Source organism: Micromonospora sp. GCM10011542 (assembly GCF_042650685.1).
Taxonomy (GTDB): domain Bacteria; phylum Actinomycetota; class Actinomycetes; order Mycobacteriales; family Micromonosporaceae; genus Micromonospora.
On record NZ_JBHSBO010000058.1, the window covers coordinates 1 to 115,343 of the forward strand.

Sequence of the window (115,343 nt, forward strand, 5' to 3'; positions counted from 1 at the left end):
AACTCACGCGCCCGCCCCAACGGATACGCCCCTGGCAACGGAAACTCCTGCAACTTAGTACCGGTAAATTCGTAACGAGGCTCCCACCCCTCATCACCGATTCCACCGCCAATTCCACCGTTGCCCTTGTTCTGACTGACCTGCTTGAGCCAGAAGCATGCGGTCGAACTGTTCAGGACTCCGAGCAGCCGCAGATGATCGTCTTCCATCGCCCCCTCCGGCAACTTAATCACCGGTGCCGACTGCTTAAAGACCTTCCCACCCCGATCCAACACGAAGTGGTTATGCGTCGCCACGAACGCAAACGTAATTGACGCAGAGATCCGGTAGCGCGACGGGACCCAGCGGTACCAGGTCCACCATGGGCCTCCTGCAGCTGCTCGGGTCTCCCCACCAAATCCCATGGTGGCACCGAGCGTCGAGCGATACCTCCAGAGGTGCCTCCCCCACGCCGAACCGGCTACGTAATCGACAGGTTTGTGATACTCGTTATAGGGAGCCAGCGCATCAACCTGACAGTGCTCGCCCCAGTCACGGACGACCTCGCCGATTACAAGACTCCGATGCATTGGCCTTTCAATTCCGTGCCTGTAGAACCACCTTGCCGGGGCAAAGAAAACATCGTCTTGCCCAGGGAAGCTAGCAAATCCGATCTGCCCATCTATCTGTTGGGCGAGTCGGCTAGGCGAATCTGCTAGGAGAGTCGTCAAGGCGCCGGCACCGCCACCGCTGAGGCTCCAGGGGTGAGAGGCGAGCTGGGTGCGTGCGAAGTCCGCTACGCTGATCCACTCGGACTCCGAGCCCGGTTGATCGATTTGATTGACGATCGCTCGCCACACGAGGCCGTTACCGGAATTTTGCGGGACAGACGGTTCGCCCCGAACGCCGAGGACGGTACGCAGAACAGGCGAGCGGCGGCGTTTGTTGGCGCGACCAACCAGGATCACGGTCGGCGTGCCGTGCCCGGGAATATGGGCGCCAGAGCTGTCGATGACCTCAGTTAGCTCGACCTCGTGGGCGAAGTATTCGTTGATCAGCTTCTTGCCGAATTCACGCTTCATAAAGGCGTTGCCGGTAATTTGGCCCACGTGACCCGCGCCGTCTCCGTGCCCGTCAGACCACTTGGCCAAGTCGAAGAATCGCTTGGCGAATGGCACGGTTAACGCGTACTGGCGATGGCAGACCGTCTTGTAGATTTCGCGATATAGACCGTTGCGAGCGCTGTCGGCGACGGTGATGTAGGGCGGGTTGCCCACCACCACCGTGTACTGGTTCTCGGCCAGGTAGTCCTTGAGCAGGTCGGCATCCTCGCTATCGTACGCGAAGACCTCTTTGCCCTCCATCTCAGCAAGCAGGTCGCCCTGTGCACGGGAGTTGAACGCCCCCCAAGGCAGCAGCGAATCGCCGGTCGCCACCCGGACAGGGAAGGCCGGCGTGCGTTCCAGCTTGGTTAGCCCGCACACCTTCATCGCAGCGATCAGCAGCCGGAAGCGGGCGATCGCCACGGCGAACGGATTGATGTCGACGCCGGTCACCTGGCCGAGCGCCCGCTCGGCGAGAATCTTGATATCGATGGCTGGCTCCCGGTCTCGCCACTTACCCACCAGCCGATGGAACGCGCCGAGCAGGAAGTGGCCCGATCCGCACGTCGGGTCGATGATGTTGGTCGCGGCGAGGCCGAACTCCTTGACCGCGGGCTCGAACGTCCGGTCGAGGATGAACTCCTCCACAAACTCCGGCGTCTGCAACAGCGCGTACGTCTTCTTCGCGTGCGCCGACAGATCCTGGTAGAGATCACCCAGAAAGCGGGTGTCCAGGTCCTCGCGGCGCAGCGACTCCTGACCGGCGCCCCGCCGGAAGAAGTCGCTCAGTTCCTCGGCGGCCGGGCCGGAGATGTCGAATCGCCAGAGCGGATTGTGCCGGTCAAAGATCTTGCCGGTGGCGCGCAACTCCGCCAGGTAGCCGAACGCCTCCCGCAGCCAGTGCCGGTCGTTGTGCCGCGGGTTGGCGATGAGGTACGCCTGCCGATGCTGGATGGCGCGCCCAGCTGGCGCGGCCGAATCGGCGCTGCCGATCCAGAGCCCGTCGACGAGCTCGTTGTCCTCGCAGAAGCGGACGAACACGCAGCCGAGCACCCAGGCCACCGCCGCCTGGTCGAGCACGTCGTCGAGCCAGATCTCGAAGCTCCCGCCGACCCGCTCGGCTGCCTGCGCCTGGGCGTACTCCTGACGCAACTCCGCCCGCAGAACCGGCGCCTCCGCCACCTGCCCGCGCAGATCCTCGACCAGGTTCTTAACCTGCGCTTGCAGCGCCTTCAGCTCGATCACCGCTAGATCCTACGACCCCCTGTGCCATACCTACTCCTCCGACGAGTCATCGTCGGCCACGCCTTCCAGCCGCTCTCCGAGCGGTACGCCGATGAAGATGCCGAACAGCCGCAGCCGTTCCTCCAAGAGCCTCGTCCGGTCCTCAACAAACAGGTCGTCCCGCTCCTCCTTCAGCCGGTACCAGGCGGACACCGGAATGCCGTGGCTCTCCAAGATCCTTCGCGCGCCGGACGGCGTGTAGGGGTTGAGCGAACCGTCGTCGGGGAGTCCGCCGACGACCGCGAGATCTGACAGCGCCTTCCACAGGCCAACTCCCGGCACCGTCGGGAACACGAGCCGGTTCGCCGGTTCGGAGTGCCCTGCAAAGACGGGGCGGTACGCCTGGGTCGCCCCCGAAGCGATCCGTTGCACCACGTCAAACTCCTGCCCAAGCGCATCCCGTCGCTTCGGGAACGCGCCAATCTCCCACGCCACGTAGGCCAGCGTGCGGGCACTGTTGAGGTTGAAAGTGTCCGGCATCGGCTGCACGTCGGCGAGATCGAGCGAAAGGCTGCGACGCCGTTCCGCGAACTCCCGCATCTCGTTTAGCTTCGTCCGTAGAGTGGTGGAGTTTGCTCCGGCGAACGACCCGGCCCATGAGGTCACCCAGAACCAGCGCCTCAGTTCGTACCGCTGGTCGTCGTCCGGCTTCGGACAGTGGTGAAAGAACTTGGTCAGCACCACCAGTTGGTGCGCATAGGGCAGGAGCTGGGCGAGCGGGAGACCGGCCCATCTAAGAAACTCAACGGCCGCGTGTACCGCTCGTTCCGCGTCGGGGATGGCGTCGAAGAGCCTGTTCTGCAGCCGTCGGGCGACCGCCTCCCAACGCGGCGTCATCACGTCCGGCTCGTCAGCAAGCGCGAGTACGACCCGGAAAACCGCCAACCGCGGCAATTCCCCGAAGCCAGTCGTCGCCACCGACTCCACGATCGCGTCGATCCGGCTCGCCAATGTTGGTTGGTCGACGCGGTGAGTCAGCGCCGACACCATCTGGTCGGCGTCCATCCGCATGCCCTTGCGGTTGAGTCGGGTGTAGACGTCGACGGCCTGGTCGAGAGTGCCGCCCTGCAGCCGGATCAGGCTAAGCTTGTAGTTCTTGATCCGCTGGGCGACCCGCTCCGCTTCCCGGACCAGCCGCTCCGCACGCTCGGGTCCTACCCGCAGCTCAAGGTTCCGGCTGAAGCCGAGGAAATCAAGCGTGCTGGCCACTGCGCGCACCGGCAAGAAATGGTCTGGTGGAGGCGCAGGCGGGCTGCCCGCAGCGCGGTGGTGGCGGTAGCGCTCGGCGTCGTTCTTCGGCGTTAGGTCCCGATAGACCCGCCACTTCCACTCCCGCTGGTCGTCCGCACGCGGTGGGCGGCCCAGGCGTCGCAGCACCCCGAAAAGTGTGGAAAGCCGCTGATGCCCGTCGAGCACGTAGGACACCGGCCGTCCGGCCGGTGCTTCCGGTACGGCTACCTCACCGATCTGGTCGAGTGACGGGATCGGCTCGGTGGTCTCCCAGAGCAGCACACTACCGATGGGATAGCCACGCTCGATGCTGTCGAACAGTTCCAGCATCTGCTCGGGACGCCAGACATACGGCCGCTGGAACTTGGGGACGCGCACCAGGCCGTCCGCAATGTCCTCCAAGACGTGGTCCAAGTGCAGGACGGCGGGCTCCAGCCGGCTCTCACCGCGGTCGCTGAGCATGATGCCAGTGTCCTACAAGATCCGGTGGATCATCGCGAGCACCTGGCGCAGCTCGGTCACCACTGCCGGTCCCAACTCGTGGAAGTCCGCCTCGGTCAGCCGCATGTCCGTCGGCATCAGCGGTGACGGCATAGATTTGTTCTTCCCGACGAAGTGCGTTTTGAGGTGCTCGTAGCCCCTCCTCTGCGGGGGCCACCCGCGCAACTCCTTGCGCTTCGCGGTCTTATACGGGAAGTGGCGGTCCCATACCCGGAAGGGCACGTAGTTCTCCACCATCCGCCAGGCAAACATGTGGATGTGCGGGACCCCACCCTCCCGTGCCTCTTTGACCTTGCCGTGGTTGCCGAGTTCGGCTGACCCGCTCCGGTCACTGTCGATCAGCATCGCCACCCGCACGATGATCGAAAAGTCGTCGCACTCGTCGACCGCGATGGCGGCCATCTGCCCAGTGCCACCGCTGTGGCAGAACTTGAGCCAGCGTTTCCTGAGGGCGTGCACCACCCGATTGTCGCCGAGCGCCTCGGCCACCGCCTGCACGAACCCGCCGTCGCCGATTCGGTTCTCTACTACCAGGACCGCCGGCCGGCCTAGATCCTCGGCGGCCGGCGAAACGTTGGCCACGGTGATTCGAACCGGCTTCGGCCTATTCGGGAATAGCTCGGTCGAGCCACCACGGTCGACAGACCCGGTGGCCATCTTTTCTGCCATGAGCTTCAGGACAGGTGCCCGGACTTTCGCCGTGTCAATGTCTTCAAGGAAGGACATGGCTGCCAACGCGCTCGGCGTGCTTGGCTGCCAGTCGTGCCGCCCTCGTGCGACCAACTTGAGCACCTCGATCACCGGGAGGTGGTCGGGTCCGTCGAAAACTTCGGCGTCGATGTCAAGAAGCATCGTCAAGCCGCTCCATCTGGGCCTCCGCCAATGCCTTCACCTCGCGGTAGTCCTGGGAGAAGTAGCCGTCCGGCCAGGTGTCGTCAAGGTTGCCCAGCTCGTCGACATCGACCCGGCGCACCACCGAGGCTCCGTCGCGCTGTTCGACGACATAGACCCGGACCATGTCCTTGCCGAAATCGTTGTCCAACTCCGCAATACGCCGGCGCAACCGCAGCAGCAGCGTTTCGCTGTGCGTCTCGATGAGGAACTGCGTTCCAGTCGACTTCGCGGTGCGCAAGTAGAGATCAGCCAGCTCGGCGTGGGCGGCCGGGTGCAAGTGCATCTCCGGTTCCTCGACGATTTGTAACGGCGCGTGGTCCGGCTCGCCGCGCAGCTCGTCTAGAGCGCACTGCACGAGGATCGGCAGCACCTGGGCCAGGCCTGTGCCCGCGTCTGCCAGGTTCACCCGCACGTCGCTGCCCCGACGGGTCAGCACCGTCGACCAGAGCGGCCCGGCCGGCACCTCCGTGACCCGCCAGTCCGGCACAATGGCAGCAAGCAGCTCATTCACCCGGTCGACTACCTCGCCCCTATGCCACCTCGAGTCGTCGGCGAGGATGCCCGCCATCCCCTCGCCCTGCACCCCGAGCGAGGACGGCGTATCCAGTGGCAGCCGATGGTGCCGGGCCACCCGCTCCCGGTGGGGGCTGAGGTAGCGAATCGGTCCGAGGCTGAGGTTGAGCTCCCCGACGTCCACCAGTCCGGGCATCCCGCTCAGATCCGGCACCAGTCCCCGGAAGCCGATCCGGCGGCTGATTCCCTTCTCCCACGGCACCCGGATCTCGTACTCCAAGTGCTCACCGCGCCGGATCTGCGGTGGGGGTGTCACGGCGATGCCGTCGATATCTGGCGTCTCCCGCCGCTCCGCTCCGAGCAGCCGGGACGACACGAACAGGGCTTCGAGCTGAGGAGACATCAGCTCCAGGCGCGACACCACCGCGCTGCCGATGCTGTCCACGTACTGGATGTTCGCTTCCAGCGCGAACCGCGTGCCGCCCTCGACCGCAACGCCCAGCTTGATCGGCCGGCCCGTCAGGTGGTCGTGGAAGAGCTCCCGGAAATCGTCCACCGTGTCTGGGCCGAGCCGGTCGAGGTCGAGCGGTGCGGCGCTCGTGGTGCCGAAGCCGGTGGCGATGACCAGCGGGGCCCGGGTCAACACGCTCTTGCCGGAGTTGTTCTTGCCGAGCACCACCGTCACCGGGGCCATCTCGATCTCCTGGCGGTCCCGGAAGCACCGGTAGTTTTCAAGCGTGATCTTTCGGAGGGGCATTCACATGTTTCTAGCAGGATGGCCGGCCACAATTCGCCCCGACTGGTGTCAGCAATGCGACAAACCAAGAACGGTGGACTACCGGACCTCGTCGAGGCCTGCAAACCGTGGCAACGCTGACCACCTGACGGGCTTCGTCAGCCGCTCGCCTCGCCCGCACCGAGCGCGCTCACCTGGTCGAACTGGCGCAGCCACTTCATGTTGCGCGCGTGCTGCTCGTCGGTGATCGGCGGTAGCACGCCAAGGCGGGCCGCACCTGTTCCACGGCCTCGTCCGTGACGACTTAGCCGAGCTGCGCCCACCTAGAACGCAGGCTGTCCGCCATCACGCGGCCCTCCCGAGCACCACGCCGGCCGCCTCGACCCAGTCGTCGGCGAGCCACAGCGACTGGCTGGCCGGGGAGGTCAGCGGCAACTGCGCCCCGTCCAACACGGCCGGCTCGGGTCGCCGCGCCGGCACCAGCAGCAGCCGGGCCGCCGGCCGGGGCCGGGTGGGATCGGCCAGCTCTTGGAGCAGCCCGAGCTGCCCGTACCGGGCCAGCGGCGCTGCCTCGGTGAGCAGCACCGGCCCGTTGGCGGCGGCGATCGCCGCGCTGACCGCCGGCACCACCTGGTGCCGGAACAGGTCCACCAGGCTGCGGAAGTCCGCATCCAGCGCCGAGCCGTTGTCGGCCGCCACGATCGCCTCCCACGGGAAGCCCAACGAGCGCAGCCGGTCCAGCATGACCGCCGTGACGTCCACTTCGGTCAGCGGCAGCCGGGCCAGCAGCGCCCGCCGGGCCGGGCCGAGCCGGCGCAGCGGCGCCAGCACCGCAAGGAAGGCCCGCCGGTCGATGGCCGAGGCGAGCTTGTCCCCCACCTCGTCGGCGGCGGTGAGCCCGAGCAGCGGTGCGTGGGTGGTGGCCATCCGGGTACCGGTCACCGACGCCGTCGCGGTCACCGGCCCGTACACCCGGTCGTGCGGGTGCCAGGTCAGCGGTACCTCGGCCGCGGCGAGCAGGTCATTCAGCGCGGGCCGCTTCGGCAGCCGCTCCGCGCGGGGGAAGCGGCTCTGCACCCGGTCGCGGATCTGGTCCTCGCTGAGCCGCTGCCCAATCAAACTGCCGACCGACAATCGCAGCGCCCGCTCCGCCGGCATCCCCACCGGGTAGAGCTGCCCCTGCGCGTTGACGTCGACCCGATCGTTGCGGGCGGCCGCCGCGAGCTGCAACAGCCGCAGGTCGGCCACGGCCGGCATCCTGGCCGGCACGGGCAGCCGGCGCAGCTCCTCGACGGCACGTTGCCGGGTCGGCAACGGATCGGCGCCGGCCAGCTCGGCGGCCCGGCCGCCCAGCTCCACCACGTACCCCAGGAAGTCGGCGGCGGTGACGTCGGACGCCGGATCGTCCGGTTCCCGGCCGACCAGGACCGTGCCGGACGTGCGGAACCGGTGGATGGCCACCCGGGCATCCCCGCCGGTGCTCAGCTCGGCCTCGACGGCGGCGCGCACCAGCCCGATCGCCTGTGGCAGCCGCTTCGGCGCGGGGGTGTAGGAGCCGCGGGCGGCGATCAACGCCTGGGCCAACTCCTCGGCGGACATCACCGCGCCGCGGGCCTCGAGCAGCGCGACGATCTCGTTGCGCACCGCCTCCAGTGCTGGCTCCCCCAACCAATTCTTGGCCTGGGCGGCGAGCAGCTTGGAAATCTGTGGCTGGCTCCGGCCGGTGGCCCGGGCCGCCTCACTCTGCGCCGGCCAGCACAGAAACTCACCGTCGTCGGTGGGCGCCTGCCCGAGCAGCACGGCCAGCGTCCGGTGGTTGCGGGATGTCGGGGCGGGAAGCAGGGTCGCGCAGAGCGCCTCCACGCCCTGCGCCAGCGGCTGCTCCTCGACGGCGGCCGACTCGCTGCCGCCAGGCAACACGGCGCGCAGCGCCCGCGCCTGGGCGATGATCTCCTTGCGGGTGGCGTCCGGCACCCCCTTGGCGCGGGTGAGCGCCGACAGTTCCGCGTCCAGCAGCTCGCCGACGGTGTGCAGGCCGAGCCGTTGCAGCGCGGAGCGGGCCCGGGCGGTCAGCTCGGTGACCTCCAGCGGCGACTCGCGGGTCAGCCCCACCACCGCCGGCACCGGGCCGACCGGAGTCACCGCCGGCTGCGGGACCTGCTGGAAGATGGCCCGCCAGGCGTCGGTCATCTCGTCGACCGTGTCGAACCGCGCCGCCGCGTCCCTCGCCAGCGCCCGGCCGAAGAACTCCACCAGCCGGTCGGCGACCGCCGGGTCGAACACCGCCGGGTCGAGGGCCACCTCGTCGCTGACCACGGCCGGGTTGGCGTTGTCACCCCACCGGGGCAGCACGCCGGTCGCCATCTCGTAGAGCACGACGGCCGCCGCGAACCGCTCGGCCGCCGCGTCGTAGCGCAGCCGGCGCGGCGGACCGAGGAACGGGTCGAGGTAGCCGACGGTGCCCGCGCCGAGCTGGTCGGCAGGGGCGGACGAGAGCGAGAAGTCGAAGACGCACAGGTGCGGCTGCTTGTCCTTCGGCCGGGGCCGGGCCGCCAGGTTGGCCGGCTTCAGGTCCCGGTGCCAGACGCCCTGACCGTCCAGGTAGTTGACGATGTCGAGCAGGTCCCGGCCGTACCGCTCCAGCAGGTCCAGCGCCAGCCGGCCGCCGCGCAGCTCCTCGGCGAGGGTCCGCGATCCGGCACTCTCCATCAACAGCGCGGTCCGGCCGCCGACCCGGACCGGACCCTCGACCAGCGCGGCCACCTGGGGGTGCTTCAACCCCGCGAGGGTACGCGCCTCCGCGGTCAGCCGTTCCTCGTGCTGCTCGTCGCGGGCGACCTTCAGCACCAGGTCGCGCGACTCCCCGTCGCGAGTGACCAGGAAGGCGACGGCGGTGGCACCCGAGCCGAGCCGGTCCTTCACCTCCAGGCCGCCGTCGAGCACGTCGCCCCGGTGGGCGGAGAGCGGGTCGGCGACCGGCTCCGGCTCCGGCGCGGTCAGCTGATCCCAGACCTTCTCCAGATCCTTGTGGAACCGGGAGACGCTGGGCAGCCGTTGCGCCGGATCGCCCCGGGTCGCGTCGTAGACCAGGGTCACCAACGTGTGCGGCATGCCATCGACCGCGACATCGAGGTGCAGGCCACTGTCGCGCACCGCGTTGACGAGTTCCTCCGGCGTGGCGGCCGGCACCGCCCCGGCGAAGATCCGGTACGCCAGCGCGCCGAGAGAGAACACGTCGAGCTGGTGGCCCGGCAACCAGGTGGCGTTCTCAGCCTCCGGCGCCTGGTAGCGGCGAACCTCGTCGTCGAAGAACAGCTCAAGGCTGGCTGGGTCGCTCGACGGGCCGAGCCGGGTGAGCTGGGTCGTGCCGGCCAACCGGCCGCCGGTCTGCCAGTCGGTGACCACCAACGTCGGGCGGGGCCCGTCCGAGTTACCGACATAGATCGCCCGGGGCGAGAGCGCCCGGTGGGCCAGCCGACGGGAGTGCGCGTAGTCGATGATCTCGGCGAGATCCTGCACCAGCTGCAGTCGCTGGGCCAGGGTCAACGCCTCGCCGCGGCGCAGCAGCCACTGGTCGAGGCGTACCCAGTCCGGCTGGTGGTCGAAGACGACCGCCGGGCCCCAGGAATGCTCGACCAGATCGTGCGCCCGGGCCACCCCCGGGTGATGGATGCCCTGCAGCAGGCGGAACTCCCGCTCCGCCGCCTTGCGGATCGCCGGAACCTCATGCTCGGCTGCCCGGCTGGTCAGGTAGAACCGCACTCGACGCACCAGCGAGGTGTCCAGCGCGTGCCCGGCGAGGAAGTCCTGCCAGCCGAGACCCTCGGCGAACGGCTTCGGGTGCAGCAGCAGTTGACCGACCTTGCGGTCCGCCACCGACGGCCGGATCTTCGCGCCGCGCACCAGCTCGACGATCTCCCGGCCGCGGGCCTCGTCCACCAGATGGTCTGGGTTCCGCGGCAGGGCGAGCAGCAGCTTCTTCAGGCCGGGCAGGCCGGAGTTGTGTCCCTCCAGCCCGTAGATGTGCTGGCTGCCGATCGCGTCGAGGTCGGCCCGCATCGCCTTCGCATGCAGGAAAATCGCCGCGCCGACATAGGGTGTCTCCCGCTGCCTTCCGTGTTGCTTGGCGTAGTAGCGGATCAGGCTGGCCAGCCGCTTCGCCTTCCGGTTGGCAAGGATGTACGGGTTGTCCTCGGGGATCAGTCGCGAATTCGGCGCTCGGCGCAGCCACTGGGTGCCATCACCGCGGATCTCCCCCTGCCAGTGCTTCAGCTCCAGCACGTACAGCCCGCTCGGGGTCAGCACCAGGGCGTCGACCTCGTTGATCGAACCGTCGGCGCCGACGAACTCGACGTTCGTCCAGACGTGGTACGGGTCGGTGTCGGGCAGGTAGCCGGCCAACTCGCGCAGCCCGTCCTGCTCCCAGACGTACGAGCTGGAGTTGATCTGCTCCCAGCGCGGTGAATCCTCACGCATGCACTGGCTCCCTCACCCCTTGGACGAACCTTGGCACCTTACCTTGTGACTGAACAGCAGGTCAGGTCACGAAGCAAGCTCAACATCTCGCGCCTCCGGAGACGCGGTGGCAGCTGCATTCTCCGGGCAACTACCGACCCGGTGGCGGTGCATTCGGGCTGGCCGAAGGCTTTCAAGGCGTCCTCATTTCGTAGCCAGCACGGCTCGCATCGGGGCAGCGCGTTGAGCAGTGGGCTGGCTAGCCTTCGCGGGTGACCGATCTTGACCGGGGCATCTATGAGCACCTCATCACGCAGCAGCTCGCCGAGCGACTCCAGTACGTCGACGCCGCCCTAGTCCAGCAGGCCAAGCTCGACCCGGCCGACGCACACGACGTACTCGCTCGGCACATCGCGGTGCTGGCCCGTCGGGCGCTGCTCGTCGTGGGCGGTGGCGACGAAAAGCTCGCCCGCCAGGTCGCCCTAGCCAACCGGATCGCTGGGAGCATCGCCCAGGCGGAGCCGCGCGCGGTCGGCCCCGGTGATCAGGTCGCCGACGCGCAGCGCCTGCTCCACGCCATTGCGGCTCCGCCGACGTCGCGCGCCGCACCCATCTTCCCGGTACGCCCCACCACCCCGCTCTACACCGGCGCGCTGCTCGTCAACGGTCGTCACCAGCCGCGGATCGGCCACGAGGTCACCCACGAGATGGCGTCGGCCAACTCCGTCGACCTGCTCTGCGCGTTCATCAAGTGGCACGGCCTGCGCCTCATCGAGCCGGCCATCCGCGAGCTGATCGACCGCGGTGGCCACCTCCGCGTCATCACCACCACCTACATGGGCGCCACCGACCAGCGCGCCCTCGACCGACTCACCGAGTTGGGCGCCGAGGTCAAGGTCTCGTACGAGACCAGGACCACCCGGCTGCACGCCAAGGCATGGCTATTCCGCCGCAACAACGGCACCACCACCGCCTACGTCGGCTCGTCGAACCTGTCGAAGTCAGCCCTCGTCGACGGCGTGGAGTGGAACGTCCGGGTTTCGAACCTGGAGCAGCCGCACGTCATCGACACCTTCACCGCCACATTCGAGGACTACTGGAACGACCCGGCGTTCGAGGCGTACGACCCGGCGAAGGATGGCGAGCGGCTGCGGCACGCACTGCGGGGCGAGCGTGCCGACGAGGCACCAACGGAGATCGCGAACCTGGAGGTTCGACCGTACGGGTATCAGCGGGAGATCCTGGACGACCTCACCGCCGAACGCGAGGTACACGGGCGGTGGCGGAACCTGGTGGTGATGGCGACCGGCACCGGCAAGACGGTGGTCGCCGCCCTCGACTACCGGCGGCTGCACCGCGACAAAACCGTGGACTCGCTGCTCTTCGTCGCGCATCAGGAACAGATCCTGCGGCAGAGCCGGTCGACGTTCCGCCAGGTAATGGGGGACGGCAGCTTCGGCGAGACGCTGGTCGGCGGAGCGAAGCCGACGCAGTGGCGGCACGTCTTCGCCTCCATCCAGTCGCTGCACCGTCAGGAGATCGACCCGGAGCGGTTCGACATGGTGATCGTCGACGAGTTCCACCACGCCGAGGCGCCGACCTACGCCCGGCTGTTGGAGCGGCTGCGGCCCCGCGTACTCCTGGGGCTAACCGCGACCCCCGACCGGGCCGACGGCGGCGACGTGCGCCGGTGGTTCGACGGGCATGCGGCCGTTGAGCTGCACCTGCGGGAGGCACTGGAGCGGCAGTTGTTGGCGCCGTTCCACTACTTCGGCCTGCACGACGACGTGGACCTGTCGCAGCTGCAGTGGAAGCGCGGGCAGGGTTACGACCCGGCCGAACTGGACGGCCTCTACACCGGCAACCACGCCCGGGCGCGGATGGTGCTGCGGGCCGCCCGAGACCTCGTCGACCTGGCGCGGATGCGGGCGCTCGGGTTCTGCGTGAGCATCGGGCACGCCGAGTTCATGGCAGACTGGTTCACCCAGCAGGGCGTACCGTCCGCGGCGGTGACCTCGAAGGTCGATCCCGCGGTCCGTCAGGCGCTGATCCACGACTTCAAGGCCGGCAAGCTGCGGGTGCTCTTCACCGTGGACCTCTTCAACGAGGGCGTCGACCTGCCGATGGTCGACACGATCCTGATGCTGCGGCCCACCGAGAGCGCCACGATCTTCCTTCAGCAGCTCGGCCGGGGTCTGCGCCTGGACGACCACAAGCCCTGCCTGACGGTGCTCGACTTCATCGGCGGGCAGCACGCCAACTTCCGGTTCGACCTGCGCTGGCGGGCGCTGACCGGGGCCAGCCGCCGAGAGGTGTACGACACGGTCGCGCAGGACTTTCCGTCGTTGCCGAGCGGGTGCCACGTCGAGCTGGACCGGGTGGCGAAGGAGGTCGTGCTCCGCAACCTGGAGAAGGCGGTGCCGTCGTCGAAGAACAGCATGGTGGCCGAGCTGCGACAGCTCGGTGACGTGACCCTCGCGGAGTTCCTGCGGGACACCGGCCTGGAGATTGAGGACGTGTACCGGTCGGCGACGCTCGGCGGGTGGACGGGGCTGCGGCGGCTGGCCCGGGTGGAGACGTCGGTGCCGGGGCCGGACGACCGGGAGTTGGGGCGGGCGATTGGCCGGATGCTGCACACCGATGACCCGGAGCGGCTGGCGTTGTGGGAGCAGGTGGCGTCGGGCGGACCGGTGACCGGCGGGCGGATGCTGGACATGCTGCACTTCAGCCTGTGGGGGCCGAACGTGCCGCTGTCGGAGCGGGACGAACGGCTGGCCCGGTTCTGGGATGAGCCGGCCCGTTGCGCCGAGCTGGGGCAGGTCGCCGAGGTGCTGCGGGAGCGGATTCACCGAGTCACCGAGCCGGTCGGGTTGGGCGGGGTGCCGCTGCGGGTGCACGCGCGGTACAGCCGCAACGAGGCGTGCGCGGCGTTTGGCATGCCGAACCCGGGCTCGCTGCGCGAGGGCGTGAAGTGGCTACCGGAGGAGCAGGCGGACCTGTTCTTCGTCACCCTGGTCAAGTCGGAGCAGCATTACTCCCCCACGACGATGTACGCCGACCGGGCCATCACCGAGACGCTGTTCCAGTGGGAGTCGCAGAGCACGACGGCGGCGGCATCGGTGACCGGGCAGCGGTACATCAACCACGCTTCGCAGGGGTCGACCGTGCACTTGTTCGTGCGGGAGACCAAGGTCGCGGAGGGTGCGTTGGGGGTGCCGGCGTACCTGTACGCGGGACCGATGACGTACCGGCGGCACAGCGGGGACCGACCCATGCGCATCGAATGGCAGTTGGCGCACCCGCTCCCCGCCGACCTCTATGCCGCTGCCCGAGCCATCGCCGCCTGATCAGCAGGACAGCAGGGGAGCAGTTGCTCCCCTGCTGCTGCGGTCAATGGCACACGCTAGGAGGCCATGCGGTGCCTTAGGTACTGCTGTGCGATGAGGCGTCCACCACTCGGCTGCTGGCGATCGCCAACTCCTCCTCGGTGAACAGCGTCCGGAACCGCGGCCGGATCACCAACGCCTCCGCTGTCAGGTCCACCCGCCCCCGCTCCCACAGCGCCGTAAACCCGTCCGACACCACCGGGTGGTGCAGCAACTGCCGGGCAGTCGCCAGTCCGCCTTTCTCGGTCACCATCCGCAGCAGCAGCGCCGCGTGGTAGTGCGCCTCGTCGCGGGCCCGCTCGTAGGTGCGCACCATTGCCTCGTGGAAGGCCGCTTCCAACGCCCGCCGGTCCGCCGTCTCGGTCTCCGCCTCGTCCGGCAACTCCTCCCGGTCGTAGGCGCGCGTCATCGCCCGTCGCAGCGACTTCTCCAGCGCGGGTCCGCCCGCCGCCTTCCACGCCGGCACCGGGGTGGCCGGCACGGCAGCGGAGATCGGAGCCGCCGGCACAGCGGGCACAGCGGCGGCGGACCCGGGAGTGGCCGGGGCATCGCCGGTGAGCCGTAGCAGCCGGGTGACACTCCGGTATCGGGTCGCCGCGGCACTGTCCGGGGCGAAGTACTGGACCATTCCCTCAGGTGAGCCGTCGCGATCCTCGACCGGGCTGTCCTGTCGGTTTCTCGCCGCCTCCACGACGGCCTTGGCCTCGTTCTGGCGTACCCAGCAGACCACTCGGGGACCGCCGGACTCCGCTCGGTCGATCCGGACGTTGGCCCGGTGTTTCCGCGCCTCAGCCGACGTGATGGGGTGGAATCTGGCCCAGCCGAGCATCTTGCCGTCGTGCCGGACCGGCACGTCCTGGCGATGCCGGTAGCTGCTGATCACCGCTCCTGCCTCATAAGGGCGCAGCCAGGCGACACTGCGATAGCCGGCCGGCACCGGCGCGTCCGGATCATCCTCCGTCTCCTGCTCTCTGCTCCCTACAGGGCGTGAGTCGGATACGGCGTTGACGGGTCCGGCACCCGTCGGCAACGAAGTCGCCGCCAGCCCCTCGCTGTCCTGGTCGCCTGTCGGCGATCCGGGCGCAGGCGCTTCCGCCTGCTTGGGCACAGCAGGCGTCTCTGCCGCCCCGGCCCATGGCGGGTCGTCTTGGACGGGAGCTTCAAGAACCGGCGAAATGGCAGCTGGTGCGGACCAACGCCCTGTCGGCTCCTCGACCGACGCCCCCTGCGCAACGTCTTCCACCAGCTCGGCGTCAACGACCGATCCGACCTCGTGCCGGTCCGCGACAGCCACCCGCCGACCCTGGTGAGGCAGGGGCTGCACGCCGATGACCGGCGTGGCGTCGTTGATCATCGCCACTTCCACGGCGGGCGAGGGGGTAGCGACCGGTGGGGGTACGCCAATGCCCAGTTCCTCGATGCGCTGCCACAGCGGCTCCATCGCCGCCTCTGGATCCCGGCTGAACACACTCCCCCGGATCCGGACGAAGACGCAGTTGCCGACCCGCTCCAGCACCGCCTGGCGGCGCATGTCGCTCTCCCACTCCTCCGGCCCGTGGTACGCGTCCCCGTCGCACTCAATCGCCAGCCGCCGGCCGTCCGGTGCCGGCAGTACGAAGTCGATCCGGTAGCTGCCGATGCGGAACTGCGGCAGCGGCCGGTAGCCGCGCTGCAGGATTCGGCGCAGCACCGCGCGTTCGAAGTCGCTGTCGCAGCGCTTCTCCAGGTCGTCGTACGCCTCCTCCGCGGCGTTGACGTTCTGGCAGTAGGTGAGCAGCAGCCCGCGGGCGTCGTCCTCGCGCATGTCGGCGGGCTGTACGGAGTGGAAGACCCAGAGCTGGTCGCGGGCGCGGGAGGCGGCGACGTTGACCCGGCGGTGGTGGTCGCGCTTGGTGAACGCCGACACCGGACCCTGGTGCGGGGAGACGACCAGGGAGACCAGCACGATGTCGCGTTCGTCGCCCTGGAAGGTGTACGAGTCACCGACGCGCAGCCGGCGGCGTTCCATCTCCTCCTCGCCGACGGTCTCGCGGATCCGGGTGAGCAGGTAGAGGGCTTGGCCGCTGGTGCTGAGCAGGCTGACCACGCCAATGGTCCGGCCGGCGTACGCGGGGTCGGCGACGATCGCGGCGACCCGTGCGACCAGGGCCTCGGCTTCGGCGACGTTGACGTTGCCGTAGGTGGTGAGGTCCTGCCGGATGCCCTCGGGCACGTGCACCGCAATCACCGGGTCGCCGATGCCGGCGGGGCGGTCGGTGCGCAGCGGCTCGATCTCCCCGCCGTAGTAGGTCTGGCTGGAGAAGCCGATGATGGCCGGCACGGACCGGAAGTGCTCGGTGAGCAGGATGCGTTCCGGCGAGCGGCGGACCGCGTGGTCGTAGAGGCTGCTCTCCGGGTCGAAGTGCTCGGCCGACGGCACGTCGACCAGGTGCGAGTTGATCAGGCCGGTAACCGTGCCGACGAACGACAACTGCGGACCGATCTGCTGGTCGTCGCCGACGACCACGGCCCGCTCGGCGAGGCTGAGGATGGGCAGCGAGAACATGTCCGCCTGGGACGCCTCGTCGACGATGACCACGTCGAAGTGGGCGCCACCGGCGAACTGTTCGATGGCCCGGTCCACGGACATGACCCAGACCGGCACGGCGTCCACCGCCGCGCTCATCGCCCGCTGGGCGTGGGCCTGCCACTGGGCGGCGTTCTTGCCCGTACCCTTGCCGATCTTGCGCAGTGCGGTGGTCCAGTCGGCGAGCGCCGCCCGGCGACGGTCGTCGAGGGCCTTGGAGACCTCCAGCCAGGAAGACGCGACGACGAGTTCCTGGGTGAGGCGGCGGATCCGCTCCCGGATCTGCTCGACGCGCCGGCCGAGGGCGACCGGGTCGACGCTGCCGACCACGGTGTCGAACCAGGTCTGCGCCTGCCGCCACTGCCAGCGGTGCAAGCAGTCCATGCCGTTGTCGGCGAGCGTGGACGCGCCGTCGTCGATGCTGGCCGTCCACGCGGGTGCGGCCTCCCGCAGCCGGGCCGACAACTCACGGAAGCGCTGCGCGTCGGGGCGCAGCGCGGCGAGCCGGCGCACCTCGTCGAGGCACGAGTCCCAGCGGTCGAGGTCGGCGCTCTGCCGGCTGAGGTCGAGCAGCCGCCACAGCTCGCTGGCGTCCGTACCCGACATGCCGGCCTGGAGCGCGGCGGCGAGATCGCGTTCGGCGGCGACCAGGCGGTCGTGGGTGAAAACGGCCGCGCAGCGGGTGACCAGGTCGGTGATGGCGGTCAACCGCTGGGTGTCCACGGTGGCCGCGACGGTCGGGATCAGCCCGCGCAGGGTGGCGTGCAGCGCCGGCCAGCGCCGGCGGTCCCAGTCGAGGGCGGCTTCGGCCTCGGCGAGCAGCCGCCCGGCCCACGTCTCCGGGTTGCCGGCGGGGACGGTGAGCTCCAGCGGAGCTGTCCACTCCTGCCAGCGGGTGGTCAACTCCTGGCGCAGCCGCTGCCGTCCGACGAAGGCGACGACGATGTCCACGTCGTCGGTGCTGCGCAGGATCTCCCCGTCGATGTGGCACTCGGCGGCGAGCTTGGCCAGGGCGCCCTGGAAGAGTCGGCTGACGCCCTTGCCGGCGGCGAAGCGTTGGCGCAGCTCACCGAGCTGCGCGAGCAGGCGGCGGGGCTCGGCCAGGTGCACGTCGGCCACGGTGACCTGGTGGCCGGCGATGACCCGGGTGGCGGCGGTGAGGTCGCCGAGGGCCCGCTGGCAGGCCTCGACGTGGTCGTGCCACATCTGCTGCCAGTTGGGGTCGGTCTGCAGCAGGGTGCCGAGCCGGTCGGTCCAGGAGCCCTCGCGGGCGGCGAGCATGGTCAGCGCCTCGCGCAGCTGCGCGGCGAGGTCGTCGAGGGGCTGCGGACCGAAGGCGCGGACCTGCGGCAGGGCCACGCCGGCGGCGGCGAGCTGGTTCAGCTCGCGGGCCGCCTCGTCGAGCCGCCGCCGGTCGGCCAGGACCGCCGCCGCCGGTGGCAGGTCCGCGGCGGTCGGAAGGTCGCGCAGCGCCTGCAGCCGATCCTGCTTCCCGGTACGCCGGGCGATGTCGAGCAGTTCGGTGAACTCCTCGGCGCTCAGCGGCGCGTCGACGTGCGGTGGCAGGTCGTCGGGGATGCCGCCGTAGCGGTCGGCTCGTTCCCGCAGCCAGACCCCGACGTCGCTCGGGGAGAGCCGGATGCCGTCGATCTCGTGGTGGGCGGCCTCGTTCTCGGCCATGGTGCGCAGGCCGCCGAGGGCCTGACCCAGGTCGCGTTCGGCCTCCTCGAGCTGGCGGCGCAGCCGGTCCACCCGCTGCTGTTCGCTGCGCTTGTCGAGGGTCGCCCCGCGGTCGGAGAGTTCGCGGGCGGCGAGCTGGAGCTGCACGAGCTGGTCGGTGGAGCGGCCCAGCACGGCCAGGCACAGCGACTGGATCTCCTGCGGCAGCCCGTCGCGCAGGACCCGCAGCGGGTCCTCCTTCTGCGCGACCACCAGCACCCGCTTGCCGTGGGCCATCAGGTGGCAGATGAGGTTGCGGATGGTGTGGGTCTTGCCGGTGCCGGGCGGGCCCTGCACGGCGACGTTGCGGTGCTGGGCGAGCCGGCGGGCGATCGACTCCTGCGCCTCGTTGGTGGGCAGCGGCATCAGCAGGCGCTCACCCAGCGGCGTCCAGCGTTCCGGCTGGTCCTGCGGCATCAGCAGCTTGCTGGGTTCGTGCGCGAGGATCGCCGCCAGCGCGCCGATGCTGGCGTCGTCGCCAGCGAGCAGGCGGGCGCGCAGCTGCTCCAGGAAGCGGCGCAGCATCCGCTGCCGGGGCCGGGTGAACAGCACACCGGTGTCGTGCACGTGCGGCCCGACGGGAGCGCTCTGGCCGGCGTCCCGGATGATCGGGTCCTGGCCGAGGCGGCGCAGCGCGCGTTCGAGGAATTCCCGGCGCGTGAACTCGTCCCACACGTCGAGGTCGAGCTGGCCACCGGGGCCGGCCAGGGCGAGCAGTTGGGCGAGGTAGCGCTCGTCGAGCCCGCTGAGCGGGTCGGTCTGCAACCGGGCGGCACCCTGCGGCACCACCGTGACCACCGACCGGTCGGCGTCGAACTCGATCGCCACCGGGGTGACGATGAGCGGGTACTGCACCCGGTGACCGACGACCTCGGTCCGGATGACGCCGTGGCCCCACACCAGCTCGTCCGTCGCCGCGTTCATGTCGACCCGGTGCTTCAGGTCGAACAAACTGCGGTGCAGCTGGCGTACCTCCTCAATGCGCCGGGCCTGCTCGGCCCAGGGCCGCCACTCCTGCTCCCGCCACGCCTCGAAGCGCGCGCGCAGCGGCTCGATCTCCTCCTCCGCGCCAATCAGGCGAGGTTCGGCGTCGTACGAGAGTGGACCGTCCAGGTACGGCGTCAGGTGCCCGGGCGCCCGCAACGAACGGGCCGGCGCGGGCAGTCCCACCCGGAGCCAGCTGGCGCCATCGGCGGAGACGCCGACCTCGCAGGCTGGATGAGCGGGGAACGCGTGCTGCCAGAAGGCGCCCCCGGCGGGCACCGTACGGGCCGGCTTCTCCATCTGTGCCCGAACGGCCATCAGGTAGTCGACCAGCGAGGCAGCCCGGTCGAGGATCAGCTCAGGCGACTCGATCGAGGACGCGGAGGGGGAGAGCATGGATCACCTTCGGTGGTTGAAGCATGTGGAACCTGACAACCGACAGCTCTCAGCTGTCAGCTATCCAGTCGTCCCGGGGAGAAAATCGGAATCGACGCCACGGCTGGTAGCCAGTCCGGCGCCTGATCGGAGCACCGCGTGCGAGGCTTGCCTCGATCGCGGCGCCGCTACGTGAAATCGCCGGCCTTCACCCACACCCACACCCAAGCCCGACGCACATCGCTCCCGACCTCCCCCGTGGCGGTCCTCGCACCCTACCTGCCCCAGTCCTGCCCACGGGATCCCCCAACCGTCAGAACCTTCAAGCGGGACGACGGCTTGAGCAGGAACGTTCGACCGCCCGAAGCGCCCCGGCCGGACCGACCGCCAACTGCTCCGCCCTCCGCCACGGGAGGCGGCCGGGTGCAGGACTAGCCGGCCGGCGAGCGGGTAGGCGCGGCTGAGGTGACGACCGGGCGGGTGCCGACACGTCTGAGAGGAGACATCCGCATGGCGAAGTTCCTGTTGAGGTCGACCTACACCATCGACGGGGTCAGAGGGCTGGTCAACGACGGTGGCACCAAACGCGCCGACGTCGTCCGCAAGACGATCGAGGCCGCCGGCGGGCAGATGGAATCGCTGTACTTCGGCTTCGGTGATCACGACACCTACGTGTTGTGCGACCTGCCGGACAACAGCGCGGCGGCCGGACTGGCGATCTCCATCCGGGCGGCGGGCGGTGTGGACACGAAGATCACGCCCCTACTGACCGCGCAGGAGGTCGACGGGGCGACCCACCAGCGAGCCGAGTACGCGCCTCCAGGCAGGTAATCACGGATGCCCTCCGCACGTCACACCCGGCCGCTAGCGTGACGTCAGCCCGAGGGCCCGGTGACGCTTGGAGGAGCCCGCGATGATCGACCATCTCTCGGTCCAGGTCCGCGACCTGGCGGCCAGTTCCGCCTTCTACGACGCCGTGCTCGCCCCGCTCGGCGGCCGCCGGATGCTGGAGTTCCCGAACGTCGTCGGCTACGGCCGGGAGCGCCCCGATTTCTGGCTGGGCCCCGCCACGACCGAGGGCGCACCCCGCGAACTGCACCTGGCGTTCACCGCCGACGACCGGGCCGCCGTCGAGGCGTTCCACCAGGCCGCCCTGAAATTCGGCGCGGAGGTGCTGCACGCGCCCCGTGTCTGGCCGGAGTACCACCCGGCCTACTTCGGCGCGTTCGTCCGCGACCCCGACGGCAACAACGTCGAGGCCGTCTGCCACAACCCCGAGTGACCGCGATGGAACAGCGGATCAGCCTCGTCACCCTCGGGGTCACGGACGTGGCGCGGTCCCGGGCGTTCTACGAGCGGCTGGGCTGGCGTGGCCAGGAGGTCGAGGAGACGGTCTTCTTCCAGGCCGGTGGGCTGGCGCTGGTGCTGTGGGGGCGGGACAAGTTGGCCGCCGACGTGGGGGTGGACGATTCAGGCGCCGGCGGCTTCGGCGGGATGACGCTGGCGCAGAACGTCCAGTCTCGGGTCGAGGTCGATGAACTGCTCGCGGCGGCGGAGGCTGCCGGGGCCGAGGTGACCCGCCCGGCTCGGGAGACGTTCTACGGCGGCTACGCCGGCTGCTTCGCCGACCCCGACGGTCACGTCTGGGAGATCGCCTGGAATCCCGGCTTCCCGCTCGCCCCGGACGGCACCCTCACCGTCCCCGACTTCGGCACCGCCTGAGCAGACAAGCGGTCAGGAATCGGTCGGCGGGCAGAGCAGTCCGTCCAGCAGTGGTAGCTGGAGCGGGCCCAGACAGACGGTGAGCAGGGTGGCCTTCGGCGAGGGCGACGCCGTGGTCGGGGCGGGTGCGGCGGGCCGGGTGGGGCTGGTCGTCGGGGGCGGGCTGCTGGTCGGCGCCGGGCCGGGGGTCGAGGCCGCACCGGCGGGCGGGGCCGGAGCGGTGGATTGCGCCGCAGCGGCGGGCGGGGCCGGGCGGGACGACGGAACCGCTGCGGGACCCACCGGCCGGACCGTGGTTCCTGGTTTCGCCGTACTCGATGGCCCGTACGGGACGCGACCCGCACTTCGGACCGGCGCCGCACCGCGTTTCGTCGCGGCCGCGTCCCGCTCCGGTGCCACCGGCTCGGCGGGGGTGGTCGGGACCATGGCGGGGATGACCTGCACCGCCTCGCTGCCGTTGGTGCGCGCCTCCGCCCGGTACCCGGATCCGATCTCGTCCGGCCCGATGCCGCCGGTGGTCAGCGTCGCGAACACCACCGTCGCGACGGCGGTGACGGCGACGGCCCGGCGATCGGGACGTAGCGCGGTCATCGGTGCGTGGTCCGGCTCGGCCAGTGGCGGCGGCGTCGGCCGCGCGCCCTGGTGCGCCTCCAGCAGGGCGTCGAGCCGCGCGACGACGGCGGGGCGTTTCCCGGCCGCGACGGCGATGGCGAGGGTGAGGTAGAAGCGGGCGTTCACCGCGACCTCAGCCGGCACCAGCAGCCCGGCGAGCCGGGCTCGGTCGGTGGTGTGCAGCAGGGTGAGTGGGACGTCGGGGTGGTGCGCGGGGCCCAGCAGGTCGGCGTATCTCCACTCCCGCCGGCGGTCGCGTCCGGCGAAGGCCACCCGGTGGCTGGTCACGATGGCCATGCCGGTGTCGACGCTCCGCAGGCCCGGCGGCAGGGCGCTGCCGGGCGTGTCGGCGCAGGTGAGAGGGCCTGGCGGGGGTAGTCCGGGCAGGTGCCGGGCTTCGGCCTCGACCAGCTCGGCGGCCGGCAGGACGCGGAAGACGAGTTCGCCGTCGTCGAGGTCCACGGGCAGGCCGGTACGCGGCTCCGTGCACCCGAGGAACCCGGCGGCCTCGATCCGCAGCCGGGTCAGGTGGTCCTGGCGGCGCAGCCAGGCCTCGGTCTCGGTGCGGTGTGCGCGCCGCCGACGTTCGTTCTCGCGCTCGGCCCAGGTGATCCGCCAGTGCGAGGAGGTCGAGGTGGAGCGTGAGGTCACGGTCACACGCGGTACAACCGCTCATATGCGAGACAGGCAACGCGGACGGGATCGATGCTTCCCTTTGTTCCTGAAAGGAGAAAATTGCAGGACAGCGGCGGGGCCGAGCCGGAGACCGGCCCGGCTCCGCCACCTGTCAGTACGAACGCAGGGAGGTGAAGAACCGCCTCAGCTCACCGGCGAGCAGGTCCGGCTCCTCCAGCGGCATAAAGTGCCCACCCCGACCCGGCTCGCTCCAGTGCCGAATGTCGGTGCAGGCGCGTTCGGCGATCTCCCGGGGGAAGTTCGCCTGCGAGGGCTCGGTGCTCACCGTGAACGCGGCGGGCACGGTGATGGCGGGTCGCGGAGTGTTGTGGGCGAAGTCGTAGTACTGCCGGAACGACGAGCCGATCGAGCCGCTGACCCAGTAGAGCGTGATGATGGTGAGCAGCGTGTCCCGGTCGAAGCTGTTCGCGAGATCCCCGTGGTTGTCGCTCCAGTCCCGGTACTTGTCGACGAGCCACGCGGCGAGACCGGCCGGGGAGTCGGCCAGTGCCGCGGCGATGGTGTCCGGCCGGGTGCCCATGATCGCGCTGTAGCCGCCGTCGGTCTCGTCGTACGCCCCCTCGGCGTCCAGGTACGCCTGCTCGGCCGGGGACAGTGGACGGTCGTCGAAGCTGGCCGGGAACGGCGGGTGGATCATGTGGATGCCGGCCACCCGCCCCGGATAGAGCGCGCCTAGCCAGCCGGTGACCACCCCGCCGACGTCGCCGCCGAAGGCGCCGTAGCGCTCATAGCCGAGCACGTCGGTCATCAGTTCGTGCAGCGTGCGGGCCAGCACCGCCCGGGTCAGCGGCTCCTTCGGCAGCTCGGACCAGCCGAAGCCGGGCAGCGAGGGCACCACCACGTCGAACGCGTCGGCGGGGTCACCCCCGTACCGGGCGGGGTCGGTCAGCCGGTCGACCAGCGGCAGCATCTCAACGAAGCTGCTGGGCCAGCCGTGGCTGAGGATCAGCGGCAGCGGCGCGGGTGCGCCGGCCGGACGGACCGCGTGGACGTGCAGGAAGTGCAGCCGCCGGCCGTTGACCTGGGCCTGGAGTGCGGCACGGCGTTGAGTTCCGCCTCCCGTGCCCGCCAGTCGAAGCCGTCGCGCCAGTAGGCGATCAGGTCGCGCAGGTAATCGGGGTCGGTGCCGGCCTGCCACGGCTGGTCGCCGCTGCGGTCGGTGAATCGGGTACGGGCCGTCGGGCCCACAGGTCGTCGAGGACCGCATCGGACACGTCGATGCGGAAGGGGGAAAAAGACATCGGTCCTCCGGTAAAGGAGGGCGCTCCCCGACGCGTGGGTCAGCTGAAGGGGAAGGCCGAGTGGAGCGCCCAGACGTGACAGTAGTTGTTCACCGGGCTCACCTCCCCTCGTGGCTGACGAAGATCACCCTACCCGTCCACCGGCTCGGTGAGAAAATCGATGATGAGGCGGTTGCACAGGTCGGGCTTGTCAGCGAGCAGGCCGTGACCGGTGCCCGGCACCACGGCGAGCTGCGCGTGCGGCAGCCCTCCGCGCAGCGCCAGGGTGTGCTCGACGCGTACCTCGTCGTCGTCGGCGACCATCACCAGCGCGGGGCCGGGGTAGCCGGCCAGGTCGGCGACGGTCAGCGTGGGCTCCTCGCGGTGCATGCGGTCCAGCTTGTCCTTGACGATCGGGAACCGCTGCGGCCCGTCGGGTGACACCTCGCCGTGGTACTGCGTGAAGAACTCGACGGTCTCCTCGTCCAGGTCGATGGCACCGTCGATCCAGCCGTCGTGGTGGAACACGCCGGCGGCGAGCACCAGGCGGCGGACCAGGTCGGGGCGGCGCAGCGCCACCAGCAGCGCGACCGGGGTGCCGTCGCTGTGCCCGACCAGGTACGCCGGCCCGCCGACCACCTGCTCGAGGAAGGCGATGGTGTCCCGGGCCATCACCTCGTAGCTGATCGGCCCGTCCACGTCGGGGGTGCGGCCGTGCCCGCGTCGGTCCGGCCGGTAGACGGTGAAGTGTGCCGCCAGCCCCGGCACGTTCTGCCCGAAGGCACGGGAGTCGGCGAGACCCGGGTGCAGCAGCACGAGCGGATCACCCGCGCCGTCGCGCTCGTAGTACGTGTCGACCCCGCCGAGCTGGACGTAGCCGGACATCGCGGCTCCCTTCCGAGCGTAGGTGCCGCCGAGCGTGATGACTCTGAGGCATCGATACACCCTAGAGGTACCAGGCCCGTCCGACACCGAGCCGCACCACGGGCCCGACAGACCTACGCAGCGCGAAATCCGACGTCAGCTAGGGACGCCACTCCTTGCGATAGTCGGGGTGCTCGTAATACGACTGCGCGAGCGCTCGGAGCGCGTACGCGAGGCCGGCCAGGCGCTCGTCGGCAGGGTCCATCGCCTCGTATTCCCGCGCCAGCATGTCCATGAGGTCGAGCATCGGCAGATGGCTGTCGAGGAGGGCTTCGCCCCCGAAGCGGTGGGACACCTCGGCATAGGCGTGGCAGTCCGCCTCGTAACGAGCATGAAGGAATCTCAGGAGATCGTCCATCCGGCGATTCTCGCCCACCGCGGCCGGAAAGCCGCTCGCTCGCTGCCTCCCCTGTCCGCACGCATCTCGATGAACCTGGCGTAGAGGCGGTGTACGGCTCGCACGAAGGCGCGGTGCCGCAGCTCGCGGAGCGCTCTCGCACCTTGCGTCGGCCCCCGCTTGGCCTCATGATCCGCTCACCGGAAAAGTGGAGGAGGAGCACATGGGCACCTGGGACGACGGCCCGTTCGACAACGACAGCGCCGCCGACTGGTGCGGTGACCTCCACGATGCCGATCCGTCTGCGCGGGCGGCAATGGTTCGTGCTGCCCTGACAACGGCGGCACTCAACACCGGCTACCTGGACCTTGACGATGCCGCCCCGGCCATTGCCGCGGCAGCGATCGTGGCGTCCCAGATGCCGGGCGGCGACCCGATAACCTCGCCCTACGCGCCGGACTTCCTGCTTGCTGGTGAATCCGTTGACCTCGCCGACCTGCCACAGTTGGCAGTCGAGGCACTTGACCGGGTCCTCGGCGACGACTCGGAGTGGCGGAGCCTATGGGGCGAGGCGGGAGTGAGCGAGTTCCCGCAGATCGACAAGCTCCGCGCAGTGCTGTCCGGTCCGCCCGAACTGCCCGGTCAGACTCTCTACGGAACCGCCTGACGGAGTCGAACCGTCGACCCACACATTACGAGATGCCGTTCCCACCGACCTGGGCACATGGCGATCTAGCAGCGGAAACACCTCTCGACATCTCACACCACCCCCCCCGCTGTCGGTCGGCCTCGTGCGGACTAGATGCGGACTGCGGGGTCAGGCGGCCCGGAGCGTCAGTTTGGAAGGGCGAAGATCATCGCTTGGGAAGGCCTGCAACGCCTGCTCGTTGCATCGGAGTGAGTTACAGCTCGTGCCTGCTCGGGGTACTGGCTACTGGCACGTAGTTGGCACGCCACCATCCGACATTTCTGCGGGGAGTTGGCAGATGCGTCCCGCCGGCCGTTCGGCCTACTCCTGCGGTAGATAGCCAGCGCCTCTGGCGTGGTGGGCATCGACCGTTGTAGGTTGCGCGCCGTGGGATACCTGGTAATGCCTTCAGGCCGTCTGAACCTACCGAAGTCGGACGAGGTCGCTGCGGTCGTCGCTGCCCAAGCCGCCATGGCTGGGCGAGATGGTTGGTACAAGCCGGATGCGTTTCCGTCGAATGACACGCTGGCCGACGTGGCGGGGGAGGCCGGGGCCTCGGTCATCCGCGACGGGGACTGGATCGAATTCGGCTACGACGACGAGGGTGATCCCAAGTGGTCGGGACAGGCGACAGCCTTCTACGTCGCGATCGCGCCGTTCGTTCGCTCGGGAACCGTCCAGATCGAGGGCGAGGACGGTGCCCGCTGGTCATACACCTACGCCGACGGGCAGATCACCCAACAGGGTTGGAACGGTTGGGACGGATCCATCGAGCCGTTCGGCGAGTACGTAAGCTCTCCTCCCCTGGACCACCCATAAGCGCGGCTCCCTCACCGGCTGCCAGGGCTTCGGAGAGCGGATCTCCTCGTCGGGCAGTCGCCAGACCGTCCAGGCTCCCCGAACGGGGACAAGGTGGAGCGCCTCACCGGCCGAACGACCTTGTCCCCGTCTGGGGAGCCTGGTAGCCCTTGTGGTGCGCGGCGATGGGATCCGCGGCGGTCGCGGCGCGGGGTGCGGACTATTTGCGGACTGGCACGGCTGGCGGCGCTCTTGTCGACCTTCGGAAACGGCGAAGCCCAGGCTGTTGACCTGGGCTTCTGTCCCGAGCCGCCTGACGGGATCGAACCGTCAACCCACGCATCACGAGTGCGTCGGTCAGCCGGCGCGACGCGGGTGCGTCACCGGTCCGGGCAGCGGGCCCCGCGCCGGAAACCTGGATGGGGTACGCGGCGGGTACGCCTCGACGTGCCCGGCCCACTGCTCGGCCGCGAGCGCCAGCGCGTCGGCGGAAACGGTGAGGGTCAGCGGGTAGACGGCGGTGGCGGGGCGGCGCATCCACGGCGGCAGGGACTCGGCGGAGAACTCCACGGTCAGTTCCAGCCGGCGGCGGCGGATCATGCGGGTACGCAGCGCCAGGTTGGGTTCGGTGAAGCGGACCACCGCCGGCGGCGCTGCCGGGCCGAGCGCGGCTTCCGCCTGCCCGCGCAGCCACCCGCCCAGGGCGCGGGCCTCCTCGACCAGCAGGCTCGGGTAGTGGTGCGACCACATCTGGCCGTCGGCGGTGCGGGCGTCCACCTCGATGAGCAGCCAGTCGCGCCAGCCGGGCACGGCCCGCTCCGGATCGTCGGGCGGCTCGATGCCGGGCTGGTAGCCCACCGGGCGGATCCTCACCCGGGCACCGTCGTCGGAGCGGATCTCCACCCGGCAAGTTTGGCCGACAGAAGTCGACGGGCGGGTCGAAATGGGCATTAACCGGTCAGCGCCAGACGGTGCGGCGTACCCCCTGGTGCCCGTTACAGGCGTTCGACCGGCCGCCGGTGAGGCTGACCGCGCCGTCGCGGCACTGCACCAGGTAGCCCCGGCCGGCCCAGAACTGCGGTGCGCAGTCGAACCAGTCGCACACCTCGGCGGCCGGCCGGCGGATCCGGGTGCCGCCGCAGTAGTCGTACCCGAGCGGGTTGGCCGGCGCACCGCAGAGCCGGTCGCGGCTCGGGGTGGGCGACGGGGTGCGGCGCGGCGATCTGGTCGGTGCGGACGAGACACGGGGAGCGACGGCGGGCGCCTTCGGGTGCAGCAGCGCGGGCACGATGCTGGGGGTGGGCGCTGGCGTGGCCGCGATGGCCACTTCCGCGCCGGGGTCGGACGGGTTCGACTCGATCAACGCCGCCGGCACCAGCAGCGCGACGGCGGCGGCCACCGCGACGGTCCGCCGGCCGCCGGGCACCCGGGCGGAGAACCGGGCCTGTGCCGGGGTCGCCACCGCCGGCCGGAACGGCTTGAGCTGCGCGTGCTCGGCGATCAGCTCGTCGAGTTGGGCGAGCACCGCGGCGCGCTGCTCGATCGCGTCGGCGAAGGCCAGGGTGAGCTTGAACCGGAAGTCCGCCGCGGCGTCGGTGGGCAGCATCAGCCCGGAGGTACGCCGCCGGTCCAGCACCTGGATCAGGGTGACCGGCGCCGCCGGGTCGTGGGCCAGGCCGGTCATCCGGCCGTACGCCCAGTCGCGCCGGCCCCGCCCGCCGAGCAGCACCAGTCGTCGGCTGGTGATCACCGCCATTCCGGCGTCGGTGACCCGTACGCCATCGGGGCGGCGCGGGCGCAGCGGCCCGGCCTGCGGATTGACGCTGAGGTCCGGTGCCGGCAGCACCGTGGTGTGCCGGACCTCGACCAGTTGCGCGGCCGGCAGTGCCCAGAGCACCACCTCGCCGGCGGCCAGTTCCAGGGGCAGGCCGACGCCGGCCGCCGTGGAGCCTTCGAAGTCGGCGGCCAGGGCGTGCAGCCGCCGCAGTTCGTCGTCGCGCCGCCGCCAGGCGGCCTCGGCGCCGCGGAACGTACGGACGCGTCGCTCGTTCTGCCGGTGCGCCCACCGGTACCGCCATGTGGAACCCGTCGAATCAGTCATTGCCACGCCGACTCCTTGCCGCGCAGGCCACCAACCGGGGTGTCACCCGGCTTAACAGCGGTGGCGCGCAGCCGGGACACGCCGGAACGGACGAACTATCCGATCGGCGGAGCAACTTGCACGATAGGTCGATACTGGTGAGTCGATTCACCTTTCTGCGTGCCGTGCGGGGCGGTCGATGTCTCGGTAACGTCAGCCGCAGCCGGGGTGGCGGCGCCCGCCACACCGCCGGAGGGGGTGAGGGTCGTGCCGCAGGACGCCCGACCCGAGGTGGTGATCGGGGTCGACATCGGCACCACCAGCACCAAGGCCGTCGCGTACGACACGCAGGGGCGCCACCTCGCCGCGCACTCCGTCGGCTACCCGCTCGACGAACCGGAGCCCGGGTACGCCGAACAGGACCCCCAGCTGATCCTCGACGCGGTGCTGGAGTCGGTCCGCACCGTGGTGGCCGAGCTGGCCGAGCCGGTGGCCGGGCTGTCGTTCAGCACGGCGATGCACAGCCTGATCGGGCTCGACGCCGACGGCAACCCGCTCACCCCGTCGGTGACCTGGGCCGACTCGCGGTCGGCGCGGCAGGCCGAGCGGCTGCGGTCGGTCCCGTCCGGGCTGGCCCTGCACCGGCGTACCGGCACGCCGGTGCACCCGATGGCGCCGCTGCCCAAGCTGCTCTGGTTCGCCGAGCAGGAGCCGAAGCTCTTCGAGAGCGTCGCGCACTGGGTGGGCATCAAGGACTGGGTGCTGCTGCGGCTCTGCGAGGCGCTGGTCACCGACCACTCGGTCGCCTCGGCCACCGGCCTGATGGACATCTTCAAACTGGAGTGGGACACCGAGGCGCTGGCCATCGCCGGCATCACCGAGGAACAGCTCCCCCAACTGGTCGGCACCACCGCCGTGCTGCCCGGCCTCACCCCGCAGGCCGCGGCGGCGACCGGCCTGCCGCCGCGTACGCCGGTGGTGGTCGGCGCCGGCGACGGGCCGCTGGCCAACCTCGGCCTCGGCGCGGTGCACCCCGGCATGGTGGCCTGCTCGATCGGCACCAGCGGCGCCATGCGGGTGATGGTGGAGCGGCCCAGCGTGGACCCGCTGGGCGGGGTGTTCTGCTACGCGCTGACCGAGGACCGCTGGGTGGTCGGTGGCGCGATCAACAACGGCGGCATCGTCTTGCAGTGGGCCGGCGACGCGCTCGCCCCGGATCTGGGCGAGCACTCCGAGGCGGAGCTGGTCAGGTTGGCGGCCCGGGCGCCGGTCGGCTCCGGCGGGCTGATCATGCTGCCGTACCTGCTGAGCGAGCGGGCGCCGCACTGGAGCGCACTGCCCCGGGGCGCGTACGTGGGGTTGACCAGCGGGCACCGCCGCGAGCACCTGGTGCGGGCCGCGCTGGAGGGGGTCTGCCAGCAGCTCGCGCTGGTGCTCAGCTCGGTGCGCTCGGCCGGCAACGAGGTCCGCGAGATCCGGGCCAGTGGCGGGTTCGCCCGCAGCGGCCTGTGGCGGCAGATGCTCGCCGACGTGCTGGGGGTGCCGGTGAGTTTCCCAGCCGGGCACGAGGGGTCCAGTTTCGGCGCGGCGCTGCTCGGCATGCAGGCGCTGGGGCTGATCGGCTCCATCGACCTGGCCGCCGACCTGGTGCACATCGAGGAGACCGTCCGCCCCGATCCGGCCGCCGCCGCCACGTACGCGACCCTGCTGCCGCTCTTCGCCGAACTGTACGACGCGCTGGTGCCCACCTTCACCTCGTTGCGCCGGCTGGCGCCGGGCCTCCCGCCGGAGCCGATCCCCACACCACCACCGATGTGATCCCTTCGGCCGGCCCGGCCAGGGCCGACCCCCACCCCCGAAGGTCGTGACGCCGTGAACCTCTCCCCCGAACCGCTGGCCTCACTCGCCGCACCGGCCGAACCGGTCACCAACGCCGGCGACGCGCAGCTCATCATCGCCGCCCTGCTCGGCATCGCCGCCGTGGTGCTGCTGATCGCCTGGGCCAAGGTGCACCCGTTCCTGTCGCTGATCCTCGGCGCGGCGGTGCTCGGCGTGGCCGCCAGCGTCGCACCGGACAAGATGATCACCTCGTTCACCGGCGGGGTCGGCTCGACGGTCGGCGGCGTCGGGCTGCTGATCGCGCTCGGCGCGATGATCGGCGGCCTGCTCGCCGAATCCGGCGGCGCGGACGGCATCGTCAACCGGATCGTCGGCCGGGTCTCCGGCGGCGCACTGCCCTGGGCGATGGCCGGGGTGGCGGCGCTGATCGGGCTGCCGCTCTTCTTCGAGGTCGGCGTGGTGCTGCTGGTACCGATCGTGCTGCTCGTCTCGATGCGTACCAACGTGCCGCTGATGAAGCTCGGCATTCCGGCGCTGGCCGGCCTGTCGGTGCTGCACGGGCTGGTCCCGCCGCACCCCGGCCCGCTGGTGGCGATCTCCTCGCTCGGCGCCGACCTGGGCCTGACGCTCGGGCTGGGCCTGCTGGTGGCGATCCCGACCGTGATCGTCGCCGGGCCGGTCTTCGGCACCATCATCGCCCGGTACGTGCCGGCCACCGCCCCGGCGTCGCTGCTGCCCACCCGCCGCGGCGACCGCCCATCAGTTCCCGCGCAGCGGGTGACCCGCGGCGACGAGGACACTGCGGCGGGCACGACGCGGGGGACCGGCGGCGCGACGCCCCGCCGGGACGTCGACGGTGACCTGCTCACCGAGGACGACCTGGTCAACCCAGGCGCGGGGCGACCCGGCGCGCCGGTGGACGACAGCGGCACCGAGACCGCCCGGCGGGCCCCGGCGTTCTGGCCGGCGGTGATCACGGTGCTGCTGCCGGTGGTGCTGATGCTGCTGCGGGCGATCGGCGAGCTGACCCTGGACGAGGGCACGGCCGGGCGCAGGACCCTGGACATCGTGGGTACGCCGATCGTGGCACTGCTCGCCGGCGTGATCCTGGCCATGTTCACCCTCGGCTACCAGGCCGGGTTCAGCCGATCCCAGGTCTCCTCGGTGCTCGGGGGGTCACTGCCGCCGATCGCCGGCATCCTGCTGATCGTGGCCGCCGGCGGCGGGTTCAAGCAGGTGCTCGTCGACGCCGGGGTGGGCAACCTGGTCGCCGACGCGGCCAAGGACGCCAGCCTCTCGCCGCTGCTGCTGGGCTGGCTGGTCGCGGTCGGCATCCGGGTGGCCACCGGCTCGGCGACGGTCGCCACCATCACCGCCGCCGGCATCGTCGCGCCGCTGGCGGCGACCCTGGACCGGCCCGGAGTGGCCCTGCTGGCGCTGGCCATCGGCTGCGGGTCGCTGTTCTTCTCGCACGTCAACGACGCCGGTTTCTGGCTGGTGAAGGAGTACTTCGGGCTGACCGTCGGGCAGACCATCAAGAGCTGGTCGGTGATGGAGACGATCATCTCGGTGGTCGGCTTCCTCGGCGTACTCCTGCTCAGCCTGCTGCTGTAGGCGGCGTCGTCGAGATCTTGGACGGAAACGGCCCCGCTGGGGGCGGAAATCCTCCAAGATCTCGACGCACCGCCCGGACGGGTGACGGCCGGCCTGAACGCCGCGGTCGTCCCACCCGCTTCTTATGGTGCGAAGGTGAGGAAGAGGGGCAAATGGGGCTCGCCTTCGTGGACGACGCAGCTGGCCTTGAAGCGCGTGGCGGTGGCCGTGGCACTGGCGGTGGTCGCGACCACCGGGCCGAGCACGGTGCACAGCGGGCGGGCGGACTCGACCGACGGGCCGGAACTCGCCGGTCCCGACTCGACCGGCGGGCCCGGGGTCGACCCGCGGCCCGAGCGGGCGCCGACCAGTGCGGTGTCCTGGCTGGCGTTTCCCGGCGGGGTGTTCGCGGTGGACCCGCTGGGGCGCACCGTGCGCTACCGGGCCTGCGACGGCGACACCGGCCGGGTCGCGGACCCGGCCATGCGGGTCGCCGCCGGGGTGGCCCGTGGTGAGGTGAGCACCGGCGGTGTCGGGTACCGCTACGAGATCCCGCTCATCGGCCGGAGCCGGGGCGTGGTGGAGGTGGTCCGGCGGCACCGGCCGCCCGCGGAACTGACCGGCGTGGTGGTCACCGACCCGCAGCCCCCGACCGACCCGGTCGCCGGGCGGCGGCTGTTCCCGCTCAGCGGGGAGCTGGCCCGGGTGGTCGCCGACTCCACCGCCAACCCGGCCGGGGTCACCGTCCGCGACCTGTCCGGGCGGTACGGCCACCAGCAGATCGCGGTCAACGGCGCGTTCCGCCCGAAGGCGGCCAGCGTCATCAAACTGTGGATCCTGGTGGAACTGCTGCGTCGGGTCGACTGCGGGCAGGTCGCCCTCGACGACGGCGTACTGGTCACCCCCGCCGACGTGGTCGACGGGACCGGCGAGCTGCAACACGAGACGTTTCCGCAGGTGGTGAGTATCCACCGGCTGGCCCGATACATGATCAAGTACAGCGACAACACCGCCGCGAACGTCCTCATCGACCACCTCGGCGGGTTCGCGCCGGTCAACGCGCTCATCGACTCGATGAACCAGCGGCAGACAATCCTGGCCCGCAAGATGCTCGACGCCGAGGCCGCCCTGCGCGGCGAGGAGAACCACACCAGCCCGGACGACGTGGTCTCACTGCTCGGCGCGGTCTGGGACGCCCAGATCCTCGCCCCCGCCTCCCGGGACCTGATGATCGGCTTCCTGCGGGAGCAGACGCTGAACACCAAGATCCCGGCCGCGCTGCCGCCGGGCGTGCCGGTGGCGCACAAGACCGGCGACCTGCCCGACGCCTCACACGACGTCGGCTACTACCTGATCCCCGGCTCGGAGACGGCGGTCGCGTTCCTCACCGCCGGCCCGATCGCCACCGGCGACGAGACGGTCCGCCGGATGGCCCGCACCGTCTACGACTACCTCATCACCCCGCCCGACGGCGCGTACGAGGAGTGACGCGGGTCAGGCGCCGGGAATGTTCGCCGGCGGGTCCTCCCCCACCAGGTCCGCCGCCGGCGGTTCCGCGGGCACCGGCAACCCGAAGTCCGAGTACGTCAGGTCCAGCCGCGCCGTCTGCGACTGCTCACTGGCCAACTCGATCCGGTAGCGGACCAGCCGCCCCTGCTCGTCGACGGCGGCGGTGAACGGCACCGCAGCGGCCCGGTCGCCGAGCACCCGGCCGACCCCGCTGCCCAGCACCGCACCGCTGCCCCGAAGGTCCAGCGTGCCGGCGTACTCCCGGGTGCCCGTCTGCCGTACCCCCTTCGGCGCGGCCAGCGTGCTGGCCAGCCGGGTGTTGTCCAGGCCCTGCTGGCCGGCCGGGTCGCCCGGGGCGCCGACGTGCCACCAGGTCCGCCCGTCCCAGACCGGCACCCGGCGGTCCGGGGCGCTGACCCGCACGTAGACGTCCGGCCCGGTGGTCAGCCGCTCGATCTTCACCGCACCGGTGGGCACCTTGAGTGAGGTGGTCTCCAGGCCACGGCGCGCCTTCGGGTCCCAGACCACCACGGTGCTGTCACCGCCGGCCGCCCCGCCCGTGCCCAACGTCAGCCGGTACGTCTGCTGGTCGACCTTCGCGGCGGCGGCGGTCAGCACGCCGACCGGGTCGGTGGCGGCCGGGGCGGGGGTGGCCGACCCGGCGGCCGTCGGGGCGCCCGCACGCGGCGCGTCGTCGGCGGCGACCAGGGCCCACGCCCCGGCGGCGACCGCCACGGCGAGGACGGCACCGGCGACGGCCAGCTTCGGCTTCTTCACGTCAACTCCCCGTGCGGCGCGTCGGAGAGGGTCGGTGACCCATCGACGCCTGCCGCGGTGCGGTCCGGCCACAATAGCCGGACCGCACCAGCTACCGCTCCCAGCCGATCACGCGCGGGTGATCGCGTTGGCGTGGATCGCCTCGTGCAGGTACGCCGCCAGGCCCGGAGCGATGTTCTCGTAGTGCGCGGTGAACCGCTCGTCGGCGATGTACATGTCGGCCAACCCGGTGTGCACCTCGTACGGGCACTCGTAGAACCAGCGGCTGATGATCTGCCGGTGCTCCTCGGCCAGGTCCATCGCCTCCGGGCTGTCCGCTGGCGCGCCCGAGGCCAGCAGCGCGACGATCCGCCGACCCCAGTCCTCGTTCTCCGCCTTGATCCGCAGCCAGTCGTCCTTGCCGTAACGGGAGGCCCGCCGGTTCGACTCCCGGTACGCCTCGCTGTCGCCCCAGCGCTGCTCGGCCTCCGCCTCGTACTCCTCCGGGTTGAAGTCGCCGAAGACCTCGAACCGCTCCTCCGGGGTGAGTTTGATGTTCAACTTGCTCGCCTCCATCGCGAACTCGATCGCCGTGACCATCTCCTGCAACCGCTTGATCCGTACCGTCAGCAGTTCGTGCTGCCGGCGCAGGTGCGCGGCCGGATCGGCCGCCGGGTCGCCGATGATGGCGGCGATCTCCTCCAACGGGAAACCCAGCTCCCGGTAGTACAGGACGAGCTGCAACCGCTCCAGGTCCGCGTCGTCGTAGCGGCGGTACCCGGCCGGGGTGCGCCCGCTCGGCGAGAGCAGCCCGATCTCGTCGTAGTGGTGCAGCGTCCGTACCGTCACGCCGGCGACCTTCGCCACCTGACCCACCGTGTACGCCATGGTTCCCCTCCTTCCGGAAACCAGGCTCCCGCCTGCCGCTACGTGAGGGTCAAGGCCAATTCTGCGGCCCGCATCACGGTCCTGCCGGGCGATCGGTCGCGTCAGCGGGACTTCCGGGCGAAGCACCCGCCGCGTCGCTGGAACTCCTCCATCGACACGGTGAGCAGGGCTGTGGAGTAGCGGACCCGGGCACCGTCGCGGGTCTCGACCGTCTCGGCGACGAGCACCGCTCCGGGAGCCAACCCAGCAAGATCAGTCAGCTGGAAATCCACGGCGCGCAGAACAAACTCTCCCCTGTCCGCCCCACTCGTCAGGGTGAAAATGAGGTCGGGGTCGACGGCTGCCCGGGAGGAAATTCCTCCAGGAGTACGGTCGCCGGCGAGGCCGCGTCCCGCGGCACCGGGTACTCGATGCCGGGCCAGGGCGACAACGTTCCCACCTGAGCCCCCGGTGCCGGCCCGGCGGAAGTCCGCTCGTCCGAGGCGAAGAGCCGCACACCGGTCGGAGGGCGTTTCGCGCACCACGCCAACGCCGCCAGCGGCCGACCGGCCGCGTCCACCGTCAGCCCGGTGGCGCCCTTGACCTCCGGCTGGCAGGACGTCAAACCAACCAGGACGAGCAGGCCGACGGCCGCTGCGGCGACCGCTCGCCGGAGCCGGAATCCCGCCTGCGTCATGCGTCGAGGGTTGCACCGCCGGGTCGCCCCGCAACCTCGAACCGGTCACGGACCGGCGACGATCCGTTCCGCCTGCCGATCGGCGTCACCCTCGTCAGCAGCTGGGTGAGGCCGACGGGACGGCCGTACCGCCAGCCCTGACCATGGACGCAGCCGATCGCGGCCACGGCCTCGTGCTGCGCGTCGGTCTCCACCCCCTCGGCGACCACCGCCAGGTCGAACGCGCCGGCCAGCCGGGTGACCATCTCCACCGTGGCGTACGCCCGGTCGTCGACGCCCAGACGGGAGACGAACGAGCGGTCGATCTTCAACTCCGTGGCCGGGATGCGGTGCAGGTAGCTCAGCGACGAGTAGCCGGTGCCGAAGTCGTCGATGGCGATCCCGATGCCCAGCTCGCGGAGCTGGCGCAGCCGTTCCAGCACCGTCTCGGTCCCCTCGATCAGCGCCGACTCGGTCAACTCCAGGGTCAACGTCCGTGGCGCCAGCCCGGCGCCGGCGGTGGCCGCGGTGACCGTGGCAATCAGATCCGGCCGGCGCAGGTGGGCGGCGGCGATGTTCACCGCCACCGTCGACTCCGGCGCCCGGTCCTGCCAGGTCGCCGCCGCCCGGCACGCCTCGTGGATCACCCAGCGGTCGATCGGCAGGATCAGCCCGGTCTCCTCGGCCAGCGGCAGGAACCGGGCCGGGGGCAGCACCCCGAGCCGCGGGTGCCGCCAGCGCACCAGCGCCTCGGCGCTGCGCACCTCGCCGCTGGCCAGGTCGACGATGGGCTGGAACTCCAGGTGCAACTGCTCCTCGTCGACCGCCCGGCGCAGGTCGGCGATCAACTCCGCCCGGGAGACGGCCGACTCGCGCAGCGCCGGCGTGCACGTCCGGTACGCGGACTTGCCGGCCGCCTTGGCCGCGTACATCGCGATGTCGGCGTCGCGCAGCAGGTCGGTGTGGGAGGCGTGCTGCGGGCCGTACTCGGCGATGCCGATGCTCGCCGACGGGTGCACGCCCACGTCCTCCTCGCCGTCGGACGGCTGCAGCGCGTCGAGCAGCCGCTCGGCCAGCCGCTCCGGCGGCACCGGCCGGTCGCCGTCGACCAGCACCGCGAACTCGTCCCCGCCGAGGCGGGCAATGATGCCGTCGCCGTCAACCGCCGCCCGCATCCGGGCCGCCAGCCCGGTCAGCAGCCTGTCACCGGTGGCGTGCCCGAACCGGTCGTTGACCTGCTTGAACCCGTCCAGGTCGAGCAGCAGCACGGCCACCGGGCCACCGTCGCGCAGGGCCAGGCGCAGCCGCCGGGTGAACAGCAGGCGGTTGGGCAGACCGGTGAGCTGGTCGGCGTACGCCAGCCGACGCAGCCGGGCCACCAGCCACAGGTTCTCGTTCGCGGCCAGCCCCTGCCGCACGGCGAGGGCGGCCAACAGCGCCAGCATCGTCAGGAAGAGCAGCTGCGGGGTCTGCCCGGTGGGCCGGCGGGCCAGGACCACCGCGATGATCGCCCCGCCCACCGGCAGGTACGGCAGCGCCACCCGCCACCACGGTGGCAGCGGGGACTCGGCCGTGTCGTCGGTGCCGTCGCAGTCCGGCGGCGGCGGGTACCGGGTGGCCAGGCCAATCAGCAGGTAGCTTAGCGGCCAGCAGACATCGATGAGGTGGCCGGCGGCGTAGTCGCCGTTCGCGGCCAGCGAGACGTAGCTGGCGTCGGCGACCACCCGGATGACGAGGCTCGCCGCGAGCAGGCCCATCGGCCGCCACAGTGGCCGGGCCGGCCCGGCGACCGCGACCAAGACGGTGAGCTGCATCAGGTCGAACATCGGGTAGAGCAGCCCCAGCGTGCGTACCGGGTCGCTCAGCTCGGCGGCGGCCACCCCACGGAACACCACCAGCCACCCGATCGGCACCAGCGCCAGGCCCACGATCACGCCGTCCAGCAGGGCCCGGGCCCGCCCGACCACGGTGCGCGGGGCGGAGAGCGAGCTGAGCAGCGCGGCGGTGCCGGTGAGGATGCCGGCGGTGAAGAGCGCCCCGATCAGCGGGGTGTGCGGCAGGTCGCCGCCGGTGAGCCGCTGCACCGTCCAGACGGCCCGACCGAGCCCGGCCAGCGCCATCGTCACTGCCAGCAGTGTCCAGAACCGACGCAGCGGGGCCGGGTGGCGGCGGGCCGTCCCCACGCAGGCGACGGTGGCCCACCCCGCCACCAGCAGCGCGCCCAGGTCACTGACGAGGGCGGCGCCGGGCAGCGCGGCGAGCAGCCAGCCCGCCTCCACGACGAGGACGGCGGCGGCGGCGAGCAGCCCGGCGCGCGCCGCCCGGGAGGCGGTGAACGGCAGCGGGGCATTGGGATCGGGGTGCGCGGACGGCGCCAGTGCGGTTGGCACCACAACGGCCTGGTTCACGTCCTGCGGCGACACGGCGATCGCTCCGGCTCTCTCTCGTGGTGCACCCTCGACCCTGAGGACCGGACCCGGCAAACCTCGAAAGCCTAGTCAGCGCCCGGGTGACCCGCCAGAGCCCGAACCCGCCAGAGCCGAATGCCGCAGGTCCGCGCGGTCGCGGCGGACCAGCAGTAGGACGAGGAGCGCGGCGAGCGCCGCGAGCCCGGCCATCGTCCAGAGCACGGTACGCAGCCCGCCGGTGAAGCCCGGGTCGGCCAGCCGGCCCGCGGTGCTGCTGGCCAGCACCGCACCGACCACCGCGATGGCCACCGTCTCGCTGGCCAACCGGGCGGTGTTGATCATTCCGGCGCCGGTGGCCGCCCGCTGCGGCGTGACACTGCCGATCGCCAGCGCGTCGAGCAGGCCGATGGACAGGCCCACCCCGACGCCGATGGTGAGCAGCGGCCCGGCGAGCACGCCGGCGCCGCTGTCCGGGGCGAGCACGGTGGCCCAGGCCGCGCCGACCGCGACCACGGCCACCGAGGTGACGATCACCGCCGGAGCCGGCACCAGTCGGGTGAGCACGCCGGTGGCCAGCGGCAGCACCAGCGTGGGCGCGGTCAGCAGGATCAGCGTGGCGCCGGCCGCGCCGGGGCTCAGCCCGACCACGGTGGTCAGGTACGCGGGCAGGTAGACCAGCAGCGGCACCAGCACCGCCACGATGCTGGCCGCCGCCAGGCAGATGCCGAGGAAACGGGGGCTGGCCAGCAGCGCCAGGTCGAACATCGGGTCGGCCCGCCGCCGTTCCACCCGGACGAAGACCGCCAGCAGCACCGGCGCGGCGACGAACGCGGCCACGATCGCCGGGTGCGACCAGCCGAACTCGGGTCCCTGGACGAAGCCGAAGATGAGCAGCAGCAGCGCGGCGGTGAACGTGACCGTGCCCGGCCAGTCGATGCGCCCGGCGTGCTCGGCCCGCGACTCGGGCAGCAACGGCACCAGCGCGAGGACCAGCAGACCGACCAGCGCCGGCGCGGCGAAGACCGCCCGCCAGCCGAACGCGTCGATCAGCAGCCCGGCGATCGACGGGCCGAAGGCCAGTCCGACGCCGAGGGTCGTACCGAAGAGGCTGAACGCGCGGGCCCGGGCGGGCCCGTGGAACGCGCCGGCCAGCAGCGCGGACGCGCTGGTGGCGGCGGCCGCCGCACCCACGCCGGCCAGTACGCGCGCGGCGTCGAGCAGCACGATGTCGTCCGCGAGGGCGGCCAGCAGCCCGGAGCCGGCGAAGACCGCCACCCCGGTGGCGAAGACCCGGCGGCGGCCGAGGAGGTCGGCGAGCGCGCCGGTGGCGAGCATGAAGCTGGCGAAGGTGGCGTTGTAGCCGTTCACCACCCACTGCACCCCGGCCAGCCCGCTGTGCAGGTCCCGACCGATGTCCGGCAACGCGACCGACGCACCGGTCAGTGAGACCGGCAGCGACAGCGTGGACAGCAGGACGGCGACCAGCACGACGGCCGGGTGGTTGCGCACGGTTCTCCCCGTTCGGACGGCGGCCCCAGCCTAGGTCGCGATGGTGGGGGCGGAGGTCCGTCGGGGTGGAAGATCACAGGGCCGGGTCAGCGGCCGGCGGAGCGGTTCCAGGGCGAGCGGGGCAGCGTCGTGCCGGCCAGCGGGCGACGCGTCGGGCGGCGGCGCCGGTGGCCGGGGGTGCACGGCGGCCGGGAGACGGTGTGCACCGGCGCGGCGGCGGCCGGCGGTTGCCGGCCGATCAGCCAGCAAAGGAAGCGGGCCATCGGCGGTTCAGCCGACCGGAAGGCGCTGGGCGTCGGCCTTGGCGACCTCGTACTGCGCCCCGCAGAACGTGCACTGCTGCGCGTACCGAGTGCGGACCGGGATGAGCGGGATGAAGAACAGGGTGAACTTCGTCGATCGGCGGGTGATCACCTGCGCGGCGTGGTTGCCGCAGTTGCGACAGACCTGCTGCACGACACCGGACCGGTCGACCTTGGTACGCAGACCGAAGATGAAGAACATCGCCCGGAAGTACCCACCAGAGCACGGCTTATCACCACCGACCTGGTCGTGTCGTCGGGCCGCGTCAGAGGCCGAAACGGCCGAACGCCCGGCCCCGTGATGCCGGGCCGGGCGTTCAGCCGATCGCGCGTCGGCAGGTCACTCCTCGTCGCTCTTCCACCCGTCCCGGTGGTCGTCGCCTCGGTCCCCGCCGCGGTCCTCGTGACGCTTGTCGCCGCGGTCCTCGTCACGCTCGTCGCCGCGGTTCTCGTCGCAGTCGTCCCGGTTCCGGTCGTCGTGGCCCTTGTCCCGGTCGTCGCCCTTGTCACGGTCGTCGCCCTTGTCCCAGCTCCAGCCGGGGTCCTTGTCCCGGTCGTCGCCCTTGTCACGGTCGTCGCCGTTGTCCCAGCTCCAGCCGGGGTCCTTGTCCCGGTCGTCGCCCTTGTCACGGTCGTCGCCGTTGTCCCAGCTCCAGCCGGGGTCCTTGTCCCGGTCGTCGCGCTCGTCCCGGTCCGAGTCCTCGTCGCACTTCTTCCGGTCGTCGCTCTTGATCTGGCCCCGGATCTCGCCGTTCGGGTACTTCTTGGTGTGCACGTTGACGTACGTGACGCCGGCCTCGATCGCGTCGACGAGTTCGTCGAACTCTCCCGGCTCGATGCCCTGGTCGGCGGGACCGACAACGTCATCCGGCCTGATGGTCCCCTCGATGGTGGCGGGGGATTCGGGGCACTCCTGGACGTCCTTCGACGGGCCGCCCTTGGTGTCCTTGAGGTTCGAGCACAGGAAAGCGGCGATGCCGCCGCTCTGGTGCCGTCCGCCGAAGTGGATGTGCGCCTGCTGGACGTCCTTCAGGTCCTCGTAGCTCAGACGGAACCTGATTTCCTTCTCCCGCTCATCGATCTTTGCCACGAACCGGCCGGAGCCGGGCGTGGAGATCGGCTTGGGGTCCTCCTCGTAGCCGCTCAGCCTGGCGCGGATCGTCTCCTTCTTCCTGTCCCGCGAGTCGTCCCATGAGCCGTGCGAGTCTCGCGAGTCGTACGACTCGCGCTTGTCGCGCGAGTCGTCACCTCCGTCGCCCATTGCCGCGGATCCCGCGGCGGTGGCCGCGACCGCCGCGCCGGCCGCCACGGCCACTGCCCACAGTCGAGTACGTCCCATCATCACTGCTGCTCCCTCTCCTAGACGGGGCCTGAACCCGCAACCGACGGCCGGAGATGCCATCCGTCCCGGGCGCAGACACGCGAAGGCGCCCGCTCGCCGGAGAACGTGGTCGTTGGGGCCTCCGGCCCTCGGGATTCGATTAGCGCCTTATGGTGAAATTGTCCCATGTTCGGGGGAAACATGAGCGGTCTTCCCTGATCCGACCGTCAGGGATCTTCGAGCGGCCGTGGATCAGCCTGGGCGCTCTACGGCCGCTCGGGTGGTTCGACCAGGGGGCGCTGAATCGGGATCGGGAGTCGCACCGCGCAGCGAAGGGCCCCTGCCCGGCGACGTGCCGTGACAGGGGCCCTTCCACACCTCAGTCGGTCGCCTACGCGGGCTGCGGGTCCAGGCCCGGCACCTCGACGTCGAGCCAGATCGGCTGCCACTCCGGCATCTCGTGGTAGCGGCGCAGCTCGGACAGCCCGGCCACCGACCCGCTCCACGCCCCGTACGGCGGGTTGCCCTCGTCGAAGCCGCTCTGTACGAAGGTCAGCGTGGTCCGGCCGCCGGATTCGGCCAGCTCCCAGGTGCTGACGCCGGTCGGGCCCCAGTCGACCGACATCTTGCGGCCCGGCTCCAGGTCGACCACCTTGGCCGCGTACCCGCTCTCGAAGCCGCCCATGGCGTACCGGCCACCGACCCAGGGCTCGATGCCGATCGGGTAGCCGAACCAGGCGCTGGCCTGCGCCGAGTCGGTCAGCGACTCCCACACCTTGTCGGCGGGCGCGGCGATGACCAGCTCGCCGCGCAGGTCGGCGGAGGTGAAGTCGGTCCTCGGCAGCAGCGGCCGGCCCTCCAGGTGGGAGGCCAGGTTGGCGATGGACAGCGCCCAGTAGGTCTGCAGCACGCCGCGGATGCTGGAGCCGCTCATCGCCTCGGCGAAGTCGAAGTGGCTCTGCGTCAGCGTCAGCACGGTGCTGTCCGGGCTCTCGGCGGTCAGTTGGAACTCGGTGGTGGTCTCCACCCCGTCGAGCAGCCAGCCGAAGCGCAGCGTGTCGTCGTCGGCGTGCAGCAGTCGCTGGTGCGGGGTGTCGCCCTCGGGCGTGTACCGGCCCCAGAACTCGTACCGCTGCGGCAGCTCGACCTCGGCGTGCTCGGCCAGCCAGGCGCGCAGTTCGGCGGGGTCGGTCAGGGCGCGGCGGACCCGCCCCACCGGGGCGGACAGGCGGGCGCGCACCTTCAACGGTTCACTCATGGTCGTTCCCCTTTGGATAGCAGGCCACGGCGAGCTTGAAGGCATCCCCTTCGCTGCCGCCGTAGCGGGTGAACAGGTCCTGCAGAGCGGTCTGCAGGTCGTGCAGGAACTCCTGGCGTCGCTCGGCCGGCACCCGGATCTCGCCGGAGACCCCGATCGAGGGCAGCTCGGGTGCGGCCCGGTCGAGGGCCGCGATGTCGGCCTGGACCTCCTCCATCAGGTCGAGCAGGTAGCCCAGGCTCAGCTCGTCGCGGGCCCGGCGCAGCCCGATCCGGCCGACCAGTCGGGGGGAGAGCCAGTAGGAGCGGGCGGCGGCCTGGTAGATGCCCTCGGTGATGCCGCGGACCTTGCGCTCGTTGACCAGCTCGACGAGGCCGGCCGCGACGAGCTGCTTGACGTGGTAGTAGACGCGCTGCGGCGTCTGGTCGAGTCGGGCCGCGACCTCGGTGCAGGTGCGCGGCTCGGCCAGTTGCCGCAGCACCTCGACGCGCTGCGGCTTGAGCAGGACCTCGGCCTGCTCGATCTGCTCCAGGTACAGGACGTCTCTCATGGCAAAATCAGTTTGTACGTACAAAACTTGTTTGTCAATCGCTTCGAGGAAAGCCGCGCCGACCTCGGCGCGGCTTCCCAGCGGAGCGACGGTCAGGGCAGCCAGTCGGGGCGCAGCGGATAGCTGCTCGCACCCTCCGGGCCGTTGCGGGTCGCCAGCACCTGGTGCAACTGGATGCCGTTGCGCTCGAACGCCATCCGCGACCCGGCCATGTACAGCCCCCACACCCGCGCGGTGCCCGCGCCCACCTCCGAGACGCAGAAATCCCAGTGCTCGACCAGGTTGCGGCACCACGCGGCCAGCGTCAGCGCGTAGTGCTGGCGCAGGTTCTCCTCGTGGTGCACCTCCAGCCCGACGTCGTGCACCTCGCTGATCAACCGCCCCGGGCCGGCCAGCTCGCCGTCCGGAAAGACGTACCGGTCGATGAACGCGCCGGAGCGGTGCGGCGCCCGGTTGTCCGCCCGGGTGATGCAGTGGTTGAGCAGCCGGCCGTCGGGGCGCAGCCGATCGCGCAACGCCCTGAAGTAGGCCGGGTAGTTGCGCACCCCGATGTGCTCGGTCAGCCCGATCGAGGAGATGGCGTCGAACTGCTCCCCCGGCGCGTCCCGGTAGTCCAGGTGCCGCACCTCGGCCAGCTCGGTCAACCCCTCCCGCTCGATCGCCGCCTGCGCCCACTGCGCCTGCGCCCTGGACAGGGTCACCCCGAGCGCCTTGACGCCGTACTCGCGGGCGGCGTGGCGGACCATGCCACCCCAGCCGCAGCCCACGTCGAGCAGCCGCATCCCCGGCTTGAGCGCCAGCTTGCCGGCGACCAGGTCGTACTTCGCGGCCTGGGCCTGCTCCAGGGTGTCCTCCCGGGACCGGAAGACCGCGCAGGTGTACGTCATCGACGGGCCGAGCACCCGCTCGTAGAAGGCGTTGGAGACGTCGTAGTGGTGCGAGATCGCCGTGCTGTCCCGGGTACGCGAGTGCCGCAGCCCGTTCATCACCCGCTTCCAGCGCGGCAGCGCCTCCTGCGGCGGCGCCGGCGGCGGCAGCAACCGTTCCCAGCCCAGCCCGCGGACCAGCGCCAGCCCCTCGGCCAGCGACGGCGTACGCAGCCGCAACTCGTCCTTGAGCACCTGCAACGCCTCGTACGGGTCGCCCTCGTGCACCCCCTGCAACGCCAGGTCGCCGCTCACGTACGCCCGGGCCATGCCCAGGTCGCCGGGGGCGGTGAGCAGGTAGGACAGTCCCCGCTGGGAGCGGATCGCCAGGGTGATCCCGGAGTCGGCCGGGCCGACGGCGCTGCCGTCGTACCCGGTGATCCGCACCGGAAGCGGCCCGGTGGTGACCGCGCGGATCACGTCCGCCACGGTCGGCCCCGTCTGCCGGCCCCCCGCCGGCGGGGTGGCGGGGACGCTCGCCGCCCCCTGGTCTCGGTCCGTCAGGCTCATGCTCGTGCTACCGCCTTCTCGTACAGTCCCGTCAGCCGGTGGTCCGGGTCGTAGCGGTCCTTCACCGCACGCCACGTTTCGCCGCCGTAGAGCCGGTCGAAGGCGTCCCGGTCGTAGTACGCGTCGGAGTAGAGCGACTTGTGCCCGCCCGACTCCGACACCCTGCGTTCGATCATGCGGTTGACGTCGCCGTCGGCGGCGCCCTGCGCGATCGGCACGCTCCCCCAGAAACCGATGTTGACGTAGTCCTGCCCCGCGTGCAGCGGATACAGCGGCCAGGACCGCGCGGAACCGGCACCCACCGGCTCGCGCAGTCGCAGCGGACAGAGCCACACCGGGGTCATCCCCACCGCACCGGCGAACCAGCGCAGGAAGTCGGCCGTGCGTTCCAACGGGATCTCGACGTCCTGCACCACCCGCTCGCGGGCCGGCTGGCCGCGCAGCCGGTCGATCCGGGCGGCCACCTGGTGCCGGTGCTCCAGGCGGACCAGTCGGTGGTAGACGTCGCTGCGCCGGAAGCGCGCCGGCCAGAGCCGGCGCACCACCGGGTGCTGCACACCGAACGCCGCCGAGCACCAGAACCAGTCGGTGTCCCAGCGCCAGAGATAGTCGTACGCGGTGAGCACGTCACGGGTACGCCGGCGCAGCGACCGGTAGTAGATCGCCTGGCCGGTGTAGTCGCTGGGCGGCGCCGCCTCGTCGGTGAACCGGCCCAGCACCAGGTACGCCTCACCGGGGCTGAACATCACCCCGTCCATCGCGTCCACCGCCTCGCCGGCCCAGGACCGGGTCGCGGTCACCTCGGCGATGGCGTCGGTCAGCTCCTCCAGCCGGGTGAAGCGGACGTTGCGCAGCGCCACGTACCGACCCACCGGCTGCAGCTCGATGCGCAGCCGGGTGGCGTAGCCGAGGCTGCCCAGCGAGTTGGGGAACGCGGCGAACAGGTCGGCGTGCTCGCCGTCGGGCCGGGCGGTGACGATCTCGCCGGCACCGGTGAGCACGTCCAACTCGCGCACCGACTCGTGGGGCAGGCCGTTGCGGAAGGAGGTCGACTCGATGCCCAGGCCGGTCACCGCGCCGCCCAGGGTGATGGTGCGCAGTTGCGGCACCACCAGCGGCATCAGCCCGTGCGGCAGGGTCGCGTCGACCAGGTCCTCGTACGTGCACATGCCCTGCACGTCGGCGGTGCGCCCGGCCGGGTCGACCGCGAGCACGCCGGTGAGGCCGCTGACATCAAGCCCCGGGGTCCGGACCGCGGACCGGGGGCGGAACAGGTTGGACGTGCGTTTGGCGAGCCGCACAGGCTCGCCCGTGGGCACCGCGGCGTACGAACGCCGCAGCGCATCCACCGCCTGATCATGGACAATCGGATGATCCACACGCTCCGCGCGCATGTGATCACCTTACGCCCGCATCCGGCCGTCCGGTGGGATGTCGACGGTGGTCATTTCGCGTCCGGTGGGAGGCCCGCGGGTTACCGTGGCGGTCATGTCCACCGCCGCGACCGACGCCCTCGACGCCGCCGGGCTCGACTACCGGCTGATCCGGCACGGCGAGGTCAGCAGCCTCACCGAGGCGGCCGCCGCGCTGGGTGTCGCCGTCCCCGACGTGGTCAAGACGATCGTGGTCCGCCGGGGCGCCGACGACCACCTCTTCGTGCTCACCCCCGGCGACCGGGTCGTCTCCTGGCCCAAGCTGCGCGCCCTGCTCGGGGTGAGTCGACTGTCCATGCCGGAGGCGCAGGCCGCCCGGGAAGCGACCGGCTACGAACGCGGCACCATCACCCCGTTCGGCTCGACCACGGCCTGGCCGGTGATCGCCGACCAGCGGCTGCGCGGCCGGGAGATCACCCTCGGCGCCGGCGAGCGCGGCGTCGCCGTCGCCGTGGACGCCGACGCGGCGATCGCGGCCCTCGGTGCCACGGTGGCCGACGTCACCGACCCGGAGCCGAAGCGCTGAGAAATCGCCGCCGGACGTCGGGCGACGGTGGTCGCGGCCAGCCGATCGGCATAGCGTGGGAGCCATGCCGAAAGCCATGTGGAACGACCAGATCATCGCCGAGAGCGACGACACCGTGCTGGTGGAGGGCAACCACTACTTCCCCCGCTCCGCGCTGCGCGACGACCTGATCCGCGAGTCCGCCACGCACACCGTCTGCCCGTGGAAGGGCACCGCCTCCTACTACAGCCTCGAGCACGCGGGGAAGACCAGCGCGGACGCGGTCTGGTACTACCCGGAGCCGAAGCCGGACGCCGAGATGGTCCGCGACCGGGTGGCCTTCTGGAAGGACGTCAAGGTCATCGACTGACCTGCGCCGATGCGCCGGGCCGGCGGCCGACTGGCCCCGACCCGGCATCGTGGGCCAGGATGACCCCTGTGTCCGCGCCCGAGCAGAGCCGCGATCCGGTCGGCACCGTCTACGGCGGTCGCCCCGCGATCCGCCGTGCCGGCCTGCTGCCCGGCGACCCCCTGCTGCGGGTGGCGCTGGCGGTCGGGCTGGTCGGCGTACTGCTCGGGGTGCTCTTCGCCACCGGCCTGTTCGGCGCCGGCGGCGAGCCGGTGGTGCCGGCGGCGGTCGGCGAGCCCTCGGCGCCGGTGGCACCCAGCACCCCGGCCGAGCAACCGGCGTCCAGCACACCGGCCGAGCCGACGCCGACCCCGGCGGCCACCACCCCCGCCGCCCCGACCACCGGCCCCCGGGTGCTGCGCTCGACCTCCGGGCTCTGCCTCGGCCTCGACGGTGACGACGAGAAGGCCGAGGCGGTGCTGGCCGCCTGCACCGGCGGCCCGGAGCAGCAGTGGGTGGTCAACCCGGCCGGCCCGGACGTGGCGACGCTGACCAGCGCGGCCTACGGGCAGTGCCTCGACGTCGAGGGCGGCAGCGCGGACGACGGCGCGAAGGTCCAGCAGTTCCCCTGCCACGGCCAGGCCAACCAGCAGTGGCGGCTCACCCCCACCGGCGCCGGCCCGGTCCTGCTGGTCGCCGTGCACAGCGGCAAGTGCGCGCAGGCCGACGACGACGGCGCCGAGGCCGGGGCCGAGATCAAGCAGCGGCCCTGCGACGGCCGACCGGCCCAGCAGTGGACGCTCGGCTGACCGCCCGACGCACGCCTGCGGCCTCAGCCCCGGAAGCTCCAGGCCCGAGGCGCCGCCGCGGCCGCCAGGACGGGCTCCGGCACCGGCGTGCCCGGCCGCCGGCGCAGCAGCAGCGACAGCCCGGCCCCGCCGATCGACAGTGCCCCGGCCACGTACCAGGCCAGCGCGTAGTCGCCGAGGGAGTCGCGGACCAGGCCCGCGGCGGTCGCCGCGAACGCCGCGCCGAACTGGTGGGCGGCGAAGACCCAGCCGAACACCACCGCCCCGGCGCTGCCGAAGTACTCCCGGCACAGCGCCACCGTCGGCGGCACGGTCGCCACCCAGTCCAGGCCGTAGAAGACGATGAAGACCAGCATGCTCGGCCGGGCGCTGCCGGCGAAGAGCCCGGGCAGCACCAGCAGCGACGCCCCGCGCAGCGCGTAGTAGGCCCCGAGCAGCAGCCGGCTGTCCACCCGGTCGGTCAGCCAGCCGGAGGCGATGGTGCCCACGATGTCGAAGAGCCCGACCAGGGCGAGCAGCCCGGCGGCGGTGGTCTCCGCCATGCCGTGGTCGTGCGCCGCCGGCACGAAGTGCGTACCGACCAGGCCGTTGGTGGTCGCGCCGCAGATCGCGAACCCGCCAGCGAGCAGCCAGAACGGCCGGGTGCGGGCAGCGGCGCTCAGCGCGCCCACCGCGCGGGCCGCCGCGCCGCCGGCCGGCGGCACCGCCGCGACCACCTCGGTCGCGCCGTAGGCGGGCAGGTCCAGATCCGCCGGGTGCTCGCGCAGCAGCCACACCACCAGAGGTACGACCGCCAGCGCGGCCCCCGCCACGACGAGCGCCGCCGTCCGCCAGCCGTGATCGCGAACCAGCAGTGCGACCAGCGGCAGGAAGACCAGTTGACCGGCCGCCCCGCCGGCGGTGAGCACCCCGGTGACCAGCCCTCGGCGGCGGACGAACCAGCGCCCGGTGACGGTGGCCACGAAGGCCAGCGCCATCGAGCCGGTGCCCAGCCCGACCAGCACGCCCCAGCAGAGGATCAGCTGCCAACTGGCGGTCATGAAGACGGTCAACCCGCTGCCCGCGGCGACCAGCAGCAGCGCGACGGCGACCACCCGGCGGATGCCGAACCGGTCCATCAGGGCGGCGGCGAACGGCGCGGTGAGCCCGTAGAGCAGCAGGTTGACCGACACGGCCGCCGAGATGGTGGCCAGCGGCCAGCCGAACTCGGCGTGCAGCGGGTGCAGGAGCACCGACGGGGTGGCGCGGAAGCCGGCCGCGCCGACCAGCGCCACGAAGGCGACGGCGGCGACGAGCCAGGCAGGATGCAGGCGGCGTTCTCTGGTCACGCTGGTCAGTCTGGGCGGCGCCGTCGCCCGCGACGAGTGGCCGGAAAGCCATCATGCGCAATAATCGGGCCATGGCCCTACGCCCGCACCGGATCGCCGTACTCGCCCTCGACGAGGTGGTCGGCCTCGATCTGGGCACCCCGTCCCAGGTCTTCGGCACCGCCCGCGACGGCGACGGAGCGTCGTACTACGACGTACGGGTGTGCACCCCCGGGCGCCGGCCGGTCCGCAGCACCGCCGGCTACCAGGTGGTCCCCGAGCACGGGCTGGAGCTGCTCGACACCGCCGACACGGTGATCGTCCCCGGCATCCACGGCGGCGACGCGCTGACCACCGGCCGCCTCGAGCCGGAGGTGGCCGAGGCGCTGCGGGCGGCGTACCAGCGGGGAGCCCGGGTCATGTCGATCTGCACCGGGGCGTTCGTGCTGGCCGCCGCCGGGCTGCTCGACGGGCGGCGGGCCACCACCCACTGGGCGCACGCCGAGGACTTCCGTCGGCTGCACGGGCGCGTGGACCTCGACCCGGACGTGCTCTTCATCACCGACGACCGGGTGCTCACCTCCGCCGGGGTTGCCGCCGGCATCGACCTCTGCCTGCACGTCATCCGCCTCGACCACGGCAGCGAGGTGGCCAACCGGGCGGCCCGCCGGTGCGTGGTGCCGCCCTGGCGCGACGGCGGCCAGGCGCAGTACATCGAACGGCCGGTGCCGAAGGCGACCGACACCAGCACCGCCGGCGCCCGCGAGTGGGCCCGACAGCGGCTGCACGAGCCGGTCGCCCTGCGCGACCTGGCCGAGCAGGCCCGGATGAGCGTGCGTACCTTCACCCGGCGGTTCCGCTCCGAGACGGGGCTGAGCCCGGCGCAGTGGCTGCTGCAACAGCGCACCGACCACGCCCGGCTGCTGCTCGAGACGACCGACCTCACGGTCGACCAGGTCGCCCACCGCAGCGGCTTCGGCACCACGGCCGCGCTGCGCCAGCAACTGCACCAGCGCATCGGCGTGTCCCCCTCCACCTACCGCCGCGCCTTCCACCCGCGCGCCGACCTGATCGACACCTGACCAGCGGGCTCGCCGACGACCGGCGCGGCTCAGGCGCGCAGCATCCGCAGCTGGGCGAGGTGTTTGGGCAGGTGCACCCGCACGTGCAGGTCGAGGGTGCGGGACCAGGGCAGGGACTCGTCGACCCGCAGGTCGAAGCCCTCGCGCAGATGCGTCTCGACCGGCGTCAGGGCAGCGGGGCCGAGCCGGTCGACCAGCGCACAGAGCCGCTCGCTGGTGCCGCGCAGCAGCCCGGCCAGGCCGGACAGCCCACCCTGCTCGGCGACCAGCGCGTCGAGCTGCGGGCGGTGCACGTCCTCCTCCAGCTCGTAGTAGGCGAACGGCGCACCGGCCAGCAGCGCCTCGGTGGCCTGGATCATCAACTCGTCGTTGGCGGCCAGGTGGGCGACGATCTGCTCGGCGCTGAGCTGACCCTGCGGCGGCGGGGCGAACCCGCCGGCCGTCACCTCCGCGAGCAACTCCCCGTACGCCTCCCGCAACCGCCCGCTCTCCACGCCCCCAGTCAACCGGAGCCGGCCGCGCCGCCCCCGGCCCTACCGCCCCCCGTTCACCCGGACGGGGGTCAGCGGCGGCCGTGGCGGGCGCGCAGGTAGTCGCTGACGACGTACTCGCCGAGGTCGTCGGTGTCCGGGGTGAACATCCGGCCCCGGCTGCGCCGGGCCACCGCGTCGACGAAGCGGCGCAGGCCCGGATCGTCGCCGAGCATGAACAGGTTGATCGTGGCGCCGTAGCGGCTGAGCCGGTCCACCTCGCGGACCGTCGCCTCGATCGTCTCCGGCAGCGGCGGCCAGTGGAACAGCGCCTCGCCGGCCTCCGGGTCCAGGTGTGCGGTCGGCTCGCCGTCGGTGACCACCAGCACCACCGGCTCGGCGTCCGGGTGCCGGCGCAAATGCCGGCCGGCCAACCGCAGCGCGTGCTGGAGGTTGGTGCCCTGTTGCAGGTCCGGCTCGACCGCGGCCAGCTCCTGCTGGCTGAGCGTCATCGCCTCCCGGCCGAAGCCGACGATCTGCAACGCGTCCTGCGGGAAGCGGGTCTCCATCAGGTGCGACAGGGCCAGCGCCGTCTGCTTCATCGGACCCCAGCGCCCCTGGGAGATCATCGAGTAGGAGAGGTCGACGCAGAGCGCCACCGCCGCGGAGGCCCGACGCTCGGTCTCCACCACCTCGAAGTCGTCCACCGCGAGCTGCACCGGCACGGTGGGGCCGGCGCGGCGCACCGCCCGCGTCAACGTGCGGACCACGTCCAACGGCTGCTCGTCGCCGTACTGCCAGGGCCGTGACGCGCCGCTGACCTCGCCGGCGGCACCCGCCGAGCGCAGGTCGTGCTGGCCGCGCGGCCCGGCGGTCAGCTCGGCGAAGACCCGCCGCAGTGCGGTGCCCCCGAGCCGGCGCAACGCCTTCGGGCTCAGCGTGAGCCCGTCCGCGTCCCGGCTCACCCAGCCCTGCCGGCGCAGCTCCCGCTCCAGCTCCTGGAGTCGACGTACGTCGTCGGCGGCGTCCCGGCCCAAGGTGCGGGCCACCGCGTCGACGTCAACGTCGTCCAGGGTGGCGCCGGCATGCTCCTGGTCGAGCTGGTCCAGCAGATCGTCCAGCTCGCCAATCTCGCCCAGCGCCCCGGCCGCGTCGGCGTAGTCCAGCGGCTGTTCGCCCCGGACCCGCTCGCCGCGCCCCCACCGCAGGTCCGGCCGCAACGCCCGCAGGTTGGCGTCGAGCGCGGACAACTCCCCGGCCAGCCGGTCGCCCAGCGACTGCTGCATCAGCCCGGCCAGCTCGGCCCGCTGCCGCTCGGAGAGCGAGTTCATGAGCCGCTCGCCGGCCGCCGCGCGGCGGGCCAGCACGTCGATCAGCTCGTCGACGGTCTCCGGCTGCTCCGGGAAGAAGTCGCCGTGGCGGCGCATGAACTCGGCGAACGCATCGGTGGTGTCCTCGGCCCGGCCGTGCCGGGACAGCAGGTCGTTCAGGTCGTGCATCATCTCGGCCAGCCGCTGCTGGGCGGCCGGGTCGGCGGAGGCGCGGACCGCGTCGCGCAGCCCGGCGAAGCGCTGGCCCAGCACGTCGTCGCGCAGCCCGTCGAGGATCTGCTGGTACGACCGGCGGGCGTCCTCGCTGGCCCACTGGTAGCCGCTCAACTCCTCGACGGCCCGGGCGGTCGAGCGGGGCAGGTTGTCCAGCACCGCCTCGGCGAACCGGGAAGCGTCGTCGTCCCGCCCGCGCAGCTCGTCCCGCTCGGCGGCGACGGCCTGGTCGAGCAGCGCCCGGGCCCGGGTCACCGCGCCGTCCAGGTCACCTCGGCGCAGCGCCTCCCGGCGCAGCCGGCGGGCCCGGGCGGCCAGGTCGTCGAGCCCGCCGCGCCCCTGCGGGCCCCGGCGCAGCAGATCGCGCAGCGCCTCGCGCAGGCTGCCGCCGGCCAGTACCTCGGCGCCGACCGCGTCGACCGCCTCGCGCACGTCGTACGGGGGTGCGAGCGGGTCGGGGCCGCCGCGCCACTGCCCGTACCGGAACCGGTTGCCGGCCACGGTCAGCCCCGGCCGCCGTAGACGGTGCGCCCGGAGTCGGTGACGTCCTTGCCGAGTCGCCGGGTCAGGTGCAGCCCCTCCAGCACGAACTCGATGCCGGCGGCGGCCTCCTCCGGGGTGGGCGCGTCGCCCATGCCGAGGCGCTCCAGCACCTTGGCCAGGCCCGGCACGGTGCCCACCTGGCGCAGCAGCTCACCGGCGCCGACCAGCTCGCCGGTCTCGATGGCGGTGCCGTCCTCGACCAGGGCGGTGAAGCCGGACAGGTCCAACCCGGCCAGCCGGGCGCGGAACGTCTCGGCGGTCGCGGTACGCAGCAGGTGGGCCAGGATCTCGATCTCCCGCCCCTCCTCGCCGCTCTCGAACTCCACCTTGCCGCGCAGCGTGGAGGTCACCGACACCGCGTCCCCAACCCGCGCCACCGCCGCCTCGGATGAAAGGAAGGGCCCCTTGTTATCGCTTTGCGTTGTATAGGGGGCCCCTGCTAACGCCTGGCCGGCGGCGGCGAGCAGGCCGGCGCGGCGCAGCGCGGCGCCGGCGACCGTCTCGGCGGCGGCGATGGCGAACCGCGCGGAGACGCCGGAGCGCGGGTCCACCGACGGCGACTCGCGCACCGCGCGGGCGAACCGGGCCAGGACCTCCAGCACGTGCTCGGGCACCTCGGCGACCAGGGCGGCCTCCTGGCGGATCAGCGCCAGCTCCAGCTCCAGGTCAACGGGGTAGTGGGTACGGATCTCCGCACCGAACCGGTCCTTGAGCGGGGTGATGATCCGGCCCCGGTTGGTGTAGTCCTCCGGGTTGGCGCTGGCCACCAGGAGCAGGTCCAGCGGCAGCCGCAGCTGGTAGCCGCGGACCTGGATGTCGCGCTCCTCCAGCACGTTGAGCAGCGCCACCTGGATCCGCTCGGCCAGGTCGGGCAGCTCGTTGACGGCGAAGATGCCCCGGTTGGTACGGGGAACCAGGCCGAAGTGGATCGTCTCCGGGTCGCCGAGCGTCCGGCCCTGGGCGATCCGGATCGGGTCCACGTCGCCGATCAGGTCACCGACGCTGGTGTCCGGGGTCGCCAGCTTCTCGCCGTAGCGCAGCGAGCGGTGCAGCCAGCCGACCGGCAGGTCGTCGCCGGCCTCGGCGACCTGGGCGATCGACGCCGGGGTCAGCGGGTGCAGCGGGTGCTCGTTGAGCACCGAGCCGGGGATGACCGGGGTCCACTCGTCGAGCAGCGCGCCGAGCGAGCGGATCAGGCGGGTCTTGCCCTGGCCGCGCTCGCCGAGCAGCACCATGTCGTGCCCGGCGAGCAGCGCCCGCTCGACCTCGGGCAGCACGGTGTCGTCGTAGCCGACGATGCCGGGGAAACGGTCCTCGCCGGAGCGCATCCGGGCCAGGAGGTTGTCGCGGAGTTCCTGCTTGACGGTGCGGTACTGGTGACCGGCCGCCCGCAGCGCGCCGAGCGTGCCGGGCAGGTCGGCCGGTGGAACCGGGATTACCGGGGAAGGCGCAGTCACCCGACCCACGCTAGCTCAGGTTAGGAAGGGACCCCTATACAACGGAAACCGTTAACAAGGGGCCCTTCCTTACACACCCTCAGGCCCGCCCGCAGCGCCGGCAGGCACCGCGGCGGCGCAGGTGGTACGCGTACGTGGCCGCGCCCAGCGCCACGCCCCAGAACGGCCAGAGCAGCATCGGCGCGCCGGCCAGGCTGAACCCGTGCTCGAGATCCCAGAACCCGGGGTTGCTTAGCAGCCCGAGAGTGGCGGCGGTCACCGCGATCGCGACCAGGGTGGCCGGCACCACGGCCAGCTTCACCGGCACCCGGCGACCAGCCAGCCCGATCATCCAGCGCGGGAACCGCTCACCCCAGCGCTGCACCAGCCCGAGGGTGAGGATCGCGCCGACGGTGGCGAACGCGCCCAGGCCCAGGCCCGCCCAGACCAGCCCGGTGTCCTGCATCTCGGTCAGGAACTCCCGGGAGATGCCGAGCGGGATGCCGGCGGCCCAGGCGAACCGGGTCAGCGCGTACGTCAGCGGGATGGCCGCCGCGATGCCGGCGGCCCACCGACCCCAGCGGGCGGCGGCGGCCGGGGTGGTCCAGCCCCGGTCGGTGCCGTCGCGGCCACAGCCGAGGCAGGCCCCGGCGGTACGGCGCTGCCAGGCCAGCACCGCGCCGGCCAGCAGCAGCCCGCCGGCCAGCGCGGCGAACCGGGCGAACAGCGCCCAGGTGAAGATGTCGGCGTAGTCGACCGGCGGCCAGCCGAAGGGTGCTCCGAGGAGCAGGATCGGCGCGTAACCCAGGATGATCAGCACCCGGGCGTCCGGAACGACCACGGCCAGGGCGAAGGCCACCGCCCAGCCGTAGCCGGCGAGCAGCGCCCGCAGCGGGCCGGGTGGGCGCACCGCCGGGCGGCTCATGGCCAGCGCGGCGACGGCGGCGGTGAGCAGGACGCAGGCGAAGAGCGGGGTGGCCAGCCCCATCGGCACCAGCCGCAGCAGGTTGACGTCGCCACCGTGCGGGTCGTTCGCGCCGAACGGGTAGCCGGCGCCGGTGAGCGTGGCGAGCAGGGCGAGGACGCCCCAGAGACCGAGCCAGCCGGCGGCCAGCGGGGCGAAGCGGTCGGGCCAACGGGAGGCGGTACGGGGTGGTGCGGCAACGGTCGTCGTCATGGTTTCAGCCTCGGCGGCCGGCGGGCCGGAGCCCTCCCGCGTAGCGGCGAACCCGCTCCCCCGCAGGGGGGGATCAGCTGGCGGGTACCACGAAGCCGGACTCGTAGGCGGCGATCACGGCCTGGGTGCGGTCGCGCACCCCCAGCTTGGCCAGCACGTTGCCGACGTGCGTCTTCACCGTCTCCACCCCGACCACGAGGTGGGCGGCGATCTCCGGGTTGGACCGGCCGGTGGCCATCAGCCGCAGCACCTCCGCCTCCCGCTCGGTGAGCCGGGCCGTCCGCAGCCGGTTGCCGCCGCGTGACCCGTACGCCCCGACCAGCCGGCGGATCGCGGCCGGGAAGAGCAGCGACTCCCCGGCGGCGACCACCCGGACCGCCTCCACCACCTCGGCCGGCCGGGCCCGTTTCAGCAGGAAGCCGGACGCGCCGGCGCGCAGCGCCTCGTAGACGTACTCGTCGTTGGCGAAGGTGGTGACCACCAGCACCCGGGGCGGGTCGGCGGAGGCGGCCAGCAGGTGCCGGGTGGCCTGGATGCCGTCGATGCCGGGCATCCGCACGTCCATCAGCACCACCGCCGGCCGGTGCCGGGCCACCAGCGGCAGCACCTCGGCACCGTCGGCGGCCTCGGCGAGCACCTCCAGGTCGGGCTGGGCGTTGAGGATGGCCCGCAGCCCGACCCGGATCAGCTCGTCGTCGTCGACGATCAGCACCCCGGTGCTCACGACGTACCCTCGTACGGCAGCCGGGCCCGGATCCGCCACCGGCCCCCCTCCGGTCCCACGGTCAGCCGGCCGCCGAGCAGCAGCACCCGTTCGCGCATCCCGTCCAGGCCGCGCCCGCCCCGGCCCGGGTCGGCGCGACCCCGGCGGCCCATCGCGTTGACCAGTTCCAACTCCAGCGCGTCGTCGCGCAGGTCGAGGCGGAGCGTCACCGGCCCGCACCCGTACCGGGCGGCATTCGTCAGCCCTTCCTGCACGATCCGGTAGCCCTCCCGGGACACCGCCGGGGGCACCGACGCCGGGTCGCCGACCCGCAGGGCGTTCACCGCGAGCCCGGCCGTGCGGCTGTCGGCGACCAGCCCGTCCAGGTCGGCGAGGGTACGCTGCGGTGCCCTCACGGACCGGCCACCGGCGGGTTCGCGGAGCAGCCCGAGCACGTGGTCCAACTCGTCCATCGCGGTCCGCCCGGCCTCCTCGATCGCGGTGAGCGCGCGCCGGACGAACTCCGGATCGGTGTCGAGGACCTCCCCGGCCGCCCCGGCCTGGAGGGTGGCCACGGTCAGCGCGTGGCCGACCGAGTCATGCAGCTCCCGGGCCAGCCGGTTGCGTTCGGCGAGCCGGGTGGCCCGCGCCTCCAGCGCGGCGATCCGCTCCGCCTCCGCCGGGCCTAGCAGCACCGGCGCCATCGACACCGCCAGTGCGCCGAGCCCGGCGACGGCATAGCCGAGACCGGCCAGCAGGGCCACCCCGGTCAGCGTCAGCCAGCCGGTGTCCCGCCCGTCGAGCGGCCCGAACCGTTCCCGTGTGATCAGTTCGGTGCCGATGCCGAACTGCTGGGCGATGAAGGCGAGCGCCATCGGTACCGCGCTGAACAGGGCGAACATCACCAGCCCGCCCACGATCAGGTGGGTGACGATCCACAGTGCGCCGCGCAGTCGGGTCTCCCGGTCGCCCCGGTGCCCGGGTGCCGGGTCGGGCAGGTCCACGCCGAGCAGCGTCCGCGCGGCGGCGATCTCCAGGGCCCGGCTGCCGTCCAGCAGCAGCGGCACCACCGCGATCAGGGCGGCGATGACCAGCAGGGCGATCACCAGCGGGCGGGGAAGCTCCGAGTCGGTGAGCAGCTGGGTGAAGGTCACCGCGAGCAACCCGTACGGCAACGCCAGCACCCCGCCGAGCAGCAGGAACACGCCGCGCCGCCAGGTCGTGCCGGCGACGAGCGGGGCCAGCACCGCTCGGGGGTTCACCCCGTCATTCTGCCGCCGCCGGCCGTCCCGGCGACTCCCCCGTCTCGGGGAGATCCGGGTGTGCTCAGCGGTGGTCGGCCACGTACCGCTGCGGGTCCTTGTCGTCGAACGACAGGTCACGGCCGTTCTTGTGCTCGCCGTAGAAGGTCAGCCACCGCTGGCCCAGCTCGGCCCGCAGCTCGGTGCCGACGTGCCGGCGGAAGTCGGGCAACGCCTCGTCCTCCTCTTCGGCAAGGTGCTCGCTGTTCTCCCGCCGGGCAGTGCGCACCGCCTCCCACCACCGCTCCGAGCCGACCGGGTGCAGCTTGGACTCGGCGATGGCGTCACGGATCTTGTTGTGGTCGCCGACCGCGTCGGCGGTCTCGGCCTCGCCGTCGTCACCGTGCCGGACCAGGTGCGGGTAGAGGATCGACTCCTCCGCCTCGGCGTGGATGTCCAGGTGCAGCGACAGCGCGTCCCAGATCGACAGCAGCTCGTGCTCGTCGCGGGCGTCGTCGAGGCGGGCGAAGCCGCGCCGGAAGGCGGCGTGGTCGTCCAGGATCAAGGCGGTGATGTCGTCCACTGTGCTCACTTTCCCGTCGGTGTGTTGCTCAACCGGTTACGCAGAAGCCGCGGCATCGCCGCCAGGCCGGTGATCGGGCGGAACCGCTTCGCGGCGTCGGCCAGCGCGGCGTACTCGTCGTCGCCGAGCTCGATGTCGGCCGCGGCGGCGTTGCGTTCCATCTGCTCCACCCCGGACGCGCCGGGGATGGCCAGCACGTTCGGGTGGCGCAGCAGGTAGGCCAGGGCGATCTGGCTGGGGGTGGCGTCGTGCGCGTCGGCCACCTGGCGCAGCGTTTCGATCAGCTTGGCGCCGCGTTCCAGGTTCTCCGGAAGGAAGTACGGGTTGGCCCGCCGGACCGCGCCGGTCGGCGGGTTCTTCGCGTCGTAGCGGCCGGACAGGAAGCCCTGGGCCAGCGGGCTGTACGCGATCACCACCCGGCCGGCCTGCCGGGCGTACGGCAGCAGATCCTGCTCGGGTGCCCGGTCGATCATGCTGTAGCGGACCTGGTTGCTGAGCACCCGCCGGCCGAGCGCCGACTCGGCGACCTGCCAGCGGCGCAGCCCGTAGTTGCTGACCCCGACCTCGCCGACCAGCCCGACGTCCTGCAGGGCCCGCATGCCGCGCATGGTGGTGTGGTCGGCGACCAGCGGATTGGGCTGGTGCACCTGGTAGAGGTCGAGGCTGGTGACGCCGAGCCGGGCCGCCGACGCGACCGCCCGCTGCTGCACCACCGCGGCCACCGGCAGGACCGGGAAGATCTTCGTGGCGACGACCACCTTCGGCCGGTCGTCGCCCAACGCCGCGCCGAGGATGCGTTCGCTGCGCCCGAATCCGTAGATCTCGGCCGTGTCGAAGACCGTCACGCCCAACTCGACGGCCCGGCGCACGATCTGCGTCGCCCGAGTCTCGAAATCGGGGCCGTAGCCCCACTCCCGGGAGCCGAACTGCCAGGTGCCGAGGCCGATCTTGGACAGCGGCTTGGGGGTGTCGAGCGTGAGGAAACGCATGGCCTCGAAGCTACCCCGATGTCCGGGTTCGCACGCCGGATCGCCCACACCCCGCGCCGGGGCCGGGGCTAGGCTCATGATCGTGACCTACCTCGCCGCGGACGACCGCTACGACACCATGACCTACCGGCGCAGCGGGCGCAGTGGCCTGCGGCTGCCGGCCATCTCTCTCGGCCTGTGGCACAACTTCGGCCCGGACCGCCCGTACGAGCGGCAGCGCGACATCGTGCGCCGCGCCTTCGACCTCGGCGTCACCCACTTCGACCTGGCCAACAACTACGGTCCTCCGCCCGGCGCGGCGGAGGAGAACTTCGGTCGGATGCTCGCCAGCGACCTGAAGCCGTACCGCGACGAGCTGGTGATCTCCAGCAAGGCCGGCTATCTGATGTGGCCCGGCCCGTACGGCGAGTGGGGCTCGCGCAAGTACCTGGTCTCCTCGGTGGATGCGTCGCTGCGCCGGATGGGGCTGGACTACGTCGACATCTTCTACTCGCACCGGTTCGACCCGGACACTCCGCTGGAGGAGACGATGGGCGCGTTGGACGCCATCGTCCGCTCCGGCAAGGCGCTCTACGTGGGCATCTCCAACTACACCTCCGAGCAGACCGCGAAGGCCGCGGGCATCCTGCGCGAGCTGGGCACGCCGCTGCTGATCCACCAGCCGTCGTACTCGATGCTCAACCGCTGGACCGAGGACGACGGCCTGCTGGACACCCTGGAGCAGGCCGGCGCCGGCTGCATCGCCTACAGCCCGCTGGCGCAGGGCCTGCTCACCGACCGCTACCTGGGCGGCATCCCGGCGGACTCGCGGGTACGCACCAGCGTCTTCCTCAACGAGAGCGACCTCAGCGAGGAGAAGATGGCCACCATCCGGGGCCTCGGCGCCGTCGCCGAGCGGCGCGGCCAGTCGCTGGCCCAGCTCGCGCTGGCCTGGGCGCTGCGCGACCCGCGGATGACCAGCCTGATCATCGGGGCGAGCAGCGTCGCGCAACTGGAGACGAACATCGCGGCGCTGGACAACCTCGACTTCACCGCCGAGGAGCTGGCCGAGATCGACCGACTCCTGGGCTGAGCAACCGCCGCCGGCCGGGGTCACCGCTCAGGCGGGCACCGGCCGGCGCGGCGGCTTCACCAGATCCGGCGCCGGCCGGCCCGGTGGTTGCGCACTCCGCACGGACGACCGACCGGCGGCGCGTCGGCCCGGCGCAGCCGCCGGCCCACCGCGACCAGCAGGGCCAGGGTGAGCACCGCGGCGGCACCGGCCAGCAGGGGCAGCCGGTCGCCCAGGTCGGTCACCGAGGCCACCGGCACGCCCGGGTCGGCCACCGACGCCGCCGCCGGCTCCGCGCTGGCCGGCGCGACGCCCGCGGTACGCGGAGCAGCCGCGCCGCTCTTCGTCGACGCGGCCCGGCCGGACGAGCCCGCCGTGGCACCGGCCGCCGGCCGGAACAGCACATCCGAGCAGGAGTAGTAGGTGTCCGGGGTGCTGGAGTTCTCCCAGATCGTGTAGATCAGGTGCCGCCCCTCCCGGCCGCCGGGCAACCGGCCCGGCAGCTGGTACGCGCCCGAGCGCACCGGCGGGTCGGTCGCCGTCAGGAACGGGCGCGTCTCCAGGTCGGCCCAGGTCAGCGGCGCCTTCGGGTCGTAGGAGGGCCGGGTGACGTAGAGCCGGAACGTGCCCCGGTGCGGGATGGTGGTGCGATAGCGGAAGGTGAACCGCGCGCCCGCGGTGACCTCGGTGGCCGGCCAGTCCGTCCGGGCCAGGTTCAGCCCCTGGTACGCGGAGAGCCCGCCGCCGCACAGCTCGCCGTCCGGGACCCGCTCCCGGTCCCGCCCGTTGACCGTGGAGATCCGCACGTTGTCCCACTCCCGGACCGCCGCGCCCGCCTCGACGGCCGCCCGGCATGCCGCGGTGGTCGCGTACCGGCCCTCGGGTCCGCAGGCCGCGGCCCGGCTGATCGGGCTGGTGGGGGCTCCGTGCGCGGCGGCGGGCGGTACGGTCGCGGCGGCGAGCAGCACGGCGGCGAGCAGTCGACGCACGGTCATGGATTCGACCTCCCGACAGTGGTACGGACGCGGGACGCGAAAGGTTCGACGGCGGCAGGCCCGGCGCGTCGGACCGAGGCCTTCCCGCACGCCGGTGAGGGGACGCCGCCAAGAGCCGCCACGGCGTACGGTGTGTCCGCCGCCTGCGGACGGACGCCGGCAGCACCGGCGCGGTGCGCCAGCGGGGGCGCGGCCGGGATGGGGAGGAGCACATGTCCCAGGTGCCGATTGGCGACTTCGGCGCGGCGACCGAACGGTTCGTGGCGTCCTGGACGGCGGGTGTCTCGGAGCGGGCGGCGCGGGCACAGGCGCTGTCCGAGCAGGTGGCGGGCATGTCCGCTACCGCCGACGGCGCCGACGGCGCGGTCCGGGTCACCGTGGCCGCGTCGGGCGTGCCGACCGACCTGCGCCTGGACCACCGGGTGCTGCGCTGGCAGCCCGACGAGATCGCCGCCGAGATACTCCAGGTGATGCGCCGCGCACAGGGGCGGCTCGCCTCCCAGGTGGCGGAGGCCGCGGCGGAGACCGTCGGCTCGGACTCCGACACCGCACGGGCGGTTGTCTCCAGCTACGAGCGCCGCTTCCCGAAGCAGCCCGAGGACGACGCCGACGACCCGGGGCCGGAGGGGAATGGGCGCCGTGGCCGCCGGTGAGGGCTTCGAGGTGACCAGCGCGGCGCTGGTCCGGCACGCCCGCTCGGTGGACCGGATCGCCGGGGAGGTGAACAACGCCCACGGCGCGGCGGCGCACGTGGTGCTGGGCGCCGAGGCGTACGGCAAACTCCCCGTCTGCCAGGCGATCCCGCTGTTCCTCGACGTACTTCAGGAGCGGGCGGTGGCCGCCCTGGCCGCCGCCGAGGAGTCTCTGCGCAGCGCGGCCGGCGGGCTGGAGTCCAACGCCCGCGCGTACGACGAAACCGACTCCGGCATCTCCTCCGGCTTCGCGGGAATGCATCGGTGAGCACCGACGTGACCAACCCGCTGATCGCGGCGCGGGAGGACACCACCGGCTGGTACAGCGGCGTCGGGGTGGCCGAGGGCATCGCCGGGCTGCGCGCCGGCATCGAGTCGGGCTCCTGGGTGGATGCCACGATCGGCGGCGTCGGCGCGTCGATGGAGGCGCTGGCGTTCTGCACCGATCCCCTCGGCGCGCTGGTCTCCTGGGGCGTGGCCTGGCTGATCGAGCACGTCGAGCCCCTCTCCGACGCGCTCGACTGGCTGGCCGGCGACCCGGACCAGATCACCGCCTACGCACAGACCTGGCACAACGTCGCCCGACACGTCGGCACCCAGGCCACCGCCTTCGCCGCGGCGGTGGACAGCGACCTCGCCGACTGGGCGGGCGCGGCCTCGGACGCCTATCGGGCATACGCCGCGCGGCACACGAGCGGCCTGAACGACATCGCGGAGGCCGCCGACCTGATCGGCCTGCTGGTCGAGGGCGCCGGCCTGCTGGTGGCCCTGGTGCGCGAGCTGGTCCGGGACCTGATCGCCGACTTCGTCTCGGTGCTCGCCGTCCGGCTCTGGGAGTGGCTCGCCGAGGCCGGCCTCACCCTGGGCCTCGCCACCCCCTGGGTGGCCGCGCAGGTGTCCAGTCTGGTCGCCAAGTGGGTCGCGAAGGTGGCCAAGGTCCTCACGGCTCTCGCCGCGAGCGTCAACCGGCTCCGACCGATCTTCGCCCGCCTCGGCGACATCGTCGACACGCTCGAGGCGGTGCTCAAGAGCCTGCGGCGCACCCCAGCCGGGCATTCCCCGACACCCGACCTGCCCACCACCGGGCCCCGGGTCGACGCGCCGTCCACCGACGGACCCGGCGGCGGGACGACGCCACCTCCCCCCTGGGCGGTCGACGGTCGGCCCGGTGGCGTGCCCGACGGCGGGTCCCCCGACCTCGGCGGGACCGACCCGGCCGATTCCGTCCCGGACGGGACCCACCCGGATCCCGCCGACGCCGAGCCCGACCCGGCCGACCTGCCGACCCGGCCCCCCGGCCAGCCGGAACCACAGACGTTCGCCAGCAACGCCGACGGCGCCGCGTGGGGGCGGGACACCTGGGCGCAGGCGCAGGCCGACCTCAGCCCCAACCAGGCCGACGCACTCCGGTGGTACACCGGCGAAAAGCCTCCCGGGGCGTCACCGTGGCCACCGGACTACAAGGACATCAACGGGGCACTGCGCGGACAGTCCCCGATGAGCCCGGAGCTGTCCGAGGTCGTCACCCGGATCGACGAGTCGATGAACCTGCGGCCGGTGCCGGAGAACGTCATGGTGACTCGGGAGACCGGCCTCAACGCCTTCAACTGCGACCCAGCGCAGCTGGTCGGCAGCACCCAGCACGAGCCGGCCTACCTGTCGACGGCGCTCGGCCCAGACCCCGACTTCGCCCCGCACAAGCCGGTCGTCCTGCACATCGAGGTGCCCGCCGGCACCCCCGCCATGTACGTTGACGGCGTCTCCGACTTCCCCGCCGAACGGGAGTTGCTGCTCGGCAGGGGGCAGACGTACGTCATCGACTCCGCCGAGTACGACGCGGCCGGCCGCCTGCACGTCCGAGGCCGCATCGTCCCCGGCACGGACAACTGAGAGGTGTCATGACCCGCGGTCCGATGTCGGAGGATCCGCAGTTCCGGACGGTCTCCATGCCCGACAACTACCCGGACAGCACGACGTCCCCGGTGCGGGTCCTGCCGGTGCAGCTCGGCGGGCGGACGATCGGATACCTCTGGGCCGCCGTCACCGACGACGCGGCCGGCTTCGTGGAACGCGCCGACGCCGGTCATCTCGGGCTGAACGCCGGCATCGGCTGGGTGCAGCGGATCCGCTGGGCGAAGGCCAACCAGGTGCGCCCGCTGCAGATACTGCGGCACTGGGCCGGCAAGCCGGAGCACGCGAAGGCGGGGTTCGTGCCGGACGCGGACGCGCAGGAGGCGCCGAGCCTCGCGGCGCTGCGCGCGTACGCCCAGGGGGGCACCTGATCGCCGGACGGGTCGACCGGCACGGCCGGTAACGGCTTCCACCGGCACCTGCGGGGGCTCGCGCTCCCGGGAATCCGCGTGCCGTGCCCGGCGTTCGGACAGGCGGTACCAATCGAGGCCAGCTGTTCAGGCCGAGGAGGCAGACATGAAGGTTCGCAGCTCGCTGCGCTCGCTGAAGCAGAAGCCGGGTTCGGTGGTGGTACGTCGCCACGGCAAGGTGTTCGTGGTGAACCGCGCCAACCCGAAGTGGAAGGGCCACCAGGGCTGACCTGGCCGGTCACCTGACGTTCGTGCCGAACGCCCCGACCCGATCCCGGGTTGGGGCGTTTCCGGTGTCAGGACGTCTCCGCCCCCACGGCGCGGGCGGCCCTCGCTAGTCTCCCCCGGTGCGCAGACCAACTCTGGCCTCGGCGATCGTGCTGGTGGTCGTGCTCCTCTCCGGCTGCACCGACACGCCACGGCCCGAGGACCGGCCGGAGAACCTGACCGTCTCGGTCTTCCTGACCTCCGATGCCACCGCGCCGCAGACCAGGGCCATCGAGGACCGGTTGCGGGCCGTCCCTGACGTCACCAGTGTCCGTTTCCTGGACCAGGCGGCGGCGTACGAGAAGTTCACGAAGGACAGCCCGGAGCTGATGGACTCGATCCGGTCCGAGCAACTTCCCACGTCCTTCGAGCTGGGCCTGGTCGACCGCCAGGCCTTCGACCGCAGCTACCGGGGGCCGCTGCGCGCGGACCTGCGCCAGTTGCCGGGGGTGGACCAGGTCATCTTCCGCGGCAAGCCCACCCAGGCGTCGGTGGCCGACTGCGTGTCCGAGCGCAGGACCGCGCCGGTGGCGCCGGAGACGCTCGACATCGACGTGTTCCTCACCGACGGCACGACCGACCTGGAGAAGCAGGCCATCGAGGCCCGGCTGCGGGCGATCCCCGGCGGGGGCGCGGTCACGATCCGGTCGAGGGAGGAGAGCTACCAGCGGGCGAAGGCGATGTACGAGGACATCCGGCCGGAAATCTTCGCCTCCGCCAAGCCAGAGGACCTGCCGGAGGTGCTGGTGCTGACCATGACCGACCGCGAGGCGGCCTACCGGGCCAACGATCAGAAGGTGGACGAGCAGGTGTGCCGCCTGGTCGGCGTGGACCACGTCCTCATCCCGCCCAGGCCGGCGTCGGCGCGCTGAGGGCGTGATCCTCGGCCCACCGCCCGGGAACGCTCCGACGGGCGGTAAGGGCGTCCGTCGTTTGACGAACGTCCTTGTCGCGAAGGGTGCAGCCGAGGGGACTCAAACCCCTGACCCCCACACTGTCAGGAGCAGGCAGCGCTGGGGTCACCCACGCCGTACCCGGTTGCATGGCCAGCGCCCCGCGCCGTTGGCCATCCCGCTGACATCATGGAGGATCTGGGGTGTGGCAAATGATCTTCATGACGACGCCGAGGTCTCCCTTGAATGGCCCGTTCGGGCTGACGAGCAACTCCGAAGCGAGTGCCACCGCGTGATCACGGCCGTGGTGCAACAGGGCGGGGCAATCGGGTGGTTGCAGGTTCCGTCCCGCGGCAAGACCGACGCATGGCTGGAGGGAGTCCTCCAGACCGTGGGGACCGGGCGCGGCGGCCTTGTCGTGGCGCGGGTCGGGACACGCGTCGAGGCATTCGGGGTATGGCTTGCCGGCCCACCCGGACCAGTAGGCCACGTCGCAGAACTGACCAAGGTGATGGCACACCCCGCTGCACGTGGCCTCGGATTAGGCAAGAGAGTGGTCTCCGCCTTGGTGAGCGCCTGCAGGAACGCCGACATCGAGGTGATCACCCTTGGGGTGCGTGGGAACAACCACGGTGCTATCTCGCTGTACGAGTCCTGCGGCTTCCGTAAATGGGGCCTGCTTCCGAACGCTGTCGCAGTCGATGATCTTCGCTTCGACGACCTCCGCATGTTCCTAGCTCTGCCCCTACCCGAGGGCATCCGCATCCGTGGATCAGCAGCGGGTGGTCCGGGAGGTTCGGTTCGACGGACCATGACGGAAGAGGTGTCCCACTAACCACGGAAGAAATTACCAACCAACCTTTGGAGTTTCTCCACGCCGGCCCGATGGAGACCCCCTCGGTCACCGTCGCCCGATCGTCGCCCTGGTCCTCGACGTCGGTCCCACCGTCTCAAGTCGGCCAGATCCATGCGGGTCCTACCGCTGCCCGCTCCGTTGGTTGCCGCTCTGTGCCGGCACCAGCAGCGGCAGCGCCAGCAGCGAACCGCGATCGGTGACGCGTGCGTAGACCCGCGCCTGGTCTTCGCATCAACGATCGGGAGCCCAGTCGACCACCGAAACGACACCAGGGCCTTCAAGGCGCTTCTGCGGCACCACCGCTGCCACGCTGTCCGAAACGACGCAGGGCGTCCGTCATGTCTGACGAACGCCCTGGTCACAAGGGTGGAGCCGAGGGGACTCGAACCCCTGACCCCCACACTGCCAGCAGCGGGCGAGGTCTGGTAAACCTCGCCCGCCGCTGCTCACCGACTCCGCCAAGGTACGGACATGTCCGCCGGGATGCACTGCCTTGGCTACTAGCGTGGCTACTCGTCCACGAGCGGGGAGCGTTACTCGGCGGGCTGCTCACCATGCTGTGCCACCGGCCCGCTGGCGGCACAAAGGTTCCCCTCCGCCTGCAGTAGGTGCTCGTCATACGTCTGCCACACCCTCATGATCAGTCTTGTCAGGGGCATGATCTATGGTCCCCGCTACAACCAGGACGTACGGCGACAGCCCTTGGATGTCCAGTGGGCTCAAGAGCGGCCACGTCCTAGCCAACCCGTCTTCAGTAGTGGCGGGACAGCTCAGACGGCATCAGGAGAAGAAGCATGGACGGCGACCTCCTTTATGAGATTGCCCGCTACAGCCCCCGAGGCGACGAAGAGCAGCTGCTCGAGCGCACACAGGTGCTGCGGAGGGGCGAGACGCTGTGGCGACGCGGTGCCGAAGGGGACGAGATCCGTTGTCCTGACAAGGATGTAGCTGCACTCATCGGCTCCGACCCCACGCTCGGCGAGGTTCACCCGGACCAAATCACCAGAATTCAGGCGAGCCGGGAGTCGCTACGAGACTTGTCGCTGGTCCTCTCCGCACCCGGTGGCGGCGAACTGGTCGATGAAAGCCGGTGGTCCCCGATGATGTGGGAGCAGCACATCGGACAAGCCGCGAGTGCACGAGAAAGAGACGTGCACCGGGTGCTGTACGTGAACGGAGCCCGCTGGCCTGTTTTCTCCACTTCCGAGGGGGAGCGGTTTCTCCCCGAGGATCCCAAGTCGTGGGGAACGGAACCGCTTTTGACCCCTCAGTGGGGCGAGCTGAGATTCACCGAAACGGGCAGCATGACGTCCGGCATCGACCGAACGGCGATCGGCCTTGTCACTCCCGGTGTCATCGCCAGCACCACTCACTTGGACGAGACCGAGCCCCAAGACGTCAGACTCGAACGACGCACCGACGACCCGGTCGTCTTCGTCGAGTGGCTCTTGGATGGCTCACTCTCGACAACCTTCTTCGAAACGCCTCGGGGGGAGGAGATGCTTGCGCAGCTGTTCGTCGAGGCCAGTGTGGGAGGCCACAACGGCGAGGCCGTTCCGGGAAGCCGCCTCGTCGAGTTCGACCAAGAGAACCGCGATTTCGGCTGCTACGACAGCAGCGAGTGGACGTTGGATCTGGCGCTGGAGCCGCCCGTGGTGAGTGCCGTCCTCGACGTGCTTGCCGGTCGCGGCCCGCGGCTGGCAGAGATCGTAGAGGCTGCACGCCGCCCAGACTCGCCTGCGGGCCTCGCGAGGAGAGCGCGGCTAGAGCAGTGGGAGCGGGATCGCGCAGCGGCATAGGGTCACGTCCGTGGTGTAGGCACCCTGCGTGAGGGCTCTCCCGATACGGGCCCGTTGCTGTCGCCGTTGCTGTCTGGGTCTGCGTCTGCCGACGGTCGCGTGTCAAGCTGTATGGGGCAGCAGGGTCGTCCGCACGGTAATGGGCGAGACCCGGGGTGCGATCTGGGCCGTCAGCCCTGCTGCCCAACCCCGTCGGCCGTCATCCGCGTCTGACCCCCGCCGGGGGGAGCCTGATCGCGGTAGTCAGCCAGTGTCAACAGACGGCGCACCGTACGCTTACGCACGGCGGCAATGTCGCTCCTCCCGTCCTTCATCGTCGCGTAACGTGCTGTTTGCTGACTCGCTGCTGACTGCGCCTGGCTCGGACGTCGGGTCGGCCCAATGGTCCTCATGGGCGGCACCATCATGGGGACCTGCTGACCCTCCGATTGGTGCGGCACCGCGCCTCAGCGTTTAGGTTCCCACCGTGGACAACCTGCTGGCCGGCCTGACCGGTGCTCTGCTCGGACTCGCGGGCGTTGCCCTCGGCGGATGGCTTCAACGGCGCGGAGAACATCAACGCTGGCTGCGGGATCAAAAGCTGCGTGCTGCTATCGACTTCATCGGCGCAACGGGAGCGGTGTATGACCGTCGTCGAAGACTTCCGTCCGCCGGACCGACCGGCACCGACGAAGTTGCGGAATGGGCTCGTGCCCAGGACGGTCGATCGGCGCTGTACTTGCTGTGCGACGAGAAGACGATCGAAGTGGCGGAAGCTCTGATCACAAGGGTGAGACGCATCGAACCAGCGACCGACGGCTCTCACGACGGGGAGGCAATCAGCCTCCTGCGCGATCTCGTCCGGAGGCTTCGGTTGGAACTCGGTGCCGGGCTGGGCAAGTAGACGCGGTTCGTCGACTCCTACCGGGTCTCGTGGTCGACCGGAGGTCACACGGGATGCAAGGCCTGCAAAAGTTCGCGGGGCTGGCTTCGTTGCTGAACTTGCAGCGGCAGGCGTTGGTCACTGTCGTGACGCCTCGCTTACAAGGCGGTTCCGGCAAGAGTCAGAGCATCCGCTGACGGCCGCCGAGTCCGGGCCGAAGGCTAGATCTGTACGAACATGTCCGCCCTCGGCCGCCACTGTTGATGTCAGCGATTGTTGTCAAGCCGCCCGGCGCGTGGCGCGCACGTAGAGCCATCCGCCGACGCACAGCAGGAGGAGCACTACCACGGCCCCGAGGGCGGGTAGACGCTTGACCTGCAGACCAGCGACTGAGCCGACGACTGCGGGGTCGGGGTTATGACCACCGAAGCCTCGTCGTTGTCGGGGTTGCTGTCAGCCGGCGAGTCCGGGTCGGTCCACCGCTCAACAGCGCCCGTGGCATTTGGTACGACCTCGGTGATTTTCAGGTAGAACGTTCCCTTCGAAAATTCCCCGGGCTTCAGGATTGATGTGCTCCAGCACGCGTATGGCCCGGGTCCGAAGGGTGTGTCACCACCGGCCTTCGTGCTGCACTTGTTGGCCCCGATTCCACCCCCCGCCCCGAAGATGGTGCTCAGCTCGGTCTCCGGGGCCGGTACGGTTTCCGTTCCGGGTGGCAGTGTGAGCTTCCAGGTTTGCGCGATGTCGCCTTGACCCCGCTCCACAAACCTTTCGGGTCCCTTGCTGGTAATGCCCACAGTCACCTTGACGATGTCGCCGACCTTGCCGTGTGCGGTCGCGCCGAGCGCTGCAACGTCGTAGTTTCGGAGGCGGCGAGTGCGGGGGTGGCGGTGAGACTGGCCAAGAGCAGCAGCAGGCCGGGTAGGCCGAACCGAGCAACCCAAGGGCGCGCAGCACAAGACCAGAGCACGGATCTTCCATCTCTTCGGGCAACAAAGGCCGGAGCCTAGCCGACATCCGTCGCCGCCGATGCCCCTCGCCGCAGCTAAGGGTCTGGACGGGAACTCGCCAAGCCGCGCCGGCACGGACGCGGGCTGTACGGCAACCAGGCCGAGACCGAGCTTCGACCCCGGCCGGGGGGGGGCCTGGTCACCGTTGTCAGAGAGTGTCAACAGACGCCGTCGGGTGCGCTCACGCTCGGCCGGCGTGTTGCTCGTTCCGCCCACCATCATTTCGTGGCGAGCTGTTTGCTGACTCGGTGCTGACTCCGGTCGGCTTCGACGTCTCGCTTACAAGCTCTGTGCAGGCCGTCCGGTGTGTCTGGCCACGTCCGCGACCTTGGGTGGGCGGCCTTCGCGACCAGCGGGGTGAGCGACTGGGCGTGGTTGACGTGGGGCCATCCGTACACGGCCGCCGACGGGCGTTCTCGTCCGGCGTGGTTGCTGTCACCATGGCTGTCGACAGCCTCCCGTCTAGCTTCTTCGCAGAACACTGCGTTGCAAAGGCGGCTCCATGGATTGGGCGCTTGCCGATAGGTGCCGGCGGGTGGCGTTGGCGTCAAGAACCTTGCTGTCTTGTGCCGGCGGTTGTCGGCCGTTGTTGCGCGTCTCGCTGACGTCTTGCTGACGGAGGGCGGGAACGCCGGAGGCAAGAGGTACCCAAACAGCTTCGGTCACAGCCACCCCGAAATTCCGCGTAGCTCGCGGCCGCTGTCATGCTCGAATGATCAGCTGGCACCCGGGTGGGGAACCAGGCTGCCAGGTGGATCACCGTCGGTGGCGCGACAAGCTTGTCGCGTGGCTCTTATCCAACGACCGCCAGAAAATCCGAGTAGAACAGGCCCAGGCCGACCGCCACGCACACGCCGGCCACGATCCAAAACCGGACCACAATATTGACCTCGCTCCATCCGGCCAGCTCGAAGTGGTGGTGCAACGGCACCATCCGGAAGACGCGTCTACCGGTGGTCCGGAACGAGACGATCTGGATCACCCAGGTCGTCGTGATGATGACGAAGAGCCCGCCGATCATGATCGAAAGCAGCGTGGTGCGGGTTACCACCGCGAGCCCGCCGATCAGGCCGCCGAGTCCGAGCGCGCCCACGTCACCCATGAAGATCCGCGCCGGGGACGTGTTCCACCACAGGAAGCCCACGCAGGCGGCGGCCGCCGCCGCCGCGATTATGGCGATCTCCAGGGGATCCCGGACCTGGTAGCAGTAGTCGTTCACGCGGCCGTACGCGTCGTCGGCGCACCAGTGCCGGTACTGCCAGAAGCCGATCAGCGCGTACGCGCCGAGCACCAGGATCGACGCGCCGGTGGCCAGGCCGTCGAGGCCGTCGGTGAGGTTCACGCCGTTCGACATCGCCGTAATCACGAAGACGATGACCATGACCGCGCCGACCTTGCCGACGTCGAGCCAGCTGATGTCGCGGATGAGCGAGATGTGCTCGCTGGCCACGGTCTGGCCGTTGGTGCTCGGCACGTAGAGCGCGGCGATGCCGAAGCCTGCGCTGACAATCGCCTGGCCGAGCAGCTTGCCTTTGGCGGACAGTCCGTCGGAGTTGCGCTGGCGCACCTTGAGGAAGTCGTCGAAGAAGCCAACCGCGCCGCAGAAGACGAACAGGCCGAGCAGCACCAGGGCCGTCATTGTCGGGCCCTCCTGCGCGATCTGCCGCTCAGGCAGGGTGGTCAGGGCGATGTGCCCGGCGACGTAGGCGAAGACGGTCGCCACGATGAAGACGACGCCGCCCATCGTGGGCGTGCCCTTCTTGCCCTGGTTGCTGGCGAGCCCGATGGATCGGATCGGCTGGCCTGCCTTGAGCGCGGTGAAGACGCGAATCGCCACCGGCGTGCCGAACAGGGAGATGATGAACGCGACCGCGGCCGCGACGATGACCGCCCTCACGGGCGAACCTCCACGCGATCCGGACTTCTCACGGCGTCCCCACCGAGCTTCCAGATCAGCGGCAGACGTCTCGACCTGAGCTGGCGGTGCAGATAGTCCTTAGCGAAGTCATGGATCATGAGGCATGAGCTTGCCATCCGACGGCGAGCGGAGCAGCCCGGGACCTCACAGCGCCCTGGTCCGTAAACTCGCCGACGCGCCCGACGCTGGCTCGCCCTCCAAGCCGAGATCGACCCGGTGCCAGGGCCCATATGCCTCGGATAGCTGGCCTGGTTTGATCACGGCATGGGTACCGAGACTGCCGTGGAGCGGGCATGGCACCGGATCGAGGACTGGCTGTCGCAGTACGCCCCCCGCTTCCGCGCGGCCCTGAATCCGCCGGCAACGGCAGCCGAGGTCGACACTGTTGCGGACAGCCTTGGCATGGAACACCCGGCCGACCTTCGAATCTGGTGGGGGCTATCCAACGGAGTCCGGCACGTCGCCGACCTACCTGGTGGTCATCTCATTCCTGACTTCTCCGACCCGTATCCGGCGTTGGCTGCGATAAGGGATTGGCGGATGCACCTGGAGGTCCAGCAAAAGCTGTACCCACCGAGCATGCGCGAGGAGATGGAACGGTTCGTGGCCACCCAGAACAGGCAGCCAGCGGGCACCCTCCTACGCGAGTGGTACTGGCTACCTCGATGGCTGCCGATCGCTGGCGACGGTATAGGAGGTGGCCTGTTCATGGACCTGCGTGAGGGTCCGCTACACGGGTGCCTGGTGGAGTTCTCCCGGGAGCACCGCGGCACCACACCGCGGTGGGAGTCCATGACACAGCTATGGGTAGACGTCGCTGACCTGCTGGACACCGTCCAGACCGACCTGCTCCGCAACGACCGCATTGACGACCTGCGGATCGGCCGGTGGGGGCCTCCCAACTCCTAACCGGAACGTGGCAATCTGCACGCCCAGATCCGCCGAGCGCTATCCGTGGCTGTCACCTGGGGACTGGTCGCACGGAACGTTGCCGTCTCGGTACAACCGCCCACCCTGCCGCACAAGGAGGTGAGTCCCCTCAGCGTTGAGGAGGCCCGGCAACTCCTCTCGGCCGCGCTCGGGGACCGAATGGAGGCCCGGTGGATCATCGGTCTTTCCCTCGGACTGCGGCAGAGCGAGGTGCTTGGGCTGTGGTGGGAGGACATCGATCTCGACTCCGCGACCCTCCGGGTACGCCGGCAGCTAACCCGCGCCCGGTTGGCCGGCGAGAAGCTGTCATTCGGCCCGTTGAAGTCGGCCAGATCCATGCGGGTCCTACCGCTGCCAGCTCCGTTGGTTGCCGCCCTGCGCCGGCACCAGCAGCGGCAGCGCCAGGAGCGCACCGCGCTCGGTGACACGTGGGCAGATCCCCGGCTGGTCTTCGCATCAACGATCGGCGGCCCCGTCGACCACCGGAACGACACCAGGGCCTTCAAGGCGCTTCTTGTAGCGGCCAATGTTCATGCGAGGAAGTAGCGACCCGTGATGGATCGGTCCGTCTGGTGCCGAAGGTTCGGCTTCATGACCTGCGGCACACCGCTGCCACGCTCCTGCTAGCCCAGGGAGTGCCTGCCCGAGTGCTCATGGAACTCCTCGGCCACTCACAGATCTGCATCACCATGAACATCTACAGCCACGTCATGCCCACCCAACTCGTCGAGGCCGCCGACGCGATGAAGAACGTGCTGTGGGGCGAAGGGCAGTAGACGCGTGGCTACTTGCTTGGCTACTTCTGACTTCTGCAATGACGAAGGGCGTCCGTCATTTCTGACGAACGCCCTTGTCGCGAAGGGTGGAGCCGAGGGGACTCGAACCCCTGACCCCCACACTGCCAGTGTGGTGCGCTACCAGCTGCGCCACGGCCCCTTGCCTCTGTCCCGGTCGCCCGGGCACTGGGAAACTATACATGTCCCGCCCGGCATGGTCATCTCGCGGGGGGTGCCCCCTGCGGGGTGGGTCAGTTGAGCGCCACGTCCGGCGGGAAGTGTGCGACGGCGGCCATCATCCCGCCCTGCCGGCGCAGCACCATCGGCCACAGATCGTCCGGCCGGTCGACGAAGGCGTCGCCCGGCAACGCGTCCAGCACGAACCAGGAGCCGTCGGCGATCTCCTGCTCCAACTGCCCCGCACCCCACCCGGAGTAGCCGGCGAAGACCCGGATGCCGCCGATGCTCTCCCGCAGGCGCTCCGGGTCGACCGAGAGGTCGATCGTGCCGACCGCGCCGGAGACCTGGTGGAACCCCTTGACCCGGCGGATCGGGTGCCGCATCCGGGCGAGGCAGATGGCCGAGTCGGGCTGCACCGGGCCGCCCTCGAAGAGCACCGCCGGATGACGGGCAAGGTCGTTCCAGTCACCGAGCACCTCGGCGACCGGCACCTCGGTGGCCCGGTTGAGCACCACGCCGAGCGCGCCGCCCTGCTCGTGGGCCACCAGCAGCACCACCGTACGGTCGAAGTTCGGGTCCTTGAGCGCCGGAGTCGCGACCAGCAGCCGCCCGGTCATCAACTCCATCGCCCGCCCGCCGATCGCCTGGCCCTCTCCCTGCATCCCCACACCCGTCAACCGTGAGCCCGGACCGGGGATCCGTCGTCCACCGGATCCGCAGGGTGCGCCGGGTTCGGCCGCGCTGTCAACGCCATGACTGGCACCATAGCTTGCACTCCGGGTGCTGGCTAAGGTCTGAGCGGCGGGTGATCGGACAGTTGAGAGGGAGGGTCGATGGCACCGACGGCGGACCTCGCGGTGATCGGCGGATCGGGCCTGTACGCCCTCCTCGACGGCACCACCCATGAGCTGGACACCCCCTACGGCCCACCGTCGGACGCGGTGACTATCGCCGAAGTGGGCGGCCGGCGGGTGGCGTTCCTGCCCCGGCACGGGCGGGACCACCGGTATCCGCCCCACCTGATCCCGTACCGGGCCAACCTCTGGGCGCTGCGCTCGCTCGGCGTACGCCAGGTGCTGGCCCCGTGCGCGGTCGGTGGCCTCCGCCCGGAGCTGGGTCCGGGCACCTTCGTCGTGCCCGACCAGCTGATCGACCGGACCAGCGGCCGGGTGCAGACCTACTACGACCGGGGCGCGGTGCACGTGCCGTTCGCCGACCCGTACTGCCCCACCGGGCGCCGGGCGCTGCTCACCGCCGCCGCCGGCCGGGACGTCACGGCCGTCGACGGCGGCACGGTGGTGGTGGTCGAGGGCCCCCGCTTCTCCACCCGGGCCGAGTCGCGCTGGTTCGCCTCGATCGGCGGCACCGTGGTCAACATGACCGGCCACCCGGAGGCGGTACTCGCCCGGGAGCTGGCCCTCTGCTACTCGTCCATCGCGTTGATCACCGACCTGGACGCGGGGGTGCGGGCGGGCGAGTCGGTCACCCAGGAGGAGGTGTTCCGGGTCTTCGCCGAGAACACCGACCGGCTGCGCGACGTGCTGCTGGACGCGCTCGCCGCGCTGCCGGCCGAGCAGGACGGCGTCTGCAGCCGGGCGCTCGAGGGGATCACCCTGCCGTTCGACCTGCCCTGACCGGGCCGGGCATCCGGTCCGGCCGGACGCGACCGCCGCAGGCTCGAGGTGGGCCTGACCACGGCCAGCCGGAAACGCCCGAAACGTCCGCCGCCTCCCGATAGATTCGGCAGGTCGGGGCGATGACCACGCGGTCGTCCGGCGAGCCACGACGCAGCGCCATGACACGGAGGCAGGTGGCGATGGCAACGGTCCGGGACACGACGTACGACGTGCTCCGCACCCTCGGCATGACCACCGTCTTCGGCAACCCGGGCTCAACCGAGGAGCCGTTCCTGCGGGACTTCCCCGCCGACTTCCACTACGTGCACGCGTTGCACGAGGCGACCGCGGTGGCGATGGCCGACGGCTACGCCCAGGCCACCGGTGCCCCCGCGCACGTCAACCTGCACACCGCGCCGGGCACCGGCAACGGCATGGGCAACCTGGTCACCGCCTGGCACAACAAGACCCCGCTGATCGTCACCGCCGGGCAGCAGACCCGAGAGATGCTGCTGCTCGAACCCCGGCTGACCAGCCGCCGGGCCGCCGAGCTGCCCCAGCCGTACGTCAAGTGGGGCTACGAGCCGGTCCGGGCGCAGGACATCCCCGCGGCGCTGCTGCGGGCGTACGCGACCGCCGTGCAGCCACCCGCCGGACCGGTCTTCCTCTCCCTGCCCATGGACGACTGGGATCAGCCGGCCGACCCGCCGCCGGCGCCGCGCTCGGTGGCCACCCGCTTCGCGCCCGACCCGCAGCGGCTGCGCGAGTTCGCCGACATGCTAGCCGGCAGCCGCGACCCGGTGCTGGTGTTCGGCCCCGGGGTGGACCGGGCGGGTGGCTGGTCCAGCGCCGTGGCGCTGGCCGAGCGGCTGGCCGCGCCGGTCTGGTCCGCGCCCGCACCCGAGCGCGGGGTGTTCCCGGAGGACCACCCGTCCTTCCGCGGCGTGCTGCCGTTCGCGATCGGGCCGCTCGCCGAGAAGCTGCGCGGGCACGACACGGTGCTGGTGGTGGGCGCGCCGGTGTTCCGCTACTACCCCTACGTACCCGGCGAGCACCTGCCGACCGGCGCCCGGCTGCTGCACGTCACGGACGACCCGGACGAGGCCGCCCGCGCCCCGGTCGGCGACAGCCTGCTCGGCGACCCGGGGCTCACCCTCGCCGCCCTGCTCGAGCTGCTGCCGGCGGCGCAACGGCCACCACCGCAGGCGCCGGCCGCACCGCAGGCGCCGGAGGTCACCGCGCCACTGAGCGCGGACGCCCTGTTCGCCGCGTTGGCCGCGCACTGGCCGGCGGACGGGGTGCTGGTCCAGGAGTCACCGTCCAACCTGTCCGCCCTGCGTCGCCGGCTGCGGATCAGCCGGCCGTCGTCGTACTTCACGATGGCCAGCGGCGGCCTCGGCTACGGGCTACCGGCCGCCGTGGGGATCGCGCTGGCCGAGCGGGACACCGGTCGCCGCCGGCCGGTGGTGGCAGTGGTCGGCGACGGCTCGTTCCACTACTCGGTGCAGGCGCTGTGGACCGCCGCGCGGCTGGCCCTGCCGCTGGTGGTCGTGGTCCCGGTCAACCAGCAGTACGCGATCCTCAAGGCGTTCGCCGAGCTGAAGGAGACGCCCGGCGTGCCGGGGCTGGACCTGCCGGGCCTGGACATCACCGCGATCGCGGCCGGCTACGGCTGCGCCACCGTGGTGGCCGAGACGCCCGAACAGCTCGGCGCGGGGCTCACCGCCGGGCTGCACGCCGACGGCCCCACCGTGCTGCCGGTGCCGATCAGCACCCAGGTCCCCAGCATCCTGTGAACCCGGCCCGCGTAGTCGCCCGGCGGCTCAGCGCGGAACGAGGGACAGCGGCGCGCCGGTGAGCACGTCCAGCACCGGCCGGGTGCCCAGTGGGGCGGTGAGGGTGACGGTGACCGGCTCCAGCTTGAGCAGGTCGATGCACTCGCCGGTGAGCCGGGTGACCCCGCCGCCGACCACGACGACGTCGGGCCGCTCCCGCACCAGTGGGGTGATCCCGGTGTCACAGGCGCCGACTCCGAGCCGCACCCTCAGCCGCGCACCGTCCACCGCGACAAGGTCCTGCGCGCCCACCACGCCGTCGGGTGCCGGCCGGACCGGCGCGCTCGGCTCGGGAAGCGGAGTGACCGCCGCCGGCGCGACGGCGATCCGCGCGACCGGGGTCGCCAACTCCTCGACGGTGAACAGCCACGCGGGCACCTGGGCCTCGCCCCGGCTGGTCCGTACCGGCACCGCGCCCAGCGTCACGGCGGTGACGGTCAGCGGCAGGCAGGCGGTCAGCGGCGCGCTGCTGACCGACCCGTCCGGGCCCGGTTCGACGGTCGGACCGGGCGTCGGCAGCCCGGGACGCTTGGGCCGACCCGGGCACGGCGGCGGATCCCCCTGGTCGAGCTGCCGGTACGCCTCGTCCGCGCTGACCAGGGGCAGGGTCAGGGTGCCGTCGGGAAACCGGATCACATCGCCCACCCGGGTGGGCGGGATGGGCACCTGCGCGCGGTACCAGCCGGCCTGGAACGCCGCCTCGGTCTCCGGAGTGAAGCCCGGGTCGCCCGTCAACACGGTCGACCCCTGCAACGGGACGTACCCGGTGCGCCACTCCGCCCCCGGCCGCCATGCCTCGGCGACCTCGACGGCCCGCTGGTCGAACGCCTCCCAGCGGTGGCTCGAAGGACCGTCGGTCGGGTCGGAGCCGGCCGAGGCGCAGCCGGCGGCGAGCAGCAGGGGCAGACCGAGCGAGAGAACCGAGCGACGCATGGCGGTACGACGCGGTGCCGGCCGCCCCGGTTCCCCGCCGGCCGGCCCGCTCAGGTCTCGCCGCCCAGATCGGTCTGGTACGCCTGCCAAAGCAGGTCCGCGCCGCGCTGCCGGTGCCGCGCCAACGCCCGCAGCAGCAGCCCGGCCCGGCCGCGCAGCTCCTCGGCGCAGGCGTCGGGCTGCTCGGCAGCCCGCTGCACCGTCAGGATCGCCGCGAGGATCGCGGTGTGCTCGCGGGTCAGCAGCCGGACACGCCGGTCCAGTCTCGGCGAGTGCGCGAGCAGTTCCCGGTAGAGGCCGCTGGCCCCCTCGGTGCTTCGGACGTGCTCGACGAAGCCCTGCCCGACCGGACGCAGCCGGCTCAGGACGCACTCGCGCCAGCGGGGTTCGGTCGGCGGGACCGCGAGCGCCACGGCGAACGCGCGCAGGTCGTCGGGGAGAGCGCCGGGGTGCGGGCGCGCCGCGGGCGGCCGGGCGAGGATCGTCGGCTGCTGGACCGGACCGGTGACCATGGGCACCTCCCGCGCGCTGTGCTGCTACCGCATACCGCGATGGTGAACCCGCTGGTCCTGCCCTGTCCAGGGCCTCGGACCGCCTCATCTGCCCCCTGCGACGCAGCGGTCACGTGAAGCAACAGCCGTCTCCCCGTTCAGTCGCCCAGCGGTCGTTCCGCCATGGCACGTAGCTGCGCGGCGAGCGCGTGCGCCTCGCCGTCCCGCCCGCCGGCGGGGCGGCCGGCGGTCATCGCGTCGGCGAGCGCCCGCAGCTGGTACGGCGGCAGCGTGGCCAGGCCCATGCCGCGCAGCGGGATGGTGATCCGCCGCCGGGTCTCCGGGTCACGGGCGACGAGCGTCGGCACCCGCTGCACGGTGTCCCGCCGGCCGTCCCTCGCCTGCCGGTACGTCACCATCCCGGCCTCGATGTCGGCGGTGGCCAGGTCGACCGTGCGGCTGCCGAACGCGCCGCGGACCCGCGCCCGGGTGCCGTCCAGCCAGGCGGCGGTGCGCAGCACCCGCAGCACGAGATAGAGCCCCAGCAGCGCGAACGGCAGCCCGCAGAGCCCCACCAGCCGGCCCGGGCCGAGGCCCGCCTCCCCGCCACCGCCGCCGTCGCTCAGCCCGGGCGGCAACAGCCCGGGCGGGACGTCGCGGGCGCTCTCGTAGGAGGCGAACGTGTCGCCGGGCCCGGTCATCCTGCGCAGCAGCCCGTCCGCCAGCAGGGGCAGCGCCACGAAGACCAGCCCGACGGCGGCGCAGAACGCGCCCGCCAGCACGGTCACGGCGCGCTGACCGGGCGACGCGCCGACCGACAGGCGCAGGGGCTCATTCGTCACAGGCGGCAGCTTAGGCCGAGGGAGAAACGACGAAGCGCCCCGGCCGGGTGGCCGGGGCGCTTCGCTTCGAGGTGGTGGAGGTGCCGGGAATCGAACCCGGGTCCTTCGCCGGTTTGTCAGGGCTTCTCCGAGCGCAGCTCGCTATGCCTCTACTCGGCCCCACCGCTCACGCGAGCAAGTTGGTGTGACGGGCCCAGTCGCTGATTGATCTCGCCGCACGGACCCCGCGACCGGGTCCGATTGGCCAGCCTTCTAGCTGATGCCGGCTGACTGGGACGAAGGCGTTCCCAGGCCGACAGACTCAGCTACTCGCCTCAGGCGGCGAGAGCGAAGTCAGCGCGATTGTTCTTGGCGCTTATAAGTTTCCGACGACCGATTCTCGAGACGACGTCGGCTTCCTCGGCTCGCTTCCCCTGTCGCTGCGTACGAAGTCGAAACCAGTCACCCCCTCGACGGGCCGCCGATGTTGGCGGCACTGACAAGCCTAACGCCTGCCGCAACGGGTTTCATCCCCAGGCCCCGGTCGGTTCGCCGTCCCGGACATACGGGACGAATCAGTCGTCCATGCCCTTGCCACGCCGGCCGGAGACCCGGGCGATCTCCCGGTCCGCGTCCCGCTTGGCGAGGTCCTGGCGCTTGTCGTACGACTTCTTGCCCTTGGCCAGGGCAATCTCCACCTTCGCCCAGCCGTCGGAGAAGTAGACCTGCAACGGGACCATGGTCAGGCCCCCCTCGCGGGTCTTGCCGATCAGCCGGTCGATCTCCAGCCGCTTGAGCAGCAGCTTGCGCGTACGCCGGGGCTCGTGGTTGGTCCAGGTGCCCTGGGTGTACTCGGGAATGTGCATCCCGTGCAGGTAGAGCTCACCGTCGCGCTCCTGGGCGAAGGCGTCCACCAGCGACGCCCGCCCCGCCCGCAGCGACTTGACCTCGGTGCCGGTCAGCGCCATGCCCGCCTCGTACGTGTCGAGGATCGAGTAGTCGTGGCGCGCCTTCTTGTTGGAGGCGACGACCTTGCGCCCCTTTTCCCGTGGCATCGGTGCCACCCCCTCTCCTGGGCGTCCGCGACCGGGTCACCCCGGCCGGACAACCGATCATGCTACCCGTATGACAAGGACCCTCCCGCACCGATTATTTCCGGCGCGGGAGGGTCCTTCAGCCGAGCGACGGGACGACCCGTACGACCACTAGACCCGCAGGTAGAAGCGGAGCGTGATCCAGGCGGTGGCGGCGCTGATCAGACCACCGACACCGGCCATCAGCGGGAAGATGAACATGATGTCGCCCCAGCTGATCGGGGAGAGCAACCCCTCCAGCGCCTTGAGCGACCCGTCGAAGAGCAGATACTTCGCCGCGATCAGTGCGACCAGGCCGAGCAGTGAGCCGATCAGACCCGCGACCACGGCCTCCAGCACGAACGGCGCCTGGATGAACCAGTTCGACGCGCCGACCAGCTTCATGACCGCCACCTCACGTCGCTTGCTGTACGCGGCGACCTGGATGGTGTTCGCGACCAGCAGCAGTGCGGCGACCGCCATCACGATGGCGGCGGCCAGCGCGATGTTCTGGATCGCGGTGAGGATGTTGAAGATCTTGTCCAGCAGCCGACTCTGGTCGACGATCTCGTCGACGCCCTCGGTGTCCTTGTACTGGTCGTAGATGTTCTTGTACTGCTCCGGGTTGTTCAGCTTGATCCGGAAGGACGGCGGAAGGCTGTCCTCCTTCACCGCGCTGATCAGATCCGGTGCGTCCTGGAACATCTCCTGGAACCGCTTGTACGCCTCGGCCTTGTCGACGTAGATGACCTCGTTGACCAGCGGGTCGGCCTCGAGCTTCGCGTTCATCTGGTTGCGCTGCTCTTCGGTGACGTCGGTCTTGAGGAAGATCGAGACCTGGATGTTCTTGTAGTAGAGATCCTTCATGTCGTCGACCTGGCGGTACATGAGACCGCTGGCGCCGAGCATGGTCAGCGAGACCGCCATCGTGATGATCATCGCGACGGTCATGGTCACGTTGCGCCACAGTCCGACCAGTACCTCGGACAGGACGTATTTCACGCGCATCGGGAATTCCTCCGGGTCTCCGGCATGAGGTGTTCGTCGTCAGGCTGCGCAGGGGTGGAGCGCCGGCTCACCCGTAGACGCCGCGGGCCTGGTCACGCACGATGCGGCCGCTCTCGATCTCGACGACGCGGCGGCGCATCTGGTTCACGATGTTGGAGTCGTGCGTGACCATCACGACGGTCGTGCCGGTGCGGTTGATCCGGTCCAGCAGACGCATGATCTCGATCGAGGTGTCCGGGTCCAGGTTGCCCGTCGGCTCGTCCGCCAGCAGGATCAGCGGACGGTTCACGAATGCCCGGGCGACGGCGACCCGCTGCTGCTCACCACCGGAGAGCTCGTGCGGGTAGCGGTGCTCCTTGCCACCGAGCCCGACCAGCTCCAGCACCTCCGGCACGACCCGGCGGGCGACCGCCTTGGTCTTGCCGATCACCTCGAGAGCGAACGCCACGTTCTCGTAGGCGGTGCGGTTGGGCAGCAGCCGGAAGTCCTGGAAGACGCAACCGATCGAGCGCCGGAAGTGGGGTCGCTTCCAGGAGCGCATCGACGTGACGTCCTTGCCGTTGACGACGACGCGACCCTTGTTGGGGGCGACCTCGTGCAGCAGCATCTTGATGATTGTGGACTTGCCGGAGCCGGATGGACCGATGAAGAAGACGAACTCGCCCTTCTCGATCGAGACGGACACGTTGTCGAGCGAAGGCCGGGACGCCTTCGGGTACGTCTTCGTCACTTGCTCAAGCTGAATCACGGGTCGTGAGTCTACGCGGTGTAACTAGAGAGCCAAGCCCCACGCCCCGCCGAACCGCTTCGCGTCGTCGAATCCGGGGTCTACCAGGAGATCGACGACGCGCTCCGCCCGCAGCCGATCACGCATTGTCGCCGGCGAGCTGACGCTGCTTGCGCCAACGGATGCCGGCCTCGATGAAGCTGTCCAGCTCGCCGTCGAAGACCGCGGTCGGATTGCCGGTCTCCTGCTCGGTTCGGAGATCCTTCACCATCTGATAGGGGTGCAGGACGTAGGAGCGCATCTGGTCGCCCCACGAGCCGGCGGCGTTCTCCTTGAGCCCCTCCAGCTTGGCCTGCTCCTCCTGGCGCTTGCGCTCCAGCAGCCGGGCCTGGAGCACCCGCAGCGCGGAGGCCTTGTTCTGCAGCTGGGACTTCTCGTTCTGGCAGGTCACCACGATGCCGGTGGGGATGTGGGTGAGCCGTACCGCCGAGTCGGTGGTGTTGACGCTCTGCCCGCCCGGGCCGGAGGACCGGTAGACGTCGACCCGTACCTCGTTCTCCGGGATGTCGATGTGGTCGGTCTGCTCGGTGACCGGCAGGACCTCCACGCCCGCGAAGCTGGTCTGCCGGCGGCCCTGGTTGTCGAAGGGGCTGATCCGGACCAGCCGGTGGGTGCCCGACTCGACGCTGAGCGTGCCGTAGGCGTACGGCACCTTGACCGCGAAGGTGGCCGACTTCAGGCCCGCCTCCTCGGCGTACGAGGTCTCGTAGACCTCGGTGGGGTAGCCGTGCCGCTCCGCCCAGCGCAGGTACATCCGCAGCAGCATCTCGGCGAAGTCCGCCGCGTCCACGCCGCCGGCGCCGGCCCGGATGGCGACCAGCGCCTCCCGGGAGTCGTACTCGCCGGAGAGCAGGGTGCGGACCTCCATCTCCTGGATGGCCTTGGTCAGGCTGGTGATCTCCGACTCGACCTCGGTCAGCACCCCCGGGTCCGATTCGGCCTCGGCCAGCTCCAGCAGGACCTGGGCGTCGTCGAGCTGGGAACGGAGGCTGCCCAGCTTGCTGATCTCGCCGTTGACGTACGACAGCTGCGAGGTCACCTGCTGGGCCTTGGCCTGGTCGTCCCAGAGGTCGGGGGCGGAAGCCTGCTCCTCCAGCCGGGCCTTGTCCTCGTGCAGACGGTCAAGGTTGAGGACGGCCTCGATGTTGCGCAGGGTCGCGTCGAGTTCCTTGAGCTGTTCGGCGTAATCGGCAGCGGTCACGACAGATAAGCGTACTGTGCCGCGGGCGGAGCAGCTCGTTCCCTATGGCGAACCTCGCCGGAGGTCACCCGACGGGGGCGGACTTCAGCCACGTCAGCGCCGCCTTGTGGTACGCCACGGCGAACTCCAGGGCGCTGGCGTCGTACGTCTCGCCCTCCCGTTTGGCGTTCTTGACCTGTTCGCGCACCTGGGCCAGGGCCTCGGTGTGGTACTCGTTGGCGGAGGCGTACAGGTTCTTGAGCTGACTGGCCGAGTGCAGGTTGCCGAAGGCCATCCGCAGCGCGATCGGGTTGCGGATGGTGTCCCGGCCCGGGTTCTCGGCCAGCCAGCGGGAAAATGTCCGTTTTCCGCTCGCGGTGAGCGCGTACGGCTGACTCATCCGCGGTCCGGGCTTGCCCAGCCGCACGAAGCCCCGCTCGGCCAGCACCGGCAACTCGCGGTAGACCTGACTGCGCGTCATCGACCAGTACGGCGCCAGCCGGCGCTCAGCGGCGGCCATCAACTGGCCGCCTGTCATCGGGCCCTCGTGGAGCAGCCCGAGCAGGGCCGCCGCCGTGGGGTTGACTCCGGATTCCGCCATGGGCATTACGCTGCCACTTTGCCGTCGCGGCGTCCAGGATTTGACAGTTTGCCACCCGGCAGGACTTCCTATGTGCACTGTCGGCGGCAGACTGTCCGTTGAGGACCTTCGATGGATCGGCTCGGGCCCGGGGTGCGACCGGGTCACAGCCGGCTACGCAGCTCCCACAGCTCCGGATAGAAGCGCGTCTCCACCCGAGAGCGCAGGTAGGCGCCGCCGGCCGACCCTCCGGTGCCCGGTTTGGTGCCGATCTGCCGCTCGGCCATCAGCACGTGCCGGGCCCGCCAGAGCGAAAACGCCTGGTCGTGGGCGACCAGGGCCTCCGCGAGGTCCCAGAGCGGCCCGAACCGCTCCCGGTCCGCGACGATGCGCGCGTACGCCGCGAACCGGTCCTCGGCCGTGGCGACCTCGAAGCCGGCTCCGGCGAGTACGGCCAGGAAGCCGTCCCAGAGGCTCGGCTCGGCCAGCCGGCGCTCCAACCGCTCCCGCTCGGGCGGCGGCAACCGACGGAACCGGTGCAGGAAGTCCGGGTCCTTGAGCCCGGAGAGGAACTCGATCTCCCGGAACTGGACCGACTGGAACCCGCTGGCCGGGGCGAGCTTGGTGCGGAAGGCCAGGAAGTCCTGCGGGGTCATGGTGTCGATCACGTCGACCTGACCGACCAGCACCCGCTCCACCACGTGGCAGCGTTCCAGCCGTACCCGGGGCAGGTACGTCTCGCCGGCCAGCATCCGGTCCCGGGCGTCGGTCAGCTCGGCGAGCAGCAGCTTGAACCACAGCTCGTAGACCTGGTGGATGGTGATGAACAGCAGTTCGTCGTGGGAGGCCGGGTCGGACTCCGGCACCTGCGCGGCGAGCAGGTCGGCCAGCCGCAGGTAGTCGCTGTAGGTGAGCAGACCGCCCTGCTCCCCGAAACGGGGATCGGACGCGGGGGTGGGGTGGGTCACCCCGGCCAGGCTACCGCCGGCGGCGCTGTGCGCGCCGCCGGCGGCGGTCGCCGGCTCAGCTCATGTGGGGATACGTGTGGTCGGTCGGCGGAACGAAGGTCTCCTTGATCGTCCGCGGCGACAGCCAACGCACGAGGTTGAGCCAGGAGCCCGCCTTGTCGTTGGTGCCGCTGGCCCGGGCGCCGCCGAAGGGCTGCTGCCCGACCACCGCGCCGGTCGGCTTGTCGTTGATGTAGAAGTTGCCCGCCGCGTACCGCATCCGCTCGCCGACCGCGTCGATCACCCGGCGGTCGGTGGCGAAGACCGACCCGGTGAGGGCGTACGGCGCGATCGACTCGGCCTGCGCCACCACGTCGTCGAAGCGGGCGTCGTCGAAGACGTGCACGCCCAGGATCGGCCCGAAGTACTCGGTGGTGAAGGTCTCGTGGGCGGCGTCGGAGCACTCGAAGATCGTCGGCCGGACGAAGTAGCCCACCGAGTCGTCGGCGGTGCCACCGGCGAGCACCCGGCAGGTGTCGTCGCCGTTGATCAGCTCCAGCGCGGCGGTGTGCCGGGAGAACGCCTTGTCGTCGATCACCGCGCCGCCGAAGTTGCTGAAGTCGGTGACGTCGCCGTAGGTCAGCGAGTCGGCGGTGGCGGCGAGCCGGTCCCGCAGCCCACCCTCCCAGAGCGAGCGCGGCACGTACGCCCGCGACGCCGCCGAGCACTTCTGACCCTGGTACTCGAAGGCGCCCCGGATCAGCGCGGTGTGCAGGGCGTCGACGTCGGCGCTGGTGTGCGCGACGACGAAGTCCTTGCCGCCGGTCTCGCCGACCAGGCGGGGGTAGCCCCGGTAGGTGGCGATGTTGTCACCGACGGTCCGCCACAGCTGCTGGAACACCTTGGTCGAGCCGGTGAAGTGGATGCCGGCCAGGTCGGGGTCGGCGAGCACGACGTCGGAGACCTCCTCGCCGCGCCCGGTGACCATGTTGATCACACCGGGGGGCAGGCCGGCAGCCTCGAACAGTCGCATCGTGAAGTGCGCGGCGAACTGCTGGGTCGGGCCCGGCTTCCAGATCACCGTGTTGCCCAGCAGGGCCGGCGCCGAGGGCAGGTTGCCGGCGATCGCCGTGAAGTTGAACGGGGTGACCGCGTAGACGAAGCCCTCCAGCGGGCGGTGGTCGAAGCGGTTCCACACCCCCGGCGACGACATCGGCTGCTCCTCGAGCAGACGGCGGGCGAAGTGCACGTTGAACCGGAGGAAGTCGATGAACTCGCAGGCCGAGTCGATCTCCGCCTGGATCGCGGTCTTCGACTGGCCGAGCATGGTGGCGGCGTTGAGGGTGTCCCGCCACGGGCCCGCGAGCAGCTCGGCGGCGCGCAGGAAGATCGCGGCGCGCTCCTCGAACGGCAGCGCCCGCCACATCGGGGCGGCGTCCTTTGCGGCCTTGATCGCGGCGCGGGCGTCGTCGTGGGTGGCGTGCGCCGTCATGCCCAGCACGTGCGCGTGCTTGTGCGGCTGCACCACCCTGATCGAGTCACCGGCCGCCATCCGCTGCTCGCCGGCGATGGTCATCGGCAGCTCGATCTGCTCGGCGGCGAGCTCGGTCAGCCGCCGCTGGAGCCGTTCCCGGTCGGGGCTGCCCGGCTCGTAGTTGCGTACCGGCTCGTTGCGGGGCTCGGGTACGGAGAACACGGCGTCCATCAAGGCTCCTGGCGATCTCGACAGCGGTGGCGAAACCGGACCCGCGGGCACCGACCGGACGGCCGGACACCGGACGCCGCGCGACGGGGCCGAGCAACGGCGGGACCTCCCCCGATTCTTTCATGCAGGGCCGTCGGGCTCACCTCCCCCACCACCCTGCGGCCAAGGACCGTTGCACCCCTGGGCTCCTTACCGGGCTGCCGGCCCGGCCGGAAGGTCAGCGGGCGCGCGTACCCTGAATGGTCGGTGACCTGCCGCCGTCGAAGGGGAGACGATGACCAAGCAGCCAGGCCGCGTCCCGGCCGCGGAGTCGGACGAGCCGGCGGGCGACGCGGCCACCCCGACCGGCGCGCCGGTGCCCGCTCCCGGCGCGGCGGTGCCCGCGCTGCTGGCGCTCGGCTGGCTGGCCGCGATGCTCTGGTCGACCCGGGAGGCGATCACCTCGGCCGCGGCCGGGGTCACCGCGATCAGCCTCTCCGCGTTTGCCCTGCCCGGCGTGATCTCCGCGGCCCTGGTCGCCGGGGCGGCCGTCGCGCTGGCCGGCGGCAACCTGCTGGCCCGCCGCTACGGCGACCGGGCCACCCTGCGGTTCGTCGGGGCGATCGGGGCCGGCATGGTGGTCGGGCTGGCCGCCGCGGTGGCGATCAACCTGACCTACTTCGACACCTCGACCACCAACGTGATCGCCGGCACCACCGCCGCCGCCGCGATCATCGGCGGCGCGGTCGCCGGCGCCCGCACCGCTCCCGTGGTCGGGGCCGTCGCGGCGGCCACACTGGGCGCACTGGTCTTCGTGGTGGCGTTCAGCAGGGCCCGCGACCCGCTCTTCGACCTCTTCGGCGCGGGCGACAGCCAGGAGTCCCTGGTGGACGCGGCGAAGTGGGTGTCGCGCACCGAGTCACTGCTCGCCGGCCTCATCGCCGGCCTGATGGCCTTCGGCTACCTGACCTGGGCCCGGCGCCGGGCCACCCGCCACGACCCTGCGGCGCCCGGGCTGCGCTGGCCGGCCTATCTGCTCGCCGGCGCCGGCCCCGGCCTGCTCCTGCTGCTCGCCGAGGTGATCATCCGGATCGGCGGCCGGTCGCTGCTCGACCTGGCCAGCGCGCTCAGCGAGGCCGACGCGGTGGCCCAGACCTCACTCGGCACCTCGCGGGTGGACAACGGCATCTGGGTCCTCTTCGTCGGGGCGCTGACCGCGCTCATCGCGTTCGGTCGCACCCTGGGCCGCTCCGACGATCACGAGGTCGACGGAGCCGAGCCCGCCGGCACCGCCCCGGCGACCGATGCCGATGATGTGGCGGATCCGGCCCGCTGACCGGCTGCCCGGCCGGCGGCGCGCGATCAGGAGACGGCGCGCAGCAGCAGATCCAGCTCGGTGACGTCGTACCACTCCAGCTCGTGGTCCTCGGCCCCGTCGACGGTGAACTGCGCGTCCAGGTCACCGACGGCCGCCTCGGCCACCACCTCGGCCGCGGCGGCGACGTCCTCCACCGCGTCCGCGCCGTCCACGTGGATCGCCGCGACGGCGCCCACCGGCACCGGCCCGACCAGCGTCACCATGCTGGACCCCAGCTCGCCGTCGCCCCGGCCCAGCGCGGTGGAGGGCAGGTCGACCGACACCACCACCCGGCGGCGGGGCGCGACCGGATCGGACCGGAGCAGGTGCAGCGCGTCCTGGGCGGCCCGGGTGAAGGCGACGTACTCCAACTCCTCCTCGTCGCCCTCGGCGTACCACTCACGCAGCGCCGGGGTCACCGCGTGCGCCTGGTCGGCGCTCAGCCCCTGCTCCCGCAGCCGGGCCAGCATGGGTACGGTCGCCGGCACGTACACCCGGACAAGCTCGTCGGTCACCGGTCGTCTCCCCGCTCAGTCCTCCACCGGCGGCCGCCGGCCCGGGCGCAGATCATGCCGCACGCCGTGACCGTCATACACCCCACCTCCGGTCGGTGGAAGTCTCAGCACCGGTGTGTCCGCCGGACGGCCGGCGACGCGTCGCTGGGCTGAAGACGCTGTCGATGGCAAACTGGGGCAAACGACCCCAACACCGGGAGTTTCCGTGGAGCCGAGGTTCCTGCTGCTCTCCGACGTCGCCGCCGAGTTGAACGTGTCGGACTCGCAGGTCTACCACATGGTGCGCAGCGGTGAACTGCCGGCGATCAAGATCGGCGGGCGCGGCCAGTGGCGGGTGGAGCGCGCCCGGCTGGAGGAGTACATCCAGCACAAGTACGCCGAAACCGCGGACTGGGTACGAGAGAACCCCCTCACCGACCGCGACGCGGAGTAGTCCCACCGATCCCCCTGCGCCATTGGCCGTCGCCGCTCCGTCCCTCACATCGAGGCTGTCGAAGGCAAACGAAGGCAAACGCAAGATCTTAGGGGGCATCGGTGAGCGAGGCGCGTCGTCCCGGTCCGTCCCGACCCCCGGTGCGGTTGCGCCCCGTGCCGCCGCTCGACCCGCCGTACGTCGACGAGCAGACCGGGTCGTTCTGGCCCGCCCACACCCACGGCCAGCTCGCCCTCGACCTCTTCGCGGCGAACCGTCCGGACCCGGTCCGGCCGAGTGCCCGCGGCTCCCTCCGACCGGTGCAGACCCGCCCTGGCACCCCGGCACCGCCAGCGGCGTTGGCGGTGTTGGCCACCGCGACCCCGGAGGCGACGCGCGCCGCCCACCGCTTCGTCGGCACCTGCGTGGAGATGCTCAACGGCTACCGTTCGCCGGGGCAGCTACGAGCCCTGCTCGACCCGCCCCAGGCCAGCGAACTGCTGGCCGAGCTCGCCCGCGCTGCCGGCCGGGCCGGCCCGCAGCGACGCCGCTCGGTCCGCCCCGCGCTTGCGGCTGCGCCGGTTGCGGGTCTGTGAGCCCCGCGAGGGGGCGGTGGAGGGTGCGGCGGTCCTCACCGGCACCAACGGGCGCTCCTGGGCGCTGGCCGTACGCCTGGAACACCGCCGCGGCCGCTGGCTCTGCACCGCCCTGCAGGTCCTGTGAACCCGGCCGCACCGCAGCGCCGCGCCGCGGCGTGGCGGCGGGGCGGGGCGGGGCGGCGTGGCGGCGCGGCGCAGTGATCCACTCGATTTTCATGAAGTCGCGGTATCCGGCGGTCCGGGACACCCCGCTTTACAGGAACCCGAGTTGACCATGGCCGAACCCATCCCCCGACCGGAGCGACACGCTCAACGGGCCCCCACCCCGACCCCGACCGGCCCGACCGGCCGGAGCAGGGCCGCGAACACGGACAGAACTTCGTAGGTCGGCCGGGCCGCCCCGCGCCAGGTCCGGCTGGTACCGGCGGCCGGACACGCGGACGGGCCCCGGCCAGTTGGCCGGGGCCCGTCGAAGGTGCGTCGGGTGAAGCTGCCCGGGGCGTCCACCTGGATCGGTCGGTGGGCGTCCCGGGCCTCCAACCCCGGTCGCTGCTGGTCAGCCGCCGTTCGGCGCGCCGTGGCAGCGCTTGTACTTGCGGCCGGAGCCGCACGGGCAGGGCGCGTTGCGGGACGGGCCGTTGCCGGCATCCACCTGGCCGGGAGCCGCCCGGCGTGCGGCGCCGGACGCGACCGCCGGGCCACGCAGCCCGGAGGCGGGCCGCTGCGGGGCCGCCGGGGCGGTGCCGCCCGGAGCCGCCGGGGCCCCCTGGGCGGGTCGGCCCACCCCGAGTGCCGGGGCCTGCTGCTCGGCCTGCTCGATGGCGACCGAACCGCGGCCGGCCTCGCCGTCGATGGTGGGCGCGGAGTATTGCAGGCCCTGCTGCTGCGGTGCCCGGTTGAGGCCCTTGGCGTGGATCTCCACCGGCTTGTCGAGCAGCTGGACCTCGTCGGCCGCCGGCTCCGGCTCGGTGACCTGGACCTCCACGTTGTAGAGGAAGCCGACGGTCTCCTCCTTGATGCCGTCCATCATGGTGGCGAACATGTCGAAGCCCTCGCGCTGGTACTCCACCACCGGGTCGCGCTGGGCGTACGCCCGGAGGTTGATGCCCTCCTGGAGGTAGTCCATCTCGTAGAGGTGCTCGCGCCACTTACGGTCGATGACCTGGAGCAGCACCATCCGCTCGAGCTGGCGCACCCCCTCGGTGCCGAGCTGCTCCTCGCGCCGGTCGTACGCGGCGTTCGCGTCCTCCTTGAGGCGGGCGACGAGGAAGTCGGCGTCCATCCCGGCACGGGAGCCGCCGGCCTCCTCCTCCAGCTCCTCGATCGTCACGCCGACCGGGTAGAGCTGCTTGAGGCTGGACCAGAGCTGCTCGAGATCCCAGTCTTCGCCGTAGCCGTCGGAGGTGGCCCCCCGCACGTACGCCTCGACCGTGTCGTCGATCATGTTGCGGACCTGGTCGGAGAGGTCCTCACCGTTGAGCACGCGCAGCCGCTCGGCGTAGACGACCTGGCGCTGCTTGTTGAGCACCTCGTCGTACTTGAGGACGTTCTTGCGGATCTCGGCGTTCTGGCCCTCGATCTGGGCCTGCGCGCTCTTGATCTGCCGGGTGACCATCTTCGACTCGATGGGCACGTCCTCCGGGATGTTGAAGCGCTCCATCACCGCCTCGACCGCGCCGGCCCGGAAGCGCCGCATCAGCTCGTCCTGGAGCGACAGGTAGAAGCGGGACTCGCCCGGGTCACCCTGCCGGCCGGCACGACCGCGCAGCTGGTTGTCGATGCGGCGGGACTCGTGCCGCTCGGTGCCCAGCACGTAGAGGCCACCGGCAGCGGCCACCTCCTCGGCCTCGACGTCACAGGCCTGCTTCCACTGGGGCAGGACCTCCTCCATCGCCTTGGCGTACTCCTCCTCGTTCTCCAGCGGGTCGAGGCCGCGCTGGCGCAGCTCGTTCGCGGCGAGGAACTCGGCGTTGCCGCCGAGCAGGATGTCGGTGCCCCGGCCCGCCATGTTCGTGGCCACGGTCACCGCGCCCTTGCGCCCGGCCTGGGCCACGATCTCGGCCTCCCGGGCGTGGAACTTGGCGTTCAGCACGTTGTGCGGGATGCCTCGGCGGCGCAGCAGCTGGGAGAGGATCTCGGAGTTCTCCACCGAGACGGTGCCCACCAGGACCGGCTGGCCCATCTGGTGCCGCTCGGCGATGTCCTCGATGACCGCGTTGAACTTGGCCTTCTCGGTCTTGTAGATCACGTCCGGACGGTCCTCGCGGACCATCGGACGGTGGGTCGGGATGGTGACGACGCCGACCTTGTAGACCTTGTTGAACTCGCTCGCCTCGGTCTGCGCCGTACCGGTCATCCCGGACAGCTTCTCGTAGAGGCGGAAGTAGTTCTGGAGGGTGATGGTGGCCAGGGTCTGGTTCTCCTGCTTGATCTCCACCCCCTCCTTGGCCTCGATCGCCTGGTGCATGCCCTCGTTGTAGCGGCGGCCGTGCAGGATGCGACCGGTGAACTCGTCGACGATCAGGACCTCACCGTCGCTGACGATGTAGTCCTTGTCGCGCTTGTAGAGCTCCTTGGCCTTGATCGCGTTGTTCAGGTAGCCGACCAGCGGGGTGTTCACCGACTCGTAGAGGTTGTCGATGCCCAGCCGGTCCTCGACCTTGGCGACGCCGCGCTCGGTGACCGCGATGGTGCGCTTGGAGTGGTCGACCTCGTAGTCGCCCTCGCCGTCGGTGCCGGGCTGGAGCCGGGCCACCACGCCGGCGAACTCGCCGTACCAGCGGGCCGAGTGCTCGGCCGGACCGGAGATGATCAGCGGGGTGCGGGCCTCGTCGATCAGGATCGAGTCGACCTCGTCGACCACCGCGAAGTTGTGGCCGCGCTGGACCAGCTCGTCCTTCGACCACGCCATGTTGTCGCGCAGGTAGTCGAAGCCGAACTCGTTGTTGGTGCCGTAGGTGATGTCGCACTCGTAGGCGGCCTTGTGCTCGCTGGCCGGCCGGTTGGGCAGCACCACGCCGACCGTCAGGCCGAGGAACTCGTGCACCCGACCCATCCAGGCCGCGTCACGCTGGGCCAGGTAGTCGTTGACGGTCACCACGTGCACGCCCTTGCCGGAGAGCGCGTTGAGGTAGACCGCCATGACCGAGGTCAGCGTCTTGCCCTCACCGGTCTTCATCTCGGCGATGTTGCCGAAGTGCAGCGCCGCGCCGCCCATCACCTGGACGTCGTACGGGCGCTGACCGAGCACCCGGGCGGCCGCCTCGCGGGCCACCGCGAACGCCTCCGGCAGCAGATCGTCGAGGGTCTCGCCGTCGGCGAGCCGCTCCCGGAACTGCTCGGTCATGCCGCGCAGCTCCTCGTCGCTGAGGTTGACGTAGTCGTCCTCGATCGAGTTGACGGCGGCGGCGATGGCCTTGAGCCGGCGCACCATCCGGCCCTCGCCCGCGTTAAGGACCTTTTCCAGAATCGACACGAATCAACGCTCCCCTAGACAGTCTCGAACCATCGTAGGCGCTCCATCGGCGCGACGGTCACTGGTAGCGGCGGTCCACCCCGTCGAACCCGACATAACGCGCGCGTCGGGTGAGGACCGGGCGGTTATCCGGTTACGCCTTGGGCGAACGGTCCGGCACGATGGCACGGGTGGAGCCTGTGGAGATCATCGAGGACGGCCTGCTGCTGCGACCCTGGCGGGCGACCGACGCCGACGCCGTGCACCGCGCGTGCCAGGATCCGGACATCCAGCGCTGGACCACCGTACCGCGCCCGTACCTGCCCGAACACGCCTCCGAGTTCGTCAGCCAGTTCAGCCCGAGAGCGTGGGCCGACGGCAGCGCGGCTCCGTTCGCGGTCTGCGACCCGATCACCGGCGAGCTGCTCGGCTCCTGCGGGCTGATCTCGATCGACGGGGGCTCCGGCGAGATCGGCTACTGGACGGCCCCCTGGGCACGGGGCCGCGGGGTGACCACCCGGGCGGCGCGGGCGGTGGCCCGCTGGGCCTTCGACACCCGGAAACTGCGCCGGCTGACCTGGCAGGCGGAGGTGGGCAACCACGCCTCCCGGCTGGTCGCGCTGCGGGCCGGTTTCCAGGTCGACGGCCGGCTGCGGCTGGCCGACCCGGCGCCGGGGGGCAGCGCGGACGGTTGGATCGGCTCGTTGCTGCCCGGCGAGGTGCCGGCTCCCGGCGCGACCGGGCCGGCCGGTCCGGGCACCCTGGCCGCCCGCCGAGCGGCGGTCTTCGGTCGTCCGCAACCCACCCTCTTCGCCACCGCCGGTGCCGGTGAGCTGCGGCTACGCCCGATGGAGGAGCGCGACCTGGACGCCGTGGTGGCCACCTGCCGGGACCCGGAGACCGTGCGCTGGACGACCGTGCCGGACCCGTACGAGCGCGCCGACGCGCACTGGTACCGGGGCTTCAGCCGCGAAGCCTGGGCCCGGGGCGAGGCCGGCTGCTTCGTCATCGCCGACCCGGACGACCGGTACGCCGGCTCACTCGACCTGCGGCTCTCCCCCGCCGACCCGCTCCTGGCCGACGTGGGCTTCATGACCGCCCCGGAGGCCCGCGGTCGGGGTTACATGCCGGCGGCGCTGACCGCGCTGAGCGCTTGGGGTTTCACCACGCTGGGCCTGGCCCGGATCGAGTGGCGGGCCAACGTCGGCAACACGGCCTCCCGGCGGGTGGCCGAGAAGGCGGGGTTCGCGTTCGAGGGAACGGCCCGCGCCGGGGTGCCGCACCGCGGGGAGCGGGCCGACGTCTGGGTGGCCGCCCTGCTCGCCGAGGACCTGACGTGACCCCGGAGATCGTCGAGGCGCACGGGGTACGGCTGCGCCCGTTCCGGGCCGAGGACGCCGCCGACGTCGTCGCCGGCTGCGCGGACCCGCTCACCCAGCGGTTCCTCTCGGGGCTGCCGTCCCCGTACACCGAGGCGGACGCCCGGTCGTGGATCGACACGGGCGCCCCGGCGGCGTGGGAGGCGGGCGGTGCCGCGTACGCCGTCGCCGACCCGGCCACCGATCGGATGCTCGGCACGGTGGGGCTGAGCCACCCGGTGCCCTACCGCGGCCAGGCCGAGATCGGGTACTGGGTGATCCCGCGGGCGCGCGGGCGCGGAGTGGCCACCGCGGCCACCCGGGCGCTCAGCGAGCGCGCGTTCGCCACCGGGACGGTCCGGCTGGAGTTGCTCACCGTCGGCGAGAACGCGCCCAGCCAGCGGGTCGCGCTGGCGGCCGGGTTCCGCTACGAGGGGGTGCGCCGGGCGGCTAGCCCCAGCCGCGGGGGCGGCCGGCACGACCTGCTCGCCTGGGTACGCCTGGCCGACGACCCGCCCGGCCCCGCCTCTCGGCTGTTGCCCGACCTGCCGGGTGGAGCGCTCACCGACGGGGTGGTGACCCTGCGGCGGCTCGTTCCCGACGACGCGGAGGTGATGTACCGGCTGCACAGCCGGCCCGAGGTGGTGGCGAACCAGGCGCCGCCGGTGGCGCCGACGCGGGAGGCGACCGAGCGGCGCTGCCGGCTCGCGGAGAGCAACTGGTTGACCGACGACATCGCCCGGATGCTGATCATCGACGCGGCGACCGGCGAGCCGGCGGGCAGTTGCGGGATGTCCCTCACCGAGCCGAGCGCGGGCGAGGCATCCATCGGCTACGCGCTGCTGCCGCAGTGGCGGGGCCGGGGGTACGCCACCCGGGCCGTCCGGCTGCTCGCCGGTTGGGCCTTCGGGCCGGCCGGGATGGCCCGGCTGACCGCCGGCACGGTGCCCGACAACACCGCCTCGCACCGGGTGCTGGAGCGGGTCGGCTTCCACCGCGAGGGCCTGCTGGTGGGCCGCCTACCGGGCCTGAACGGCACCCGCCTCGACGACCTCGTCTTCGCCCTGCTCCCCGCCAACCTCCGCTGACGGATCGTGGAGTTGTGGTGGGCGGTCCGGTCCCCACCACAACTCCACGATCGACGCGGCGGGAGTGGGTCAGGTGGCGAGGGAGATGATGCCGTAGTCGTACGCGTGCCGGCGGTAGACGACGCTCGGCCGGCCGGACTCCTTGTCCTGGAACAGGTAGAAGTCGTGACCCACCAGTTCCATCTCGAACAGGGCGTCGTCGATGGTCATCGGTTCCGCCGGGTGCACCTTCTCCCGGGCGATGTGCCACGGCTGGTGGTCGTACTCCTCTTCGACGCGCTCGGCCACCGCGGTGCCGGCGCGGGCGCCGTCGGACGGCGCGGCCAGCGGGGCGGCGACCAGGTCCGCGACCGGTAGGTCGGCGGTGGCGGCGGCGACGGAGATCGGCGCGTGCCGGCCGCGGTGTACGCGCCGGCGGTCGGCCGCGCGGCGCAGCCGGGTGTCGAGCTTGGCGATCGCCGCATCGAGCGCACTGTAGAAGTCGTTCGTGCAGGCCTCGGCTCTGATCACTGGGCCGCGGGACACGCAGGTGATCTCCACCCGTTGGCAGTGGTCGGCCTGGCGTGGATTGCGCTCGTGAAACAGCTCGACATCGACACGAATAAGTTTGTGATCGTAGCGTTCGATCTTCGCGAGTTTCTCGGCTACGTGCACTCGGTAATGGTCCGGCACTTCGACATTACGGCCCTTGACCACGATGTCCATGTGACCTCCCTTGTTCGGACGGTCTTCGTTCCGGTCACCCGGTCGAGCGCCCTGGGAAGCCCCATTCGGCGTCGACCGGTCATGCGGCTACGCCTCCTCTCACCGCCGGGGGCGGGTGGGAAGAACCTCCTACCCCCGACAGCGAAACGCTAACTCCTGTTTGCCCGGCAGTCACCCCATGTCGCCGAGACCGCCGGGGATTTTTCGCAGCTCATACACCAACGGGTGAAACGGAAACACGAAGGGTTACGAAAGGCGTCGTTTCTCGGTCGCCGCGAGCACCGCCGCGACAGTGGGTGCCGATCCGGTGGCCGTCAGCGTCCGGGCCGCCGCGGCCAGGGTGACCCCGGTGGTGACGATGTCGTCCAGCAGCACCACCACCGGCTGCGGGCCCCTCCGGGCCGGCCGGCGGGCGGCTCGGGGCCGGAACGCCGCCTCCGCCGCCGCCGCCCGGCCGGCGCTGCCCAGGGTCACCGAGTCCGGGCGGGGCAGGGCGCGCAGCGGGCGCTGCACCCAGACCGGCCAGCCGGCCCGGCTGAGCCGGGCGGCGCAGTGCCGGGCCAGCCGGTCCAGGTGGTCGCCGTAGCGGGCCCGGGCCGCCGCGGCAGTGTCCGGCACCGGGACCAGCGCCACCGGGCGGGCCGGGCCGGGCCGACCGCGGCGGCCACCACCTCGGCCAGCAGCGCGCCCAGCGGACGAGCCAGCCCGTGCCGACCGTGTTCCTTGTACGCCAGCAGCGCCTCACGTAGCGGCCGGCGTACGGGCCGAGGGCGACGCAGGCCCGGCGGGGCGGGTGTCGGACGTACCACCCGTGGGCGCAGCGCCCCCAGTGCCGTCACGCAGGCCGGGCAGACACCGTGGCGCAGGCCGGGCCGGCGCTCCCGGCAACCCGCGCAGTCCACCGGCAGCACCAGGTCGCCCAGGTCGGCCCAGAGCCCGGCGAGGCCACGCACGGCGTCAGTAGATGAAGAAGGGGGCGGACGGGTTGCCGGGCCGGGCCCCGTTGGCCGGCGGCGCGGTCTGGCGCACCTGGTCCGGCTGGATCCGGTCGAACGGGCTGCTGCGATAGGCCACGCCGTTCGCGTCGTACATGAACGCCGCGCTGGGCAGCAGCGCCGTCGGGTTGCTCGGGTACGCCGACAGATGGTTGACCTTGGCGCCGACGTCGGTCTTCAGCGGCGTCTCCAGCGCGCCGTCCACACCGATCTCGTAGATCGCCGGCTGACCGGCCGTGCCGGCCACCACCAGGCGGTTCTCCTGGACCCAGTCCACCGCGGTGAGGGCGGTCAGCGAGGTCACCAGTTGCCGGGGCGGGCCGATGGAGACCCCGCCCCCGTCCCGGTTGACCGCCGCGACGTAGAGCCGGCCGCCGGCCACCAGGGCGACCCGTTGGCCGTCCAGCGAGGTGGCCACCGCCGTGACCGCGGCCGAGGGCAGGTTGAGCGACACCGGGTCCGTACGGCCGCTCTGGTCGAAGCGGTAGAGCCTGCCGTCCGCCACCACCAGGCCCTGCGCGAGCCGGGAGTCGGCCGCACGCAGCCAGACCGGACGGCTGATCGAGGTGAACTCCGACCTACCCTGGTTGAACACGGCGACCGGATCGGTGCCGGTGCCCACGGCGAGCCGCTGCCGGCCCTTGCTGGCGGTCCGCACCAGGGCGGCGAAGATCTCGCCGTTGGACTTCCGGCCGATCCCGGCGGAGACGACGTTGCGGTTGACCTCGGCCGCCAACGGCACCGTGCCGCCCGCTTCACCGGCGAAGGCGAGCGGGTGGATGGATCCGTCGTACACACAGAACCGCTGCGGGCTGTCGGGGATCTGGTAGAGCTGCTCCGACCGTCGGCGCTCAATGAGATCCTGCACCGGCTGCGGGTTGTTGCGGATCTTCAACTCCAGCACACCCGGCAGGTCGCCGAGCGAATGGGCGATCTGGGTGATCAGCTGGTCGATCCGGTCCTGGTCGTCGCCGGGCATGTCCAGGTTGACCTCCCACCGGCCGTCCACTCCGGTGGCATTGTTGATCATCTCGGTGCGCTCCGGAAGGCCGACCACACCGGGGCGCAGCCAGTCCGAGGGGCCGCCGACCAGCCACTTCACCACCTCGTTGACCCGGCGCTCCTTCGGCACGGCGAGCGGCAGGTAGCGCTGGTCGGGCACGAGCTGGGTGCGGTCGGAGTTCCAGAAGTAGATCGGCGCGTCCCGGTAGTACTGCTGGAGGGCGGCGTCACTGAGCAGCAGCACCTTCGGCGGGTCGAGGACGTACAGCCCGGTCCGGTCGTCGTCGCCGGCGCCGCTGGGTGCGGCGCTGCGCAGCCGGAACTTGTACTCCGTCTCGGTGGCCACCGGCGGGACGAGGGTGCCGTTGGCCCGCAGCACACCGATCTGCTGCACCGCGATCCGCACCGTGGTGGTCGAGTCGCTGTTGCCGGTGAAGACCGGCTGGTCGCGCAGCCGGACCACGGTCAGCCCGACCTCGCCACCCTTCTTGACCTCCAACCGGGCCCGGTGCTCCGGCGCGACGAACTGCTTGACCCGCTCATGGGCCCGGTCCGCGTCCCCCGCTGGCGCGGCCAGGAAGTTGCGCACGAACGCCTCGTTGTCGGTGCCGCTGGCCGTGGGCGACGGTGGCTCGCTGCCGCCGCCGTTGGCCGAGCCGGCCTCCGTGGCGGTGACGCCCCGGCGCTCCACCGTCACGTCGGACTCCGCCGGGATGCCGCAACCGGCGCCGCCGAGCAGCAACACGCCGCAGAGCGCGCCCACCAGTCTCCAATGCCTCACGAGCGCGCCTCCGCCCGGTGCTCGCCGGTGCCCGGAGCCGGGCCGATCGCCAGCGCGCCGCCCGTCCCCGGCCCGATGGCCAGCGGGCCACCGTCCCGCGGGCCGCCGAAGGGCAGCGCGGCGTCGGCGGGCACCAGGCGCAGGGGCGAGGTGGTCAGCCGGTCACCGGCCCGGGCGGGCAGGGTGAGCCGGAACTGGGCACCCTGCCCGGGCGCGCCCCACGCCTCCAGCCAGCCGCCGTGCAGCCGGGCGTCCTCCAGGCTGATCGACAGGCCCAGGCCGGTGCCACCGGTCTGCCGGGCCCGGGACGGGTCGGCCCGCCAGAACCGGTTGAACACCAACTTCTCCTCGCCCGGCTTGAGCCCCACCCCGTGGTCGCGAACGGTGATCGCGACGGCGGTGTCGTCGATCCCGAGAGTGATCAACACCGGACGGGCCTCACCGTGCTCCACCGCGTTGCCGACCAGGTTGCGCAGCACCCGCTCGACCCGGCGGGGGTCGACCTCGGCGATCACCGGCGTGTCGGGCAGGTCCAGCTCGATCGGGACGCCGACCCGCTCGGCCAGCCCGGCCAGCCGGTCCACCACCCGGTGCACCACCGGCACCAGGTCGGTCGGCTCGGCGTCGAGCATGGCGAAGCCGGCGTCGAAGCGGCTGATCTCCAGCAGGTCGGTCAGCAACTCCTCGAACCGGTCCAGTTCGGCCTGGAGCAGTTCGGCGCTGCGGGCCACCGCCGGGTCGAACTCGTCGCGCTCGGCAAAGATCAGGTCGGCGGCCATCCGGACCGTGGTCAACGGGGTCCGCAGCTCGTGCGAGACGTCGGACGTGAACCGGCGCTGCAACCGGGACATCTCCTCCAGGCGCAGGATCTGCCGTTGCAGGTTGGTCGCCATCTGGTTGAACGAGGCCGCGAGCAGGGCCAGGTCGTCCTCCCCGTTGACCACCATCCGCTGGTCCAGCAGGCCGGCGGAGAGCCGCTGGGCGGTCCGCGCGGCGACCCGGACCGGGTTCACCACCAGCCGGGTGACCAGCGCGGCGAGCAGCCCGAGCAGAACCACCAGGGCGACACCGGTGGCGACCACGGTCGCCCGGGCGTCGGCGGCGGTCTCGTCCTGCCGGGTCAGTGGGACCAGGTAGTAGATCTCGATCTGGCCGAACTGGGTGGGCACCGGCGAGCCGTACACCAGGTACTTCGTCGAGTGCCCGGTGAGCCGCCCGGTGCGGATCTGGCTGGCCACCTTGCCGTCCGCCACGGCGGCCCGCAACTCCTGGCTGATCAACGGCTGGATGTTCGCCGCCGGTGCGGTGCGGGGCTGGAGGAGCTCCGGATAGCCGTCGGCGGTGATCGCCACCACCACCCCGCTGGTCTGCTGGGGGTCACCACCGGCCAGGTAGTTGACCGTGCCGTCGATGGTCTCCTGGAGCTGCGCCTCCTGCGGCTGACCGTAGAGGTTGACCTGCTTGGCCGCGTACTTAGCGCCGCTGTCCAGCCGCTGCCGGACGTCGGTGCGGGCGTTCTCCAGCAGGATGCTGGTGATCTTGTCAGCGATCAGGAACGCGAACCCACCGACCAGCAGGCTGGAGGCGACCAGCGTGATGGTGACCACCCGCACCTGGAGGGAGCGACGCCAGGTCTGGTGCACACCGGCGATCAGCCGGGCGGCACGACCGGCCAGGACGCGCCACAGCTCCCGGCCGGTGCCACGCCGGCGGGGAGCCGTGGCCGAGGGGTGCGGGAGCGGGGAGGTCGACACAGTGTGACCAGGCTATCCGGTCCCCGCCTTGTAGCCCACGCCCCGCACGGTGAGGATGATTTCCGGCCGCTCCGGATCTGGCTCGATCTTGGCGCGCAGCCGCTGCACGTGCACGTTGACCAGGCGGGTGTCGGCGGCGTGCCGGTAACCCCAGACCTGCTCGAGCAGCACCTCGCGGGTGAAGACCTGGCGCGGCTTGCGGGCGAGCGCGACCAGCAGGTCGAACTCCAGCGGAGTCAGCTTCACCTCTTCGCCGTTGCGGCTCACCGTGTGGGCCGGCACGTCGATGGTGATCTGGTTGCCGGGCGGCCCGATGGTCAGCATCTCCGGTGCCACGTCCTCGCCCCGGCGCAGTCGGGCCCGCATCCGGGCGACCAGCTCCTTGGGCTTGAACGGCTTGACCACGTAGTCGTCGGCGCCGGACTCGAGGCCGAGGACCACGTCGACGGTGTCGCTCTTGGCGGTCAGCATGACGATCGGCACGCCGGACTCGGTCCGGATCGCCCGGGCCACGTCGATGCCGCTCATTCCGGGCAGCATCAGGTCGAGCAGCACGATGTCGGGCCGGCTGTCACGGAACGCCGCCAGTGCCCGCTCGCCGTCGGCCACGAACGAGGGCAGGAAGCCTTCGCTGCGCAGCACGATGCCGAGCATCTCGGCGAGTGCGGGGTCGTCGTCGACCACCAGGACCCGGGCTCTCATGGGATTAATATTCCATCCCCATTCAATTCGGTGGGACCGGCGTCACCCGGCACGGATGTCGCCGCCGGCAAGCTTGCCACAGCGACCCGTGGCGGCGGCGCCACGCGGTGCGGGGTCCGGTGGGCGTACCCGACCGGACGCAACCATGATCCCCCGTCGGGGCCATCCCGCGCCACCGTCACCCGCGCGGGCGGGACGGTCGGGTTCCGGACCGGCGGCGCGGCGGGTCAGGAGAAGAGCGCCCGACCCCAGTGGTCGCCGCCGTCGCGAACGCCGGGCGGGCAGGCGAACAGGCCGCTGGAGACGTGCCGCAGGTACTCGTTCATCACGTCGTGGCGGGCCAGCTGGGTCTGGATCGGCACGAACTGCCGGCGCGGATCGCGCTGGTAGGCGATGAAGAAGAGCCCGGCGTCGAGCCGGCCGAGGCCGTCCGACCCGTCCACGAAGTTGTAGCCCCGGCGCAGCAGGTGAGCGCCGTTGTTCCGGCTGGGATGGGCGAGCGTGACGTGGGCATGCTCGGGGATCACCGGCTGCCCGTCGTCCCGGCGGGCGGCGAAGTCCGGCTCGTCGAACTCGGCGCTGCGGCCCAGCGGCGCGCCGCTGCCCTTGGTCCGGCCGACGATCTCCTCCTGCTCGGCCAACGACGTCCGGTCCCAGGTCTCCACCAGCATCCGGATCTTGCGGGTGACCAGGTACGAGCCGCCGGTCATCCAGTCCGGCCCGTCGCCCGGCTGCACCCACAACTGGTCGCGCAGCAGGTCGGCGTCCTCGGCCTTGAGGTTGGCGGTGCCGTCCTTGAAGCCGAACAGGTTACGAGGAGTGGCCTGGTCGCGGGAGGTGGACGAGGTACGGCCGAAGCCGAGCTGCGACCAGCGCACGCTGACCACCCCCATGCCGATGCGGGCCAGGTTGCGGATCGCGTGCACCGCAACCTGCGGGTCGTTGGAGCAGGCCTGCACGCAGAGGTCGCCGCCGGAGATCTGCGGCTGCAACGCGTCGCCGGGGAACTTCGGCAACTCGGCCAGGGCGGCCGGGCGCCGGTCGGCGATGCCGAACCGGTCCCGGCCGTCGGCGTCGCGGAACAGCGTCGGCCCGAAGCCGATGGTCAGGGTGAGCTGCGACGGGGGCAGGCCGAGCGCCTCGCCGGTGTCGTCCGGCGGGGCCTCCGGCATCCCGCCGACCGCGCCGAGCACCCCGGCGTCGCGGCCGGTGGTCATCCGCAGCGCCGCCGCGGTCCACTCCTCGAGCAGCGCGACCAGCCGGGCGCGGTCCTTGGTGATCACGTCGAAGGCGACGAAGTGCAGCCGGTCCTGGGCCGGCGTCACGATGCCGGCCTGGTGCTCACCGTGGAACGGCACCGCACCGGCCGGGTGGTCGCTGGCGGCGGCCTCATCACGAGAACCGCTGATCAACGCCCCCGCACCGGCGGCCACGCCGGCGACTCCGGCCACCCCGGCCCCGGCGAGCGTGATCGCCCGCCGTCGGGTCACCCTGCTCCCGCTCATCGACTCGACTCTCCCTGACGTACGGTCACCGGGCGACGACCGCGGCGACCTTGCTGATCGGCTCCGCCAGCGCGTTGATGCCGTCGGAGAGTTCCTTGAGCTCGGCCTTGCTCAGCGCGGTGTGCAGCTTCCAGCCGTCGCCGTCGCGGTGCTTGCCGAGCAGCGCCTCGACGTTCACGAACTCGGCGTCCAGCTGCTTCACCAGCTCCGGCGAGCGCTGCTCCAGCGCGGGGCGGAGCGCGGCGATCGCCGCCTCGGAACCCTCCAGGTTGGCGGAGAAGTCCCACAGGTCGGTGTGCGAGTAGCGGTCCTCCTCGCCGGTGATCTTGCCGCTGGCCACCTCGTCGAGCAGTTCCTTGGCCCCGTTGGCGAGCTGGAGCGGCGAGAGCTTCTCGGCGTTGGCCTTGGCCACGATCTCCTTGACGTCGACCAGCAGCCGGTCGGCGATCGGGCCGTCCTTGCTGATGTCGCCGGACTGCCAGAGGTCCTTCTCGATCCGGTGGAAGCCGGTGAACTCCATCCCCTCCTCGATGACCTCCTCGCGGCCGTCGATCTTGGGGTCGAGGTCGCCGAAGATCTCCGCCACCGGCTCGATCCGCTCCCAGTAGGTGCGGGCCACCGGGTAGAGCGCCTTGGCCTTGGCCACGTCGCCGGCCTTGACCGCGGCGACGAACTCCTCGGTCTTCTCCAGCAGCGCGGCGGTCTGGCTCTTGACGTAGCGCTGGTAGTTCTCCGTGGCGCCGGCCAGGGCGGCGTCGGCGGTGAGCGGCTGGGCCGATCCGCTGACCTTCAGCGCGCCCCGGATGCCCTTGCCGCTCATGCCCGGCTTGCAGGCCGTCTCGTACGTGCCGGCCGGCAGCTCCACCCGCAGCTCACGGCTCAGCCCGGGAGCGATGTTCTCCACCTCGCCCATCACCCGGTCGCCGGAGGCGTAGACGTAGAACTCCGTCACCTTGGCGCCGGAATTGGTGATCTTGAAGGTGGCGGCTCCGGCGGCGAGGTCGGTGCTGCCGACCTCACAGGCCGTGTCGGTGGCCTTGACGACGATCGGGCCACCGGCCGCCGCCGCGTCGCCCTCCTTGGCGTCGGAGCATCCGGCCACACCGGCCGCGGCCAGCACACCAGCGGCGCCCAGCGCCAGGAATCGGGTGGTACGCATCTGAGCTGTCTCTCCTCGTCGGGTCAGGCCCGCTGCGGCGCGGACGCCGCTTCGGCCTCGGCCTCGGTGGTCTTGGTGGCAGCGGCGCCCGTCGTCGACGGCGCGGACGCCGGCTCGGCATCCTCGGCCCCGGTGGTCCTGGTGGCAGCGGCGCCCGTCGAGGCGGGCGCGGCCGGCGACGGCTTGCGGCGGGCCGGGCGCAGGAAGAGCACCAGGACCGGCACGGCGTACGCGACCCAGGCGATCGTCTCCAGCACGGTGGGCGCGGGGGTGATGTTGAACATGCCGGCGAGCAGGGCCGCGTACCAGGTGCTCGGGTCGAGCACGGTGGTGATATCGAAGGCCAGGTCGTTCAGGCCGGGCAGGACACCGGCCTCCTGGAAGTCGTGCACGCCGTACTTGAGGATGCCGGCCGCAACCAGGATCAGCAGCGCGCCGGTCCAGGTGAAGAACTTGCCGAGGTTGATCCGCAGGGCGCTGGCGTAGAGCAGCACGCCGATCACCACGGCGGTGACGATGCCGCCGATCAGCGCGAGCAGCGGGCCGCTGTCGCCGGCCGCGCCCTGGGCGGCGGAGTAGAAGATCAGCGCGGTCTCCAGCCCTTCGCGGATCACCGCGAGGAAGGCCATCCCGGCGACGGCCAGCGAACCGACCGCCAGCGCCTCGGTGAGCTTGCCGCGCAGCTCGCCGGCGATGGTCCGGGCGGCCCGGCGCATCCAGAAGATCATCCAGGTGACGAAGACCACGGCCGCGACGGAGGTGATGGCCTCGAACAGCTCCCGGTCCTCGGAGCGGGCCAGCAGCGTGGTCGAGGTGTACTCGATCAGCCAGCCGAACAGCACCGACAGCGCCACCGCCAGGCCGACACCCGCCCAGACCTGGGGCAACCGGTCCCGGCGCTGCGACTTCACCAGGAAGGCCACCAGGATGCTGACCACGAGGGTCGCTTCCAGGCCTTCCCGCAGGCCGATCAGGTAGGTGGCGAACATCGGAACTCCGTGATCGTTAGGTACGCCTCAGCTAACTTAGGGCAGGCATACCTTCTACCAGTTCAGGGGCCCCGTCAAGTCGTTCATGGCTGCGCCACCCGGACGCCGCCCGACCCCGGCAGATCGGCGATCCGCCACCCGTCGAACGGCTGTGGCAGGATCGCCGCCGTGAAGGCCTTCCTGCCCTGGCTCGCGGTGCTGGCCGTGGTGCTGCTGCTCAGCGCCCTGCGACTGCGGACGCTGGCGACCGTCGTGTCGGTGAGCTGGCTCGTCTGGTGCGTCTGGACCTGGGTGCGCCCCACCCGCCGGCAACGCCGCTGATCGACCGGTGGACATGACGAACCGGGCCGGCTGCGGACAGCCGACCCGGTTCGCGTACGTCGATCAGTAGCGGTAGTGGTCCGGCTTGAACGGACCCTCGGTGGAGACCCCGAGGTAGGAGGCCTGCTCCTTGGTCAGGGTGCTCAGCTTGGCGCCGAGCGCGGCCAGGTGCAGCCGGGCCACCTTCTCGTCCAGGTGCTTGGGCAGCACGTACACGCCGATCGGGTACTCCTCGGTCTTGGTGTACAGCTCGATCTGGGCGATGACCTGGTTGCTGAACGAGTTGGACATCACGAAGCTCGGGTGCCCGGTGGCGTTGCCGAGGTTCAGCAGGCGGCCCTCGGAGAGCACGATGATGGCGTGCCCGTCAGCGAAGCGCCAGAGGTCCACCTGCGGCTTGATGTTGACCCGCTCCACGTCGGAGCGCTTCGCGAGACCGGCCATGTCGATCTCGTTGTCGAAGTGGCCGATGTTGCCGACGATGGCCTGGTGCTTCATCCGGGCCATGTGCTCGTTGGTGATGACGTTGAAGCAGCCGGTGGCGGTGATGAAGATGTCCGCCTGCTCGACCACGTCGTCCAGGGTGGCGACCTGGTAACCGTCCATCGCCGCCTGGAGCGCGCAGATCGGGTCGACCTCGGTCACCACGACCCGGGCGCCCTGGCCGCGCAGCGACTCCGCGCAGCCCTTGCCCACGTCGCCGTAGCCCATGACGACGGCCATCTTGCCGCCGATCAGCACGTCGGTGGCCCGGTTGATGCCGTCGATCAGCGAGTGCCGGCAGCCGTACTTGTTGTCGAACTTGCTCTTGGTCACCGAGTCGTTGACGTTGATGGCCGGGAAGAGCAGGGTGCCGGCACGGTGCATCTCGTAGAGCCGGTGCACGCCGGTGGTGGTCTCCTCGGTCACACCCTTGATGCCCGCGGCGATCCGGGTCCAGCGCTGGCCGTCCTCGCCGAGCGAGCGGTGCAGCAGCTCGAGGATGACCGCGTACTCCTCGGAGTCGGCGGACTCGACCGGCGGGACGACGCCGGCCTTCTCGAACTCGGCACCCTTGTGCACGAGCAGGGTGGCGTCGCCACCGTCGTCGAGGATCATGTTGGGGCCCTGCCCGTCCGGCCAGGTGAGCACCTGCTCGGTGCACCACCAGTACTCCGGCAGAGTCTCGCCCTTCCAGGCGTACACCGGAACGCCGGCCGGCGCCTCGGGGGTGCCCTCCGGGCCGACCACGATCGCCGCGGCGGCGTGGTCCTGGGTGGAGAAGATGTTGCAGGACGCCCACCGCACCTGCGCACCGAGGGCCACCAGCGTCTCGATCAGGACGGCGGTCTGGATGGTCATGTGCAGCGAGCCGGTGATCCGCGCGCCGGCGAGCGGCTGCGCCTCGGCGAACTCACGGCGGATCGACATCAGGCCGGGCATCTCGTGCTCGGCGAGTTGGATCTCCTTGCGCCCGAACTCGGCGAGCGACAGATCCGCCACCTTGTAGTCGCCCTCGGCGAGAGTGCTCGGCCGGGCCTCGGACGGCGTGCCGCTTGCGGACGCCGGGAGGGTGCTGGTCATGGAAGCTCCTGTCGAACGATGTGCTGCGCCGACCCTCCACCTTACGCGCGCCGGCGGTGCGGGGCGGGGGACGGTCGCGGCGAGCGCCAGTGGACGGTCGGCGGACAGCGCACGGGGCGGTCGGTCATGGACGGTTTCCCGCCCACGTTCCGGCCGCCCCGCGCATCCCCCCGGTTTGGTTCCCCGCACGTTCTCGGACCGTCGTCGCGATAACGCTGCGTACTCATAGAGTCACACTGCGCCAGTCGGCCGTCAACCTATTCCGGGAAAGTCGGACTTGTTCCAGGGCTCAACGCAGCCCGGACGTGGCCACGTACGCCGCGCCGTCGCCACTGATCCGCAACGGCCCGCCGCCCGCGGTGCCGATCCCGGCCTGGCCCGAGGCGAGCGTCACCGCGCCGAGCCCGTCGTCCACGGTGACCGACCCGGCGGCGCAGAGCACCACCCGGGGCCCCGGCTGCGTCAGCGTGACCGACGGCACCTCCGCGGAGACCCGCACCCGGTGCAGCGCGAAGTCGTCCACCGGCACCGGCCAGCAGTCCACCCCGGGAGCCACCGGTCGCGCGCCGCACACCGGCTGGTCGAGCACCTCGAAGCGCAGCACCCGCAGCAGCTCCTCGGCGTCCACCCGCTTGGGGGTGAGACCACCGCGCAGCACGTTGTCACTGGCCGCCATGATCTCCACCCCGCAGCCGCGCAGGTAGGCGTGCAGGTTGCCGGCCGGCATCCAGATCGCCTCCCCCGGCACCAGCCGGACGTGGTTGAGCAGCAGGGCCACCAGCACCCCCGGATCCGCCGGGTACACCGCCGCCAACTCCCGGGCCAGGGCCGCGTCCGGGCTGTCGGCCGGCGTCGCCACCACCGCCGCCAGCAGGTCCACCCGCCGCTCGACCGGCCAGGCCAGCAGCGTGCGCACCGCCGCCCGCAGGCCCGCCGGCCCGGTCCGCAGCGCGTCCACCACCGGCGCCAGCTCCGGTACGCCGAACGCGGCCAGCGCCTCGGCCGACACCGCCGGGTCACGGAACCCGCAGAGCGCCTCGAACGGAGTGAGTGCGACCAGCAACTCCGGCTTGTGGTACGGGTCGACGTAGTTGCGCAGCCCGGCGGCGCGCACCGCGTCCGCCTCGTGCCCGGCGCGGGCCTGCTCGGCGTCCGGGTGGGCCTGCAGGCTCAACGGGGCGTCGGCCGCGAGCACCTTGAGCAGGAACGGCAGCCGGGTGCCGAACCTGTCCATCCCGCGCTCGCCGAGCCAGTGGCCCGGCTCGGCGAGCAGCAGGTCGCAGAGGCTCACCCGGACGCCGGCCCGCTCCACGCTGGCCGGGGCGCCCGGGTGGGCGCCCAGCCACAGCTCGGCCTCCGGGCCGGCGCTGGGCACCGACCGCCCCTGCAACTCGGCGATCGCCGAGCGGGAACCCCAGGCGTAGTCCCGGATCTGCCCGTACAACAACTCCACAGGTCAGCTCCCGGGCCGCCCGGCCACCTCGCCCGACGCGTCCTGCGACTGCGGTGTGGCGGTGTCGGCGGCGGCCCCGGTGCCGGCACGCTCGGCCGCGGCGCTGTAGATGTCCGGCTCCAGGTAGATCACCCGGGCGATCGGCACGGCGGCGCGGATCCGGGCCTCGACCGCGTTGATGCCCCGGGCCACCGTCTCGGCGTCCTCGCAGCGCGGCACGCTGATCTTCGCCGCCACCATCAGCTCCTCGGGCCCGAGGTAGAGCGTCTTCATGTGGATGATCCGGTCGACCTCCGAACCCTCGGTGATGGCCCGCTCGATGGCGGCCAGGTCGGCCGGTTCGGCGCCCTCACCGAGCAGCAGGCTCTTGGTCTCGATGGCCAGCACGATGGCGATGGTCACCAGCAGGATGCCGATCATGGCGGTGCCCGCCGCGTCCCACCGGCCGTTGCCGGTGATCAGCGTCATGCCCACGCCGAAGAGCGCGAAGACCAGGCCGACCAGCGCGCCGAAGTCCTCCAGCAGCACCACCGGCAGCTCGGGCGCCTTGGCCCGGCGGATGAAGCGCACCCAGGACTGGTTGCCCCGGAGGTGGTTGGACTCCTTGATCGCCGTCCGGAAGGAGAACGATTCCATGACGATCGCCGCCACCAGCACGGCGACCGGCACCCAATGCCACTCGGTGATGCCCTCCTTGTGGCTCCACTTGTGGTACGCCTCGTACAGCGCGAAAAGACCACCGAGGCTGAACAGCACGATGGACACGATGAACGCGTAGACGTAGCGCTCACGGCCGTAACCGAAGGGGTGCTGGGGGGTGGCCGCCCGCTTGGCCCGCTTGCCGCCGAGCAGCAGCAGCGCCTGGTTGCCGGAGTCGGCGACCGAGTGGATCGACTCGGCCAGCATCGACGACGAGCCGGTCAGCAGGAACGCGACGAACTTGGTGACGGCGATGCCGACATTCGCCAGCAGTGCGGCGATGATCGCCTTCGTCCCGCCGTTGGCGCTCACGCCACCGCCTCCGTCCCGGCCGCGACAGACCGGACCGCACCGGCTCGGGGGATGGTTCGCTCGCTCACTGGTTCGACAGCTCCTTCATTTCGGTGATGGCTGGTACCGCCATCGGGTCCAGACCGTGAGCCAGGGCGAGGTAGATCGAGGCGAAGTCCGGCACGGCGATCAGCGAGGCGAGCCGCTCCAGCGCGGAACCGCCCTCGGCGGTCACCACGTCGCAGCGCACGCCGCGCCGCTCGGCCAGGGTCTGCACCGCGTCCGCGCGGCGCTCCTCCACCGCCAGGGGCTCGTCGGTGTCGTCCTCGGCGTTGAGGCCGCCGTCGCGCAGCAGCACCAGCCGCAGCCGGGTGCCCTCGCCGTCGTCCTCGGCCGGGTCGGCGAAGATGTCCCGCTCCCCCTCGGCCAGGCCGCCAAAGACCCCGTCGAGCAGCCCCACCCGGCCCCGGCCAGCTTCGCCGAGCGCGCCGGTGACCACCGGGTAGCGGGCGTTGGCCGACAGGGTGTCACCGAACCGGCGGGCCGCCACGGTGGCCAGGGGCGACGAGCCCCAGACGATCGGAACCGAGCCGGCCAGACCCAGCGCCAGCGACTTCGCCGGGTTGACGAAGGACTCGGCGGTCGGCCGGCAGCGGTCGGCGTCCGCGTCGAGCCGCGCCGCCGTCTCCGCCAGATCCGCCTCGTTGACCTTCACCAGCCCGAGGCTACGGGCGGCGAGCAGGACCGGCACGGTGAGCGCCCAGAGGCTGGCCCGGGCCGGGGCACGCCGGGGCACCGGGATGAACGGCGCCCGCGCCCGCTCGGCCACCGACTGCAACTGCGAGTCGGGGGCGCCCACGGCGACCAGCCGCGCGCCGCGCCGGTGGGCCGCCTCGGCGGCGCCGAGCGCCTCCGGACTGCGGCCCGAGGCGCTGATCGCGATCACCACGTCGGCCGCGCCGACCCAGCCGGGCACGCCGGCGCTGCGGTGCGGGATGACCGGGACCGGGCAGCGCGGCCCGGCCACGGTGGCCAGCACGTCCCCGGTCCGTCCGGCGGTGCCGATGCCGGCGATGACCACCGCCCGGGGCCGCCCCTCGTCGGCGAGCGCCGACAGGTTCGCCTCGGCGGCCAGCGCCGCCGTCTCGCGTACCTGGGCACCAGCCGAGGCGGTGTGCCGCAGCATGCCGCCCGGGTCGTGCTCGGCCAGCGCGTCGGGGTTGTCCAGCAGCGCCTCGTCGGCTTCGCGGCGGCCGCTGACCCCGGCCGTACCGTCGATCATGACTGCTGCCCGGGGCCGCCACGCGCCTCGTCGAGCAGCAGCACCGGCACGTCGTCGCGGACCTCGAAGATCCGGCCGCACTCCGTGCAGGTCAGCGTCTGCGCCTGGGCGTCGTAGTCCAGCGGGGCGTGGTGCGTGTCCGGACAGGCGAGGATCTCGAGCAACTGCGGATCCAAGGCCATGTGCGCGGCTCCTTCCACGTGTGCGGCTTCACCGGCGGCGGTGCCGACCGGCGCAGGCGATCTTATCGGCGAACCCGGTCGAGCACCTCGTCACGGAGCGAGATCATCCGATCCCGGCCAGGGGCCTCGACGTTGAGCCGCAGCAGCGGCTCGGTGTTGGAGGCGCGCAGGTTGAACCAGGCGCCATCGGGGAAGCGCAGGGTGAGCCCGTCCAGCTCGTCGACCTCCGCCTCCGGGTACGCGGCCCGCACCTCGGCCACCGCCGCGGCCTGGTCGGCCACCGTCGAGTTGATCTCGCCGGAGGCCACGTACCGCTCGTACTCGGCGGCCAGCACCGACAGCGGCAACGACTGCTCGCCGAGCGCGGCCAGCGTGTGCATGGCGGCGAGCATCCCGGTGTCGGCGAACCAGAAGTCCCGGAAGTAGTAGTGCGCCGAGTGCTCGCCGCCGAAGATGGCGTTGGTCCGGGCCATCTCGGCCTTGATGAAGGAGTGTCCCACCCGGGCCACCACCGGCTCCCCGCCGTGCTCGCGAATGATCTCCGGCACCGCGCGGGAGGTGATCACGCCGTGGATGACCGTGGAGCCCGGGTGCTTGGCCAGCTCGCGGGCGGCGACCAGGGCGGTGATCGCCGACGGCGAGACCGGCTCGCCGCGCTCGTCGACCACGAAGCACCGGTCGGCGTCGCCGTCGAAGGCCAGCCCGATGTCCGCGCCGTGCTCGACCACCGCACGCTGCAGGTCGACCAGGTTCGCCGGGTCCAGCGGGTTGGCCTCGTGGTTGGGGAAGGTGCCGTCCAGCTCGAAGTAGAGCGGCACGATCTGCAGCGGCAGCGCGGAGAGCGCGGCGTCGCCGAGCACGGTCGGAACGGTGAACCCACCCATCCCGTTGCCGGCGTCGACCACCACCTTCAGCGGCCGGATGGTGGAGAGGTCGACCAGCTTGCGCAGGTAGGCGGCGTAGTCGGGGAGCAGGTCGCGGCGGTCCGCCGGCTGGGTCGGCGCGCCGGCCGGACGGGACACGCCCGAGTCCAGCAGCGCCTGCGCCCGGTCCCGGATCTCGGCGAGCCCGCTGTCCTGCCCGATCGGCCGGGCACCGGAGCGACACATCTTGATGCCGTTGTACTGGGCCGGGTTGTGACTGGCGGTGAACATCGCCCCCGGCAGGTCCAGCGAGCCGGAGGCGAAGTAGAGCAGATCGGTGCTGGCCAGCCCGATCTCGATCACCGAGCGCCCCTCGGCGCGTACGCCGGCGGCGAAGGCGGCGGCCAGGCCGGGCGAGGTGGCGCGCATGTCGTGCCCGACGACGACGGCGTCACCCGGCTCGTCGGTGGTGTTGAGCAACTGGGTGAAGGCCGCACCCAGCGCCTCGGCGGCCCGCTCGTCCCACTGGTCCGGCACCGTCCCTCGGACGTCGTACGCCTTCACGATCTGGGACAGCTCAGACACCGGGTTCACTCCTCGGGCACAGGTCGTCAACGGACCTGAGCGTATCGGAGCGGCGCGGCGCTTCCTGGCTCAGCCGGGGAGCCGGGGCATGACGGTGGTGTGGTCGCCACCGTCGGCCTCGTCCGGCGGGGTCCCGGGCCGCGGCGGAACCGAGGCGGCCGGGCCGGCGGCAGCGGCGGGCGGCTCGGGCGGGCGGGTGCCGTACACCGATCCGGACGCGGCGGGCTGCTTGCCGTACACCGCACCGGCCGGCGGTGGGGTCGGGCCCGGCGCCCCGGAGCGGTAGGTGGTGCCACCGGGGTTGCGCGGCAGCGGAACGGTCGGCGCCACCGGGTCCGACGCCTTGTCCTGCCGTGAACGGCGGACCAGCAGGACGATCAGCAGCAGCCCGACGGCGACCATGCCGATGCCGAACAACAACGCCTTCGACCCACCGGAGGACGTCGCCTCCGCGGCGGTCGTCCGCGTGCCGCCAGTGCCCACCGCGGCGGCCAGGGCCGGCTCGACGTCGGTGCTCGCGGGCGCCGTGGTCGCGCTGGGAGTGGGCGACGGCTTCCTCGTCGGCGACGGCGACCCGGTGGCCTGGCCACCGACCACCCGGGACGAGTCGCTGCCCCGGCCGAGCGCCTGGCCGGACGCGTTGGTCGCCTCACCCGTCACGACCAGCCGGCCGTTCGGCGTGCCCGCCGCGAACGCGACCCGGTAGCGGACGGTGACGGTCTTGCCCTTGCAGAGGGCCCTGCCCAGCATTGTCGGCGCGGCGTTCAGGTTGCCACCGTCGCCGGTGACCGGCACCGAGCGCCACTCACCTTGCGCGTTCACCTGCACGGCGACCTGGTCGGCACTGACCCCCACCAGCCGCAGCCCGAGGGCGGTACGCGGCAGCACGCAGCCGGCGGTGCGCCTGCGTACCTCCACGTTCACGCCGCCGGTCGAACCGCCAGCGGTGAAACTGCCGGCCGAACGCACCCGGACCGAGTCACCCTCGGCCAGCGCCGGGGACGATCCGAGCACCAGCAGTCCGCCCAGCACCGCGCAGACCGTCGCGAGCCGCGCCGCGTGCCGCCGTACCGACATGATCACCTCGCCGTTCCTCCCCTGGTGGGGTCCGCCGGTCAGGTTACTACCGGGCCTGCGCGCCACCTGGTCATAGAGCACCCCGGATGTGTGCCGCGTCTCCGTGCCGGCCCCCGCTGGCGCGTCGCAACAGGGGGCGGACGAACCGCGATCGCGCCGGGCGCGACGGCGGCAACGACCAGCGCCTGCCGCCCGGACGCGCCGTCGACGGGCCATCCATAGCGGGCTGTTTTTGTTACCGTACGCCGACCGACCGACACGGCAGCCAGATGTTCCGGCCCGGTCAGGGATCCCGGCAGCGTCCGCACGCTCCTTTCGCGACCACAACAGCACAGGGCGACAGTGAAATGACGATGGACAACAGTTCGATGTCGAGAAGCTCCGCGCTCGCCGCTCGGCTCCGGCCGACGAAGCCACGCCTGGTCGAGCTGTGTTGGGTGCTGCTCGTGGTGGCGATCAGTGCCGGACTCTTCCTCGTCCGCTACGAGGACCCACGCCGGATCGCCGTGTCGGGGGACAGCTACTGGTACATGAGGCAGGCCCAGATGTTCGCCGGGGTCGACGAGCCGACGGCGTCCGCCCGTGCCTCCAGGCAGGTCTGCCGAGACCTCAACCGCTCGGCGGTCGACCGAGGCCTGCGTCCGGGCTGCCGTTCGTACCCGCAGAAAGGAATCTCCAAGCGCTACATCGCGATCTTCGACAGCCGCCCCGGGTATCCCCTGCTCGCCGCGCCGTTCGTCAAGGCGCTCGGAGCCTGGCGCGGCATGGTGGCGGCCACCATGCTGCTCGCGGTCACCACCGGTCTGCTGATGTATCTCGCCGCGTGGATGGCGCTCCGCAGGAGGCTGGTCGGCATCCTTGCCACAGTGCTCCTCTTCCTGCTACCGACCGGGTTCTGGATCACCCGGATGCTCGCCGAGGGCGCGATGCTCGCCGGATGCCTCGGCACGCTGATCGGAGCGATGGTCATCACGAGGGGTCGCACCCTGACCGGCCTGCTGATCGCCGTCCCCGCACTGGCCTGGACCCTGGCGGCCAAGTCCGCCAACGGGGTGGCGCTGGCGCTGGTACTCCTGGTCGCCGGCCTGGTCGCTCTGCTCACTCGCGGTGCCAACCGCCGCGGCGCTCTGGTCACCGCGGCCCTGGGGTTGGTCACCCTGTCGGCCTGGTTCACGGTGAGTCACCTGCTCGCCCTGCCGTCGCTCAACGAGACCATTCAGGACTTCGCCACCAGACACTTCCGCAGACCCGACATCCCTGATCCGTACAGCTGGCTGTTCCAGCAGAACGTGGACTTCTGGCCGGGCCAGATCCGGGCCACACTGATCGCGCCGCTGACCACCGTGGCCACCGTGACCGCCGCGGCCGTACTCATCATCCGGGCCCGGGATGTCGCTCTCCTGTGGATCGGCATCGGCCTCTCCGGCCTGGCCCTGTTGGTCGCCCATCCGATCGACGACGAGGCCGAGCGGCTCCTGCTTCCGGTCTGGCTTCCGATTGCCGCCTCGTTCGGCTACGCCACGGCCCTGGCCCTCGGTCGGATGAGTCGCCCTCGGGACGCGAAACCCGAGCCGGAGGCCGAGATTCCGCAGCAGCCGATCATGGCCGGCAGCGGTCAGTAGGGGCGGCTCCGAGTCCGGTCGGGCGACCGGCCGCTCGGTGCCGCGTCAGGGCCGGCGCGGGTGTTCGGTCAGCGCCTGTCTGCACAGTCGATCGGCACTGCGGGTGGTCTCCGGCAGTCGGTGCCGCGGGGTCAACGCGAGCACCTGCGCGGTCGCGTTCTCCAGGCTGATCCGATGCCCGACGCTGACGAAGACCGGCTTGACCCGGTCCCGGGTCCGCAGCACCCGTCCGACCACCTCGCCCCCGTCGCGCAGCGGCGACCAGGCACCCCGCTCGGCCGCCGGCGGCGCCCACTCGCCGACCAGCGGCGTCTTGCCGACTCCGAGCGCGGGGAGCCCGGTGACCACCCCCAGGTGGCAGGCGAGCCCGAACCGGCGCGGATGGGCCAGCCCGTGCCCGTCGCACACCAGCAACTCCGGGCGGGTGGTCAGCCGGTCCAGTGCGGCGAGCAGCGCCGGTAGCTCACGGAAGGCGAACAGCCCCGGTACGTAGCCGAACGCGGGCCGGCCCACGCTGACGGCTGCGTC

General features: G+C 71.5%; 98 protein-coding genes, 3 tRNA genes, 1 other RNA gene and 3 pseudogenes (1 of these 105 running past the window's edge). 35 read left to right on the forward strand and 70 right to left on the reverse strand.

Annotation, left to right across the window (positions count from 1 at the left end):
* The 5 genes from pglX to pglW all read right to left on the reverse strand — a co-directional run.
* Nucleotides 1-2,327 (reverse strand): BREX-2 system adenine-specific DNA-methyltransferase PglX (gene pglX / locus ACFOW4_RS20755; protein WP_377530194.1); only part of this gene is annotated, 2,327 nt, incomplete at its 3' end.
* 30 nt (nt 2,328-2,357) lie between these two features.
* Nucleotides 2,358-4,058 (reverse strand): DUF262 domain-containing protein, encoded by a 1,701-nt coding sequence (locus ACFOW4_RS20760; RefSeq protein WP_377530196.1) that lies wholly within the window; start codon nt 4,056-4,058, stop codon nt 2,358-2,360.
* A 12-nt stretch (nt 4,059-4,070) separates the two neighbouring features.
* Complete coding sequence (locus ACFOW4_RS20765; RefSeq protein ID WP_377530199.1) at nt 4,071-4,949, reverse strand: hypothetical protein; 879 nt, start codon at nt 4,947-4,949, stop codon at nt 4,071-4,073.
* Nucleotides 4,939-6,261: an AAA family ATPase gene (locus tag ACFOW4_RS20770; RefSeq protein ID WP_377530201.1), complete on the reverse strand. Its 1,323-nt coding sequence runs from the start codon at nt 6,259-6,261 to the stop codon at nt 4,939-4,941. Before ACFOW4_RS20770 ends, ACFOW4_RS20765 begins: the two co-directional genes overlap by 11 nt.
* A 324-nt stretch (nt 6,262-6,585) precedes the next feature.
* Nucleotides 6,586-10,716 (reverse strand): BREX system serine/threonine kinase PglW, encoded by a 4,131-nt coding sequence (gene pglW / locus ACFOW4_RS20775; RefSeq protein ID WP_377530203.1) that lies wholly within the window; start codon nt 10,714-10,716, stop codon nt 6,586-6,588.
* Nucleotides 10,717-10,967: 251 nt separating this feature from the next.
* Between pglW and ACFOW4_RS20780 the strand changes: the two genes are divergently transcribed.
* On the forward strand, nt 10,968-14,042 hold the full coding sequence (locus tag ACFOW4_RS20780) for a DUF3427 domain-containing protein (protein WP_377530205.1): 3,075 nt from the start codon (nt 10,968-10,970) through the stop codon (nt 14,040-14,042).
* A gap of 76 nt (nt 14,043-14,118) precedes the next feature.
* Here ACFOW4_RS20780 and ACFOW4_RS20785 read toward each other — a convergent pair whose 3' ends face one another.
* Nucleotides 14,119-19,746: an AAA domain-containing protein gene (locus ACFOW4_RS20785; RefSeq protein ID WP_377530206.1), complete on the reverse strand. Its 5,628-nt coding sequence runs from the start codon at nt 19,744-19,746 to the stop codon at nt 14,119-14,121.
* Between the two features lie 489 nt (nt 19,747-20,235).
* On the opposite strand from ACFOW4_RS20785, the gene ACFOW4_RS20790 reads away from it, so the two are divergent.
* The 3 genes from ACFOW4_RS20790 (at nt 20,236) to ACFOW4_RS20800 (ending at nt 21,447) form a co-directional block, all read left to right on the forward strand.
* Nucleotides 20,236-20,556: a GYD domain-containing protein gene (locus tag ACFOW4_RS20790; protein WP_377530209.1), complete on the forward strand. Its 321-nt coding sequence runs from the start codon at nt 20,236-20,238 to the stop codon at nt 20,554-20,556.
* An 82-nt stretch (nt 20,557-20,638) separates the two neighbouring features.
* Complete coding sequence (locus ACFOW4_RS20795; protein WP_377530211.1) at nt 20,639-21,007, forward strand: VOC family protein; 369 nt, start codon at nt 20,639-20,641, stop codon at nt 21,005-21,007.
* A 5-nt stretch (nt 21,008-21,012) separates the two neighbouring features.
* The gene (locus tag ACFOW4_RS20800) at nt 21,013-21,447 is read left to right on the forward strand and encodes a VOC family protein (RefSeq protein WP_377530213.1); all 435 of its coding nucleotides are present in this window, start codon (nt 21,013-21,015) and stop codon (nt 21,445-21,447) included.
* 12 nt (nt 21,448-21,459) lie between these two features.
* Here ACFOW4_RS20800 and ACFOW4_RS20805 read toward each other — a convergent pair whose 3' ends face one another.
* From ACFOW4_RS20805 to ACFOW4_RS20825, 5 genes and pseudogenes are all read right to left on the reverse strand, one after another.
* Entirely contained in the window at nt 21,460-22,710 is a 1,251-nt protein-coding gene (locus ACFOW4_RS20805) for a hypothetical protein (RefSeq protein WP_377530215.1), read from the reverse strand.
* Between the two features lie 136 nt (nt 22,711-22,846).
* Complete coding sequence (locus ACFOW4_RS20810; protein ID WP_377531658.1) at nt 22,847-23,665, reverse strand: alpha/beta fold hydrolase; 819 nt, start codon at nt 23,663-23,665, stop codon at nt 22,847-22,849.
* Between the two features lie 66 nt (nt 23,666-23,731).
* Nucleotides 23,732-23,943 (reverse strand): annotated as a pseudogene (locus ACFOW4_RS20815) (epoxide hydrolase N-terminal domain-containing protein); the annotation flags it as partial.
* Between the two features lie 182 nt (nt 23,944-24,125).
* Nucleotides 24,126-24,860 carry an alpha/beta fold hydrolase gene (locus ACFOW4_RS20820; protein ID WP_377530218.1) on the reverse strand — a complete coding sequence of 245 codons (735 nt, stop codon included), beginning with the start codon at nt 24,858-24,860 and terminating at the stop codon, nt 24,126-24,128.
* A 139-nt stretch (nt 24,861-24,999) separates the two neighbouring features.
* Complete coding sequence (locus tag ACFOW4_RS20825; RefSeq protein ID WP_377530221.1) at nt 25,000-25,257, reverse strand: DUF6221 family protein; 258 nt, start codon at nt 25,255-25,257, stop codon at nt 25,000-25,002.
* A 202-nt stretch (nt 25,258-25,459) separates the two neighbouring features.
* On the opposite strand from ACFOW4_RS20825, the gene ACFOW4_RS20830 reads away from it, so the two are divergent.
* Together ACFOW4_RS20830 and ACFOW4_RS20835 are read left to right on the forward strand one after the other, a co-directional pair.
* Nucleotides 25,460-25,903, forward strand: coding sequence for a DUF4259 domain-containing protein (locus tag ACFOW4_RS20830; RefSeq protein ID WP_377530222.1), 444 nt, complete (start codon nt 25,460-25,462; stop codon nt 25,901-25,903).
* Between the two features lie 408 nt (nt 25,904-26,311).
* Nucleotides 26,312-26,743, forward strand: a complete 432-nt coding sequence (locus ACFOW4_RS20835) for a hypothetical protein (RefSeq protein ID WP_377530224.1) — start codon at nt 26,312-26,314, stop codon at nt 26,741-26,743.
* Nucleotides 26,744-27,029: 286 nt separating this feature from the next.
* Here ACFOW4_RS20835 and ACFOW4_RS20840 read toward each other — a convergent pair.
* The 3 genes from ACFOW4_RS20840 to ACFOW4_RS20850 all read right to left on the reverse strand — a co-directional run bounded on the left by ACFOW4_RS20840 (nt 27,030) and on the right by ACFOW4_RS20850 (nt 28,829).
* Nucleotides 27,030-27,116, reverse strand: a tRNA-Thr gene (locus ACFOW4_RS20840).
* Entirely contained in the window at nt 27,080-27,625 is a 546-nt protein-coding gene (locus ACFOW4_RS20845; protein ID WP_377530226.1) for a hypothetical protein, read from the reverse strand. Before ACFOW4_RS20845 ends, ACFOW4_RS20840 begins: the two co-directional genes overlap by 37 nt.
* Nucleotides 27,626-27,680: 55 nt before the next feature.
* Nucleotides 27,681-28,829: a hypothetical protein gene (locus ACFOW4_RS20850; RefSeq protein WP_377530227.1), complete on the reverse strand. Its 1,149-nt coding sequence runs from the start codon at nt 28,827-28,829 to the stop codon at nt 27,681-27,683.
* 240 nt (nt 28,830-29,069) lie between these two features.
* Between ACFOW4_RS20850 and ACFOW4_RS20855 the strand changes: the two genes are divergently transcribed.
* The 3 genes from ACFOW4_RS20855 (at nt 29,070) to ACFOW4_RS20865 (ending at nt 33,722) form a co-directional block, all read left to right on the forward strand.
* Entirely contained in the window at nt 29,070-30,620 is a 1,551-nt protein-coding gene (locus ACFOW4_RS20855; protein WP_377530229.1) for a gluconokinase, read from the forward strand.
* A 54-nt stretch (nt 30,621-30,674) separates the two neighbouring features.
* The gene (locus ACFOW4_RS20860; RefSeq protein ID WP_377530230.1) at nt 30,675-32,255 is read left to right on the forward strand and encodes an SLC13 family permease; all 1,581 of its coding nucleotides are present in this window, start codon (nt 30,675-30,677) and stop codon (nt 32,253-32,255) included.
* 195 nt (nt 32,256-32,450) lie between these two features.
* Nucleotides 32,451-33,722 (forward strand): serine hydrolase, encoded by a 1,272-nt coding sequence (locus ACFOW4_RS20865; protein WP_377531659.1) that lies wholly within the window; start codon nt 32,451-32,453, stop codon nt 33,720-33,722.
* 6 nt (nt 33,723-33,728) lie between these two features.
* Here ACFOW4_RS20865 and ACFOW4_RS20870 read toward each other — a convergent pair whose 3' ends face one another.
* The 13 genes from ACFOW4_RS20870 to ACFOW4_RS20930 form a co-directional block, all read right to left on the reverse strand.
* On the reverse strand, nt 33,729-34,520 hold the full coding sequence (locus tag ACFOW4_RS20870) for a hypothetical protein (protein ID WP_377530233.1): 792 nt from the start codon (nt 34,518-34,520) through the stop codon (nt 33,729-33,731).
* Nucleotides 34,521-34,628: 108 nt separating this feature from the next.
* Nucleotides 34,629-35,387, reverse strand: a complete 759-nt coding sequence (locus ACFOW4_RS20875; RefSeq protein ID WP_377530235.1) for a MerR family transcriptional regulator — start codon at nt 35,385-35,387, stop codon at nt 34,629-34,631.
* Nucleotides 35,388-35,488: 101 nt separating this feature from the next.
* Complete coding sequence (locus ACFOW4_RS20880; protein WP_377530237.1) at nt 35,489-35,659, reverse strand: hypothetical protein; 171 nt, start codon at nt 35,657-35,659, stop codon at nt 35,489-35,491.
* 38 nt (nt 35,660-35,697) lie between these two features.
* Nucleotides 35,698-36,063 carry a hypothetical protein gene (locus tag ACFOW4_RS20885; RefSeq protein WP_377530238.1) on the reverse strand — a complete coding sequence of 122 codons (366 nt, stop codon included), beginning with the start codon at nt 36,061-36,063 and terminating at the stop codon, nt 35,698-35,700.
* Nucleotides 36,060-38,432 carry a putative bifunctional diguanylate cyclase/phosphodiesterase gene (locus tag ACFOW4_RS20890; RefSeq protein WP_377530241.1) on the reverse strand — a complete coding sequence of 791 codons (2,373 nt, stop codon included), beginning with the start codon at nt 38,430-38,432 and terminating at the stop codon, nt 36,060-36,062. The genes ACFOW4_RS20885 and ACFOW4_RS20890 overlap by 4 nt, the downstream gene beginning before the upstream one ends.
* 108 nt (nt 38,433-38,540) lie before the next feature.
* Complete coding sequence (locus ACFOW4_RS20895) at nt 38,541-39,959, reverse strand: MFS transporter (RefSeq protein WP_377530243.1); 1,419 nt, start codon at nt 39,957-39,959, stop codon at nt 38,541-38,543.
* Between the two features lie 86 nt (nt 39,960-40,045).
* Nucleotides 40,046-40,222, reverse strand: coding sequence for a hypothetical protein (locus tag ACFOW4_RS20900; protein ID WP_377530245.1), 177 nt, complete (start codon nt 40,220-40,222; stop codon nt 40,046-40,048).
* A 7-nt stretch (nt 40,223-40,229) separates the two neighbouring features.
* Nucleotides 40,230-40,463 carry a zinc-ribbon domain-containing protein gene (locus tag ACFOW4_RS20905; RefSeq protein ID WP_377530246.1) on the reverse strand — a complete coding sequence of 78 codons (234 nt, stop codon included), beginning with the start codon at nt 40,461-40,463 and terminating at the stop codon, nt 40,230-40,232.
* 138 nt (nt 40,464-40,601) lie between these two features.
* Nucleotides 40,602-41,576, reverse strand: coding sequence for a CHRD domain-containing protein (locus tag ACFOW4_RS20910; protein WP_377530249.1), 975 nt, complete (start codon nt 41,574-41,576; stop codon nt 40,602-40,604).
* A gap of 397 nt (nt 41,577-41,973) precedes the next feature.
* Nucleotides 41,974-42,840: an SRPBCC domain-containing protein gene (locus ACFOW4_RS20915; RefSeq protein ID WP_377530251.1), complete on the reverse strand. Its 867-nt coding sequence runs from the start codon at nt 42,838-42,840 to the stop codon at nt 41,974-41,976.
* Nucleotides 42,833-43,390: a helix-turn-helix domain-containing protein gene (locus ACFOW4_RS20920; protein WP_377530254.1), complete on the reverse strand. Its 558-nt coding sequence runs from the start codon at nt 43,388-43,390 to the stop codon at nt 42,833-42,835. The genes ACFOW4_RS20915 and ACFOW4_RS20920 overlap by 8 nt, the downstream gene beginning before the upstream one ends.
* 92 nt (nt 43,391-43,482) lie before the next feature.
* Nucleotides 43,483-44,826, reverse strand: a complete 1,344-nt coding sequence (locus ACFOW4_RS20925) for a class I SAM-dependent methyltransferase (protein ID WP_377530257.1) — start codon at nt 44,824-44,826, stop codon at nt 43,483-43,485.
* Entirely contained in the window at nt 44,823-46,220 is a 1,398-nt protein-coding gene (locus ACFOW4_RS20930; RefSeq protein WP_377530259.1) for an FAD-binding oxidoreductase, read from the reverse strand. Before ACFOW4_RS20930 ends, ACFOW4_RS20925 begins: the two co-directional genes overlap by 4 nt.
* A gap of 94 nt (nt 46,221-46,314) precedes the next feature.
* On the opposite strand from ACFOW4_RS20930, the gene ACFOW4_RS20935 reads away from it, so the two are divergent.
* From ACFOW4_RS20935 to ACFOW4_RS20945, 3 genes are all read left to right on the forward strand, one after another.
* Nucleotides 46,315-46,785 carry an aminoacyl-tRNA deacylase gene (locus ACFOW4_RS20935; protein ID WP_377530262.1) on the forward strand — a complete coding sequence of 157 codons (471 nt, stop codon included), beginning with the start codon at nt 46,315-46,317 and terminating at the stop codon, nt 46,783-46,785.
* Nucleotides 46,786-46,849: 64 nt separating this feature from the next.
* Entirely contained in the window at nt 46,850-47,134 is a 285-nt protein-coding gene (locus tag ACFOW4_RS20940; protein WP_377530263.1) for a DUF427 domain-containing protein, read from the forward strand.
* A gap of 59 nt (nt 47,135-47,193) precedes the next feature.
* Complete coding sequence (locus tag ACFOW4_RS20945) at nt 47,194-47,922, forward strand: RICIN domain-containing protein (RefSeq protein WP_377530265.1); 729 nt, start codon at nt 47,194-47,196, stop codon at nt 47,920-47,922.
* Between the two features lie 23 nt (nt 47,923-47,945).
* Here the strand turns inward: ACFOW4_RS20945 and ACFOW4_RS20950 are convergent, their stop codons facing one another.
* A complete protein-coding gene (locus ACFOW4_RS20950) occupies nt 47,946-49,250 on the reverse strand; it encodes an MFS transporter (RefSeq protein ID WP_377530267.1) in 1,305 nt (434 codons plus the stop codon).
* 53 nt (nt 49,251-49,303) lie between these two features.
* Here ACFOW4_RS20950 and ACFOW4_RS20955 point away from each other — a divergent pair, with 53 nt between their 5' ends.
* Complete coding sequence (locus tag ACFOW4_RS20955) at nt 49,304-50,311, forward strand: GlxA family transcriptional regulator (protein ID WP_377530269.1); 1,008 nt, start codon at nt 49,304-49,306, stop codon at nt 50,309-50,311.
* A gap of 29 nt (nt 50,312-50,340) precedes the next feature.
* On the opposite strand, the gene ACFOW4_RS20960 is transcribed toward ACFOW4_RS20955, so the two are convergent.
* The 8 genes from ACFOW4_RS20960 to ACFOW4_RS20995 form a co-directional block, all read right to left on the reverse strand.
* On the reverse strand, nt 50,341-50,805 hold the full coding sequence (locus ACFOW4_RS20960; RefSeq protein WP_377530270.1) for a hypothetical protein: 465 nt from the start codon (nt 50,803-50,805) through the stop codon (nt 50,341-50,343).
* 68 nt (nt 50,806-50,873) lie between these two features.
* Nucleotides 50,874-52,826, reverse strand: a complete 1,953-nt coding sequence (locus ACFOW4_RS20965) for a VWA domain-containing protein (RefSeq protein ID WP_377530272.1) — start codon at nt 52,824-52,826, stop codon at nt 50,874-50,876.
* Nucleotides 52,827-52,828: 2 nt separating this feature from the next.
* Nucleotides 52,829-54,334: a magnesium chelatase gene (locus ACFOW4_RS20970; RefSeq protein WP_377530273.1), complete on the reverse strand. Its 1,506-nt coding sequence runs from the start codon at nt 54,332-54,334 to the stop codon at nt 52,829-52,831.
* 70 nt (nt 54,335-54,404) lie between these two features.
* Nucleotides 54,405-55,481 (reverse strand): hypothetical protein, encoded by a 1,077-nt coding sequence (locus ACFOW4_RS20975; RefSeq protein ID WP_377530275.1) that lies wholly within the window; start codon nt 55,479-55,481, stop codon nt 54,405-54,407.
* A gap of 73 nt (nt 55,482-55,554) precedes the next feature.
* The gene (locus ACFOW4_RS20980; protein ID WP_377530277.1) at nt 55,555-56,205 is read right to left on the reverse strand and encodes a response regulator transcription factor; all 651 of its coding nucleotides are present in this window, start codon (nt 56,203-56,205) and stop codon (nt 55,555-55,557) included.
* Nucleotides 56,202-57,446, reverse strand: a complete 1,245-nt coding sequence (locus ACFOW4_RS20985) for a sensor histidine kinase (protein ID WP_377530279.1) — start codon at nt 57,444-57,446, stop codon at nt 56,202-56,204. The genes ACFOW4_RS20980 and ACFOW4_RS20985 overlap by 4 nt, the downstream gene beginning before the upstream one ends.
* A 64-nt stretch (nt 57,447-57,510) precedes the next feature.
* Complete coding sequence (locus ACFOW4_RS20990; protein WP_377530281.1) at nt 57,511-58,017, reverse strand: hemerythrin domain-containing protein; 507 nt, start codon at nt 58,015-58,017, stop codon at nt 57,511-57,513.
* Nucleotides 58,014-58,997 carry an aldo/keto reductase gene (locus ACFOW4_RS20995; RefSeq protein WP_377530282.1) on the reverse strand — a complete coding sequence of 328 codons (984 nt, stop codon included), beginning with the start codon at nt 58,995-58,997 and terminating at the stop codon, nt 58,014-58,016. Before ACFOW4_RS20995 ends, ACFOW4_RS20990 begins: the two co-directional genes overlap by 4 nt.
* 76 nt (nt 58,998-59,073) lie before the next feature.
* On the opposite strand from ACFOW4_RS20995, the gene mgrA reads away from it, so the two are divergent.
* Nucleotides 59,074-60,069, forward strand: a complete 996-nt coding sequence (gene mgrA, locus ACFOW4_RS21000) for an L-glyceraldehyde 3-phosphate reductase (RefSeq protein ID WP_377530284.1) — start codon at nt 59,074-59,076, stop codon at nt 60,067-60,069.
* Between the two features lie 56 nt (nt 60,070-60,125).
* On the opposite strand, the gene ACFOW4_RS21005 is transcribed toward mgrA, so the two are convergent.
* Nucleotides 60,126-61,043 carry a lytic polysaccharide monooxygenase gene (locus tag ACFOW4_RS21005; RefSeq protein WP_377530286.1) on the reverse strand — a complete coding sequence of 306 codons (918 nt, stop codon included), beginning with the start codon at nt 61,041-61,043 and terminating at the stop codon, nt 60,126-60,128.
* A 212-nt stretch (nt 61,044-61,255) separates the two neighbouring features.
* Between ACFOW4_RS21005 and ACFOW4_RS21010 the strand changes: the two genes are divergently transcribed.
* The 7 genes from ACFOW4_RS21010 to ACFOW4_RS21040 all read left to right on the forward strand — a co-directional run bounded on the left by ACFOW4_RS21010 (nt 61,256) and on the right by ACFOW4_RS21040 (nt 66,051).
* On the forward strand, nt 61,256-61,696 hold the full coding sequence (locus ACFOW4_RS21010; RefSeq protein WP_377530287.1) for a YbaB/EbfC family nucleoid-associated protein: 441 nt from the start codon (nt 61,256-61,258) through the stop codon (nt 61,694-61,696).
* Nucleotides 61,683-62,003 carry a hypothetical protein gene (locus ACFOW4_RS21015; protein ID WP_377530289.1) on the forward strand — a complete coding sequence of 107 codons (321 nt, stop codon included), beginning with the start codon at nt 61,683-61,685 and terminating at the stop codon, nt 62,001-62,003. The genes ACFOW4_RS21010 and ACFOW4_RS21015 overlap by 14 nt, the downstream gene beginning before the upstream one ends.
* A complete protein-coding gene (locus ACFOW4_RS21020) occupies nt 62,000-63,625 on the forward strand; it encodes an ADP-ribosyltransferase (RefSeq protein ID WP_377530291.1) in 1,626 nt (541 codons plus the stop codon). Before ACFOW4_RS21015 ends, ACFOW4_RS21020 begins: the two co-directional genes overlap by 4 nt.
* A gap of 8 nt (nt 63,626-63,633) precedes the next feature.
* Nucleotides 63,634-64,017: a hypothetical protein gene (locus ACFOW4_RS21025; RefSeq protein WP_377530293.1), complete on the forward strand. Its 384-nt coding sequence runs from the start codon at nt 63,634-63,636 to the stop codon at nt 64,015-64,017.
* Between the two features lie 145 nt (nt 64,018-64,162).
* On the forward strand, nt 64,163-64,285 hold the full coding sequence (locus ACFOW4_RS21030) for a ribosomal protein bL36 (RefSeq protein ID WP_377530295.1): 123 nt from the start codon (nt 64,163-64,165) through the stop codon (nt 64,283-64,285).
* Between the two features lie 118 nt (nt 64,286-64,403).
* Complete coding sequence (locus tag ACFOW4_RS21035) at nt 64,404-65,195, forward strand: permease-like cell division protein FtsX (protein ID WP_377530297.1); 792 nt, start codon at nt 64,404-64,406, stop codon at nt 65,193-65,195.
* Between the two features lie 226 nt (nt 65,196-65,421).
* On the forward strand, nt 65,422-66,051 hold the full coding sequence (locus ACFOW4_RS21040; RefSeq protein WP_377530299.1) for a GNAT family N-acetyltransferase: 630 nt from the start codon (nt 65,422-65,424) through the stop codon (nt 66,049-66,051).
* Nucleotides 66,052-66,439: 388 nt separating this feature from the next.
* Here the strand turns inward: ACFOW4_RS21040 and ACFOW4_RS21045 are convergent.
* Nucleotides 66,440-66,529, reverse strand: a tRNA-Gly gene (locus ACFOW4_RS21045).
* Between the two features lie 337 nt (nt 66,530-66,866).
* Here ACFOW4_RS21045 and ACFOW4_RS21050 point away from each other — a divergent pair.
* Nucleotides 66,867-67,871 (forward strand): hypothetical protein, encoded by a 1,005-nt coding sequence (locus ACFOW4_RS21050; RefSeq protein WP_377530300.1) that lies wholly within the window; start codon nt 66,867-66,869, stop codon nt 67,869-67,871.
* Between the two features lie 466 nt (nt 67,872-68,337).
* The gene (locus ACFOW4_RS21055) at nt 68,338-68,754 is read left to right on the forward strand and encodes a hypothetical protein (protein ID WP_377530303.1); all 417 of its coding nucleotides are present in this window, start codon (nt 68,338-68,340) and stop codon (nt 68,752-68,754) included.
* A 1,782-nt stretch (nt 68,755-70,536) separates the two neighbouring features.
* On the opposite strand, the gene mraY is transcribed toward ACFOW4_RS21055, so the two are convergent.
* Nucleotides 70,537-71,640: a phospho-N-acetylmuramoyl-pentapeptide-transferase gene (mraY, locus tag ACFOW4_RS21060; protein WP_210913086.1), complete on the reverse strand. Its 1,104-nt coding sequence runs from the start codon at nt 71,638-71,640 to the stop codon at nt 70,537-70,539.
* A gap of 285 nt (nt 71,641-71,925) precedes the next feature.
* On the opposite strand from mraY, the gene ACFOW4_RS21065 reads away from it, so the two are divergent.
* The 3 genes from ACFOW4_RS21065 (at nt 71,926) to ACFOW4_RS21075 (ending at nt 73,367) form a co-directional block, all read left to right on the forward strand.
* Nucleotides 71,926-72,570, forward strand: a complete 645-nt coding sequence (locus ACFOW4_RS21065; RefSeq protein ID WP_377530304.1) for an SMI1/KNR4 family protein — start codon at nt 71,926-71,928, stop codon at nt 72,568-72,570.
* 120 nt (nt 72,571-72,690) lie between these two features.
* Nucleotides 72,691-73,137 carry a tyrosine-type recombinase/integrase gene (locus ACFOW4_RS21070; protein ID WP_377530306.1) on the forward strand — a complete coding sequence of 149 codons (447 nt, stop codon included), beginning with the start codon at nt 72,691-72,693 and terminating at the stop codon, nt 73,135-73,137.
* A gap of 26 nt (nt 73,138-73,163) precedes the next feature.
* Nucleotides 73,164-73,367: a tyrosine-type recombinase/integrase gene (locus ACFOW4_RS21075; protein WP_377530308.1), complete on the forward strand. Its 204-nt coding sequence runs from the start codon at nt 73,164-73,166 to the stop codon at nt 73,365-73,367.
* Nucleotides 73,368-73,454: 87 nt separating this feature from the next.
* On the opposite strand, the gene ACFOW4_RS21080 is transcribed toward ACFOW4_RS21075, so the two are convergent.
* Nucleotides 73,455-73,527: transfer RNA gene (locus ACFOW4_RS21080), tRNA-Ala, on the reverse strand.
* Nucleotides 73,528-73,618: 91 nt separating this feature from the next.
* The gene (locus tag ACFOW4_RS21085) at nt 73,619-74,209 is read right to left on the reverse strand and encodes a YqgE/AlgH family protein (protein WP_377530310.1); all 591 of its coding nucleotides are present in this window, start codon (nt 74,207-74,209) and stop codon (nt 73,619-73,621) included.
* Between the two features lie 171 nt (nt 74,210-74,380).
* On the opposite strand from ACFOW4_RS21085, the gene ACFOW4_RS21090 reads away from it, so the two are divergent.
* Together ACFOW4_RS21090 and mdlC are read left to right on the forward strand one after the other, a co-directional pair.
* Entirely contained in the window at nt 74,381-75,181 is an 801-nt protein-coding gene (locus ACFOW4_RS21090; RefSeq protein ID WP_377530312.1) for an S-methyl-5'-thioadenosine phosphorylase, read from the forward strand.
* A 182-nt stretch (nt 75,182-75,363) separates the two neighbouring features.
* Nucleotides 75,364-76,959 carry a benzoylformate decarboxylase gene (mdlC, locus tag ACFOW4_RS21095; protein ID WP_377530315.1) on the forward strand — a complete coding sequence of 532 codons (1,596 nt, stop codon included), beginning with the start codon at nt 75,364-75,366 and terminating at the stop codon, nt 76,957-76,959.
* Between the two features lie 27 nt (nt 76,960-76,986).
* On the opposite strand, the gene ACFOW4_RS21100 is transcribed toward mdlC, so the two are convergent.
* The 11 genes from ACFOW4_RS21100 to pruA all read right to left on the reverse strand — a co-directional run bounded on the left by ACFOW4_RS21100 (nt 76,987) and on the right by pruA (nt 86,523).
* The gene (locus tag ACFOW4_RS21100; RefSeq protein ID WP_377530316.1) at nt 76,987-77,931 is read right to left on the reverse strand and encodes a hypothetical protein; all 945 of its coding nucleotides are present in this window, start codon (nt 77,929-77,931) and stop codon (nt 76,987-76,989) included.
* Nucleotides 77,932-77,981: 50 nt separating this feature from the next.
* Nucleotides 77,982-78,443, reverse strand: a complete 462-nt coding sequence (locus ACFOW4_RS21105; protein ID WP_377530319.1) for a hypothetical protein — start codon at nt 78,441-78,443, stop codon at nt 77,982-77,984.
* A 137-nt stretch (nt 78,444-78,580) separates the two neighbouring features.
* Nucleotides 78,581-79,264 carry a hypothetical protein gene (locus ACFOW4_RS21110; protein WP_377530320.1) on the reverse strand — a complete coding sequence of 228 codons (684 nt, stop codon included), beginning with the start codon at nt 79,262-79,264 and terminating at the stop codon, nt 78,581-78,583.
* A 72-nt stretch (nt 79,265-79,336) separates the two neighbouring features.
* Nucleotides 79,337-79,713: a transfer-messenger RNA gene (gene ssrA, locus ACFOW4_RS21115) on the reverse strand.
* Nucleotides 79,714-79,818: 105 nt separating this feature from the next.
* Nucleotides 79,819-80,298, reverse strand: coding sequence for an SsrA-binding protein SmpB (gene smpB, locus ACFOW4_RS21120; RefSeq protein ID WP_377531662.1), 480 nt, complete (start codon nt 80,296-80,298; stop codon nt 79,819-79,821).
* 150 nt (nt 80,299-80,448) lie between these two features.
* Nucleotides 80,449-81,324 (reverse strand): permease-like cell division protein FtsX, encoded by an 876-nt coding sequence (ftsX, locus tag ACFOW4_RS21125; RefSeq protein WP_377530322.1) that lies wholly within the window; start codon nt 81,322-81,324, stop codon nt 80,449-80,451.
* Between the two features lie 67 nt (nt 81,325-81,391).
* Complete coding sequence (ftsE, locus tag ACFOW4_RS21130) at nt 81,392-82,072, reverse strand: cell division ATP-binding protein FtsE (protein WP_030331491.1); 681 nt, start codon at nt 82,070-82,072, stop codon at nt 81,392-81,394.
* Between the two features lie 118 nt (nt 82,073-82,190).
* Nucleotides 82,191-83,312, reverse strand: coding sequence for a peptide chain release factor 2 (gene prfB / locus ACFOW4_RS21135; RefSeq protein ID WP_377530324.1), 1,122 nt, complete (start codon nt 83,310-83,312; stop codon nt 82,191-82,193).
* Between the two features lie 64 nt (nt 83,313-83,376).
* Nucleotides 83,377-83,892: a PadR family transcriptional regulator gene (locus ACFOW4_RS21140; RefSeq protein ID WP_377530326.1), complete on the reverse strand. Its 516-nt coding sequence runs from the start codon at nt 83,890-83,892 to the stop codon at nt 83,377-83,379.
* A gap of 143 nt (nt 83,893-84,035) precedes the next feature.
* Nucleotides 84,036-84,839 (reverse strand): tryptophan 2,3-dioxygenase, encoded by an 804-nt coding sequence (locus ACFOW4_RS21145; protein WP_377530327.1) that lies wholly within the window; start codon nt 84,837-84,839, stop codon nt 84,036-84,038.
* 55 nt (nt 84,840-84,894) lie between these two features.
* On the reverse strand, nt 84,895-86,523 hold the full coding sequence (gene pruA, locus ACFOW4_RS21150; protein WP_377530328.1) for an L-glutamate gamma-semialdehyde dehydrogenase: 1,629 nt from the start codon (nt 86,521-86,523) through the stop codon (nt 84,895-84,897).
* Nucleotides 86,524-86,797: 274 nt separating this feature from the next.
* On the opposite strand from pruA, the gene ACFOW4_RS21155 reads away from it, so the two are divergent.
* Entirely contained in the window at nt 86,798-87,838 is a 1,041-nt protein-coding gene (locus ACFOW4_RS21155; RefSeq protein WP_377530330.1) for a hypothetical protein, read from the forward strand.
* Between the two features lie 26 nt (nt 87,839-87,864).
* Here ACFOW4_RS21155 and ACFOW4_RS21160 read toward each other — a convergent pair whose 3' ends face one another.
* Nucleotides 87,865-88,374, reverse strand: coding sequence for a DUF6912 family protein (locus ACFOW4_RS21160; RefSeq protein ID WP_377530331.1), 510 nt, complete (start codon nt 88,372-88,374; stop codon nt 87,865-87,867).
* A 205-nt stretch (nt 88,375-88,579) separates the two neighbouring features.
* On the opposite strand from ACFOW4_RS21160, the gene ACFOW4_RS21165 reads away from it, so the two are divergent.
* Complete coding sequence (locus ACFOW4_RS21165) at nt 88,580-88,807, forward strand: helix-turn-helix transcriptional regulator (protein ID WP_377530333.1); 228 nt, start codon at nt 88,580-88,582, stop codon at nt 88,805-88,807.
* Between the two features lie 101 nt (nt 88,808-88,908).
* A pseudogene (locus ACFOW4_RS21170) lies at nt 88,909-89,509 on the forward strand (Rv3235 family protein).
* Between the two features lie 432 nt (nt 89,510-89,941).
* Here the strand turns inward: ACFOW4_RS21170 and secA are convergent.
* Entirely contained in the window at nt 89,942-92,860 is a 2,919-nt protein-coding gene (secA, locus tag ACFOW4_RS21175; RefSeq protein WP_377530334.1) for a preprotein translocase subunit SecA, read from the reverse strand.
* 161 nt (nt 92,861-93,021) lie between these two features.
* Between secA and ACFOW4_RS21180 the strand changes: the two genes are divergently transcribed.
* Both ACFOW4_RS21180 and ACFOW4_RS21185 read left to right on the forward strand, forming a co-directional pair.
* Nucleotides 93,022-94,179, forward strand: a complete 1,158-nt coding sequence (locus ACFOW4_RS21180; protein ID WP_377530336.1) for a GNAT family N-acetyltransferase — start codon at nt 93,022-93,024, stop codon at nt 94,177-94,179.
* On the forward strand, nt 94,176-95,285 hold the full coding sequence (locus ACFOW4_RS21185; RefSeq protein ID WP_377530337.1) for a GNAT family N-acetyltransferase: 1,110 nt from the start codon (nt 94,176-94,178) through the stop codon (nt 95,283-95,285). Before ACFOW4_RS21180 ends, ACFOW4_RS21185 begins: the two co-directional genes overlap by 4 nt.
* 69 nt (nt 95,286-95,354) lie before the next feature.
* Here the strand turns inward: ACFOW4_RS21185 and hpf are convergent, their stop codons facing one another.
* From hpf to efeU, 8 genes and pseudogenes are all read right to left on the reverse strand, one after another.
* Nucleotides 95,355-95,990 carry a ribosome hibernation-promoting factor, HPF/YfiA family gene (gene hpf, locus ACFOW4_RS21190; protein WP_377530339.1) on the reverse strand — a complete coding sequence of 212 codons (636 nt, stop codon included), beginning with the start codon at nt 95,988-95,990 and terminating at the stop codon, nt 95,355-95,357.
* A 246-nt stretch (nt 95,991-96,236) separates the two neighbouring features.
* Nucleotides 96,237-96,943, reverse strand: a pseudogene (locus tag ACFOW4_RS21195) (ComF family protein).
* A gap of 4 nt (nt 96,944-96,947) precedes the next feature.
* A complete protein-coding gene (locus tag ACFOW4_RS21200; RefSeq protein ID WP_377530340.1) occupies nt 96,948-98,768 on the reverse strand; it encodes an LpqB family beta-propeller domain-containing protein in 1,821 nt (606 codons plus the stop codon).
* Nucleotides 98,765-100,522: an MtrAB system histidine kinase MtrB gene (gene mtrB / locus ACFOW4_RS21205; RefSeq protein ID WP_377530343.1), complete on the reverse strand. Its 1,758-nt coding sequence runs from the start codon at nt 100,520-100,522 to the stop codon at nt 98,765-98,767. The genes ACFOW4_RS21200 and mtrB overlap by 4 nt, the downstream gene beginning before the upstream one ends.
* A 12-nt stretch (nt 100,523-100,534) precedes the next feature.
* Nucleotides 100,535-101,224 (reverse strand): MtrAB system response regulator MtrA, encoded by a 690-nt coding sequence (mtrA, locus tag ACFOW4_RS21210; RefSeq protein ID WP_377530345.1) that lies wholly within the window; start codon nt 101,222-101,224, stop codon nt 100,535-100,537.
* Nucleotides 101,225-101,451: 227 nt separating this feature from the next.
* Nucleotides 101,452-102,729: an iron uptake transporter deferrochelatase/peroxidase subunit gene (efeB, locus tag ACFOW4_RS21215; RefSeq protein WP_377530347.1), complete on the reverse strand. Its 1,278-nt coding sequence runs from the start codon at nt 102,727-102,729 to the stop codon at nt 101,452-101,454.
* A gap of 25 nt (nt 102,730-102,754) precedes the next feature.
* Nucleotides 102,755-103,888 carry an iron uptake system protein EfeO gene (gene efeO / locus ACFOW4_RS21220; protein ID WP_377530350.1) on the reverse strand — a complete coding sequence of 378 codons (1,134 nt, stop codon included), beginning with the start codon at nt 103,886-103,888 and terminating at the stop codon, nt 102,755-102,757.
* Nucleotides 103,889-103,911: 23 nt separating this feature from the next.
* The gene (gene efeU, locus ACFOW4_RS21225) at nt 103,912-104,877 is read right to left on the reverse strand and encodes an iron uptake transporter permease EfeU (protein WP_377530352.1); all 966 of its coding nucleotides are present in this window, start codon (nt 104,875-104,877) and stop codon (nt 103,912-103,914) included.
* A gap of 168 nt (nt 104,878-105,045) precedes the next feature.
* Here efeU and ACFOW4_RS21230 point away from each other — a divergent pair, with 168 nt between their 5' ends.
* Nucleotides 105,046-105,198, forward strand: coding sequence for a hypothetical protein (locus tag ACFOW4_RS21230; RefSeq protein ID WP_377530354.1), 153 nt, complete (start codon nt 105,046-105,048; stop codon nt 105,196-105,198).
* Between the two features lie 63 nt (nt 105,199-105,261).
* Here the strand turns inward: ACFOW4_RS21230 and ahcY are convergent, their stop codons facing one another.
* From ahcY to ACFOW4_RS21265, 7 genes are all read right to left on the reverse strand, one after another.
* Nucleotides 105,262-106,761, reverse strand: a complete 1,500-nt coding sequence (gene ahcY, locus ACFOW4_RS21235; protein WP_377530356.1) for an adenosylhomocysteinase — start codon at nt 106,759-106,761, stop codon at nt 105,262-105,264.
* A 289-nt stretch (nt 106,762-107,050) separates the two neighbouring features.
* Nucleotides 107,051-108,214 carry a mannose-6-phosphate isomerase, class I gene (gene manA / locus ACFOW4_RS21240; protein ID WP_377530358.1) on the reverse strand — a complete coding sequence of 388 codons (1,164 nt, stop codon included), beginning with the start codon at nt 108,212-108,214 and terminating at the stop codon, nt 107,051-107,053.
* Between the two features lie 3 nt (nt 108,215-108,217).
* Nucleotides 108,218-109,225 (reverse strand): cation diffusion facilitator family transporter, encoded by a 1,008-nt coding sequence (locus ACFOW4_RS21245; protein ID WP_377530360.1) that lies wholly within the window; start codon nt 109,223-109,225, stop codon nt 108,218-108,220.
* 64 nt (nt 109,226-109,289) lie between these two features.
* Nucleotides 109,290-110,486: an SIS domain-containing protein gene (locus tag ACFOW4_RS21250; protein WP_377530362.1), complete on the reverse strand. Its 1,197-nt coding sequence runs from the start codon at nt 110,484-110,486 to the stop codon at nt 109,290-109,292.
* Complete coding sequence (locus ACFOW4_RS21255) at nt 110,483-110,668, reverse strand: Trm112 family protein (RefSeq protein ID WP_377530364.1); 186 nt, start codon at nt 110,666-110,668, stop codon at nt 110,483-110,485. The genes ACFOW4_RS21250 and ACFOW4_RS21255 overlap by 4 nt, the downstream gene beginning before the upstream one ends.
* Before the next feature lie 62 nt (nt 110,669-110,730).
* Nucleotides 110,731-112,116, reverse strand: coding sequence for a phosphomannomutase/phosphoglucomutase (locus ACFOW4_RS21260; RefSeq protein WP_377530367.1), 1,386 nt, complete (start codon nt 112,114-112,116; stop codon nt 110,731-110,733).
* Between the two features lie 69 nt (nt 112,117-112,185).
* Nucleotides 112,186-113,193 carry a hypothetical protein gene (locus ACFOW4_RS21265; RefSeq protein ID WP_377530370.1) on the reverse strand — a complete coding sequence of 336 codons (1,008 nt, stop codon included), beginning with the start codon at nt 113,191-113,193 and terminating at the stop codon, nt 112,186-112,188.
* Between the two features lie 368 nt (nt 113,194-113,561).
* On the opposite strand from ACFOW4_RS21265, the gene ACFOW4_RS21270 reads away from it, so the two are divergent.
* On the forward strand, nt 113,562-114,815 hold the full coding sequence (locus tag ACFOW4_RS21270; protein WP_377530371.1) for a hypothetical protein: 1,254 nt from the start codon (nt 113,562-113,564) through the stop codon (nt 114,813-114,815).
* A gap of 45 nt (nt 114,816-114,860) precedes the next feature.
* Here ACFOW4_RS21270 and nfi read toward each other — a convergent pair whose 3' ends face one another.
* Nucleotides 114,861-115,343 carry the 3' portion of a deoxyribonuclease V gene (gene nfi, locus ACFOW4_RS21275; RefSeq protein ID WP_377530373.1) on the reverse strand. Its footprint extends 189 nt past the window's final position, so 483 of the gene's 672 nt are visible here — the last part of the coding sequence; its start codon lies off the right edge, out of view — the gene reads right to left on this strand; the stop codon is at nt 114,861-114,863.

Bases quoted from the DNA above. Each gene is read 5' to 3' on its own strand.
- ACFOW4_RS20760 (WP_377530196.1), bottom strand. From the start codon at position 4,058: ATGCTCAGCGACCGCGGTGAGAGCCGGCTGGAGCCCGCCGTCCTGCAC.
- ACFOW4_RS20765 (WP_377530199.1), bottom strand. From the start codon at position 4,949: ATGCTTCTTGACATCGACGCCGAAGTTTTCGACGGACCCGACCACCTC.
- ACFOW4_RS20770 (WP_377530201.1), bottom strand. From the start codon at position 6,261: ATGCCCCTCCGAAAGATCACGCTTGAAAACTACCGGTGCTTCCGGGAC.
- pglW (WP_377530203.1), bottom strand. From the start codon at position 10,716: ATGCGTGAGGATTCACCGCGCTGGGAGCAGATCAACTCCAGCTCGTAC.
- ACFOW4_RS20785 (WP_377530206.1), bottom strand. From the start codon at position 19,746: ATGCTCTCCCCCTCCGCGTCCTCGATCGAGTCGCCTGAGCTGATCCTC.
- ACFOW4_RS20790 (WP_377530209.1), top strand. From the start codon at position 20,236: ATGGCGAAGTTCCTGTTGAGGTCGACCTACACCATCGACGGGGTCAGA.
- ACFOW4_RS20795 (WP_377530211.1), top strand. From the start codon at position 20,639: ATGATCGACCATCTCTCGGTCCAGGTCCGCGACCTGGCGGCCAGTTCC.
- ACFOW4_RS20800 (WP_377530213.1), top strand. From the start codon at position 21,013: ATGGAACAGCGGATCAGCCTCGTCACCCTCGGGGTCACGGACGTGGCG.
- ACFOW4_RS20810 (WP_377531658.1), bottom strand. From the start codon at position 23,665: ATGCTGCCGCTGGTCGACCGGCTGACCGACCCCGCCCGGTACGGGGGT.
- ACFOW4_RS20820 (WP_377530218.1), bottom strand. From the start codon at position 24,860: ATGTCCGGCTACGTCCAGCTCGGCGGGGTCGACACGTACTACGAGCGC.
- ACFOW4_RS20825 (WP_377530221.1), bottom strand. From the start codon at position 25,257: ATGGACGATCTCCTGAGATTCCTTCATGCTCGTTACGAGGCGGACTGC.
- ACFOW4_RS20830 (WP_377530222.1), top strand. From the start codon at position 25,460: ATGGGCACCTGGGACGACGGCCCGTTCGACAACGACAGCGCCGCCGAC.
- ACFOW4_RS20875 (WP_377530235.1), bottom strand. From the start codon at position 35,387: ATGGCGTACACGGTGGGTCAGGTGGCGAAGGTCGCCGGCGTGACGGTA.
- ACFOW4_RS20885 (WP_377530238.1), bottom strand. From the start codon at position 36,063: ATGACGCAGGCGGGATTCCGGCTCCGGCGAGCGGTCGCCGCAGCGGCC.
- ACFOW4_RS20900 (WP_377530245.1), bottom strand. From the start codon at position 40,222: ATGGCCCGCTTCCTTTGCTGGCTGATCGGCCGGCAACCGCCGGCCGCC.
- ACFOW4_RS20905 (WP_377530246.1), bottom strand. From the start codon at position 40,463: ATGTTCTTCATCTTCGGTCTGCGTACCAAGGTCGACCGGTCCGGTGTC.
- ACFOW4_RS20915 (WP_377530251.1), bottom strand. From the start codon at position 42,840: ATGAGTGAACCGTTGAAGGTGCGCGCCCGCCTGTCCGCCCCGGTGGGG.
- ACFOW4_RS20920 (WP_377530254.1), bottom strand. From the start codon at position 43,390: ATGAGAGACGTCCTGTACCTGGAGCAGATCGAGCAGGCCGAGGTCCTG.
- ACFOW4_RS20925 (WP_377530257.1), bottom strand. From the start codon at position 44,826: ATGAGCCTGACGGACCGAGACCAGGGGGCGGCGAGCGTCCCCGCCACC.
- ACFOW4_RS20930 (WP_377530259.1), bottom strand. From the start codon at position 46,220: ATGCGCGCGGAGCGTGTGGATCATCCGATTGTCCATGATCAGGCGGTG.
- ACFOW4_RS20935 (WP_377530262.1), top strand. From the start codon at position 46,315: ATGTCCACCGCCGCGACCGACGCCCTCGACGCCGCCGGGCTCGACTAC.
- ACFOW4_RS20940 (WP_377530263.1), top strand. From the start codon at position 46,850: ATGCCGAAAGCCATGTGGAACGACCAGATCATCGCCGAGAGCGACGAC.
- ACFOW4_RS20945 (WP_377530265.1), top strand. From the start codon at position 47,194: ATGACCCCTGTGTCCGCGCCCGAGCAGAGCCGCGATCCGGTCGGCACC.
- ACFOW4_RS20955 (WP_377530269.1), top strand. From the start codon at position 49,304: ATGCGCAATAATCGGGCCATGGCCCTACGCCCGCACCGGATCGCCGTA.
- ACFOW4_RS20975 (WP_377530275.1), bottom strand. From the start codon at position 55,481: ATGACGACGACCGTTGCCGCACCACCCCGTACCGCCTCCCGTTGGCCC.
- ACFOW4_RS20995 (WP_377530282.1), bottom strand. From the start codon at position 58,997: ATGCGTTTCCTCACGCTCGACACCCCCAAGCCGCTGTCCAAGATCGGC.
- mgrA (WP_377530284.1), top strand. From the start codon at position 59,074: ATGATCGTGACCTACCTCGCCGCGGACGACCGCTACGACACCATGACC.
- ACFOW4_RS21005 (WP_377530286.1), bottom strand. From the start codon at position 61,043: ATGACCGTGCGTCGACTGCTCGCCGCCGTGCTGCTCGCCGCCGCGACC.
- ACFOW4_RS21010 (WP_377530287.1), top strand. From the start codon at position 61,256: ATGTCCCAGGTGCCGATTGGCGACTTCGGCGCGGCGACCGAACGGTTC.
- ACFOW4_RS21025 (WP_377530293.1), top strand. From the start codon at position 63,634: ATGACCCGCGGTCCGATGTCGGAGGATCCGCAGTTCCGGACGGTCTCC.
- ACFOW4_RS21030 (WP_377530295.1), top strand. From the start codon at position 64,163: ATGAAGGTTCGCAGCTCGCTGCGCTCGCTGAAGCAGAAGCCGGGTTCG.
- ACFOW4_RS21050 (WP_377530300.1), top strand. From the start codon at position 66,867: ATGGACGGCGACCTCCTTTATGAGATTGCCCGCTACAGCCCCCGAGGC.
- ACFOW4_RS21065 (WP_377530304.1), top strand. From the start codon at position 71,926: ATGGGTACCGAGACTGCCGTGGAGCGGGCATGGCACCGGATCGAGGAC.
- ACFOW4_RS21085 (WP_377530310.1), bottom strand. From the start codon at position 74,209: ATGCAGGGAGAGGGCCAGGCGATCGGCGGGCGGGCGATGGAGTTGATG.
- ACFOW4_RS21090 (WP_377530312.1), top strand. From the start codon at position 74,381: ATGGCACCGACGGCGGACCTCGCGGTGATCGGCGGATCGGGCCTGTAC.
- mdlC (WP_377530315.1), top strand. From the start codon at position 75,364: ATGGCAACGGTCCGGGACACGACGTACGACGTGCTCCGCACCCTCGGC.
- ACFOW4_RS21100 (WP_377530316.1), bottom strand. From the start codon at position 77,931: ATGCGTCGCTCGGTTCTCTCGCTCGGTCTGCCCCTGCTGCTCGCCGCC.
- ACFOW4_RS21105 (WP_377530319.1), bottom strand. From the start codon at position 78,443: ATGGTCACCGGTCCGGTCCAGCAGCCGACGATCCTCGCCCGGCCGCCC.
- smpB (WP_377531662.1), bottom strand. From the start codon at position 80,298: ATGCCACGGGAAAAGGGGCGCAAGGTCGTCGCCTCCAACAAGAAGGCG.
- ftsX (WP_377530322.1), bottom strand. From the start codon at position 81,324: ATGCGCGTGAAATACGTCCTGTCCGAGGTACTGGTCGGACTGTGGCGC.
- ACFOW4_RS21140 (WP_377530326.1), bottom strand. From the start codon at position 83,892: ATGGCGGAATCCGGAGTCAACCCCACGGCGGCGGCCCTGCTCGGGCTG.
- pruA (WP_377530328.1), bottom strand. From the start codon at position 86,523: ATGGACGCCGTGTTCTCCGTACCCGAGCCCCGCAACGAGCCGGTACGC.
- ACFOW4_RS21155 (WP_377530330.1), top strand. From the start codon at position 86,798: ATGACCAAGCAGCCAGGCCGCGTCCCGGCCGCGGAGTCGGACGAGCCG.
- ACFOW4_RS21180 (WP_377530336.1), top strand. From the start codon at position 93,022: ATGGCACGGGTGGAGCCTGTGGAGATCATCGAGGACGGCCTGCTGCTG.
- hpf (WP_377530339.1), bottom strand. From the start codon at position 95,990: ATGGACATCGTGGTCAAGGGCCGTAATGTCGAAGTGCCGGACCATTAC.
- mtrA (WP_377530345.1), bottom strand. From the start codon at position 101,224: ATGAGAGCCCGGGTCCTGGTGGTCGACGACGACCCCGCACTCGCCGAG.
- efeB (WP_377530347.1), bottom strand. From the start codon at position 102,729: ATGAGCGGGAGCAGGGTGACCCGACGGCGGGCGATCACGCTCGCCGGG.
- efeO (WP_377530350.1), bottom strand. From the start codon at position 103,888: ATGCGTACCACCCGATTCCTGGCGCTGGGCGCCGCTGGTGTGCTGGCC.
- efeU (WP_377530352.1), bottom strand. From the start codon at position 104,877: ATGTTCGCCACCTACCTGATCGGCCTGCGGGAAGGCCTGGAAGCGACC.
- ahcY (WP_377530356.1), bottom strand. From the start codon at position 106,761: ATGACCAGCACCCTCCCGGCGTCCGCAAGCGGCACGCCGTCCGAGGCC.
- ACFOW4_RS21250 (WP_377530362.1), bottom strand. From the start codon at position 110,486: ATGATCGACGGTACGGCCGGGGTCAGCGGCCGCCGCGAAGCCGACGAG.
- ACFOW4_RS21255 (WP_377530364.1), bottom strand. From the start codon at position 110,668: ATGGCCTTGGATCCGCAGTTGCTCGAGATCCTCGCCTGTCCGGACACG.
- ACFOW4_RS21265 (WP_377530370.1), bottom strand. From the start codon at position 113,193: ATGTCGGTACGGCGGCACGCGGCGCGGCTCGCGACGGTCTGCGCGGTG.
- ACFOW4_RS21270 (WP_377530371.1), top strand. From the start codon at position 113,562: ATGTCGAGAAGCTCCGCGCTCGCCGCTCGGCTCCGGCCGACGAAGCCA.